This is a genomic window from Halorussus ruber (assembly GCF_004765785.1).
Lineage (GTDB): Archaea > Halobacteriota > Halobacteria > Halobacteriales > Haladaptataceae > Halorussus > Halorussus ruber.
In genome coordinates, this window is the sequence record NZ_SBIT01000010.1 from 162,025 (window position 1) to 252,989 (window position 90,965).

At 63.4% G+C, this 90,965-nt stretch carries 89 protein-coding genes and 1 pseudogene (1 of these 90 running past the window's edge); 51 read left to right on the forward strand and 39 right to left on the reverse strand.

Features of this window, described 5'->3' with window-relative positions; all coding sequences use genetic code 11:
- A protein-coding gene (locus EPL01_RS17100) for a PRC-barrel domain containing protein (protein WP_135826492.1) crosses the window boundary here: on the reverse strand, window positions 1–102 show its start. Its footprint begins 141 nt before the window's first position; 102 of the gene's 243 nt are visible here — the first part of the coding sequence; it begins with the start codon at window positions 100–102; its stop codon lies beyond the left edge, outside the window.
- Window positions 103–332: 230 nt separating this feature from the next.
- On the opposite strand from EPL01_RS17100, the gene EPL01_RS17105 reads away from it, so the two are divergent.
- A complete protein-coding gene (locus EPL01_RS17105; RefSeq protein WP_135826493.1) occupies window positions 333–1,028 on the forward strand; it encodes a class I SAM-dependent methyltransferase in 696 nt (231 codons plus the stop codon).
- 173 nt (window positions 1,029–1,201) lie between these two features.
- Here EPL01_RS17105 and EPL01_RS17110 read toward each other — a convergent pair whose 3' ends face one another.
- Entirely contained in the window at window positions 1,202–2,026 is an 825-nt protein-coding gene (locus EPL01_RS17110) for a DUF7001 family protein (protein WP_246045733.1), read from the reverse strand.
- A 17-nt stretch (window positions 2,027–2,043) separates the two neighbouring features.
- Window positions 2,044–2,973 (reverse strand): sulfide-dependent adenosine diphosphate thiazole synthase, encoded by a 930-nt coding sequence (locus tag EPL01_RS17115; RefSeq protein ID WP_135826494.1) that lies wholly within the window; start codon window positions 2,971–2,973, stop codon window positions 2,044–2,046.
- 193 nt (window positions 2,974–3,166) lie between these two features.
- Between EPL01_RS17115 and EPL01_RS21830 the strand changes: the two genes are divergently transcribed.
- The 3 genes from EPL01_RS21830 to EPL01_RS17125 all read left to right on the forward strand — a co-directional run bounded on the left by EPL01_RS21830 (window position 3,167) and on the right by EPL01_RS17125 (window position 6,962).
- Window positions 3,167–3,319, forward strand: a complete 153-nt coding sequence (locus tag EPL01_RS21830; protein WP_168215945.1) for a hypothetical protein — start codon at window positions 3,167–3,169, stop codon at window positions 3,317–3,319.
- Window positions 3,320–3,476: 157 nt separating this feature from the next.
- Entirely contained in the window at window positions 3,477–6,659 is a 3,183-nt protein-coding gene (locus EPL01_RS17120) for a type 2 lanthipeptide synthetase LanM family protein (RefSeq protein WP_135826495.1), read from the forward strand.
- Window positions 6,660–6,767: 108 nt separating this feature from the next.
- On the forward strand, window positions 6,768–6,962 hold the full coding sequence (locus EPL01_RS17125) for a cold-shock protein (protein WP_135826496.1): 195 nt from the start codon (window positions 6,768–6,770) through the stop codon (window positions 6,960–6,962).
- Between the two features lie 174 nt (window positions 6,963–7,136).
- Here the strand turns inward: EPL01_RS17125 and EPL01_RS17130 are convergent, their stop codons facing one another.
- The 7 genes from EPL01_RS17130 to EPL01_RS17160 form a co-directional block, all read right to left on the reverse strand.
- Window positions 7,137–7,886 carry a 4-phosphopantoate--beta-alanine ligase gene (locus EPL01_RS17130; RefSeq protein ID WP_135826497.1) on the reverse strand — a complete coding sequence of 250 codons (750 nt, stop codon included), beginning with the start codon at window positions 7,884–7,886 and terminating at the stop codon, window positions 7,137–7,139.
- Window positions 7,887–7,916: 30 nt separating this feature from the next.
- Complete coding sequence (locus EPL01_RS17135; protein ID WP_135826498.1) at window positions 7,917–8,753, reverse strand: pantoate kinase; 837 nt, start codon at window positions 8,751–8,753, stop codon at window positions 7,917–7,919.
- 237 nt (window positions 8,754–8,990) lie between these two features.
- Window positions 8,991–10,292: an aspartate--tRNA(Asn) ligase gene (gene aspS, locus EPL01_RS17140; RefSeq protein WP_135826499.1), complete on the reverse strand. Its 1,302-nt coding sequence runs from the start codon at window positions 10,290–10,292 to the stop codon at window positions 8,991–8,993.
- Window positions 10,293–10,419: 127 nt separating this feature from the next.
- A complete protein-coding gene (locus EPL01_RS17145) occupies window positions 10,420–11,046 on the reverse strand; it encodes a TetR/AcrR family transcriptional regulator (RefSeq protein WP_135826500.1) in 627 nt (208 codons plus the stop codon).
- Window positions 11,046–11,843 carry an ABC transporter permease subunit gene (locus EPL01_RS17150; RefSeq protein ID WP_135826501.1) on the reverse strand — a complete coding sequence of 266 codons (798 nt, stop codon included), beginning with the start codon at window positions 11,841–11,843 and terminating at the stop codon, window positions 11,046–11,048. Before EPL01_RS17150 ends, EPL01_RS17145 begins: the two co-directional genes overlap by 1 nt.
- Window positions 11,836–12,777: an ABC transporter ATP-binding protein gene (locus EPL01_RS17155; RefSeq protein WP_135826502.1), complete on the reverse strand. Its 942-nt coding sequence runs from the start codon at window positions 12,775–12,777 to the stop codon at window positions 11,836–11,838. The genes EPL01_RS17150 and EPL01_RS17155 overlap by 8 nt, the downstream gene beginning before the upstream one ends.
- A 525-nt stretch (window positions 12,778–13,302) precedes the next feature.
- Window positions 13,303–14,028 (reverse strand): phosphoglycerol geranylgeranyltransferase, encoded by a 726-nt coding sequence (locus tag EPL01_RS17160; RefSeq protein ID WP_135826503.1) that lies wholly within the window; start codon window positions 14,026–14,028, stop codon window positions 13,303–13,305.
- A gap of 150 nt (window positions 14,029–14,178) precedes the next feature.
- Between EPL01_RS17160 and EPL01_RS17165 the strand changes: the two genes are divergently transcribed.
- The 3 genes from EPL01_RS17165 (at window position 14,179) to EPL01_RS17175 (ending at window position 15,644) form a co-directional block, all read left to right on the forward strand.
- The gene (locus tag EPL01_RS17165) at window positions 14,179–14,376 is read left to right on the forward strand and encodes a DUF7557 family protein (protein WP_135826504.1); all 198 of its coding nucleotides are present in this window, start codon (window positions 14,179–14,181) and stop codon (window positions 14,374–14,376) included.
- On the forward strand, window positions 14,373–14,765 hold the full coding sequence (locus EPL01_RS17170) for a PIN domain-containing protein (RefSeq protein WP_135826505.1): 393 nt from the start codon (window positions 14,373–14,375) through the stop codon (window positions 14,763–14,765). Before EPL01_RS17165 ends, EPL01_RS17170 begins: the two co-directional genes overlap by 4 nt.
- Before the next feature lie 111 nt (window positions 14,766–14,876).
- A complete protein-coding gene (locus EPL01_RS17175) occupies window positions 14,877–15,644 on the forward strand; it encodes a hypothetical protein (protein WP_135826506.1) in 768 nt (255 codons plus the stop codon).
- 3 nt (window positions 15,645–15,647) lie between these two features.
- On the opposite strand, the gene EPL01_RS21835 is transcribed toward EPL01_RS17175, so the two are convergent.
- Entirely contained in the window at window positions 15,648–15,806 is a 159-nt protein-coding gene (locus EPL01_RS21835; protein ID WP_168215946.1) for a helix-hairpin-helix domain-containing protein, read from the reverse strand.
- Between the two features lie 586 nt (window positions 15,807–16,392).
- A complete protein-coding gene (locus tag EPL01_RS17180; RefSeq protein WP_135826507.1) occupies window positions 16,393–18,894 on the reverse strand; it encodes a DNA topoisomerase I in 2,502 nt (833 codons plus the stop codon).
- A gap of 299 nt (window positions 18,895–19,193) precedes the next feature.
- On the opposite strand from EPL01_RS17180, the gene EPL01_RS17185 reads away from it, so the two are divergent.
- The gene (locus EPL01_RS17185; protein ID WP_135826587.1) at window positions 19,194–20,591 is read left to right on the forward strand and encodes an MATE family efflux transporter; all 1,398 of its coding nucleotides are present in this window, start codon (window positions 19,194–19,196) and stop codon (window positions 20,589–20,591) included.
- Window positions 20,592–20,962: 371 nt separating this feature from the next.
- Window positions 20,963–21,994, forward strand: coding sequence for a YeiH family protein (locus EPL01_RS17190; protein WP_135826508.1), 1,032 nt, complete (start codon window positions 20,963–20,965; stop codon window positions 21,992–21,994).
- 513 nt (window positions 21,995–22,507) lie between these two features.
- Here the strand turns inward: EPL01_RS17190 and EPL01_RS17195 are convergent.
- Both EPL01_RS17195 and gatB read right to left on the reverse strand, forming a co-directional pair.
- Window positions 22,508–22,990, reverse strand: coding sequence for a hypothetical protein (locus EPL01_RS17195; RefSeq protein ID WP_135826509.1), 483 nt, complete (start codon window positions 22,988–22,990; stop codon window positions 22,508–22,510).
- Between the two features lie 28 nt (window positions 22,991–23,018).
- On the reverse strand, window positions 23,019–24,506 hold the full coding sequence (gene gatB, locus EPL01_RS17200; RefSeq protein WP_135826510.1) for an Asp-tRNA(Asn)/Glu-tRNA(Gln) amidotransferase subunit GatB: 1,488 nt from the start codon (window positions 24,504–24,506) through the stop codon (window positions 23,019–23,021).
- Window positions 24,507–24,595: 89 nt separating this feature from the next.
- On the opposite strand from gatB, the gene EPL01_RS17205 reads away from it, so the two are divergent.
- On the forward strand, window positions 24,596–26,236 hold the full coding sequence (locus EPL01_RS17205) for a sensor histidine kinase (protein WP_135826511.1): 1,641 nt from the start codon (window positions 24,596–24,598) through the stop codon (window positions 26,234–26,236).
- Between the two features lie 22 nt (window positions 26,237–26,258).
- Here EPL01_RS17205 and EPL01_RS22080 read toward each other — a convergent pair whose 3' ends face one another.
- Window positions 26,259–27,905, reverse strand: coding sequence for a PGF-pre-PGF domain-containing protein (locus EPL01_RS22080; protein WP_210424181.1), 1,647 nt, complete (start codon window positions 27,903–27,905; stop codon window positions 26,259–26,261).
- Window positions 27,906–28,100: 195 nt separating this feature from the next.
- Between EPL01_RS22080 and EPL01_RS17220 the strand changes: the two genes are divergently transcribed.
- From EPL01_RS17220 to EPL01_RS17230, 3 genes are read left to right on the forward strand one after another with little or no spacing between them, the layout of a single operon-like run.
- Window positions 28,101–28,385, forward strand: a complete 285-nt coding sequence (locus EPL01_RS17220) for a DUF7518 family protein (RefSeq protein ID WP_135826513.1) — start codon at window positions 28,101–28,103, stop codon at window positions 28,383–28,385.
- A gap of 24 nt (window positions 28,386–28,409) precedes the next feature.
- The gene (gene smc, locus EPL01_RS17225; RefSeq protein WP_135826514.1) at window positions 28,410–31,997 is read left to right on the forward strand and encodes a chromosome segregation protein SMC; all 3,588 of its coding nucleotides are present in this window, start codon (window positions 28,410–28,412) and stop codon (window positions 31,995–31,997) included.
- The gene (locus EPL01_RS17230; protein WP_135826515.1) at window positions 31,990–33,078 is read left to right on the forward strand and encodes a segregation and condensation protein A; all 1,089 of its coding nucleotides are present in this window, start codon (window positions 31,990–31,992) and stop codon (window positions 33,076–33,078) included. The genes smc and EPL01_RS17230 overlap by 8 nt, the downstream gene beginning before the upstream one ends.
- A gap of 340 nt (window positions 33,079–33,418) precedes the next feature.
- Here EPL01_RS17230 and mtnP read toward each other — a convergent pair whose 3' ends face one another.
- The 3 genes from mtnP to EPL01_RS17245 form a co-directional block, all read right to left on the reverse strand.
- Window positions 33,419–34,273: an S-methyl-5'-thioadenosine phosphorylase gene (gene mtnP, locus EPL01_RS17235; RefSeq protein WP_135826516.1), complete on the reverse strand. Its 855-nt coding sequence runs from the start codon at window positions 34,271–34,273 to the stop codon at window positions 33,419–33,421.
- 58 nt (window positions 34,274–34,331) lie between these two features.
- On the reverse strand, window positions 34,332–34,556 hold the full coding sequence (locus tag EPL01_RS17240; RefSeq protein ID WP_135826517.1) for a hypothetical protein: 225 nt from the start codon (window positions 34,554–34,556) through the stop codon (window positions 34,332–34,334).
- A gap of 394 nt (window positions 34,557–34,950) precedes the next feature.
- Window positions 34,951–35,664: a phosphoribosyltransferase gene (locus EPL01_RS17245; protein ID WP_135826518.1), complete on the reverse strand. Its 714-nt coding sequence runs from the start codon at window positions 35,662–35,664 to the stop codon at window positions 34,951–34,953.
- A gap of 132 nt (window positions 35,665–35,796) precedes the next feature.
- Here EPL01_RS17245 and EPL01_RS17250 point away from each other — a divergent pair, with 132 nt between their 5' ends.
- Window positions 35,797–36,705, forward strand: coding sequence for a PhzF family phenazine biosynthesis protein (locus EPL01_RS17250; RefSeq protein WP_135826519.1), 909 nt, complete (start codon window positions 35,797–35,799; stop codon window positions 36,703–36,705).
- 380 nt (window positions 36,706–37,085) lie between these two features.
- On the opposite strand, the gene EPL01_RS17255 is transcribed toward EPL01_RS17250, so the two are convergent.
- On the reverse strand, window positions 37,086–37,517 hold the full coding sequence (locus EPL01_RS17255; protein WP_135826520.1) for a hypothetical protein: 432 nt from the start codon (window positions 37,515–37,517) through the stop codon (window positions 37,086–37,088).
- Between the two features lie 309 nt (window positions 37,518–37,826).
- Here EPL01_RS17255 and ppsA point away from each other — a divergent pair, with 309 nt between their 5' ends.
- The 4 genes from ppsA (at window position 37,827) to EPL01_RS17275 (ending at window position 43,564) form a co-directional block, all read left to right on the forward strand.
- Complete coding sequence (gene ppsA, locus EPL01_RS17260; protein WP_135826521.1) at window positions 37,827–40,160, forward strand: phosphoenolpyruvate synthase; 2,334 nt, start codon at window positions 37,827–37,829, stop codon at window positions 40,158–40,160.
- Window positions 40,161–40,298: 138 nt separating this feature from the next.
- On the forward strand, window positions 40,299–41,255 hold the full coding sequence (locus EPL01_RS17265) for a hypothetical protein (RefSeq protein WP_135826522.1): 957 nt from the start codon (window positions 40,299–40,301) through the stop codon (window positions 41,253–41,255).
- A 302-nt stretch (window positions 41,256–41,557) separates the two neighbouring features.
- Window positions 41,558–42,313, forward strand: coding sequence for a hypothetical protein (locus EPL01_RS17270; RefSeq protein WP_135826523.1), 756 nt, complete (start codon window positions 41,558–41,560; stop codon window positions 42,311–42,313).
- An 84-nt stretch (window positions 42,314–42,397) separates the two neighbouring features.
- A complete protein-coding gene (locus EPL01_RS17275; RefSeq protein WP_135826524.1) occupies window positions 42,398–43,564 on the forward strand; it encodes a 3-dehydroquinate synthase II in 1,167 nt (388 codons plus the stop codon).
- A 21-nt stretch (window positions 43,565–43,585) separates the two neighbouring features.
- Here the strand turns inward: EPL01_RS17275 and EPL01_RS17280 are convergent, their stop codons facing one another.
- On the reverse strand, window positions 43,586–44,035 hold the full coding sequence (locus tag EPL01_RS17280; RefSeq protein ID WP_135826525.1) for a zinc ribbon domain-containing protein: 450 nt from the start codon (window positions 44,033–44,035) through the stop codon (window positions 43,586–43,588).
- Between the two features lie 164 nt (window positions 44,036–44,199).
- On the reverse strand, window positions 44,200–44,871 hold the full coding sequence (locus EPL01_RS17285; protein WP_135826526.1) for a type I 3-dehydroquinate dehydratase: 672 nt from the start codon (window positions 44,869–44,871) through the stop codon (window positions 44,200–44,202).
- 709 nt (window positions 44,872–45,580) lie between these two features.
- Here EPL01_RS17285 and metG point away from each other — a divergent pair.
- The 4 genes from metG (at window position 45,581) to pyk (ending at window position 51,575) form a co-directional block, all read left to right on the forward strand.
- Window positions 45,581–47,764 (forward strand): methionine--tRNA ligase, encoded by a 2,184-nt coding sequence (gene metG, locus EPL01_RS17290; protein WP_135826527.1) that lies wholly within the window; start codon window positions 45,581–45,583, stop codon window positions 47,762–47,764.
- 127 nt (window positions 47,765–47,891) lie between these two features.
- Complete coding sequence (locus EPL01_RS17295) at window positions 47,892–49,004, forward strand: hypothetical protein (protein WP_135826528.1); 1,113 nt, start codon at window positions 47,892–47,894, stop codon at window positions 49,002–49,004.
- A gap of 162 nt (window positions 49,005–49,166) precedes the next feature.
- Window positions 49,167–49,655: a hypothetical protein gene (locus tag EPL01_RS17300; RefSeq protein WP_135826529.1), complete on the forward strand. Its 489-nt coding sequence runs from the start codon at window positions 49,167–49,169 to the stop codon at window positions 49,653–49,655.
- Window positions 49,656–49,814: 159 nt separating this feature from the next.
- Window positions 49,815–51,575: a pyruvate kinase gene (pyk, locus tag EPL01_RS17305; protein WP_135826530.1), complete on the forward strand. Its 1,761-nt coding sequence runs from the start codon at window positions 49,815–49,817 to the stop codon at window positions 51,573–51,575.
- 416 nt (window positions 51,576–51,991) lie between these two features.
- Here the strand turns inward: pyk and EPL01_RS17310 are convergent, their stop codons facing one another.
- The gene (locus EPL01_RS17310; RefSeq protein WP_135826531.1) at window positions 51,992–52,171 is read right to left on the reverse strand and encodes a DUF7312 domain-containing protein; all 180 of its coding nucleotides are present in this window, start codon (window positions 52,169–52,171) and stop codon (window positions 51,992–51,994) included.
- Between the two features lie 664 nt (window positions 52,172–52,835).
- Here EPL01_RS17310 and EPL01_RS17315 point away from each other — a divergent pair.
- The 6 genes from EPL01_RS17315 to EPL01_RS17340 all read left to right on the forward strand — a co-directional run bounded on the left by EPL01_RS17315 (window position 52,836) and on the right by EPL01_RS17340 (window position 58,962).
- On the forward strand, window positions 52,836–53,399 hold the full coding sequence (locus EPL01_RS17315) for an NfeD family protein (protein WP_135826532.1): 564 nt from the start codon (window positions 52,836–52,838) through the stop codon (window positions 53,397–53,399).
- A 98-nt stretch (window positions 53,400–53,497) separates the two neighbouring features.
- Window positions 53,498–54,655 (forward strand): SPFH domain-containing protein, encoded by a 1,158-nt coding sequence (locus EPL01_RS17320; RefSeq protein WP_135826533.1) that lies wholly within the window; start codon window positions 53,498–53,500, stop codon window positions 54,653–54,655.
- Window positions 54,656–54,715: 60 nt separating this feature from the next.
- Entirely contained in the window at window positions 54,716–55,753 is a 1,038-nt protein-coding gene (locus EPL01_RS17325) for a hypothetical protein (protein ID WP_135826534.1), read from the forward strand.
- A gap of 275 nt (window positions 55,754–56,028) precedes the next feature.
- The gene (locus tag EPL01_RS17330) at window positions 56,029–56,640 is read left to right on the forward strand and encodes a winged helix-turn-helix transcriptional regulator (RefSeq protein ID WP_135826535.1); all 612 of its coding nucleotides are present in this window, start codon (window positions 56,029–56,031) and stop codon (window positions 56,638–56,640) included.
- Between the two features lie 30 nt (window positions 56,641–56,670).
- The gene (locus EPL01_RS17335; protein ID WP_135826536.1) at window positions 56,671–57,543 is read left to right on the forward strand and encodes an NAD-dependent epimerase/dehydratase family protein; all 873 of its coding nucleotides are present in this window, start codon (window positions 56,671–56,673) and stop codon (window positions 57,541–57,543) included.
- Between the two features lie 81 nt (window positions 57,544–57,624).
- Complete coding sequence (locus tag EPL01_RS17340; protein WP_135826537.1) at window positions 57,625–58,962, forward strand: cytochrome P450; 1,338 nt, start codon at window positions 57,625–57,627, stop codon at window positions 58,960–58,962.
- A 122-nt stretch (window positions 58,963–59,084) separates the two neighbouring features.
- On the opposite strand, the gene EPL01_RS17345 is transcribed toward EPL01_RS17340, so the two are convergent.
- Both EPL01_RS17345 and EPL01_RS17350 read right to left on the reverse strand, forming a co-directional pair.
- Window positions 59,085–60,002, reverse strand: coding sequence for an NmrA/HSCARG family protein (locus tag EPL01_RS17345; protein ID WP_135826538.1), 918 nt, complete (start codon window positions 60,000–60,002; stop codon window positions 59,085–59,087).
- Window positions 59,999–60,277, reverse strand: coding sequence for a hypothetical protein (locus EPL01_RS17350; RefSeq protein ID WP_135826539.1), 279 nt, complete (start codon window positions 60,275–60,277; stop codon window positions 59,999–60,001). The genes EPL01_RS17345 and EPL01_RS17350 overlap by 4 nt, the downstream gene beginning before the upstream one ends.
- Before the next feature lie 152 nt (window positions 60,278–60,429).
- Here EPL01_RS17350 and EPL01_RS17355 point away from each other — a divergent pair, with 152 nt between their 5' ends.
- A complete protein-coding gene (locus tag EPL01_RS17355) occupies window positions 60,430–61,386 on the forward strand; it encodes an NAD-dependent epimerase/dehydratase family protein (RefSeq protein WP_135826540.1) in 957 nt (318 codons plus the stop codon).
- A gap of 6 nt (window positions 61,387–61,392) precedes the next feature.
- On the opposite strand, the gene EPL01_RS17360 is transcribed toward EPL01_RS17355, so the two are convergent.
- Entirely contained in the window at window positions 61,393–62,547 is a 1,155-nt protein-coding gene (locus EPL01_RS17360) for a 3-dehydroquinate synthase II domain-containing protein (protein WP_135826541.1), read from the reverse strand.
- Window positions 62,548–62,640: 93 nt separating this feature from the next.
- Between EPL01_RS17360 and EPL01_RS17365 the strand changes: the two genes are divergently transcribed.
- The 5 genes from EPL01_RS17365 (at window position 62,641) to EPL01_RS17385 (ending at window position 67,204) form a co-directional block, all read left to right on the forward strand.
- Window positions 62,641–62,931 carry a hypothetical protein gene (locus tag EPL01_RS17365; RefSeq protein ID WP_246045734.1) on the forward strand — a complete coding sequence of 97 codons (291 nt, stop codon included), beginning with the start codon at window positions 62,641–62,643 and terminating at the stop codon, window positions 62,929–62,931.
- 92 nt (window positions 62,932–63,023) lie between these two features.
- Window positions 63,024–64,367, forward strand: a complete 1,344-nt coding sequence (locus tag EPL01_RS17370) for a cytochrome P450 (RefSeq protein WP_135826542.1) — start codon at window positions 63,024–63,026, stop codon at window positions 64,365–64,367.
- A gap of 85 nt (window positions 64,368–64,452) precedes the next feature.
- Window positions 64,453–65,424 carry a quinone oxidoreductase family protein gene (locus EPL01_RS17375; protein WP_135826543.1) on the forward strand — a complete coding sequence of 324 codons (972 nt, stop codon included), beginning with the start codon at window positions 64,453–64,455 and terminating at the stop codon, window positions 65,422–65,424.
- Window positions 65,425–65,770: 346 nt separating this feature from the next.
- Complete coding sequence (locus EPL01_RS17380; protein ID WP_135826544.1) at window positions 65,771–66,301, forward strand: hypothetical protein; 531 nt, start codon at window positions 65,771–65,773, stop codon at window positions 66,299–66,301.
- 30 nt (window positions 66,302–66,331) lie between these two features.
- On the forward strand, window positions 66,332–67,204 hold the full coding sequence (locus EPL01_RS17385; protein WP_135826545.1) for a UbiA family prenyltransferase: 873 nt from the start codon (window positions 66,332–66,334) through the stop codon (window positions 67,202–67,204).
- A gap of 4 nt (window positions 67,205–67,208) precedes the next feature.
- On the opposite strand, the gene EPL01_RS17390 is transcribed toward EPL01_RS17385, so the two are convergent.
- Window positions 67,209–68,540: a cytochrome P450 gene (locus EPL01_RS17390; protein ID WP_135826546.1), complete on the reverse strand. Its 1,332-nt coding sequence runs from the start codon at window positions 68,538–68,540 to the stop codon at window positions 67,209–67,211.
- Window positions 68,541–68,697: 157 nt separating this feature from the next.
- Window positions 68,698–68,940: a DUF7123 family protein gene (locus EPL01_RS17395; protein ID WP_135826547.1), complete on the reverse strand. Its 243-nt coding sequence runs from the start codon at window positions 68,938–68,940 to the stop codon at window positions 68,698–68,700.
- 383 nt (window positions 68,941–69,323) lie between these two features.
- Here EPL01_RS17395 and EPL01_RS17400 point away from each other — a divergent pair, with 383 nt between their 5' ends.
- Window positions 69,324–71,171: a flippase-like domain-containing protein gene (locus EPL01_RS17400; RefSeq protein WP_135826548.1), complete on the forward strand. Its 1,848-nt coding sequence runs from the start codon at window positions 69,324–69,326 to the stop codon at window positions 71,169–71,171.
- 20 nt (window positions 71,172–71,191) lie between these two features.
- Here EPL01_RS17400 and EPL01_RS17405 read toward each other — a convergent pair whose 3' ends face one another.
- From EPL01_RS17405 to EPL01_RS17415, 3 genes are all read right to left on the reverse strand, one after another.
- Window positions 71,192–71,389, reverse strand: a complete 198-nt coding sequence (locus tag EPL01_RS17405; protein ID WP_135826549.1) for a hypothetical protein — start codon at window positions 71,387–71,389, stop codon at window positions 71,192–71,194.
- Window positions 71,390–71,405: 16 nt separating this feature from the next.
- Window positions 71,406–71,924, reverse strand: coding sequence for an inosine/xanthosine triphosphatase (gene yjjX / locus EPL01_RS17410; RefSeq protein WP_135826550.1), 519 nt, complete (start codon window positions 71,922–71,924; stop codon window positions 71,406–71,408).
- A 71-nt stretch (window positions 71,925–71,995) separates the two neighbouring features.
- Window positions 71,996–72,760 (reverse strand): cobalamin-binding protein, encoded by a 765-nt coding sequence (locus EPL01_RS17415; RefSeq protein WP_135826551.1) that lies wholly within the window; start codon window positions 72,758–72,760, stop codon window positions 71,996–71,998.
- Between the two features lie 263 nt (window positions 72,761–73,023).
- Here EPL01_RS17415 and EPL01_RS17420 point away from each other — a divergent pair, with 263 nt between their 5' ends.
- The 4 genes from EPL01_RS17420 (at window position 73,024) to EPL01_RS17435 (ending at window position 76,160) form a co-directional block, all read left to right on the forward strand.
- The gene (locus EPL01_RS17420; RefSeq protein ID WP_135826552.1) at window positions 73,024–73,992 is read left to right on the forward strand and encodes a transcription initiation factor IIB; all 969 of its coding nucleotides are present in this window, start codon (window positions 73,024–73,026) and stop codon (window positions 73,990–73,992) included.
- A 77-nt stretch (window positions 73,993–74,069) separates the two neighbouring features.
- Window positions 74,070–75,092 (forward strand): DNA-methyltransferase, encoded by a 1,023-nt coding sequence (locus tag EPL01_RS17425; RefSeq protein ID WP_135826553.1) that lies wholly within the window; start codon window positions 74,070–74,072, stop codon window positions 75,090–75,092.
- Window positions 75,093–75,174: 82 nt separating this feature from the next.
- Entirely contained in the window at window positions 75,175–75,615 is a 441-nt protein-coding gene (locus EPL01_RS17430) for a DUF7979 domain-containing protein (RefSeq protein WP_135826554.1), read from the forward strand.
- 104 nt (window positions 75,616–75,719) lie between these two features.
- A complete protein-coding gene (locus tag EPL01_RS17435) occupies window positions 75,720–76,160 on the forward strand; it encodes a DUF7979 domain-containing protein (protein WP_135826555.1) in 441 nt (146 codons plus the stop codon).
- Window positions 76,161–76,182: 22 nt separating this feature from the next.
- Here the strand turns inward: EPL01_RS17435 and EPL01_RS17440 are convergent, their stop codons facing one another.
- From EPL01_RS17440 to EPL01_RS22240, 3 genes are all read right to left on the reverse strand, one after another.
- Window positions 76,183–76,395 carry a hypothetical protein gene (locus EPL01_RS17440; RefSeq protein ID WP_135826556.1) on the reverse strand — a complete coding sequence of 71 codons (213 nt, stop codon included), beginning with the start codon at window positions 76,393–76,395 and terminating at the stop codon, window positions 76,183–76,185.
- A gap of 137 nt (window positions 76,396–76,532) precedes the next feature.
- A complete protein-coding gene (locus EPL01_RS17445; RefSeq protein ID WP_135826557.1) occupies window positions 76,533–77,114 on the reverse strand; it encodes a hypothetical protein in 582 nt (193 codons plus the stop codon).
- Window positions 77,115–77,180: 66 nt separating this feature from the next.
- Window positions 77,181–77,369, reverse strand: a complete 189-nt coding sequence (locus EPL01_RS22240; protein ID WP_246045735.1) for a hypothetical protein — start codon at window positions 77,367–77,369, stop codon at window positions 77,181–77,183.
- 72 nt (window positions 77,370–77,441) lie between these two features.
- Here EPL01_RS22240 and EPL01_RS17455 point away from each other — a divergent pair, with 72 nt between their 5' ends.
- The 4 genes from EPL01_RS17455 to EPL01_RS17470 all read left to right on the forward strand — a co-directional run bounded on the left by EPL01_RS17455 (window position 77,442) and on the right by EPL01_RS17470 (window position 81,262).
- Entirely contained in the window at window positions 77,442–77,879 is a 438-nt protein-coding gene (locus tag EPL01_RS17455; RefSeq protein WP_135826558.1) for a DUF5788 family protein, read from the forward strand.
- 3 nt (window positions 77,880–77,882) lie between these two features.
- Window positions 77,883–79,622, forward strand: a complete 1,740-nt coding sequence (polX, locus tag EPL01_RS17460; RefSeq protein ID WP_135826559.1) for a DNA polymerase/3'-5' exonuclease PolX — start codon at window positions 77,883–77,885, stop codon at window positions 79,620–79,622.
- A gap of 4 nt (window positions 79,623–79,626) precedes the next feature.
- Window positions 79,627–80,100 (forward strand): Mut7-C RNAse domain-containing protein, encoded by a 474-nt coding sequence (locus EPL01_RS17465; protein WP_135826560.1) that lies wholly within the window; start codon window positions 79,627–79,629, stop codon window positions 80,098–80,100.
- Between the two features lie 70 nt (window positions 80,101–80,170).
- Entirely contained in the window at window positions 80,171–81,262 is a 1,092-nt protein-coding gene (locus tag EPL01_RS17470) for an aminopeptidase (protein ID WP_135826561.1), read from the forward strand.
- On the opposite strand, the gene EPL01_RS17475 is transcribed toward EPL01_RS17470, so the two are convergent.
- Window positions 81,263–82,243: a cell division protein CdpA domain-containing protein gene (locus EPL01_RS17475; protein WP_135826562.1), complete on the reverse strand. Its 981-nt coding sequence runs from the start codon at window positions 82,241–82,243 to the stop codon at window positions 81,263–81,265.
- Window positions 82,244–82,630: 387 nt separating this feature from the next.
- Here EPL01_RS17475 and EPL01_RS17480 point away from each other — a divergent pair, with 387 nt between their 5' ends.
- Together EPL01_RS17480 and EPL01_RS17485 are read left to right on the forward strand one after the other, a co-directional pair.
- The gene (locus EPL01_RS17480) at window positions 82,631–83,035 is read left to right on the forward strand and encodes a hypothetical protein (protein ID WP_135826563.1); all 405 of its coding nucleotides are present in this window, start codon (window positions 82,631–82,633) and stop codon (window positions 83,033–83,035) included.
- A 599-nt stretch (window positions 83,036–83,634) separates the two neighbouring features.
- Window positions 83,635–84,930 (forward strand): MFS transporter, encoded by a 1,296-nt coding sequence (locus EPL01_RS17485; protein ID WP_135826564.1) that lies wholly within the window; start codon window positions 83,635–83,637, stop codon window positions 84,928–84,930.
- 86 nt (window positions 84,931–85,016) lie between these two features.
- On the opposite strand, the gene EPL01_RS17490 is transcribed toward EPL01_RS17485, so the two are convergent.
- The 4 genes from EPL01_RS17490 to EPL01_RS17505 all read right to left on the reverse strand — a co-directional run bounded on the left by EPL01_RS17490 (window position 85,017) and on the right by EPL01_RS17505 (window position 86,858).
- Complete coding sequence (locus EPL01_RS17490; protein ID WP_135826565.1) at window positions 85,017–85,283, reverse strand: HAH_0734 family protein; 267 nt, start codon at window positions 85,281–85,283, stop codon at window positions 85,017–85,019.
- A 57-nt stretch (window positions 85,284–85,340) separates the two neighbouring features.
- Window positions 85,341–85,655, reverse strand: coding sequence for a hypothetical protein (locus tag EPL01_RS17495; RefSeq protein WP_210424182.1), 315 nt, complete (start codon window positions 85,653–85,655; stop codon window positions 85,341–85,343).
- Window positions 85,656–85,716: 61 nt separating this feature from the next.
- Window positions 85,717–86,121, reverse strand: coding sequence for a hypothetical protein (locus EPL01_RS17500; protein WP_135826566.1), 405 nt, complete (start codon window positions 86,119–86,121; stop codon window positions 85,717–85,719).
- Window positions 86,118–86,858, reverse strand: coding sequence for a hypothetical protein (locus EPL01_RS17505; protein WP_135826567.1), 741 nt, complete (start codon window positions 86,856–86,858; stop codon window positions 86,118–86,120). Before EPL01_RS17505 ends, EPL01_RS17500 begins: the two co-directional genes overlap by 4 nt.
- 539 nt (window positions 86,859–87,397) lie before the next feature.
- Between EPL01_RS17505 and EPL01_RS17510 the strand changes: the two genes are divergently transcribed.
- From EPL01_RS17510 to EPL01_RS17530, 5 genes are read left to right on the forward strand one after another with little or no spacing between them, the layout of a single operon-like run.
- Window positions 87,398–87,679 carry a 50S ribosomal protein L44e gene (locus EPL01_RS17510; RefSeq protein WP_135826568.1) on the forward strand — a complete coding sequence of 94 codons (282 nt, stop codon included), beginning with the start codon at window positions 87,398–87,400 and terminating at the stop codon, window positions 87,677–87,679.
- Between the two features lies 1 nt (window position 87,680).
- Window positions 87,681–87,854, forward strand: a complete 174-nt coding sequence (locus EPL01_RS17515; RefSeq protein WP_128477829.1) for a 30S ribosomal protein S27e — start codon at window positions 87,681–87,683, stop codon at window positions 87,852–87,854.
- Window positions 87,851–88,651, forward strand: a complete 801-nt coding sequence (locus EPL01_RS17520; protein ID WP_135826569.1) for a translation initiation factor IF-2 subunit alpha — start codon at window positions 87,851–87,853, stop codon at window positions 88,649–88,651. Before EPL01_RS17515 ends, EPL01_RS17520 begins: the two co-directional genes overlap by 4 nt.
- A 25-nt stretch (window positions 88,652–88,676) precedes the next feature.
- The gene (locus EPL01_RS17525) at window positions 88,677–88,859 is read left to right on the forward strand and encodes an RNA-protein complex protein Nop10 (RefSeq protein ID WP_135826570.1); all 183 of its coding nucleotides are present in this window, start codon (window positions 88,677–88,679) and stop codon (window positions 88,857–88,859) included.
- Between the two features lie 5 nt (window positions 88,860–88,864).
- Complete coding sequence (locus tag EPL01_RS17530) at window positions 88,865–89,623, forward strand: proteasome assembly chaperone family protein (protein WP_135826571.1); 759 nt, start codon at window positions 88,865–88,867, stop codon at window positions 89,621–89,623.
- 636 nt (window positions 89,624–90,259) lie between these two features.
- Here the strand turns inward: EPL01_RS17530 and EPL01_RS17535 are convergent.
- Window positions 90,260–90,793, reverse strand: coding sequence for a DUF7344 domain-containing protein (locus EPL01_RS17535; RefSeq protein WP_135826572.1), 534 nt, complete (start codon window positions 90,791–90,793; stop codon window positions 90,260–90,262).
- Between the two features lie 99 nt (window positions 90,794–90,892).
- Between EPL01_RS17535 and EPL01_RS17540 the strand changes: the two are divergent.
- Window positions 90,893–90,965, forward strand: a pseudogene (locus EPL01_RS17540) (IS6 family transposase); the annotation flags it as partial.

A 90,965-nucleotide genomic window follows, 5' to 3' on the forward strand; every position in this document is an offset into this window, starting at 1 on the left:
GTGGGCCGCGCCGTGGCGGACCTCGACCACGGTCCCGACTTCGGTCCCGTCGGCGTCTACGACCGCTTTGTCCACCTCGTCCTCTGTGATTGCGACCGTCATGCGGCGTAGGTACGGCTTCGCGGTTCTTCAGGTCGGTGGCCGCGATGAGAAACCGTACTCGGTGAAAGCGTCGGGATAGGAACGGGGACCTCGAAAGCCCTCGCGCTCAGCACGCAGGAAGAGACGAGACAACAACATCCTCGAAAGCCCTCGCGCGGTTCGGTCACGAAGCGGCGTCAGTTCCGCCCTCCCGCCCCATCCATTTTGGTCCCGGGCGTCGTCGTCCCGGCATGGCGACCGACGCGACGACGGCGGCGCAGCAGTTCTACGGGCGGTGGGCAGACCTCTACGACGCGCTGGCACGTTCGACGCCCGGCTTGGGCTATCTGCGGAGTCGGGCCGCCGACACGCTCGCACTCGACCCCGGCGACACGGTGGTCGAGATGGGATGTGGCACGGGCGCGAACCTGCCCTACCTCCGAGAGCGAGTCGGCTCCGAGGGCCGGGTCGTCGGCGTGGACTTCACGCAGGGGATGCTGGCACGCGCTCGGGAGCGAATCGACCGCGAGGAGCGAGAGGGCCGCGAGGAGTGGCGGAACGTCCACCTCGTGCGAGGAGACGCCACCGAAATCGAGTTCCGAGAGCCACCGGACGCCATCCTCGCCACCTTCGTCGTCGGGATGCTCGCCGACCCCGAGGCGGCCGTGAACCGGTGGGCCGACCAACTCGCGCCCGGCGGTCGCCTCGCGCTCCTCGACGCGGCCCAGACGACGCGGTGGTTCGGGTGGCCGGTGAATCAGGCGTTTCGGGGGCTGGTCGTGGCCTCGTCGCCGACCGGCATGAAGGGCTACGAGCGCGCGCCGTGGTCGGTGCTGGACGACCGAGTGGCCGCGGCCCGGCGTGTGCTCAGAGCGCGCGCCGACGAGACGACCCACAGCGAACACGCCCTCGGCGTGGTTCGGATTACCGGGGGGCGAATCGACTGAGAGCGGCGATTTCGGGAGAATCCAGTTTGGGTAGTGGTTGGGGATACCAGCCCCCGACGACCGGTCTCTTGCCAGAGTCGCTATGTCGCCGTTTTGGGGGTCGCAGGCAAAAATGGTAAACGGCGGCCATCGAACAGACTCGCCTGTCAGAAAGCGCGTCGGAGGAGTAGCTGTCACCCGTACAACTCGGCGTGGGCCTCGCAGAACTCCGGTTCGCGCAACTGGGCCTCGACCACGCCCGGCTGTCGATGCGGGTTCGAGAGCCGACAGCCCGACTCCTCGCAGAAGCCCTCGCCGGTCCGCCAGCAGTGGACCGCTTGCAGGACGTAGCCCTTCAGGGCCTCGGTCGTCCGGGGGTCCGACTCGACCAGAAACTCACCCTCGACTTCGTTTTCGAGGACCTCGCGGGGCGGCGCGTCGCCGGAGAGCATGGCGTGCTTCTGTTTTGCTTTATAATACTGCTCGGGCTTGGCGGGCGCTTCGGAGAGGCCCGGCACCGAGACCAGCGCGGGCTGGCCGAGGACGTTGACGCGCTTGTGCCACCGACCGTCGTGGTCACCCCACGTGCCGATAGCCCGGTCCAGCAGCGCGACGTGGAGGTGGTCGAGGTCGCGCTCGCTCTCGGGAATCGCTGCATTCAGCGCGCGCTGGACCGCAACGCCGTCGTAGAGGACGCCGCCCTCGCGCTCGGGGTGGTCGAGGGCGCGCTCCTCGTACCGGACGATGCCGAGCATCGTGTTGCCCGTCTCGCGCTCGTAGGGCGAGAGGACGCGGGCCTCGGCGAACTGCTCGGCGAGGTCGTCGGTTCGATGCTCGTCCAAAAACCGGTCGCGGACCGCGACCTCGATGTCCTCCTCGTCGTTGCTCTCGCCGAGGAGGTCGCGGAGCCAGTCCGCGATTTCGTCGGCGTCCGCGACGGTGGTCGGCGTCTCGGACTCGCAGTCCGAGGCTCGTCGAGCTTCGCTCGACGGCGCGCGATACAGCGTGACCTTGGTCATGTCTGACTGGATGGTCCTCAGTCGTCCGCCGAGGCCGCCTTCGTGGTCATGTCCACCGGCTCGGCATCGACTTCCAACTCGTCGAGGGCGCACTGGGCGGCGCGCTTGCCCGACAGGAGCATCGCGCCGAAGGTCGGTCCCATCCGCGGCAGACCGTAGGTCGTCGCGGTCGCCATGCCGGTGACGATGAGGCCGTCGTGAACCAATCCAGTGTGTTCCACGATGGCGTCCTCCGATTTGCCGACCCACATCGAGTCGTGGCCGGGCGAGTCGTGGCCCGGCGCGCCGTAGGAGTCGTCGCCGGTCTTGTCCATGCCGGTCGCGTTCTCCTTGGCGTCGCCGATTCCGGGGGCGTCGAGGACGCCGCGCTCGTCCAGTTTCGAGACCGCCATGCCGTCGTGGCCGGTCGCGTCGATGACGAGGTCGGCCTCGACCGCGATGGGGTCGACGCAGGTAATCTCGCGGGGCAGGGCGTGGACCGGCGTCCAGTTCATCACGATGCCGCCGACGCGGTGGTCCTCCCGAATCACGATGTCGGTGAACTCGGTCATGTTCTGCATCTTCGCGCCAGCGTCGCAGGCCGCCTTGATGAGGCCCGAACAGGCTTCCGGACCGTTAGCGACGTAGAGGCCGTCGCTGTCGCGGGACTGCTTGAAGTCCACGTCGAGGTCGGCCAGCACGTGCTGGGCCGGGTCGCGCACCGTGACCTTGTTCATGAGGAAGCCGCCGAGCCAGAACCCGCCGCCCAGATAGTTGTTCTTCTCGACGACCATCGTCTGGACGCCGCGCTCGGAGAGTTCCTTCGCGGCCATCAGGCCGGAGGGACCGCCGCCGACGATAATCACGTCGGAGTCCGAGAAGTCCATGAACTCCTCGGTCCACTCTTGTCCGATTGCGCGGGTCACGTCCGCCTCACCCACCTCGCTGAACTTGTCGAATTCGCTCATACAACTCGGTAGTATCACGGAGTGGTTGAAAGGGGTTGCGAAATGGATTCGGTGTACTTCCTCCGCGCAGAGTCGAAATCGGTCGCGTGAACGTATCTCCGGCGACCACGGGGCGTTCGAGTATTTTCAACTTGGTGTTGGACCTAATTATCTAGTGAGAAGAGTTATGTTATCAACTACCATGTGGTAATGTATGTCGGTGCTTGATACTGACAACGCGGCAGAATCGGCAAAGCAATCGTACGACGCGGAGTTCGACGCGGTAGACACGGGGTCGCGCGACTCGCCGGACGGCATGAAGGGCGAGGAGTGCGCGTGGTCCTGCGCCAGTTCGACGCTGTGCTAGCAGGCTGAACCGGCGCAATTCTCGGTCGGCGCGTCCGCGGGTCGGCGATAGAACCTCGGACACGCCTGATTTACTTCCGTCACTGACCGACCAGAGAGTGACGACAGTCGATGTGACTCGCTGACTCGTCAGCACCGACACCGACAACGCACCAGAGATGCCACGACTACTCACCCGACAGGAACGGCGAGAGGTCGCCGGGCGCGCCCGGACCCTCCACGAACGGTTGGACGGACCGCCGAACGAACCGGGCGACGACTCGCCCGACGGAGACCGACTGCTCGAAGCGTGGAGCGACGTCTTCCCGGACGAGCAATCGTTCGCCGACCGCCTCGCCCACGCCGGACTGTCCGAGGCCGAGGTCCGCGAGCGAGCGGCGGCGACTCGCTGGCCCGCCGACGAACCGCTTCCGGACTGGCTCGCCGAACTCGAGTCGCTCCTCGGCCACGTCGTCGCCGCCGAGTTCGGCGACGACTACCCCTTCGACGTCCCCGACGAGACGCCGTTCGGCGACCTCCTCGCGCCGGTCGCGGAGTACGCTCACGAGCGACTGGCCGATTCGCTGTCTGCGGGCGTCTCGAAGAACGCGCTCGGGACGACCGACACGCTCGGCGCGACGGACGCGCTGGACCCGGCGGTCGAGTGGCTGTTCGACCGCCTCGAACTCCTGACCGTGCGCGTCCTCTACGTCGAGTTCCAGAGCTACCTCGACTCGCGCAGTCCCGAACTGGTCGAGGCCGACCCCGAGGAGTTCGCCGACCCGCCGACCGAGAACTACCGGGCGTTCGTCGAGGCCATGCTCGACGGCGGCGTCACGAACCTCTGTCTGGAGTACCCGGTCCTCGCGCGCCGACTGACGCTGGTCGTCGGCCAGTGGGTCGCCGCCGTGACGGAACTGTGCCAGCGACTCGACCGGGACCGCTCGGCGCTGGCCTCGCGCTTCGACGTGGACGGGTCGGTGACCGCGCTCCGACCGCTCGCCGACGACACCCACGCCGGGGGTCGCGCGCCGGTCCGGGTCGAGTTCGAGTCCGGGTCCGCAATCTACAAGCCCAGAGACGTGGGCGGCGGAGCGAGCTTCTACACCGTCCTCGACCGATTGGACGAGCAGCTCGAAACTCCGTCCTTCCGGACGCCGAGTTTTCTGCGCCGCGAGGAGTACGGGTGGATGGAACCGGTTTCGTACGCCGACCCCGAGGACGAGGCCGCGCTCCGGCGCTACTACGAGCGCGCCGGGGTGCTGTTGGGACTGGGCTACGCGCTCGGTCTCGGCGACTGCCAGTTCGAGAACGTAATCGCCGCCGGGGAGCAGCCGACCGTCGTGGACGGCGAGACCGTCTTCACGCCCGAAATCGGCCCCGGCGCGTCGCTGTTCTCGGAGGGAATCAGCCGGACCGTCTTCGAGTCCGTGCTGAGTACCGCGTTGCTCCCCTACTCGTCGGGGGACGCGGACACCGACCGGCAGGTGAACATCGCCGGGTTCGGCGAGGTCAGCGGCCAACAGACGCTCTCGGGCCGGACGCGCCCGACCATCGAGGCGGCCAACACCGACGTGATGACGGTCGCGCCGGAGTCGCCCACGGTGGACGGGAGCCACAACACGCCGACCCTCGACGGCGAGGACCGACCGCCGGGCGACTACGCCGAGGCAATCTGTGCGGGGTTCGAGCAGACCTACGAGGCGATTCGCCGACTCCACGACGAGGGCCGGTTCTTCTCGGAAACCGCCGACGAGGAGTTACTCGACGGCGTTGAGACGCGGGTCATCTTCCGGCCGACGAACGTCTACCACGCCATCCTCCGGTCGAGCGTGGCGCGCGACCCGCTTCGGGACGGGGCGTGGCTCACCGTCGAGATGGACGAACTGGCCTTCCCCTTCTTCGACGGGTGGACCGACTCGAAGGACCTCTGGCCGCTCTGTGGGGCCGAGCGGCGCGCGCTCCGGCGGTTCGACGTGCCGCGAATCGCCTCGACGCCGGACGGCGAGACCGCCTTCCACGACGGAGAGGAGTTGGACCTCTCGCTGGCGTCCTCGGGCTACGAGCGCGCTCGCCGCCGGGTGGCGTCGTTCGACGCGACCGACCGGGAGCGCCAGACGTGGATGATTCGCCGGGCGCTGACGACCGCCGACGACGAGCGACCGCCCGCCGAACCGGCGTCCGTGACCGACGACCGACTCCGGCGCGAGGCGGTCGAGTCGTTCGACGGCGTCATCGAGGCCGTCACCGGCGCGCCGGTCGAAGACTGGATGGTGATGGCGGGGACCGACGCCGACCTCACTCTGAACCCGGCAGACGAGTCGATGTATCTCGGTCGGAGCGGAGTCGCGCTCACCGCGGCGGCGCTCCACGAGACGACCGGCGAGTCGCGCTACCGGCGGTTCACCGCCGACCTGCTCGGCCCGGTGGCCGACGAAATCGAGGCGGGCGTCGAGGGCGGCGGGTCGTCGTTCTCGCTCGGGGGCACGATGGGCGTCGGGTCGGTCATCTACGCCCTCTCGGTGGTCGCGGACCTCCTCGGTGAGGCGCGCTACCGCCGACTGGCCGACGAGGCGGTCCGGACCGTGACCGACGACCGCATCGCGGCCGACGACGCCTTCGACGTGATGGACGGGAGCGCCGGGGCGATTCTCGGACTGCTGGCTCACTACGACCGGGGCGGCGACTCGGCGGCGCTCGACCGCGCCGTCGCCTGCGGGGACCGACTCCTCGACGGGCGCGTCTCGGTCGGCGGCCACCGCGTCTGGGAGACCAACGACGAGACGCCGCTGACGGGGTTCTCCCACGGGTCGGCGGGCATCGCCTACGCGCTGGCCGAACTGGGGGCCGCGACCGGCGAGTCGCGCTACGTCGAGGCGGTCCGCGAGGCGCTCGCGTTCGAGGAGGCCCTCTACGACCCCGACAGGTCCAACTGGAAGCACGGGTGGGCCTCCGACCGGTTCATGGACCGGTGGTGTCACGGTCGGTCGGGCATCGCGCTGGCCCGGATGGGCATCGCCGACGCGCTCGGCGAGGAGATACTCCCGGCCCGGCGCGAGTCGGCGCTGTCGGCGACGGTCGAGTCCGACCCGAAGGGCGTGGACGACCTCTGCTGTGGCAACCTCGGCCGAGTCGAGGCGTTGCTGGAGGCGGCCCGCCGGGGCGACCGACCGCAGTCCGACGCGGCCGAACTGGCGGGTCGGTGCCTCGCGCGGACGGACCGCGACGGGACGCTCGCACTCCGCGGGCGGACGTGGGTCGGCCCCAATCCGGGGTTCTACAAGGGCCTCTCCGGGGCGGCATACACCCTCCTGCGGGTCCGAGACCCCGAGCGACTCCCGTGTGCGCTGTTGTTCGAATAACCACTTGCGACCACTTTGACGGCGATTTTCCGGCGCAGAATCGACGGGGTCCGTGATACCGCGACCCTCGGAAGTGTTATCCGTGGACGGGTCCTGTGTATAATTGTAATGGCAAACGGTACTGTTGATTTCTTCAACGACACTGGCGGCTACGGTTTCATCTCGACTGACGACGCGGACGACGACGTGTTCTTCCACATGGAGGACGTTGGCGGCCCCGACCTCGAAGAGGGAACTGACATCGAATTCGACATCGAAGACGCCCCCAAGGGCCCCCGCGCGACGAACGTCGTCCGCGCGTAAGTCGAAAACTACTCGCTTTCGAGCGACACTTTAACTTCGCTTTTTACGACGCTACTTCCCGCCGAGCGCAAGCGCCGGAATCGCAATACTGAGCGAAAGAATTCAGATTAATTTTCAAACACAATAAAATATTGCTAAAAGTTGTCTATAGAATTCTTTTCCGCCCTGCCGAAGTCAGTCCAACTCGCCCTGCCGAATCGCCCGCTCCGCCTCCTCCAGCGCCGCCTCGCGGTCGAACGCCGCGACGATTGCCTCCAACTCCTCGCGCGAGGAGTCCTGCTCTCGCAACTCCCGGGCGTGTCTCGTCACGTTCGGCACCGCTCGCACGATGTTGTCCACGATCGGAATCGCGGCGGTCTGGGCCGACCGGGACATCGGATTCAGGTCCACGACGATTTCGGTCTTGCCCATCTCGGCCAGCGCCTCCGCGCGGTCGCCGTCCTCCAGCGGGACCACAACCACGTCGGCGTCGTAGATTCCGTCCTCGTCGACCTTGGCGCGCTCGTGTTCCAACCCCGGAATCCGGGCGTCGGCCGCGAGGCCCTTCACGTCCGTCGCGCCGTGTTCCCGCAGGTGGTCGGCGATGGCCGCCATTCGCTCCTCGGTCCGGTTGAACAGGTTCACTTCGATATCGGCGTCCACGGCCTCGGCCAACTCGACCATCTCGGCGGGGACGAGCGCGGCGACGTTGCCGTTGACCGAGAGGACGGGGTGGTCGGCCAGAAGCAGTTGCGCGGCAGCCGCCCTCTCTGCTCGCTCGGCGCTCGGAGTCGTCTGCTCCCCGAGGAGGTAGTCGTAGGCCTCGCCGCGGCCCTGTGCGATGAGGCCCTGCTTGCTGGTGATACCCTTCTCGACGCCCTCCTCGATTCGGTGGCGGGTCCGAAGCGACTGGGCTCGGGGGTGGTCGTCGGGAATCTCGGTCATGGGGGTTACTCCGCGGGGGGCCGGGAAAAATCAGTCCATCTCCAGCGTCGCGCCCGCCGAGTGGACCTCGCAGGTCTCGGCGTCGTAGCCCGCCCGCGACAGGCCGTTGCCGAGCGCGAAGACGGTCTCGCCGAGCATCGCCATCGCGGCCTCGCCGCCCGCCTCGTCAACGTCTTCGAGGACCGCCTCGACTTCGGGCGTCAGCAAGTCGGCCTCGCGGGCGAACTTCCGCGAGGAGTCCATCAGCGTCGATAAGGTCGGCTCCTCTACGAGGCGGACCAGCATGTCCACGCCGACCTCCGAGAGGCGGTCGGTGTTGCCCGCGAGGACCTCCTCGGTCGAGCGCTCGCCCAGCGTCAGATACTCCACGCGGCTCTGGGCAGCCACCCCGTCCATCCGGCCGTACTCCGGCGCGCCGGGGTCGAGTCGAATCGGGACGCCGCCGCGGGCCTGTGCCACCACGTCGCCGAGTCCGGTCCCGGCGTCGACCTCCGCGGCGTGGGCGATGGTCACGAGTTCGTTCTCCGAGCGCCCGCAGTCGAAGGTCCGGTTGGCCGCCAAGGCGGTCCCGAGCGCGGCGGCACCCGAGACGCCGAAGCCAGCGCCCACGGGCAGGTCGGTCGTGGCGGTCACTCGCGCCTCGACGCCGAGGTCCGAAAGCACTCGGGTCACCGCCTCGACGGCGGCGGGTTCGTCGTTCAACTGCATCGAGGTCTCGGCGGCGGGTTCGACCTCGACGGTCACGCCCTCCGAGAGGGTCAGGCCCGCGCCGCGCGAACCGGCCTGCTCGGGGTCGTCGGCCTCGTGGACGCTGAAGAAGCCGGTGACGTGGCCCGGCACGAACGCCCGCGACGAGTCGTCGGTCATACTCTGGCCTTTCGAGTCACGCCGTATAACCTTTATAATCTGGGCCGAGCGCCGACGCCGCTACACGTTCGGAGGAGACTCGAAACTGCAAACGAATCGAATCGGCGAGGCGTCAGCTTACGGCGAGAGACGCTGACGGTCTCGCGGGAACACCGGAAGACGGTCCGGGATGCTCACTACGTTGCGCTTCCGGGCCTGCGACTTCCGAGCGCCCGCGCGAGACAGGGACGCCGTCGCCTACGGCGAGAGACGCTGACGGTCCCGCGGGAACAGCACGGCCTCGCGGATGTTCTCCAGTCCGAGCATCGTCATGATGAGGCGCTCGCCGCCGAGGCCCCATCCGGCGTGGGGCGGCATGCCGTACTTGAACATCTTGGTGTAGTACTCGAAGGCGTCGGGGTCCAGACCCTGCTGTTCGAAGCCTTCGACAAGCTTGTCGTAGCGGTGTTCACGCTGGCCGCCGGAGACGAGTTCCATGTTCGGGTGCATCATGTCGAACCCGGTCGAGAGCTGCTCGTCGTCGTCGTGGTCCTTGATGTAGAAGGGCTTGATTTCGCTGGGCCAGTCGGTGATGAAGTAGTGGGAACCGACGTCCTCGCCGAGGGCCTTCTCGCCCTCGGTGGGCAGGTCGTCGCCCCAGACCAACTGCTCGTCGAGTTCGCCCGTGGCGTTGATGCGCTCGATGGCCTCCTCGTAGCTCAGTCGCGGGAAGTCGCCGTCCGGGACCTCGAAGTCGTCGTAGCCGAGTGCCTCCAGCTCCTCCTGACAGTTCTCGGCGACGCCCTCGTAGGCCGCCTTGACGACGTGTTCGCAGGCGTCCATCGCGTCCTGATGGTCGTAGAAGGCGCTCTCGAAGTCGATAGAGGTCGCCTCGTTGAGGTGACGGGGCGTGTTGTGCTCCTCGGCGCGGAAAATCGGACCGATTTCGAAGACCCGCTCCAGACCGGAGCCGACCATCAGCTGTTTGAACAGCTGGGGCGACTGGTTCATGAACGCTTCCTGACCGAAGTACGTGATGGGGAACAGTTCGGTGCCGCCCTCGGTGCCCGTCGCAACGATTTTCGGCGTGTTGATTTCGGTCGAGCCGAGTTCGCGGAAGGCCTCGCGGACCGAGCGCAGGACCTCGGCGCGAATCTCGAAGATGGCCTTGGTCTCGTCCTTCCGGAGGTCGAGGGTGCGGTTGTCGAGGCGCGTCGAGAGGTCGGCGTCCACCTTGCCCGAGGGGTCCAGCGGGAGTTCGGGGTCGGCGTCGGCGATGACCTCGACCGACTCGGGGACGATTTCGACGCCGGTCGGGGCGCGCTCCTCTTCCTCTACGTCGCCCGTGACCTTCACGACGCTTTCGCGGTTGACGTTGATGCCGGTCTCCACGAGGTCGTCGTCCATCTCGTCCTTCTCGAACTTGACCTGAATCTTGCCGGTCGTGTCGCGGACGATGAGGAATGCGATGCCACCGAGGTCTCGAATCTCGTGGGCCCAACCCGCGACCGTCGCGGTCTCGCCGGGTTCGGCGTCGGCCGTGTACGTTCGGTCTTCCATGGGTCTGAGTTTCTGCGGCGTTCTCTTAAACGCCGTCATTTCGTCGGAAGGAAATCGCTCGCAAACCCACGTATGCTTTCCGGAAGTGTGCGGAGGAGTCTCACTCGCTCCCCACCCGTTCGCTCTCTCACCCTTTCCGGGTCGTCAGTCCCGCCGCCACCGCCTCGATGAGCACGTCTCGGACCGCCCGATAGAACTCGTCGTCGCCGAAGTCGTCCTTCCGGTAGGCGACGAACTTCACGACGCCCATCGCGGCCGCGAGGACCTCGGGGTCGCCCTCGCGGAGTCGGCCCTCGGCCTGCCAGCGCTCGACGTAGGGCACGACGTAGCTCAGCGACTCGGCGCGCTCGGCTTCCAACTCCTCGTCGCTGAACTGGGCCATCAGGCGCGAGCGGTCGTCGTCCGCGACCAGTCGGCGGACCAGCGGGTTAGTCTCGATTTCTTCACAGAGGAGGGTGAGGAAGGCGACGATGGCCTCCTCGGGGTCGAGTTCTTCTTTACCATCCCCGACACGCTCGAAGGACTCGGCGAGGAGGTCGGTGGCGATTCGTTCGCCCTCCTCGCGGAGAATCTCGAAGTAGAGCTGTTCTTTCGAGTCGTAGAACCGGTAGAAGGTCCCGTTGGCGATGCCCGCGGGAGTAGTGAGGTCGCCGATGGTGGTCTTGTCGAGGCCGTAGCGCGCGAACAGGTCCCGGCCGGTCTCTCGAAGTTGTCGGCGGATGCGCTCGCGCTCGGCGTCGTCGAACCCGGCCATCAGATGTCCTTCCTCCGGAACCACGCGGCGCTGACCGCGACCAGCGCGACTGTCGCCGCGAGGAGGACGACCGCACCCGACCAGTCGTACTCGCCGGAGACGAGAATCGCGGTCGGGTCGTAGTACCGGGTCGGGCTAATCGCGCCCAGCCAGTTCAGGTCGGCCGACTCGCTGACCGTATCCAGCAGGAACAGGCCGAAGATGGCCCCGAGACCGGCGCGCTTGGCCGCGTCGGACTCGGAGAACGCGACCGACAGCAGGAGACCGATTGCTCCGCAGGCGAGCAGGTAGGGCACGGACAGCAGGTGGACCACCGCGAGGTCGGCCAGCGAGATGGACTCGCCGATGGCGAGGACGGTGGCGAAGACTGCTATCCCCACCACGAGGTTGACCGCGAGGACGACCGGGACGAGCGAGGCGAACTTCTCGACCACGACCCGCGCTCGGGAGACCGGCGCGGCCAGCAACACGTCCATCCGACCGCGCTCCACGTCGCCAGCAATCAGGCCGCCCGAGAGGTAGGCGGCGTAGATGCCGAGCAGGAGCAACCAGAAGAACTGGTAGAGTTCGACCGCCAGAAAGCCCTCGATGGTAGTGATGGAGAAGGTCCCGGACGCGCCGAACGCCGCCTGCACCGCGGGCGGAAGACTCTCCATGTAGGCGTCCAAGTCCGCCCCCGAGTTCGAAATCGAGGGGAACAGCGCGACGAACAGCAGGGACATCGCGGCCAGCAGGACGGACAGGACGAGCGCGCCCCGAATCCGGCGCTCGGACTCGTAGGTGGCGATGTCAAGCATCGGACTCGCCTCCGGCGGTCGCCGCCGCGGTCTCGGGCGGCGGGGACTCGCTCTCCGGCCCGTCGTCGTAGAACTTCATGAACACGTCCTCGAGCGGGGCCTCCTCGATTTCGAGGTCCCGAACGCGGTAGTTCCGGAGGTGGTCGAGCAGGTCGTCGTACTCGCCGGTGAACATGAACGAGGCGTCGCCGTCGCCCGCGTCGAGGTCGTGGACGCCAGCGAGGGCGAAGTCCGCCGGGTCGAGCGTCTCCTCGACGCTGACGTGGACGCGCTTGCCGCTCCGGTCGAGCAACTCCTCGACGCCCTCCATCGCCACGAGTTCGCCGTTCCGGATGATGCCCACGCGGTCGCAGACCTTCCGGACCTCGCTCAGGACGTGGCTGGAGAAGAAGAAGGTGGTCCCGCGGGCCTGCTCGTCCTCGATGAACTCGTAGAGCCGTTCCTGCATCAGGGGGTCCAACCCGGAGGTCGGTTCGTCCATAATCACGAGGTCCGGGTCGTGCATGAACGAAAGCACCAGCGCCAGCTTCTGCTTGTTGCCCGTCGAGTACTCGCCGATTTCGCGGTCGATTGGCGGGTCGAACGCTTCGAGGAGTTCGTCGGACCGCTCGTCGCCCTTGAGCGCGGCGTGGTAGCGAATCAGCCGTCGCCCGGTGGTGCCCTCGTCGAGGCCGGGGTTGCTCGGCAGGTAGCCGACCCGCCGCTTGGCCTCGATGAGCGCCGCCTCGTCGGTCACGTCCCGGCCGAGGAGGGTCGCCGACCCGCCGGTCGGGGAGATGAACCCCAGCAGGGTCCGGATGGCCGTGGTCTTGCCCGCGCCGTTGGGGCCGAGGAAGCCGAAGACCTCGCCCTCTCGCACCGTCAGCGAGAGGTCCTCGACTCCTCGGGTGTCCCCGTAGTACTTCGTCAGGCCGGTCGTCTCGATTGCGCTCATTCCTAAATGTTCGTTCCGTGAATAGATGAATAGTTCGGTTATCCGTTCACGAGACGCGGAATCGCACAGGAGAGTCGTTGGAATCGGCGAAACCGGCCGAAGGTGTCAGAACCGAGAGGGGCGCTTACTGTCCACCGTCGAGAACGCTTGCTGGAACTGCCGAGGTTTCGTGCAGGTCATCCACCGACAGATTTCGGCCGGTGAAACAGACCACCTGCGGTCCTCGGCGGACTGAAAGGGCGAGCGCGGTTCGCGCACCGCGTGGTCGTCTCAGCGACCCCTATCCGAAGTCGGGCGGTGCGGAGAGACTTCGGATATGTCGCTGAACGACCGCGAACCGCGCGAGGGCTTTCGAGGACACTGCTGTCTCACCTGCTTCTACGGTTTCGAGTACGAGGACTTTCGAGGTCGAAGTCACGGCCTCGTCGGTCCCCTCTCGAACAGACAAACGAAAACAATGCTAAAACTGATTCAAATGATGCTTAAATGCAGAAAGAGTTGGTTTTGTCCGGAGAAAAAAGCGTCTCAGACCGATTCGGGCGCGGCCGCTTTCGCGTCCTGTGCGGCCTCGACGGTCTCGCGCACCGCCTCGACGCCCTCGTCGTGGACGAGGTCGCCGACGATGATGGTGTCGGCGCGCTCGGCCATCGTCCGGGCCGAGTCGTAGTCGTGGATGCCGCCGCCGTAGAATAGCGTCGCCTCCTCCAGCGCGTCCGCGGCGGCCTCGACCGCGTCGGGGTCGCCGTACATCCCCGAATACTCGACGTAGACGATTTCCTGGCCGTACATCTGCTCGGCGACCTCGGCGTAGGCCGCCACGTCCTCGGGCGACTGGTCGCAGTCGGCGCTGGTGAGTTCGGCCACGCTGGCGTCGGGGTTCATGATGATGTAGGCCTCGGTGGTGGTCCGGTCCCAGTTCACGTCGCTCGATTTGACCCACTCCTTGTGGAATCCGGTGGCCCACGCGATGTCCCCGGCGTTGAGGACGACCGGCACGAGGTAGCCGTCGAGGTCGTCGTCGTCCACCACGACCGCGGGGTTGCTCGGTTCCTGATACAGCGGCACGTCGTACTTCGCGCAGGCGTCGATGACCCGCTGCATCTTCTCTTGGGTCATGTCGAGCGTCCCGCCGATTTCGAGCGCGTCGGTGCCGGTCTCGCAAACGTCCTCGAAGGTCTCGCCCTCCGCGAGCGTCTTGTCCGGGTCCAACTTGACGATGTGGTCCCAGTCGGTCCAGGGTGAGGTAGTCATTATGCGTGTAAACCCGAGGATGCGGTTTAACATCTTCGAATCCACCTTTTATTACGGCTGCGAGTGCCAGCGGCGCTCATTCTCCGATGAACTGGGCCGAAAGCCACGGCCATGGAAACAAATACGGTTCTGTATGCACAATGTATACGCATGAGTACCAGTATCCGGGTCTCCAACGAGACGAAGGACAAACTCTCCCGGTTGAAACGGGACGATGAGACGTGGGACGAGTTCCTGAACCGACTGACGAACGAGGAGGAGCCTATCAATATCGGCGCGTGGTCGGACGACGTGGCTGACCGTGCCCGTGAAGCCGTCGAAAGTTCCCGAGAGAGTTTCGAGCGATGACCTTTCTCGATTCGTCGGTTATCATCGACATGCTCAGCGGGGTTGATTCGACTGTCGAGTTCGTTCAGGAGCAGGGGGAACCCTACTTCACCTCCTCTCTCTGCGTCTTCGAAATCCTGGACGGGGTACTCGGGAGTGGTTCGACCGACGTCGTTGCGGCCCGCCAAGACTTCGATGGGGTCCACGCTCTCGACCTCACCGACGACATCGCTCTGGAGGCCGCACGTCTTCAGGACCAACTCCTCGACGACGGCCAGCGAATGCCCACCCGCGACCTACTCATCGCCGCGACCGCTCGTTCGACAGGCGACCATCTCGTCGTCGCTGACAGCGATTTCGAAACGGCCATCCTTCAGTCTCACATTCAAGTGACTAACCTTTCGAAGTGATGGTGTTTTCAGTCGGGGGAGGGTAGTCTGCTGGACTATGGCAGTCCGGAGCTACATGTAGAGGCCAGCAGTTCACGAACATATTTGTAATCCCGTTTTGTTGGGGCTAATATGAGTGAAAAGGAGTTTATTGAGTTCATCCCCGGTATTATATCTTCTACAACCGAAGACCGTCATGGTCACGAAATCTCGAAATCAACTTTGGAGAAATGGGCGAAGGAACTTCGGGACGAAAAAAAGACTATTCCATTCACTTTCAATCATTCCTCTGAACCAGTAGGTGAATGGTTAGATGCTCAGGTATTAAGTCATGGAGATTCTGCTTTTCTTGCTGGCATGGTAGGTATTTATTCGGGTAATCAAGATGCAGTAGAGAGACTAAATGATGGAGAGTTTGGTGGCTTAAGTATTCAGGGTACTACATATCGGAATATCACAGAGAACCAGTTTACTTCAGCAGATGAAGTAATATCGCTATCAGTAGAACCTTCATGGTCAGAATCTATTGGCGGTATAATCGACCAACAGGGGGCAGGTTATCGCTTTGAAATTCAGAAGTCAGAAGTCGGTCTTGCGTTATTTGAGATTGTAATTGGGAATATTGATGGCATTATTCAGGCACTCATTATGATTCATGCCTACTGTACGTATCAGAGAAAAGTTTTTGAGGAGGAGAATCAAACCGAGGAGTCATCTACTCGGGCAAATATTCAACTTCCTGATGGCACAGAAGTTAACCTTGTAGAGAATAACGCAAAGGAGGTCATAGTGCAGTTAGAAGAGTCGGGTTATGAAGTCCAAATTAATCCTGAAGAAGCAGAACAGCTCTCCGACACGTATCAAAAGGCCATCAAAGAAAAAGACGCTGAAGACGATTAAACTTCACATCCTCCAAACCCAAAGCCGGTAGATATTCTCTCGATACAACTCCTCGATGTCCTCGATGCCCGCGTCCGAGAGCTTCTCGGCTGTCTTCGCGCCGATGCCGTCGAGCGATTCGGGGTCGCTTCCCGAGTCGCTCTCGCGGGCCTTATGCGGCAATACGCCGCAATTCACCGCGAGTGAACGATACTGTCGGCTCACTTCTCTTCATCGTCTGTCCGAGCGAGACCTTCCCAGATGGCCATGAAACTAGACAGAATCACTACTGTTTGTTTAATCGGCCGAATGTCTATCCCGGCAAGTAACAGACAGAGACAGACGACCGTAACCGCTACCAAACCTATCAGGCGTCGCTGATTTCGTTTGCAGAGACGGCTCCAGAGGTGAATTGCAAGCGCGATTGCGAGGCGATACAGGGCGTAGGCCGGTCCGGGTGTATACATTTCTCGTGGGGGTCAGTTGGACCCACTTCGCGAGGTCCAGACGTAGCTGTCGAATCATTGCGATGAAGCAAGTGGATTCAGACAGCATACCGGGACCCAAAGGGTGAGAGGGCACGGGGGAAGCCTTGACTCGTTTGCTCGTGTTACGGAGCCCCTCGTCCGGGTGGACTGGCCATCGCCTCTCGTCCGCAGGATGCTGACCTACTCACGCGGGAACGCCAGAACGGGGTTTCATACGAATTACACTGTCGCACTCATACATAAAACCTTCCCAGAAATCGACACGAATCAGGCGAAGGCTATCAGTCGGCTTTCGCCTTCCAGCCCCGAAGCCTATCCTCGCTCACGCCCTGCACCTGAGAGGCCACCGTCTCGACTTCGGCCTCCTTCAGGTCCTCGATGCTCTCGATACCGGCCTCAGAGAGCTTCTCGGCGGTCTTCGAGCCGATGCCGTCGAGCGTTTCGAGGTCGCTTCCGGACTCGCTCTCGCGGGCCTTGAACTCCCGGTAGTTGCAGATGGGACAGCCCAGTTCCCACGGGTCGTCGCCGCTGTGGATGACGAGTTCGGGCAGGTCGTGTTCCTCGCAGCGCTCGTCGGTGATTTCGATGTCGCCCCGGCGCGGGAGCGGGAGCGAGTAGTCACAGTCGGGGTAGCGAGTGCACCCGACCAGCCGCGAGCCGTTTTTGAGGTGCTTGATTGCCAGCTCGCCGCCCTCCTCCTCGCCGCACTCGGGACAGACCCCGATGACTTCGTCCTCTTCCTCGTCGGCCTCCTCGGCCTTGCAGAGTGGGCACCCGTGGACGAACGTCTGGCGGCCCGCCAGCATTTTGACGTGGCGTAGGTCGTGTTTCTCGCACGTCTCGTCCAAGATGAGGGGCTTGCCCGTGTTCGGGAGCGGCAGGGTGTACTCGCAGTCGGGGTAGCCGTCACACCCGACGAAGTACGAGCCGTTCCGGCTCTGGCGGACCAGCAGCTCGTGGTCCGACTCGGGGCAGGGGCCGAGTTTCTTGTCTGCCTTCAGCGATTCTTGCAGGAGGTCGCCGACCTCCTCGCGGGAGTCGCGCAACTCGTCGAACACCTGCTGGAGGTACTCGCGGGACTCGTCGGCGACCTCGCTCAGGTCGGCCTCGCCCTCCGCGATGGCGGTCATGTCCTCTTCGAGTTCGGCGGTCATCTCCTCGCTGACCACGAGGTCCGCGAACTTTTCGGCGGCCGTGACCACGGCCTTCGCCAACTGAGTCGGCCGCGGCGGGTCGCCCTCGACGTAGCCCCGGTCGTAGAGCTTCTCGACGGTATTGTGGCGGGTCGACTTCGTCCCGACCCCCATCTTCTCCATGGTCTCGATGAGCCGTGACTGGCCGTATCTGCGGGGCGGCTGGGTCTGCTTGTCCTCGATGCGGGCGTCGGTGACCGCCAACTCGTCGCCCTCTTCGACGTCGGGGACGTAGTTCTCGGAGGTGTTGAAGTAGGGGTAGACCGCGTGGTAGCCCTCTTCGAGGAGGCGCTTGCCGTTGGCCTTGAGCTTGTGTTCGTCCACGCCAGCGACGACTTTGAGGTGTTCCCACGTCGCCGAGTCGGCCACGGTGGCGAAGAACCGCCGGACGACCAACTCGTAGATCTCCCACTCGTCGTCCGAGAGGTCGCCCTTCGTCGGTACGTCCTCGGTCGGGTGAATCGGCGGGTGGTCGGTGGTCTCCTCGTCGCCCTCGGTGGGTTCGAGGTCGTCCAGTTCGAGCAGGTCGTCGGCGTCGTCGCCGAAGTGGTAGTTGCCCGAGAACGTATCGAGTAGCTCCTCGGGGTCCAAATCGTCGGGATAGACCGTGTTGTCGGTCCGGGGGTAAGTCATGTACCCCGCGGTGTAGAGGTCCTCGGCGATGCTCATGGCCTGCTGGGCCGAGTAGCCCAGACTCCCTGCCGCGCGGATGAACTGCGTGGTGTTGAACGGCGCGGGCGGGTCGTCGGTCCGAGTGCGCCGGGAGACGCGCTCGACCTCGGCCGCGCTCGCCGAATCGAGCGCCTCGAAGACGCCCTCTGCGGTCTCCTCGTCCCAGACGCGCTCGGCCTCGTTGTCGTCCTCGTCGCGGTAGAAGTACTGGGCCTCGAACTCCGCGGTCTCCTCGTCGGTGTCCTTCAGCAGGTCCGCGAACAGTTCCCAGTAGTCCTCGGGGTCGAAGGCCTCGATTTCGCGCTCGCGGTCCACGATGAGTTTGAGCGTCGGCGACTGCACCCGGCCGACCGAGATGAAGTCGTCGCCCAGCTGGCGGGCCGACAGCGAGAGGAATCGCGTGAGGGCCGCGCCCCAAATCAGGTCGATTTCCTGTCGGGCCTCGCCCGCCGCCGCGAGGTCGAAGTCCAACTCGTCGGGGTTCTCGAAGGCCTCGGTGACCTCGTTTTCCGTGATGGAGGAGAACCGGACCCGGCGAATCGGCACGTCGTCGTTGACCTCGCGGACGAGTTCCCACGCCTCCTTGCCGATGAGTTCGCCCTCGCGGTCGTAGTCGGTCGCAATCGTCACTTGGTCGGCCTTCCGGGCCAGCACGCGCAGGGTGGAGACGATGTTCTCTTTCGTGGCCTTCTTCTCGATGGGTGCGTCGATGAGTTCGACCGGTTCCACGTCGCGCCAGTCGTTGTACTCGTCGGGGAAGTCCACGCCGACCACGTGGCCCGACAGGCCGATACACCGCCTGCCGCCCCACTTGTAGACGTTGACGCCGTTCTTTCGCTCGGCTTCGGCGGACTCGCCGCTCAGGATGTCGGCGATTCGACGGGCGGCGTTGTCCTTCTCGGTGATTATCAGTTCCATGCCTCACCTCCGGCGGCCGGTTCACGTCCGAACCGGGCGGCTACTCGGGGGTCGGGGAGTCGCTGGTCGCTCATTCGTGTTTCCGGTAGGACAACTGCGGGCGTAAAGCTTTCGCCGCCGAAAATCGCCAGAGGGCGGCGGTCCAAGGCGCGTGCGCGAAGGACGATAGCCGACTGACGACGACTCACGACCCCGCCGCGGAGTCTCCGGCAGACCCGGCCGGGAAAGAATGCGTTTAAGAACCACACGCACGACCTTCCACCGAGACCGTGTCGGGCGAACAGGAGAGCCGAGTAGACATGACCACCGGGGCGATTACGCCGAAACTCGTCAGCCTCGCGTGGCCCCTCGTGGCGGGCAACCTCCTCCAGACGTTCTACAACTTAGCTGACATGTTCTGGGTCGGTCGCGTCGGGCCGAAAGCGGTCGCGGCCGTCTCGCTGATGTTCCCGACCGCGTGGATGTTCGTCTCGGTGGCGATGGGCCTGACCGCGGCGTCGGTCGCGCTGGTGTCCCAGCACGTCGGCGCGGGCGACGACCGGAAGGCCGACAACGTGGTCGCCCAGATTACGATGCTGACCGTCGCGGTGGCGCTGGCCCTCTCGGCGTTCGGCTACGTCTTTCGCCACCCCTTGCTGGACCTCGTCGGCGCGCAGGGACAGGTCTACGCCTTCTCGCTCCAGTACATCGAGGTCCTGTTCGTCTCGATTCCGTTCACCTTCCTCTTTTTCGTCTTCCGGGCGGTCCTGCGCGGGGCGGGCGACACTCGGACCGCGATGTGGCTGATGATGCTCTCGGCGGGCGTCAACGTGGTCCTCGACCCCTTCTTCATCCTCGGCTGGTGGGAGTTCCCGGCGTGGGGCGTCCGCGGGGCGGCCGTCGCCACGCTGATTTCGCGGGTCCTCGCGGCGGTCATCGGGGTCGCGCTCCTCGTGAAGGGCGACTGGGGCGTCCAGCTTCGACTGGCGGACCTCCGACCCGACTGGCCGGTGCTGAAGCAACTCGTGGACGTGGGCTACCCCGGAACTATCGACGGCCTCGCGCGAAGTTTCGCCGCGGTGGCGATGGCCGCCCTCGTGGCGCGATTCGGCCCGATTCCGACCGCCGCCTACGGCGTCGGTCTCCGACTGATGTCGGTGTCGTGGACCGTCTCGGGCGCGGTCGGGCAGGCCACCGCGACCGGGGTCGGGCAGAACCTCGGCGCGGACACCCCCGACCGGGCCGCCGAGGTCACGTGGAAGGCGACCGGGGGCACGCTGGCGGTGCTGTTCGGCGCTGGCGCGCTGATGGTCGCCTTCCCAGACGAGGCCATGCGCGTGTTCATCGCCGACCCCGCGGTCGTCGCGGCGGGCGTGGACTTCCTGCGCATCATCGCGCCCTTCCTCGCGTTCTTCGGCGGCCTGATGGTCGTGCAGGGCGGGTTCCGCGGGGCGGGCGACACCCGGACCGCGATGGCGCTGTCCTTTCTCTCGCGGTGGGTTCTGCGCATCCCCGCCGCGCTGGTGCTGGCCTACTCGTGGTCGATTTCGGCGTTCGGCGTCCCGCTGGCCGGGTGGGCGTGGGGCGTCGAGGGCCTCTGGTGGGCGTGGTCGTTCTCGGCGGTCGGGTCGTTCGTCGTCGGCGCGGCGTGGTTCAGTCTGGGCCGCTGGCGCGAGGGCGTCGTCGAGAAGGAACCGACGGCGACGCCGGGGGACTGAAATTCGGTTCGGGGGACCGACGCCCACGGGGTGCCCCGCCGCGTTTCCGGCGAACGATTTTCGGAGAAAGCCGCCACCTCGGCGAAACAGATAGAAACAATCCCCTAACACAATATAAAATTGTTTAAGTATTTATTTTAGTTGCTCTGAGCACGACGCCAAACCCTCGACTCCCGTTCGAAACCTCTACGCCGTCAGGGCTTTCTCCGCTTTCAACAGTATATTATGCCGTCTCGCCCAGTTGTCGAAACATGGAAGCAGACACGGCAGGCACGCGACTTCGTCGGTGGTGGACCGAACTCGACCGCGGGTGGCAGGCGGTCGCCCTCGGCTATCTCGTGGTCGGCGTCGTCGTTCTCACGGTCTGAGCGATGGCAGGGATTCGTCGCCTCCTCCCCGGTCTCGCGCTCTTGATACTCGTCGGTGCCGTCGGCGAGGCGGTCGGCGCGATTACGCCGCTGAATCCGCTGGTCGTAGCAATCGCGCTCGGCCTCGTCGTCGCCAACGTCGCCGACGTGCCACAGACGTTCCGGCCGGGCATCGCCACCCAGAAGCTCTGGCTCGAAGTCGGCATCGTGTTGATGGGCGCTCGCATCGCGCTCGACTCGGTGCTTTCGGCGGGACTGCCGCTCCTGCTGTCGGTCCTCGGAATCGTCGCGTTCACCATCGGCGTCGCCGAGGTCCTCTCGCGCCGACTGTTCGGCCTCCAGCGACGCCTCGGCTCGCTGCTCGCGGCGGGCGCGAGCATCTGCGGCGTCTCGGCGGTCGTCGCCACCGCCGGGACCGTCCGGGCCGACGAGGAGCAAATCGCCTACGCCACCAGCGCCATCCTGCTGTTCGACGCGCTCACGCTCTTCGCGTACCCCGTCGCGGGGCAACTGCTGGACCTCTCCGGGCAGGTGTTCGGCATCTGGGCCGGACTGAGCATGTTCAGCACCGGCCCGGTGACGGCTGCGGGGTTCGCCTACTCCGAGACGGCAGGCCAGTGGGCCACGCTGACGAAACTCACGCGCAACGTCCTCCTCGGCGCGGTCGTCCTCGCGTACTCGGTGGTCTACACGGGGACTGACGAGGAAACGGTCGAGAGTGACTCGGACGCCACGGACACCGACGGGACGGATTCCGACGGGACGCTCCGACGACTCTGGCAGGGGTTCCCGAAATTCGTCCTCGGGTTCGTCTCGGTGATGCTACTGGCCTCCAGCGGGGCGCTGACCGGGGCCGAAATCGACGCCCTCACGCGCGCCTATCATTACTTGTTCCTCGCCGCGTTCGCTGGCCTCGGCCTCGACATCGAAGTCGAGGGCCTGCGTCGGACTGGCGTGGGACCGGTCGCGCTGCTGTTCGTGACGCTCGTCATCGTCAGTGTGGTGTCGCTGGTCGGAGTTCAGTCCCTGTTCTGATTTTCGAGGATTTTCGATGTGGCTGCGAGCGTGAACAACAGAACTGAGATATTGTTGTTTTCTGAAGCTCCGGGCTCATCCCGGGTTGCTATCGATGGCGAGAGCGAAGTCGTAGGATGAACACCTTTGAAGCCCCCGCCCGGTCGCTGACCGACATATCTGCTCCTCTCCGCGCCGGAAGACAAACCGCGTCTTCCGAGCCATTGCCTCACTTCGTTCGGCAAGACACCGCCCGTCGCAGATAGGGGTCGGTCAGACGACTAAATTGTACGCGACCGGGCGTCCCCTTCATCCACCCCATGGCAGGTAGTTGGTCGAGCGCGCCTCGGTGGTTTGGTCGTCCTCCAATCGCCTCTCGAACTTCCCGCCGAGTCGCGCGAGGGTTTAAATCCGAGGAGGGGACGAACCCCCTGCGTGACCTGAGACCTGCCCCGAGGAGTCGAGGCGGGAGCGCGGCGCGCTCCTCGGGGTCCAATCACGCGCCGCCTGTTCGCCCTCGCCCGCCCGGACTCGTCACTTCGATTCCGATTCGTCGTCCAACAGTCGGTCGTGTATCGAAATCACGTCGAGGTCCTCGTCCGAAAACCGTCTTTCCGCGAATCTGGCGGCGGACTCGGTATCGAGACCTCTCGACTCGAGTTCGAGGAAGGCTTCTCGAACGAGTTCCGCTATCGCGTCACGCATCTCGTCGCGCGGTCCGACGAGCTTCGGTCTGGTGTGTATCGCCACTCGGTCGTCGGACTGCTCGACTCGAACCAAACCAGTTCCCGAGAGGATAGTGTCGGAGCGACCGCTCTCGATTTGGTCGAGCAGAAGCAAGAGGTGTTCGAGACACGTCCACGTCAGTCGCATGACGTCCGTCCCGTCCTCGGTCGGTCGCCGTATCGAGAGAGTCATCTCGTCCGGAACCCAGACAAACGACTCGGGTTCGAGCGCGTACTCCGAGAAGTCGAGCTGAAGTTCGACCGACTCGAGTGGAACGCCGTCTGCTACCATGGGAATCCGAGCGAGAAGTTGTGGGTCTCTACTCGTCCAGTCGCTCCCGAAGCATCTGGTTCACCGAACCAGGGTCGGCGCTCCCGCCGGTCTTCTGCATGACCTGCCCGACGAGGAAGTTGAGCGCGCCGCCCTCGCCAGCGTGGTAGTCCTCGACAGCGTCGGGGTTCTCCTCGATGGCCTCGGTGACCGCGCCCTCGACTTCGCCCTCGTCTGCCTTGCCCAGCCCCTCGCGGTCGATGACCGTCTCGGGGTCGTCGCCCTCGTCGAGCATCTCGCGGAGGACGACCTCCTCGGCGTTCTTCGTGGTAATCTCCTCTTGGGCCACGAGTTCGATGAGGTGCTTGAACTCGCCGAGGCGGTCTTCCACGTCGGTAATCTCCATGTCGCGGTAGTTGAGTTCGCCCAGCAGGTTGTCGGCGACCCACGTCGCGGCGAGGTCCGGGTCGTACTCGCTGGCGACGTCCTCGTAGAAGTCCGCGACCTGCTTCGTGGAGGTGAGTTTGCTCGCGGCCTCCTCGCTCAGGCCGTACTCGTCGCCGAATCGCTCGCGGCGGGCGTCCGGTAGCTCGGGAATGTCGAGCTTCTGCTTCCAGTCGCTGACTTGCAGGGGCGGCAGGTCGGCCTCGCGGAAGTACCGATAGTCCTTCTCCTCTTCCTTCGAGCGCATCGAGACCGTGATGCCCCGGGACTCGTCCCAGTGGCGGGTCTCCTGCTCGACTTCCCGGCCGCGCTGGACCGCGTTCTTCTGGCGCTGCGCCTCGTAAGAGAGGGCCTTCTCCGCGCCCTTGTGACTGGAGATGTTCTTGACCTCGGTCCGGTTGGCGGCTTCGAGCGCCTCGTCGCTAATCCCGCCGTCGTCGCCGATTTCGTCGGCGTCCACGACGCTGAGGTTGGCGTCGATGCGCAGGCTCCCGTCGCGCTGGCTGTCGAACACGCCGAGGTATTCGAGGACCTCCTCGAGTTTGGCGAGGAAGGCTCGGACCTCCTCCGCGCCGCGGAAGTCGGGTTCGGTCACGATTTCCATCAGCGGGACGCCCGCGCGGTTGTAGTTGACCAGCGTGTACTCGGCGGTGTCGATGCTCCCGCCCGCGTGCTGGAGACTGCCGGGGTCCTCTTCGAGGTGGGCGCGCTGGATGCCGACCGTCCGGCGCTCGCCCTCGACTTCGACCGCCAGTTCGCCGTCCTGACAGATGGGGGCGTCGTACTGGGTAATCTGGAACCCCTTGGGCAGGTCGGGGTAGAAGTAGTTCTTCCGGTGGAAGGTCGTCTCCTCGGGGATGTCGGCGTCGATGGCCTTGCCGACCTTGACGGCCGATTCGACCGCGCCCTCGTTCAGCACCGGGAGCGCGCCGGGCAGACCGAGACACACCGGGCAGGTGTGGGTGTTTGGCTCGGCGTCGGCCACGTCGGTCGAACACCCGCAGAAGATCTTCGTGTCCGTCTCGAGTTGCACGTGGACCTCCAGACCGATGACGACGGCGAGGTCCGATTGCTGGACAGCCTGTGCAGTCATTACCCGCCAGTTTGCGGTCGGGGCGCTAAAGACTAACGAACGACGGTTCAGCAGGGTTCATTACCTCCGAGTGTTCAGGTGGTGAAAACGTGAAGGTCCGGACGAAGTTCGCGGTGCTGATGGTAGTCGTCACGCTCGTCCTCAGCGGCGTCGTCTACGGCCAACTGGAACTGGCCAAAGACCGGTCGATTTCGAGCATGGAACAGAACGTCGACCAGACGGCGACCCAGACCGCCGAGCAAATCGACGCCGAGATTCGCCAGGAGAAGAACTACGTCGGTTTCTACGCCTCGCGCCCGGAAGCCAGCAACTTCAGCCAGTCGAGCGAGTTCTTGGACCGGTTTCTCACGAACCCGCATCTCTTCGCCGGGCAGGTCGTCGCGGCCAACGGCACCGTGATAGACTTCCGCGGCGACATCGCGCCCGAGGTGCGCCGCGAGACCATCGGCGAGGACCTCGGCAACCGGACCTACGTCAGCAAGACCGCCAGAACCGGCGAAATCCACGTCACCGACCCCGAGCGAGTCGAAGGGACCGACCAACACATCGTCATCATCAGCGCGCCCATCTTCGAGGAGGGCGAGATATCCGGCGTCCTCGCCGCGGCGCTTCCCGTCAACGAGTTCACCTTCCTCACGATGGTCAAGCCGCTGGAGACCGGCGTCCGGACCGTCTCGGTCCGGGCCGACGACAAGGTCCTCCACGAGTCGCAGGCTTCCTTCGAGGAGAGCGTCTCCAGCACCGCCACCGTCTCCTCGACCGGGTGGACGATCCGGGTAAGCCGGGACCGCTCGACGCTGGACGCTCGACTGCGAGAGGTCGCTATCATGCAGGTCGCAAGTCTGGCGCTGGTGCTGTCGTTGGTCATCGCGCTGGCGATCTGGGAGTACAACGCCAACATCCGGCAGGCCGAGAAGCTGCTGGACGGGTTCAACGCGCTCCGAGACGGCGACTACGATCAGTCGCCCCAACTCGCCTCGGGCGAGGAGTGGCACCAGATTCGGGAAGGGTTCGAGGACCTCGCCGACGCGCTGGCCGAGCGCGAGGCCGGACTGAAGGAGCGCGAACAGCGGCTACAGGTGTTCAACCGCGTCCTGCGTCACAACCTGCGAAACGACATGACCGTCGTGGTCAACTACGCCGAGTTCGTCGCCGACGAGTCCGACGACCCGCAGGTTCGGCAGGCGGCCGAGAAAATCTCCTCGCGCGGCTGGGACCTCGTGGACCTGAGCGAGAAGGCCCGCCGGGTCGGCGACGCGATGGAGGGCGACGACGCTGCCCCGGTCGAAATCGACCCGGAATCGGTCGCGGCCGACGCCGCAGACGCGGTCCGCGCCGAGTATCCCGACGCCGACATCGCAGTCGAGTCCGGCGACACGCCGCCAGCGAACGCAATCCCCGCGCTCGATGCCGCAGTCGAGAACCTGTGTGAGAACGCGGTCGAACACAACGAGAATCCCTCGGTGACAGTCTCGGTCGAGCGAACCACCGACGCTGACGACCAGCGGTGGGTCCGGATTGCGGTCGCCGACGACGGCTCCGGCATCCCCGACCACGAGCGGGCCGTCCTGACCGAGGGCGAGGAGACCGACCTCGAACACGGGAGCGGTCTCGGCCTCTGGCTGGTCAACTGGGTGGTCGAGCGCTCGGGCGGTCGGCTCACGTTCGCCGAGAACGACCCGCAGGGGTCGGTCGTCAGGATAGATTTACCGCCAGCTGAAGGCGAGTAATCGCCGGAAGAATCGCGCTCGGCTACTCTTTCAACCGGACAGCCAGCAACGTCGCCAGTAGCGTCAGCACGCCCGTCACGGCACCGAGGCCCGGAACGCTGGCGTTCGTGTTCTGGCCGGTCGAGTCGTCGCGGTCGGTCTCCTCGTCGCCGGTCGGTGACTGACTGGTGGCGTCGCCGCTCACCGCGGACTCGTCTACGACCACTTCGCCGACCCGGAAGTCGTTGACGTAGACCTCGTAGGTGCCCGGGTCGGTCACCCTGCGCTCGAACGTCGTCTGGCGCATCCCGCCCGCCGCGATGGTGAGTTGCCGGTCGGCGACCGTCTCGCTACCGAGGACGAGTTCCGCGCCGAAGGTTCCGTCTGCGTCGCCCTCGTTGGTGATGCGGACCTGTACCTTGAGGGCGTCACCCACCGAGAGAGTGCTGAGATCGACCGTGGCGTTGGCGATTTCGAACTGCGGGCGCTGTTTTCCGGCCGCGAACTCCGAGAGGCCGGGCGACCGAACCTGATAGACGTAGTGGCGCTCGGTGGTCTCGACCAGTCTCGTCGGAAGCTCGTTCCACGTCCCGCCGTGGTACCGGTACATGGCGATTTCGTCGCGCTCGGAGGCGCTCACTCGGTCTCGCTTCACCCGGAACCGGAAGGTGACGTCGCTGATGTTCCGGTCGGAAATCGAGTGGTCTACGCTCAGGTACGCCAGCGGCTCGGTCCCGTTGGTGAGTTCGCGGGTCGGCGTCTTCCCGGCTATCGGGGCCTCGCTGGCGGTGACGTCGAGCGTGAAACTCCCGTTTTTGGTCGGTGTCACGTTGACCGCGTCGAACGCCACGTCGGCGTCCGCCGCCTCGGTCTCGGAGACGTTCACCGAGACCGACCGGTTCGCGGTCGCGTTCGGCACGGTGACGTTTACGCTCGGGGCGCTCACGTTGGGGCCGGGACCTCTGCGGGCGCGCTCGCTCCGGTTCGATGGGTCGGTCGCGTTCCCCGGGAGCGTCGCGTTGTCGAGCAGTCCTGCTCCTCTTCCGGGGACGCCCGTTCCGTTGCCCGGTATTCCGGGCACGCCGCTCCCGTTTCCGGGTGGGCCAGTCCTATTTCCGGGTGCGTCAGTCCTGTTTCCGGGTACGCCGGACCCGCTACCGGGAGGGTCGGTCAGATTCCCGGGCGGTCCGCTCCGGTTTTCTGGGGGTCCGGGGTCGGTAGGTGGTCCGGTTTCGTTGCCGGGCGGGCCGGTTCGATTCTCCGGTGGCTCAGTCTCGTTGCCGGGCGGCCCGTTCCCGGGCGGATTTTCCGGAGGGCCGCCCGGGGCGGTCGTGTTCGGGGCAGGGACACTCGTGCCGGGGTTCGGAACGGTCGTGGTCGGCGTCGGAACGGAGGTATTCGGACTCGGGACGGTCGTCTGATTTATGGGGTCGTCCGGCGCGCTCGTCGTCTCGCTCGGCGGGTCGCCCGGAATCGGGTCGGGCGACTCGGTCGGTATCGGGGGCTTGCTCGACGGTCCGCGGGCGGAGTCGTTCGGGCGCTCGCCGCCGAGGAGCGGCAGGGTGTGTTCGGTCAGCGTCGAGTGGGTCTGGACCGAGTCATCACCTTCGGCGAATACGACACCGACGCCGGACGCGACGCTCGCGGCGACGAGGACGACGACAGCAAGGACGACACATGCGCGACTCACGGACGCTGGGCGAAGCCACGGCTTCTGTCCACTTCCCCGAGCCATTTATTCTGACTGGCTAATTTCTCTAACGGTGAACACTTATATTCACCGGATAGCTCTGCTGAAGCGTGCGAATCGAACACACGTAGAAGTGATAAAATTGTTATGGGTGTCTGACGTACGTTTATGGTCCTGCCGTGGCCCAACACGGACATGAGCGACCAAGACGAGCGCGTCGAGGAACTCGAATCGAAGGTCGAGCGACTCGAAGCCACGGTGAAGGGACTGACCGAGGAGTTGGTGGAGGTACACGACCGCCTCGAAACCCTCGAAGACGAGGCGGCCGATTCGCGGGCGGTCCAATCGACCGAATCGCGGACAGAGCGAACGCGAGACGACGAAAGCGGGGAAAGCGACGAGGCTAAAAGCCAAGAGTCCCAGAAGGAAGACGAGACGGGGGGAGATTCCGAGTTGGGCGACGACATCATCGTCGCGTAACGGGGTCCCCGCGTACGAGCAACCATGCACATCAAAAAGCTCGTCTTGGATAACTTCAAGAGCTTCGGACGGCGGACCGAAATCCCGTTCTACGAGGATTTCACGACTGTTTCGGGTCCGAACGGCTCGGGGAAGAGTAACATCATCGACAGCGTGCTGTTCGCGCTCGGGTTGGCCCGAACCCGAGGCATCCGCGCAGAGAAACTGACCGACCTGATTTACAATCCCGGTCACGCCGACGGGAGCGAGGAGCAGGGCGGCACGCGCGAGGCCAGCGTCGAAGTCGTGTTGGACAACAGCGACGGGAACGTAGATAGGGCGCAGGTGGTCAACGCCGCGGGGTCCGACAACGTCGGCGACGTGGACGAGATCACCATCAAGCGCCGGGTCAAGGAGACCGACGACAACTACTACTCGTACTACTACCTCAACGGGCGCTCGGTCAACCTCTCGGACATTCAGGACCTGCTCGCGCAGGCCGGAGTGACGCCCGAGGGGTACAACGTCGTCATGCAGGGTGACGTGACCGAGATTATCAACATGACGCCCCACGAGCGTCGTCAAATCATCGACGAAATCGCGGGCGTCGCGGAGTTCGACGCCAAGAAAGAGGACGCCTTAGAGGAACTGGAGACGGTCAAAGAGCGCATCAGCGAGGCCGAACTCCGAATCGGCGAGAAACAGGACCGCCTCGACCAGTTGGCCGACGAGCGCGAGACCGCCCTCGAATATCAGGGCCTGCGCGACGAGAAGCAGGAGTACGAGGGCCACCTCAAGGCCGCCGAGTTGGAGGAGAAGCGCGAGGACCTCGCCCACACGCGAGACGACATCGAAGAGCGCGAGGAGGAACTGGCCGACCTGCAAGCAGAACTTGACGAGAAGCAGGGCAAGGTCATCCGCCTCGAAGACGAGTTGGAGGAACTCAACGCCGAAATCGAGCGCAAGGGCGAGGACGAGCAGCTCCGCATCAAGAGCGAAATCGAGGAGGTCAAAGGCGAGATTTCCCGACTCGAAGACGCCATCGAATCCGCCGAGGAGAAGATTCAGGACGCCGAGAACACCCGCCGACAGGCGTTCGTGGAAATCGACCGCAAGCAGGAGGACGTAGAGGAGTTCGAGAGCGACATCCGCGACCTCAAAATCGAGAAGTCCTCCGTGAAGGCCGACATCCAGCAGAAGGAGGCCGAACTGGAGGAAGTCGAGGCCGAAATCGAGGCCATCGACACCGAGTACGACGAGGTCAAAGCCGAGTTGGCCGAGAAGAAGGAACTGCTGGAGGAAGAGAAGAGCGAGAAGAACGACCTCCAGCGCGAGAAGGACCGCCTGCTGGACGAGGCCCGCCGCCGGTCGAACGCCGAGAGCGAGAAGGAAGATGAGTTGGACGAGGCCCGCGAGCAGATTCCCGAGTTGGAGGCCAAACTGGACGACTTGGACGACGAGTTGGCCAAGGCCAAGCGCAACCGCGACCAAATCGACGACGTGGTCGAGGATTTGAAGCAGGAGAAGCGCGAGTTGCAGGACGACCTCGACTCGGTCGAGGACCAGATTCAGGCCAAACAGCAGGAGTACGCCGAACTCGAAGCCAAGGCGGGTCAGAGCGGCGACTCGTCGTACGGCCGCGCAGTCTCGACTATTCTGAACGCCGAGAAACCCGGCGTCCACGGCACGGTCGCCCAGTTGGGCGGCGTCAACCAGAAGTACGCGACAGCCTGTGAAACCGCCGCGGGCGGCCGGATGGCTCACGTCGTGGTGGACGACGACGGCGTCGGCCAGTCGTGCATCGAGTACCTGAAATCTCGGAACGCGGGGCGGGCGACCTTCCTGCCGATGACCGAGATGCACGACCGGAACCTGCCCAGCGCGCCCAGCATGCCCGGCGTGGTGGACTTCGCGTACAACCTGCTGGACTTCGATTCGCAGTACTCCGGCGTGTTCGCCTACGTGCTGGGCGACACGCTGGTCGTCGAGGACATGGAGACTGCCCGGGACCTGATGGGCGATTACAGGCTGGTGACCCTCTCGGGCGAGTTGGTCGAGAAGAGCGGTGCGATGACCGGCGGGTCCAAGTCCGGGTCGCGCTACTCCTTCTCGAAGTCCGGCAAGGGCCAACTGGAGCGCGTGGCCCAGCGAATCAACGAGTTGGAGGACGAGCGCAAGTCCATCCGCGAGGACATCCGCGACGTGGAGAGTCGGTTGGACGACGCCCGCGACCGCAAGAGCGACGCGACGGATCAAGTCCGGTCCATCGAGTCCGACGTCGAGCGGACCGAAGGCGAACTGGAGTCGGTCCGCGAGCGCATCGACAACCTCGAAGACGAACTCGTGGCGATGGAGGCCGAGCGCGAGGCCGTCAACGAGCAGATGCAGGAGTTGGAAGACGAGATAGACGAGCGCGAGGAGGTCATCGCCGACGTTGAGGACGAAATCTCGGACCTCGAAACCGAACTCGCCGACTCGCGCATTCCGGAACTCACCTCGGAGGCCGAGGACATCGAGGCCGAAATCGAGGAGTTCGAGGACAAGATGGACGAGTTGGACGGCCAACTCAACGAACTCCAACTGGAGAAACAGTACGCCGAGGAGGCCATCGAGGACCTCCACGACGACATCGAGCAGGCCCAGAACAAGAAGGCCGAGCAGGAGGAGGAAATCGAGGAGTTGGAGGGCAAAATCGAGGACCAAGAGGCCCTCCTCGAAGCAAAGCGCGAGGCGGTCGAGGAACTCGAAGACGAACTCGCAGACCTCAAAGACGAGCGCAAGGACGTGAAGGCGGACCTCCGCGAGGCCCAGCAGGCCCGCGACGAGAAGAAGTCCGAGGTCGAGACGGTCGAAAATCGGCTCGAAAGCCTGCGCCGGAGCGCCGAGCGCCTCGAAGCCGACATCTCACAACTGGAGGAGACGGTCGGCGAGTACGACGCCGACGAGATTCCCGACTTGGACGAAGTCGAGGAGAACATCGCGCGCCTCGAACGCCAGATGGAGGAGTTAGAGCCGGTGAACATGCTGGCAATCGAGGAGTACGACGACGTGAAGGCCGACTTGGACGACTTGGAGGAGCGCAAGTCGGTTCTCGTGGAAGAGCGAGAGGGCATCCGCGAGCGCATCGACTCCTACGAGGACCAGAAAAGGGCCACCTTCATGGACGCCTACGAGGCCATCGACGACCAGTTCCAGAACATCTTCGAGCGCCTCTCGAACGGGACCGGGGACCTCCACCTCGAAGACGAAGCGGACCCCTTCGACGGCGGCCTGACGATGAAGGCCCAACCGGGCGACAAGCCCATCCAGCGCCTCGACGCGATGTCCGGCGGCGAGAAGAGTCTGACCGCGCTGGCCTTTATCTTCGCCATCCAGCGGTACAACCCCGCGCCGTTCTACGCGCTGGACGAGGTGGACGCCTTCCTCGACGCCGCGAACGCCGAGCGCGTCGGCGAGATGGTGGACGAGTTGGCGGGAGACGCCCAGTTCATCGTGGTTTCCCACCGCTCGGCGATGATGGAGCGCTCCGAGCGCGCCATCGGCGTCACGATGCAGGGCGACAACGTGAGTACCGTGACGGGCATCCAGTTGGGCGACGGCGACGAGGAAGGGGAGGTACCTGCTGATGACTGAGAACTCGTCTTCTGAGGACGACGATTTCTCCTTGAACATCGCGGGCCACGAAGAAGAGAAGCGACAGCGCGAGGCCAAGCAGTCCAACCCCTTCGGCGGTGACGCCGGGGAATCGGCGTCCGAAGACGCCCCCGAACAGCCCGAGTCGTCCGGCGATTCCGCGGACTCGCCGGACGACGGCGAGAGCGACGACGGAGAAATCGACACCGAGGAGGACTCTCTTCTCAGCGACGAACTCGACGTTGACGCCGAGGCGGACGACGACGAGGCCGAACCCGTCGAGCTACTCGTTCAGCTGGCCGAGGAGGGCGAAATCGAGCCGTGGGACATCGACATCGTGACGGTCACCGACAAGTTCCTCGACCGGTTGGACGAGGCCGACCTCCGGACCTCGGGTCGGGCGCTGTTCTACGCCAGCGTCCTCCTGCGGATGAAGAGCGACGCGATGCTGGCCGACGACGACGAGGAGGACGAGGAACCGGAGGACCCGTGGGACGAGTGGGGACCGGGGATGGACGCGCCGATGGCCGAGGAGGGCGAGTTCGCGGGCCACGACCCCGTCGCCCAGCTCGAAGACGAGATGGAGCGTCGGCTGGAGCGCAAATCGGCCCGCGGGTCGCCCGAGACGCTGGACGAACTCGTTCGCGAACTCCGGGAGCGCGAGCGCGGGTCGTGGTGGAAGGAGTCCAGAAGCTACGACACCACCGACTCGCCAAGCGGGTTCCAGCGCGGGACTCAGACGCTGGACTACCGCACGGACGACGACATGCGCGTGGACGAGGAACCATCCGCCGACGACGTGACCGGCACGGCCCACGAGGAGGACATCGAGGCCGTCATCGACGACGTGCGCGAGGAACTCCGCGCCCACTACGACAAGGGCCGAACCGAGGTCCTGTACGCCGAAATCGAGACCATCGGCGGGTCGCGCATCCAGACCTTCCTCGCGCTCCTGTTTCTCTCCCACCGCGGGAGCGTCACCTTGGACCAAGACGACCTGTTCGGCGATTTGTGGGTCGTAGACGGCGAGGCCGCCGAGGAGACCGACGAGTCGGACCCGCCGGAAGCGATTGCGGACTGAGGTCGGACCGGGTTCGTTTTCTGGTGGTTTGTAGCCTCGAAAATCTAATTGATTGCCTAAGCAATGAAATATGTGCTTCGGGAATTGTTTTTGCTTCTCTACTTCTTCGGCGCGCGTGGCGCGACGCCGTAGCGTCGCGCCTTGCGCGCGAGGGACGAGTATCGCAGGGAGCGAAGCGACCGAGAAACGCAGGAGGTTGGGGAGGACGAGGTGCGGTCGCGGGGCGGTGCGGGAGACTCCTGTGTTCAAGCCTGTCGCTAGCTTCCCTCTGTCCGGCGTTTCCCGGCGAGTCGAATCAAACGTCAGAATAGCGTTCGACCGAAACGACGAACCCAGTATTCTACTTCAGATACTCGCCGACGAACGCATCGACGCGCTCCCGCGTCTCCTCGGGAATCGCCTCGGTCGGCGTGTTGATGGTCCCCTCAAGCGCAGACCCGCAGTCACACTCTCGCTCGTCGGGCATGTTCTGGATGGCGTGTTCCACGACTTGCTTGATGGCCTCCTCGTTCTCGGCGGCGTTGTCCAGCACCTCCTGCAAGGTGACCTCGCTGTCCTCCTTCCAGACGTCGTAGTCGGTGACGCCCGTCACGGTGGCGTAGCACATCTCGGCCTCGCGGGCGAGTTTGGCCTCCGGAATCGTCGTCATGCCGATGACGTCCCAGCCCTGCGAGCGATAGAACTCGCTCTCGGCGCGGGTCGAGTACTGCGGGCCTTCGATGCAGACGTAGGTGCCGCCCTGCTCGGCGTCGGCGTCGGTCGCGGTCTCGCACGACTCGGAGAGATGCTCGACCATGTGCGGACAGTAGGGGTCCGCGAAGGGCATGTGAACCACGATTCCGTCGCCGAAGAACGTCGAGTCGCGGTGTTTCGTCCGGTCGAAAATCTGGTCTGGCACCAGCAACGTCTGGGGCGGGAGGTCCTCGCGCAGGCTTCCGACCGCGTTGCTCGACAGCACGCGCTCGACGCCGACCTGCTTCAGCGCGTGGATGTTGGCCTTGTACGGCGCGTTGGTCGGCGTGTGCTGGTGGTCCGGGCCGTGGCGCGGCAGGAAGGCGACCTCCTCGCCAGCCAACTCGCCGATGGTGACGGGCGCGGACGGTTCGCCGAAGGGCGTCGAGACGTTCTCCTCGCGGGTGTTTTCGAGGGGTAGGGCCTCGTAGATGCCACTTCCCCCGATGAAGCCAATCGTCATGGCCTACAGTCGTGGCGGTGGCTACTAAACGGCTATCCTTTCGGAACCGTTCGGTCGCTCACGCTTCCAGCACGCGCTGTTCCCACTCGTCGCCGACCATCGCCCCCAACACTGCGAGGCCGATTACTCCGGCGGGACCCCACGCGAGGCCCAACGCACCGCCAGCGATAGCGCCGGAAATCGCGCCAGCACCGGACGGCGAGAGTTCGTCTTCGTCTCTGGGCTTCGCTGGTGTACCGCCGTCGGCGACCGTGCTTTCAGTCCCCCGACCGCTCGGCTCCATGCTTTCGACTATATTGTGCAGACTATTAAGTTTAGGTACCACGAACGCAGTCAGGCCCGAGAGCAAACACAGAACGACCAGCAAGAGTTGCGTCTGTCTCTCCAAGTCCGCTACCTTCCAGACGGTTCCCGCCAATTCGGTCAATCCGTGCCAGATGTGTGGCTGTATCTTGAACAGAATCCCCTGAAACGTCAGTCAACCCCCGGCGCGAACGACCATCGGAAGCGACCGTAACTCCCGAACCAACCAGTCTTTTCCACTGCTCAATCCATCGACCACCTGCTCGACCCACTCGGGAATCCCGCGCATACTCACTCGCACCGAGTTCGTCACGTCCTCGTATTTGAACCTCGGGGCGCGAGTCGAGAGAGAGAACGGAAGCGAGAGGGAGTGTTCAGGCCTGCACGCCGTCGTCGTTCTCGACCAGTCGCCACGCCTCGCCCTCGTCTTCGAGGACTCCCCGACGGACCATCTCGTTCAGAACTTCGTCCATGCGGTCGGGTTGGGCGATTTCCATCTCGATGCGCTCTACGTCGTGGAACTCGCTCAGGAGGTGGCGAATCTCCTCGGTGGTGAACTGCTCGCCCTCGGCCTTGTCCATCACGCCGCTGACGATATCTATCATGTCCTCGATGAAGTTCCACGGGTAGACGATCCACGCCCACTCGTCGAGGGCTTCGCCGATGTAGTCGGGTTCGAACTCGCTGGTCTGGAGGAGTTGGAGCGTGGCGGTCCGGACCTCGCCCGCGTCCCGGTCGGTGACGTACTCGTAGGCGCGTTCGATGGAACCCCCGGTGTCGGCGATGTCGTCAATGATGAGTACGTCCTTGCCCTCGACGCTCCCCTCCGGCATCGGGTACCGGACCTCGGGTTCGTCGGACTTCTCGGCGGTCCCGACGTAGTGTTCCATCTTGAGGCTCGTCAGGTCGTCCAGTCCGAGGAAGTCACAGATACAGCGCCCGGCGAACCACCCGCCGCGGGCCAGCGCGACTATCACGTCCGGTTCGAAGGAGTCGCGCTTGACCTCGTCGCTGACGTCACGACAGAGACCGTAGATGTACTCCCAGTTCGTAATCGTACACTTGAACTCGTCGGGGAGTTCGCTCATACCACCTCGGGATTCGACGCCCTGCACACTTAACGGTTTACAGGTGGGTCTCAGCGAGTGCGAACCCTTGTCTCGTGCCGGTCTGCGGTCCGACCACTTAGTTCTAAGAGTCGCGCGTTCGTCGGGACGAGTATGGAGACGTTGCGCACCCTTCAGGTAGACGCCTTCGCCGACGAACCGTTCGCCGGGAACGCGGCCGGAGTGGTTCCCGAGGCCGACGGACTCACCGACGACCAGATGCAGGCCATCGCCAACGAGTTGGCGGTCAGCGAGACGGCCTTCTTCCGCGAGAGCGACGAGGCCGACCGTCGAGTCCGGTACTTCACGCCGACGACCGAGGTGGACCTCTGCGGGCACGCTACCATCGCCTCCCACGCCCACCTGCTGGAGGAGGGCGTCATCTCCCCCGGCACGCACAGCCTCGAAACCAACGTCGGGGTCCTCGAAATCGAGGTCGAGGAGGACGGGGCGATTTGGATGACGCAGGATTCGCCCGAGATTCGGGAGGTGGAACTCGACTACGAGCGAGTCGCCGACGCGCTCGGTATCGACCACGCCGCCCTGGAGGACGTGGGCGCTGACCTCCCGCTGGCGGTCTCCTCGACCGGCCTGCCCTTCCTCGTGGTCCCCGTCAACTTCCTCGAACACGTCTCGGCGATGGACCCCGACTTCGGCGCAATCGAGGCCATCAGCGAGGAGGTCGATGCGACCGGCATCTACGCCTTCAGCTTCGACGCGCTCGGCGTCGATTCGACGCTCCACGGTCGGATGTTCGCGCCCGCCGCGGGCGTCCCCGAGGACCCCGTGACCGGCACCGCCAGCGGCGCGACGGGGGCCTACCTCCGGGAGTTCGAGGCCTTCGACGACGAGGGCGTGCCCGAGGAGATGGTCTTCGAGCAGGGCCACTTCGTGGACCGACCGGGCTACGTCCGCGTGCGAGTCGGCGACGAGGTCCGCGTCGGCGGGCAGGCCGCCACCGCGCTCGATGGTGAGTTGCGAGTTCCGGAGGCCGACGAGGACGACGACATCATCGAAGCCTGACTGTTCATCGCTTCAGAATTGTATATTTACTTTTAGGAAATGAAAACAATTGCTTAGGAACACCATTCATTTCTCTGCGGTCGGCGCACGCTGGCGCGGCTTTATGCCGCGCCATCGGCGTGCGAGGGATGAGGACCGCAGGCCGGAGGCCGAGGACCGCAATCGGTTGGGGAGGACGAGGTGCGGTCGCGGTGCAGTCGCGGTACCGCCTCGGCTCAAGCCTGAAGCTAGCATCCCGATTTCTGCGGTTTGCGGTGCTGTGCGGTTTGCGGTACCTGTCTTCCCGCAGGTTAGAGTCACATTCTCCGTTGCTCAACCAGTCGAAAGTCCAACGACTCCAATCCGAATTACCTCTCCGAACCACGCCCGAAACCCGCCCGCTACGTCTGCTCGCCGAACTGGAACTCGTCGGCGGTCTCCTCGCGCTTGAGTTCCGAGACTTGCCGACGGGTCTCCGAAACGTCCCGCTCCACGTCCGCGAGGCGGTCGTCCAGCACCGAGAGAATCTCGCTTTTGACTTTCTCGCTGTCGAAGCGGTCGCGCATCTGCTCCTCGACAGCCGCCGTGAACACTCGCACGAAGGCGGTGACGGTGCCGACGACCCAGACCACGATGCCCAGCAACACCAGCACGAGGCCGGGTGCGGCCGTCTCCAGCGCGGCCGACAGCGCCGCGCCGCTCTCTAACTGACTGTACGCCTCTGCGATGCCCAACACGACGCCGCCACCGACCAGCGCGCCGCCGAGGAGCGTGGCGACCCCGGCGAGGACAACGTAGTAGACTGCCCATCGAAGCGAACGTCTCGCGTCCATGCGTGAGTTCCACGAACGCCGGAACATAAACTCACCCGTTTTCGTGTCGGCTGGCGTTCAGAAAGGGCGCGCGGTTCGGTGGGACAGAGTGAATCCGCTCCGGAAGTCGAGAGAAACGCCGCCGAGTCAAGCGAACATCGCCGAGTCGAGCGCCTCCGGCGGTCAGTCACATTCGAAATCCGACACGATAGACCCCTTCTCCGGCAATATTTTCGATTCTGGAAACTAAATCCGGTTTCGAGTTAAGATTCGTTTTACGGGCCGGTCGGAACATTCTTTATTCGCCTTCTTGTTCTCCCACATGCACCAATGGCTGTACTCTGGCTGGACGAAATCACCGCGGACGACCTCGAACTGGTCGGCGGGAAAGGCGCGTCGCTGGGGGAACTCACGGGCGCTGGCCTGCCGGTTCCGTCGGGGTTCGTGGTTTCGGCCGGCACCTACCGCTCGTTCATCGAGGAGACCGGCATCGAGGAGGAACTGTTCGAGGCCGTGGACGTAGATACCGAGGACTCCGCGGCGCTCGCCGAGGCCCAGTCGCGGGCCAAGGAACTCGTGTTGGAAACCGAGATGCCCGCAGAAATTCGACAGGAGATTTACGACTCCTACGACGACCTCGGCGACGGCGAGGACTTCGTGGCGGTCCGGTCGTCCGCCACCGCCGAGGACCTGCCCGACGCTTCCTTCGCGGGCCAACAGGAGACCTTCCTGAACGTCACGCGCGAGGACCTCGTGGACCGCGTGAAGCGATGCTGGGCCTCGCTGTTCACCCAGCGCGCTATCTACTACCGACAGGAGAAGGGCTTCGCTCACGACAAGGTGGACATCGCGGTCGTCGTCCAGCGCATGGTCGACGCCGAGAAGTCCGGCGTGATGTTCACCAGTCACCCCTCGACTGGTGACCCGCGAATCATCATCGAGGCCGCGTGGGGACTCGGCGAGGCGGTCGTCTCCGGGTCGGTCTCGCCCGACAACTACGTCGTGGACCGCGAGACCGGGGCGGTGGACGAGGTCACCATCGCCGACAAGAAGACGAAGATGGAGAAAGACGAGGAGACCGGCGAGACCGTCGAGCGCGAGGTCCCCGAGGACCTGCGCGAGGCCCAAGTGCTGGACGAGCGCGACATCGAGCGCCTCGTAGAGTTGGGCGAGCGCGTCGAGGACCACTACGAGACGCCCCAAGACGTCGAGTGGGCCATCGTGGACGGCGAGGTCTTCATGCTCCAGTCGCGTCCCATCACGACCATCGACGACGGCGACGCCCAAATCGAGACCGACGCCGACGCGGGCGCGGAGTCCGAGGGCATCGCCGACGGGAGCGGCGGCGTCGAGGCCGCCAGCGGCGGGAGCGACGCCGGGGCCGGAGGGAACAACGACGTACTCGTCTCCGGACTCGGCGCGAGTCCCGGCATCGCCTCGGGCGCGGTCCGTATCGTCAACCAGCTCGACCAGCTCGACAAGGTCAGCGAGGGCGACATCATCGTGACCGAGATGACCACGCCCGACATGGTGCCCGCGATGAAGCGCGCCGCGGGCATCGTCACCGACGAGGGCGGGATGACCAGTCACGCCGCCATCGTCTCCCGAGAACTCGGCGTCCCGGCGGTCGTCGGCTCGACCGACGCCACCCGGACCCTGACAGACGACCAGCGAATCACCATCGACGGCGACAAGGGCACCGTCACGGAGGGTCGCAAGGAGACCACCGAGGAGCGCGAACCCATCGAGGAGGCCCGCCCGAAGACCCCGGTCAAGCCCATGACCGCGACCGAGGTCAAGGTCAACGTCTCCATCCCCGAGGCCGCCGAGCGCGCCGCCGCGACCGGCGCTGACGGCGTGGGCCTCCTCCGGATGGAACACATGATTCTCTCGACCAACAAGACGCCCGCCAAGTACCTCGAAGACCACGGCGTCGACGCCTACGTCAACGAAATCGTGGAGGGCGTCCGCGGGGTCGCCGACGAGTTCTACCCCCGACCGGTTCGGGTCCGGACCCTCGACGCGCCCACCGACGAGTTCCGCCAACTGCAGGGCGGCGAGGACGAACCCGACGAGCACAACCCGATGTTGGGCTACCGGGGCATCCGCCGTAGTTTGGACCGCCCCGACGTGTTCAAGCACGAACTCGAAGCGTTCGCCCGCCTCTACGAGATGGGCTACGACAACGTCGAAATCATGTTCCCGCTGGTCAACGACGCCGAGGACGTCCTCAAGGCCCGCAACCTGCTGGAGGAGTCGGGCATCGACCCCGAGAAGCGCACGTGGGGCGTGATGATAGAGACGCCAGCCTCCGCGCTCGGCGTCGAACAGATGGCCGAGCAGGGCATCGACTTCGCCTCCTTCGGCACCAACGACCTGACCCAGTACACGCTGGCGGTGGACCGGAACAACGAGAACGTCGCCGACCGGTTCGACGAACTCCACCCCTCGGTCCTGCAACTCATCAGCCAGACCATCGAGACCTGCCGCGAACACGACGTGGACACCTCCATCTGCGGACAGGCCGGGTCGAAGCCGAAGATGGTCCAGCATCTCGTCAACGAGGGCATCAGTTCCATCTCGGCCAACATCGACGCAGTCCGTGACGTTCAGCACGAAGTCAAGCGCGTCGAGCAGCAACTCGTCCTCGATTCGGTGCGCTGAGGCCGCTCCCGACGACGGATTCTTTTGCGGACCCCGCGGAGTAAGCGCCGGTTAGGTCGTATAAGCAGGTGCTAATCCGAAAAACGTCGTGGCACTATACACTCGGTTTATGAGCGACGCGGGCGGAACACAGAGACAATGGAGCCGCGCAGAGCCGCGCTCGTCGTCGCCGCCCTCCTCCTCCTGTCGGGTTGCACCGGAAGCGCCTTCGGGCCGTCGGCGACGACCACTTCGACGACCGAGACTCAGACGACGGTATCGCAGAACGCTACGAACACCACGACTGCCTCCTCGCCTGCCCCGCCGCAGGCCAACGCGACGACTGGACCAACGAACAACACCACGGAGTCGCTTCCGCCCGGCGTGAACCGGACGGGCGTCGAGGACGCCGAGGAGATGGTCGCGGCCCACCAGCAGGCGCTCAACAGCACCAGCTTCGCCTTCCAGTTCCGGGCGAACGTCTCGGCCGGTCCCGCCAGCCAGTGGACCTCCCAGCGCGGGTCGGTCGAGGAGGGCCTGTCGCCGCTGATGGTCCAGTCCGAGAGCCTCCGTCAGGTCGACAACGGGACGACCCGCGTCGGGACCGACCTCTGGGCCAACGACACTTCCGTGGTCGCCCAGTACCGCCGGGCGAACCGGACCGAACTCCGCCACTACAACCGGACCGGCGGGAATCTGGCCGACGAGACGTGGTCCCACCTCCCGCGGGCGGACCTCGACTCGCAGGTCACCCAGTCGTGGCTCCTCGAATTCGCGCTGAGCGTCGGCGAGTACGACCTCGCCGAAGTCGAGCGCCGGGACGGGAACCGAGTCGCAGTCCTCCGGGCGACCGAGGCCGCCAACGCTACCAACTTCACCGACCTGAACGCGACCATCGTCGTGGATTCGGTGGGCCGAGTCCGCTCGCTCTCGCTGACCGCGGCCTACGCGAACGCCGAGGAGAACCGGATTCGCTACGAGTTCGAGTTGACCGAGGTCGGCAACGTCTCGGTGACTCGCCCCGCGTGGGTCGGCGCGGCAATTCCGCCGAACGAGACGACTACGACAGTGGCAGGAACAACAACGATAAAAACACAAAACACGACGACCGCTTAATACCTCGATTAGCGTTGGGTTTATCTTGTAGGAATGAATACCGTTTCTCTGAAGACTTTTATAGCATCCCTGATATTTAACTAATAATTGTTATAATATTCCGCGGCTCCCCTACCATAATAGTTAGAATATTTATATTATGTGTCGGGGTCCATACTTAGGAGGGGGATAGAAAATGTCAACTGAAAGCGGGGGGCGGAAAAGGAGAACAGCTTGACGCGATGCTAACCTTATATAGTGAGCTTAGGTCTGAAATAAACCAGTCTATACAGTTTCAGAATAGAATTATCTTAAGCGAAGCCGTGGTCATCGCACTAGTGTATGCGATGGAAGTGACACCTTTAGTAGGGTCAGCGGATGGTTCTTCAAATGGTTTACTCATGACACTTGCAGGAGTGGTCCTTCCTCCTGTGATTATTATTTCTACTGCTCTGTGGGTGGCCGAGCAAAGTCGCATGATGAGAATCGGAGATTATCTTGAGCTTTTAGAGAACAAAATAAATGCGGAAATTGGTAAAGCTTGTTTATCATGGGAAAACTGGCTACGAGCAGGCGAGGTTACTTTCGTAGGTCATGTTCATCATGCCTCAAAGGCAATTGGATATATTGGACTGTTTATTTTTCTGGGAATCGCCAGTCTTACACTCTATCTCAAGAATGTTATTATAGCGTCTGGATTTTCAAATAAGATGATGAGCTTTGGTCAAATACTACTCTTTTTGATCTATGCCCTTTTATTTACGTTTCTAATAATGATGACTATCCCTATAATTGACTACGGGAGGGGAGAAGAACGAAAGCGGCTTGGTGAACGACTCCCCGATGGACAACGCTGGAGAGTTGATTTAGATTCCACTATTGAGCAAGACTCGGATTCTCTAATAGCGGATGGAGAAGGTGAAGAAAAGTGGGGTGATAAATATAGGTATTTCAACGAATGGGAGAAACATTATGAACAAGAAGTATTAAATTCTCTGTCGGAAGAAGAACCATCGCTTACTCGGGAAGATTATGAGAAGGGTACTGGATGGTGGGAAATCGTCGTATTTTGGAAATAAGAATGAATCTTCCAAAATAAGAATGGGATTCATGTAATCGCCGCATCCGCCACGTTCAAGCCCTCCGGCCGCAAGCGTCCGAACATGACACGCTCTGTCTGGCTCAAGGCCGACGACGCGGTCGGCGACTGGGACGCCCGCCGGAAGCGAATCACGGCGGGACTCGAAGCAGGGGTCGATTGGGTGCTGGTAGACGCCGCCGACGTGGGTCAAGTTCGGGAACTCGGCGACGTGAACGTCGCGGCGTTCACCGACGGGGACGCCAAAGTAATCGACGAGGCCGAGCCGCAGGCCGAACCAGACGCCTACGTCGTGGGCAAAGACGGCGAGGGCGACGGGACCGTCGATTTGCCCGCCGACTTCTCCGGCTCTGCTGACCTCTCGACGCTCCGGCGCGACGACGACCGGGCCGACGGGGCCTACGTCCGCATCTTCAACGAGGGCTACGAGGAGTTCGCCGAGGCGGCGGCCCAAGAGGCCGACTACACCATCGTCGTCGGCGAGGACTGGACCATCATCCCCCTCGAAAACCTCATCGCGCGCATCGGCGAGGAGACCGAGCTAATCGCGGGCGTCACGTCGGCCGAGGAGGCCGAGACGGCCTTCGAGACGCTTGAAATCGGGAGCGATGCGGTCTTGCTGGACACCGACGACCCCGACGAGATTCGCAAGACCGTCGAGGTCCGCGAGGCCGCCGAGCGCGAGACCCTCGACCTCGACTGGGCGGAGGTCACAGCCGTCGAGCGCACCGGGAGCGCCGACCGCGTCTGCGTCGATACTGGCAGTCTGATGGACCACGACGAGGGGATGCTGGTGGGGTCGATGTCGCGGGGCCTGTTCTTCGTCCACGCCGAGACCGCCGAGTCGCCCTACGTCGCCTCGCGGCCCTTCCGGGTGAACGCTGGCGCGGTCCACGCCTACGTCCGGACGCCGGACGGCGGCACGAAGTACCTCTCGGAACTCAAGTCGGGCGACGAGGTGCAGGTCGTGGACACCGACGGCCACACCCGCGAGGCCACGGTCGGCCGGATCAAAATCGAGAAGCGCCCGATGTTCCGGGTCGAAGCCGAGTTCTCGGACGGCGACAGAGTCGAGACGCTCCTCCAGAACGCCGAAACCATCAAAATCGCCACCAGCGAGGGCCGGAAGGCGATTACGGACCTCGAAGTCGGCGACGAGATCCGAGTCTACCACGAGGGCGGCGCTCGACACTTTGGCGAAGCCGTCGAAGAGAGCATCATCGAGAAGTAACCGCGGTACGGAACCCGAGCGTTACCGCGAGACCGCGTTGCCCTCGGTCGGGCCGTTGGGACCCTCGCGCTCGGGGAGGGGCGTCGTACACCACTGACAGAAGTCGAGGTCCTCGTCCACGGGCTTGCCGCAGGCCGGACACTGCTCGCCCGCCTCCTCCTCGGCGGGAGCGCGCTGGAGCGCCAGCCAGTAGGCGTCGATGGCGCTGAACAACCGGACCATCCAGATGGGCACGAGCGCCTCCAGCGGGAGGCCCTGCGTGGCCTCCATGGCGGCGTCGAAGGCCCCGGACATGCTCGTGGCGCTCCCGGTTTCGGGGAGCGGGACGAACAGCAAGACGGCGGCGACCGCGAACGCGAACCACATCGCCGAGCGAAGCCACTCCTTGATGTAGACGTGCCCGAGACCGGGCAGGAAGAAGGACAACACAGCGCCCAACCACGGACGCTTCTCGGTTTTCGTATGAGTCACTAGTCGCGGGTAACCGGCCGACGTTAATAAATGCTGTCCCCGAACGCCGTCGCTGACCGTCAATGTAGGCGTTTTATTTGAAGTCCCGGGCGGTATCTGGGGGTCGTGGCGCGTCTCTCGCCGCGCCATTCGCTGTACCTTTCGCCGGTGTCGTCCCGCTTCCCTCAGCGCAGGTCGTCCACGAGTCGCGCCAACGTGGCGAGGTCGTACTGGCCCGGCGCGGTCGCGTCCGCTGGATCGACCGGCGCGTAGCCGATTCTCGACCCGTAGAGCGGCGCGACCGCCCGCGAGTGGCGACCCGGTTCGCCCATCGCCATCGTCGCCACCCGCGCGCCGGCCTCGGCGAACTCGTGGGTGACCGTCAGCAAGTCGAGGACATCGCCTCGATTCTCGGCGGTCACGGCGAGTTTGCCCACGTCAGCGCGGTCGGTCGCGGCTTCGAGGAGACCCCGGAGGTCTGGTTCCGGCGGCGTGCGCTCGAAGTTGTGGACCGAGGCCACGACTTTGGTTCCGGTCCGGCGAGCGCGCTCGGCGACGCGCTCGCCGTCGCCCTCGGTCAGCGACTGGAGTTCGACATCCACCGCTTCCACGCAGACCAGTTCGGCGGCCTCGGCGAGTTGAGCGAGTCGGGCGTCGTCCTCCTCGGCCTCGCCGCCCTCCCACTCTGCCCGGTTAGTGGCGAGGACGGGCAGTTGTCCGTCGTAGTCGCGGAGTTGGGCGAGCGGGTCGTCGGCGAGGTCCATCCGGAACTCGACCGCGTCGGCGTGTTCTCGGGCCTCGGGTTCGGCGTCGAGGTCGGTGAGGCTCGCCGTGAGGACGAACTCCTCGAAATTCATGTCTCGGAGTGCGTGTGGCGCGTGGAAAAGTGTACTTGTCGCGTCGAATTTGTGGGTCTGGGATAGTAGTCGTGGTGAAGAGGGCTATCGCTGGAGTAAGGCGATTGTACCGGTACAGGACCGTGGACAGCACGAAACAGAGAAACTGGCTTCAGGCTTGAACACAGGCGTCACCGCGACCGCACCGCACCGCGCCTCGTCCTCCCCAGCCTCCTCGCTCCTTCGCTTCGCTCAGTCACTCGTCCCTCGCGCGCAAGGCGCGGCGCGAGAGCGCCGCGCCACGCGCGCCGACCGCGACCGCAGAGAGTACTTCTACAATTCCTAAACAATCAAAAGAAGTGCTTAAACAATTGTTCTTACTTCTTATCTCCCGACTAACCTCTCGCTGCCAACCGTCTCTGCCACCCCGCAACACCCCGAACCAACGTTTAAATATCGAGACGCCCAATCCGAAATCGTGCTACTCACGGTCCGAACCCCCGCGCAGTCGAGGACACGCCCTCGCGCTATGCGTATGCGCATGCCGAGCAACGCGTAGCGTCGGGAGGAGTCGCCCGGACCGTGGCGCGCGGTGTTTTTGGGTGGTGAAACCCGGCCGCTCGGTCGAATCGCAAGCCGACCGCTCGAAACCGACGACGAACGACAGACGACAGCATGCCCGAACACGGAAATCGGCGGGTTTTACACCCGCCACGGAGGATTGGATAGTATGAGCCACGACGACTTCCCGACGGAGAATCCGGCGGTGGTGACCTGTGGGTTGCCCTACGCCAACGGCGACCTCCACATCGGCCACCTCCGGACGTACATCAGCGGCGACGCCTACGCTCGCGCACTGGAGAAGTTAGGTCAGGAGACCGCGTTCGTCTCCGGGTCCGACATGCACGGGACCCCGGTCGCGGTCAACGCCGAGAAGCGGGGCGTCTCCCCCGAGGAGTTCGCGCTGGAACACCACGAGAAGTACGCCGAGACCTTCCCGCGGTTCAACGTCGAGTTCGACAACTACGGCCACACCCACGACGAGACCAACACCGAACTCACCCAATCGTTCGTCCGGTCGTGGGTCGAGAACGACCACGTCTTCGAGAAGGAGATTCAGGTGGCGTGGGACCCCGAGGCCGACACGCCCCTGCCCGACCGCTACGTCGAGGGGACCTGCCCCTACTGCGGTGCCAAAGCCCGCGGCGACGAGTGCGACGAGGGCTGTCAGCGCCACCTCGAACCCGGCGAAATCGAGGACCCGGTCAGCACCATCACGGGCAACCCCGCCGAGTACCGCACGCGAGAACACAAGTTCCTGCGACTCTCGGACTTTCAGGAGTACCTGAAGGGGTTCATCGACCGCCTCGAAGGCACCAGCAACGCCCGCAACCAGCCAAAAGAGTGGATCGAGGGCGAACTGCAGGACCTCTGTATCACCCGCGACATGGACTGGGGTATCGACTATCCGGGTGAAGGCAAAGAGGACCTCGTTCTCTACGTCTGGGTGGACGCCCCTATCGAGTACGTCTCCTCGACCAAGCAGTACACCGAGCGCGTCGGTGCAGACGAGTACGACTGGGAGGAGGTCTGGAAGGCGGGCGCACCCGAGGCCGACGCCCCCGAGGCGGCCGACGACGAGACGTGGGACGACGCCGACACGGGCGACATCGTCCACGTCATCGGTCGGGACATCATCCAGCACCACACCGTCTTCTGGCCCTCGATGCTCCGGGGCGCGGGCTACAACGAACCCCGCGCGGTCATGGCCAGCGGCTTCGTCAACCTCGACGGGCAGGCGTTCTCGACCAGTCGCAACCGCGCGGTCTGGGCCGACGACTACCTCGACGAGGGCTTGGACCCCGACCTCGTGCGCTACTACCTGACCACGACCGGCGGCTTCCAGCAGGACGTGGACTTCTCGTGGGAGAAGTTCCAAGAGCGCGTCAACGGCGAGTTGGTCGGCACGCTCGGCAACTTCGCCTACCGGAGCCTGCTGTTCGCGGCCCGGAACTACGACGGCGCGCCCGACGCCGACACCTCCGAGGAGGTCGCCTCGCGCATCGAAGACGCGGTCGCGGACTTCGAGGAAGCGGTCAACGACTACTCGCTCAAGCAGGCTGGCGACGCCGCAGTCGCGCTCGCTGGCTTCGGCAACGAGTACATCCAGCGCAACGAACCGTGGAACCTGACCGGCGACGACGGCGAGTCGCGTAGCGACTCGGAATCACCGAGCGGCGATGAGCCGCGAGGTCCCACGCGCGCAGAACAGGTCATCTACGACTGCGTCCAGATTGCGAAGGCCGTCGCCGTCCTCTCCGCGCCCATCCTGCCCGGCAAGGCCCAGACCCTCTGGGAGCAGTTGGGCGAGGAGGGGTCGGTCCACGACGCGAATCTCGACGCCTGCCTCCAGTCGCCGCCGGGCGAGTTCGGCGAACCCGACGAACTCTTCGACAAAATCGAGGACGAGCGCGTCGAACAACTCAACGAGAAGCTACAGGAGCGAATCGAAGCGGCTACGGACGACAGCGGCGAAGACGCGACCGAGGAGAGCGAAGACGACACCATGAGTGAAGACATCCAACCCGTCAAGGAGGACCGCATCAGCTTCGAAGACTTCCAAGACCTCGACATCCGCGTCGGCGAAATCGAGGTCGCCGAACCCATCGAGGGCGCAGACGACCTCGCGCGCCTCGAAGTGGACATCGGCACCGAGACCCGCCAAATCGTCGCGGGCATCAAGCAACTCCACGACCTCGACGCGCTTCCGGGGACGAAGGTCGTCGTCGTGGCGAACCTCGAACAGGCCGAACTGTTCGGCGTCGAGTCCAACGGCATGGTGCTGGCGGCCGGCGAAGAGGCCGACCTGCTGACGACTCACGAGGACAGCGTGCCGGGGACAAAGGTGCGATAGCAGAGACACGAACTGGAAGCTCTTTTTATCGGCATCTGAAGTTATTTTACCATAATGATTATTTATATATTAATATATGAGAAATACTTAGAAAAGAATACATATGTCTGCCTTCTTTTCTTCCATTATGGTAGAAAACCAACAAGAAAAAGGTGCAGAAGAAGGTGCGAAAAGCACGCGACGTGAGGTTCTTCGGGCGGTCGGAGCCTCTGGAACGGGGGTTCTTGCCATCCAACACGGACTTCAGGGAGTACGCGCTGGGGGCGACGACGTCAAAATCGTCACACACAAAAGTCGCAACACGGTCGCAAGGACACAGCGAGTCAGCAAACAGTGGTACGACCACAAGACTCAGGCGAAACAGGCCTTGAATCGGCTTCGGCAGAACCTCGGTGCATCACCCAATGTGCTCGGGATAAGCACTGAGACGTTAGACGAACGAATCGACGGGCTACGGAAGTTCGGAATTCGAGTTTCGTTCGACGAGGCCGAAGGCTCGCTCCCAGTTGCGAGCGAAGTCAACGGGATTCCGGTGCTGACTGAAGAGATTCCTGGATTCGACCGTGCTTGCTACACCGGCTATCAGGAGCCGATAAAGGGCGGCAACGGTCATACGAGTCCATCTGGTGCGGCGACACTCACCTGTCGCGTATACAAGGGCGGACAGAAGTTCATGATGGGCTGTCGCCACGTGTTCGTGGACAACGACAAAGGGAACTGTGACGGATCGGACATAACCGGAACCAAATGGTCCCAGGGAGGTGACGAGGTCGGGAAGGTCGTCTACGGATATCAGAACCACGACTGTACCCTACTCGACAAGAGTACGGACGGCAACCGCGTCTTCGATAACAGCATCGTTGACGAAACGGGGTACGTCGCCGGTCGCGTCACAGCAGAGGGAGTTGATTACCTGGCTTCGAGTAACGATACAGTTCGTAAGCGAGGACGTTCGTCGTGTAAGGAGCAGGGAGAAGTCGTCGGTACAGGTACCATCTACTGTAATAACGGCAACTACGTCGGAAACGCCGTTCGCCATACTGCACACATCGAGTCCGGTGACTCTGGCGGGCCCTCGTACCACAAAATCTCCAAATCCAACAGTTCGGACGAACTCTACATGCTGAACATCAACACGCACAGCAAGTCGATTACTGGTGACGACACGTGGGGTTCGGCGGCGTTCGCCATGCACAACAAGCGAGATATCTCGTTTGGCGGTGCGACGTTCAGCGGATAATCCCTCGCCGAACACGCTCACGTTGATAAAACAGCCTTTTTAGCTTTCGGGTGTATTATGTGGACATCTAGTTAACTGTCCGTCATGAAACGGAGAACGCTACTCGTCGCGGCTGGTGTCGGGGTAACAGGCACCACTGGATTCGCGGTCCACAGTTCGAATATGAAAGAAAAAAACGTCGCCATAGAGTCGGTGGACGAGGTCCCCGAAGAGTATGGATTCAACGTGGACGCGACCGTCCGCGAACCGGAGATAACGAACGACCACACCGCTATCATCCGGATTACCGTCGAGAACGAACGAGACGAGGCCCGAAAGATTTCCGATGGAAATCGGGAGCTTTTTTCGACACTGACCAGCACCGAACCCGGACTCCTGCTCCTCGACCGTGAGGCGTCGCCCCTCCGGACGCCAGGGTGCTGGCGACCGGTGTTCGGTCAATCGCGCTCGATGGAACTCCGAATCGCGGAGATTCCGCCGAAGGGGACGGCCACGATAGACCTCGCCGTCTGGGGTGAATCGGGCGTCTCACTGAACGAGTGCCTTCCGACTGGAACGTTCCGCTTCGATACGACGTATCACGTCTTCGGCGCGGAAGAGCGGGAGTTCGACTGGGGATTCGCACTCTCGGTCGAAGAACAGCAGGCGTAATCAGAGGTCGTCCACGACCTGCGCCAACTCCTCGGTCGGAATAAATTCTATTCGGGAGCGATGCAATAAGGGGATTGCGGCCACTTGAACAACTCGTGGCCGAGTGAATTTCGGGCCAATCACCGGGGGTTTTTGGCCCGGACGGGCGTACCCGCCGGTATGAGAAACGCCAAAATCGTCTGTACGCTGGGACCGGCCTCCGAGTCCCGACGTACCATCCGCGAGTTGGCAGACGCCGGGATGACTGTCGCCCGGCTCAACGCCAGCCACGGGACCCGAGAGGACCGCGCCGAACTCATCGACCACGTCCGAGACGTGGACGAGACCACCGCCGACCCCCTCGCGGTGATGGTGGACCTCCAAGGCCCCGAAATCCGGACCGCCGAGACCGACGAGTCGATTCACCTCGAAACCGACTCGACGGTTCGGTTCGTCAAGGGCGACACCGCCACGCCCGAGGAGGTCGGCCTGAGTTACGCCATCGGTAACGTCGAACCCGGCGATACCATCCTCTTGGACGACGGGCGCATCGAGACGACCGTCGAGGAGGTCGAGGGAAGCGGCGAGGACAGCGTCGTCACCGCGCACGTCGTTAGCGGCGGCGAGCTGAGCAGTCGGAAGGGGGTCAACATCCCCGGCGTGGATTTGGACCTCGACGTGGTGACCGAGAAGGACCGCCGGGACCTCGAACTCGCCGCCGAGAAGGAGGCCGACTTCGTGGCCGCGAGTTTCGTCCGGAGCGCCGCCGACGTGCTTGAGGTCAGCGAGGTGCTGGAGGAGTTGGGCGCGGACATCCCTATCGTCGCCAAAATCGAGCGCCGGGGTGCGGTCGATAACTTGGACGAAATCGTGGAGGCGGCCTACGGGGTGATGGTCGCTCGCGGCGATTTAGGCGTCGAGTGCCCGCTGGAAGACGTGCCGATGATTCAGAAGCGAATCATCCACCGCTGTCAGAACGCGGGCGTCCCGGTGATTACGGCGACCGAGATGCTCGACTCGATGGTCCACGCCCGGCGGCCGACCCGCGCGGAGGCCTCGGACGTGGCGAACGCGGTGCTGGACGGCACCGACGCCGTGATGCTGTCGGGCGAGACCGCAATCGGTGACGACCCGGTGCGCGTCGTGGAGACGATGGACCGCATCGTCCGCGAGGTCGAAGAGAGTGACGAGTACGAGGAGATACGCGAACAGCGCGTCCCGGCGGCCGACGACGCCCGGACCGACGCCCTCGCGCGGTCGGCCCGGTATCTCGCGCGGGACATCGGCGCGTCGGCAATCGTCGCGGCGTCCGAAACCGGTTACACCGCGCTGAAAATCTCGAAGTTCCGGCCGCAGGTCCCGGTCGTCGCTACCACGCCGAACGACCACGTCCGCCGCCAGCTCGCGCTCTCGTGGGGCGTCAACGCCCAGTACACGCCGGTCGCGGAGGGCATCGACACCATCATCGACGACTCGGTGCAGGCCGCCCTCGACGCGGGCGTGGCCGACAGCGGCGACACCGTGGTCGTGGTCTCGGGCATGATGTCGGAACTGGAGGGCACCAGCACGACCAACATGCTCAAGGTCCACGTCGCGGCCGAGACGATTGCGACGGGCCGGAGCGTCGTCCGCGGCCGAGTCGCCGCGCCGGTCGCCAGAACCGACGACGGGGACCTCTCGGACGTGGCGGACGGCTCGATTCTCGCCATCGACCCCGAGTTCGACGGCGAGTTCAACGGTGACGCCGCCAAACTCGTCGGCATCGTGGACGCCCGGCCGGGGATGACGGGCTATCCGGCGATGGTCGCCCGCGAACTCGACATTCCGATGGTCAGCGGCGCGCCGCTGAACCCAGCCATTCGAGACGGCGACGTGGTGACGCTGGACGCCGAGCGCGGTGTCGTCTACGACGGCGACGTGACCCACGCCGACCGACCGTAATCGAGGTTCTGTCGTTCGTTTTCTGCGGTCGCTCGCACCCGGCGGAGCAACCGCCGGGGCGTGCGCTCGGTGGAACAAACCACGAGGACGCGCTCGGTGGAGCAACCGCCGGCAAACGCTCGGTGAACCAACCGACAGGGGTGGATGAAGGGGCCGCCCGGTCGCGTTCATTTTAGTCGCTCCTCGACCCCTATCCGCGACGTGCGGTGCGGGGAGGAGCGGATATGTCGAGGAGCGACCGCGAGCGGGCGGGGGCTTCAGGAACCATTCACGACTACGGTCGCTGCCGAGCCTGCCCCAACTCAGGACGACCGGATTGCGGCTTCAGAACTACTCTATCCACAAGAAAGAAACAAAGACACGTCTTAAAAACAGAATTAACTATCTGAAAGAGATAAAAATATTCCTCAAAGCCGCTATGCCGCGAGGAGAATCACGCGGCCGAAGACGAACAGCATGGTGGCGACGCCGAGGACGACGAAGGCGGCGTTTTCGAGCGTCGGCGACCCCGGTGTCAGGGGTTCGAGTTCCTCGCGCTCCTCGGGTTCGTAGCCGTCCTCGCCCACTTCGTCGGTGTCGTACTTCCAGTCCGACATGCTCCCGAGTATGCGTCCCACCGTCAAAAGGATTGGCTACCTTCAGCGAGGAGACTCACAGAAGCAGTCGGGATTGTCGTCTCGAAAGCCCTCGCACTCGGAACCGCAGGAGTAGACGAGACAGCAATGTCCTCGAAAGCCCTCGCGCGGTTCGCCGCCGGAAGACGGTTGTGCTCGTCGTCGTCCGAGAGAGCGAAGCTCTCTCGTGATCACGAAAATCTCCGATTTTCGAACGACTACGCTCCTGCGCGGACTGGGACTTCCGAGGTCACACTCGCACCGGAAGACAAACCGCGTCTTCCGAGCCGTTGCCTCGCTTCGCTCGGCAAGACTTCGCTCGCGTGACGGCCGCTCAGCGACATATTCCTCGGCTCACTTCGTTCGCCGGAAGGCATTCCTGCTCGGCCTACGGCCTGCGCGGGCTGTGACTTCCGAGGTCTGCGTCGCTTCGCTCCGCAGACCGCCTGCGGATAGGGGTCGCTGAGACGACCACGTAAACGCGAACCCCGCTCGCCCTTTCAGTCCTCCAGGGCCGCACTTGGTCGGCCGGTCGAAACCTGTCGGTTGGCCCACTGGCCGAAACCTGTGGTTGGTGCGCCACGCCGACCCCGTTCTCTCTCGCAGACTGCAAAACGTTAACCGGTCGGACTCCCAAGCAGTTGCTATGGCACCGCTGTTGGACTCGCTCCCGCTGTTGCTCCTCGTCGCTGGCATCGGCCTCGCCATCGCCGAGGCGCTGATACCGGGCGCGCACTTCATCGTCCTCGGCGTCGCGCTCGCGCTGGCTGGCGTGGTCGGTATTCTCCTCGGGCCGCTGGCGTCGCCGCTCGTGTTGGCCGCGCTGGTGTTGGGCTTCGGCGCGGCCTCGCTGTACGCCTACCGGGAACTCGACCTCTACGGCGGAAAAGGAGTCGCACGAACCCGCGACTCCGACTCGCTCAAGGGACAGACCGGCCGAGTGACCGAGCGCGTCACGCCCGAGGACGGACAGATAAAACTCCACGAAGGAGGCTTCAATCCCTACTACGCCGCGCGGAGCGTCCGCGACGAGATTCCAGAAGGAACCGAGGTCATGGTCGTGGACCCCGGCGGCGGCAACGTCGTCACCGTCGAGGCCTTGGAAGCAATCGAGGACCCCATCGACCGCGAACTGGCGAAAGACCAACACGAGGAGACGACTAGCGACCCCGAGGCGACCCGCGACCCCGAGTTCGAGGAGGAAATCTGAGCGCCAGCGGTCCTCTCGGGGCGATTGGCAAAATTTCGTCGTATTTTCAACGACGGTGAGGGGAAGGCTTAACACGTCTTCTTGCTAACACTCCGAGTATGTTGGTTCCACTACAGGCCGCCCCGGTCGGCGGTTTCACGGTCGTCGCGCTACTGATTCTGGCGCTGGCGGTCATCACCATCTGGCAGTCCGTCGAGATCGTTGACGCGACAGAGAAGCGCGCGCTGACGGTGTTCGGCGAGTACCGGAAACTGCTCGAACCCGGTATCAACTTCGTGCCGCCGTTCGTGAGCGCGACCCACCGATTCGACATGCGTACCCAGACCCTCGACGTGCCCCGGCAGGAGGCCATCACCCGCGACAACTCGCCGGTGACGGCCGACGCCGTGGTCTACATCAAGGTCATGGACGCCAAGAAGGCCTTCCTCGAAGTCGAGGACTACAAGCGGGCCGTCTCGAACCTCGCCCAGACCACCCTCCGGGCCGTGCTGGGCGACATGGAACTGGACGACACGCTGAACAAGCGCCAAGAAATCAACGCCAAAATCCGGCGCGAACTGGACGAACCCACCGACGAGTGGGGGATTCGCGTCGAGAGCGTCGAGGTCCGCGAGGTCAACCCGAGCAAGGACGTCCAGCAGGCGATGGAGCAACAGACCTCCGCGGAACGGAAGCGCCGTGCGATGATTCTGGAAGCGCAGGGTGAGCGCCGGAGCGCCATCGAGACGGCCGAAGGTGACAAGCAGTCGAACATCATCCGCGCGCAGGGTGAGAAGCAGAGCCAGATTCTCGAAGCGCAGGGTGACGCGGTCTCGACGGTCCTCCGCGCCAAGTCCGCCGAGTCGATGGGCGAGCGCGCCGTCATCGAGAAGGGCATGGAGACGCTGGAATCCATCGGGCAGGGCGAGTCCACGACCTTCGTCCTCCCGCAGGAACTCTCGTCGCTGGTGGGTCGCTACGGCAAGCACCTCACCGGCAGCGACGTGAAGGAAGACGGCGACCAACTCGACAGCCTCGACTTCGACGAGGAGACCCGCGAACTCCTCGGACTGGACGACATCGAGGAGATTCTCGGCCAGATAGACGAGGAAGCCGAGATGGACGTCGAGGCCATGGAGAAGGAGGCCCAAGCCATCAAGGAGGGCGAGGACCCCGCGAACATCAAGAGCGCAGACGAGGTCATCGAGGAGATGGACGAGGAGGACCCCGATCTGGAGGACGTGCAGGCCGAGATGGACGCCGAACTCGAAAAGTAAGCCAAGAACCTGCTAGCTCATTACCAAATTTTTTATTCGCACTGTTAGAGGTATTTGATGATGAGTGGACAGTCGTTGACAGACCCTGGTAATTTCAGAGACTGGACTCCGTTTGGAATTTTCGTCTACGTGCTTCCTGGTCTTGGAGCATTACTGCTATTGTTTCTATTCCTCCCAACGACGGCAGTCAATTTGACAGTATTGAACAAAACGGTAGACAAATTCAACCCGTTATTCTCCTTGTTGGGCGGTTCAGCGTTCTTCGGAATCCTCGGCTTTCTAGGAACGTACTTTATTGATACTCTCGTCGCTACTTTCCCGTTTTTATTTCTTTCCAGAGCCTTCGCACGGATGCCCCAGATGCCAAAACCGTACGGTGCAGGCATCGTAACCAAAGAAACGCGGCATGAGTTCCGATATACTTGTGACCAACTGTTTTTCCGGGATTCCTCATCGGATGGATATGAGGCTTCTCTTCGAAGGTATTCTCAGGAGGCACATCGGAGGGCAGAAGAGTATCTTTTACAGTCTGGTGTAGATAGAATACAATCCCACGCTACAATTGCTGAAGCATTTAGGAAACTGTGGGGAGTTACGATCATCGGCCTCTTTGGTGTATTTATCTTGGGCTACAATACGTTCCTTACCGACTATCAGCGGCTTCTTGAGGTGTACTCTGTTTCTCACACAGCTAGCATCAGTGCGTGGTTCTTCTTGGTAGTCGTCGCCAATTACGGTAAACAGAAGATTGGGTCGTTGCGTAAAAAAGCCACTAAAACTCGTAAATACGAAGACCCTTGGGTGGGTTGGAAACGAATCTGTATGGGCCTTTCGTATCTCCAGACCGTATTCCTGATGTCACTTTTTCTCTCGCTCTTGTTCAGGTATGTACGTCTCGACATTGAGTATCGCAGTAATGTAGAGACGTATATAGGAGACGTCCCTTATTCGGGGCTGATATTTTTATTCATTTTTTCATTTGTATTCTATTATCAAAAGCAAAGTCACCGACTAAAGAAGCGTAGGATTCTGATGGAAAATCTACACCATGTGGCACAGTCCAAAGGCGATATTCCGAATACAGATAAAGAAAATTAGATGGATGCAGAACTCGAAAAGTGACCTGCTGACCCCTCCCAGTTTTCTCGCGCGTCGTCACCGACTCGCTTCAGGAGTCACGATGCCACCATTTCGTCGCGCCCATCTGATGAGAATCCCTTATAAATTAGTGCATAATATTTGAAATTCGGTGTCTCCCTCCCTGCCGCGGATGGTCACGCGACGCCCGCTCCGGCCGAACCGCGACTGGTCGGCCGTGTGACGTTCCCGCAAGCGAAGGTATTTTAGGTGTCCAAGATGACCTATACATGTAGATGGTTGAGCGCTCCGAAGTGGATGAAAATAAGCGGGCGACCCTCCGCCGGTTCGCGGTCTTGGGGGCCGCGACGCCGCTCTCGAAGTTCCGCGGCGACGACGACGGCGGCGAGAGCGAGGCCCGCGACGCGATTGCGGGTTACGTCGCCACCACGCCGGGCGCGCACTTCTCGAAGATCCGGGACGACCTCAAACTGGGAACCGGGGAAGCACAGCACCACCTCCGACAGCTCCTCGACTCGAAGGTAGTCGAGAGCCGCAGAGACGGCGATTACCGACGATTCTACCCGGCCGAACAGTTCGCCCCGTTCGAGCAAATCGCCCTCGGCTATCTCCGCCGGGAGACGCCCCGCGGGATGCTCATCGAGTTGCTGCGCGACCCAGACGCGACCGGTAGCGACCTCGCCGACGCACTGGACGTATCGAGACCGACCGTGAGCAAGTACGCCGCCGATTTGGAGGAGGCGGGCCTGCTGGACCGCGAAGACGGCTACGCCGTCGAGCGGCCCGAGACGGTCATCACCTTGCTGGTCCGGTACGCCGACTCGTTCGGCGAGGAGGCCGCGACGTTCGCCGCGCAGGCCGACGGGTTCATCTCGTTCGACCCGTAGTTTTTCGGTCGCCCATTCGGTCTTCTTTCTATGGACACCGTGGCAGTCACCGGCGGGAACGGCGAAATCGGGTCGGCCGTCCTCGCGGCGCTCGCCGAGCGAGGCTATCGCACCGCCAACCTGAGCAGAGGAGCGCGCCGGGAGCAAACCGCCGACCAGTACCTCCGGACCGACTTACTCGACCCCGGCGAGGTCTACGGGTCGCTGGCGAAGGCCGACCCGGACGCCGTGGCCCACTTCGGGACGATACCTCGGCCCGACCGGACGCCCGGTCACGTCACCTTCCGGAGCAACGCCGAGACGCCGTATCACGTGTTGGAGGCGGCCGGGGCCCTCGAAATCGAGACGGTGGTACTCGCGTCTAGCCTCTCGGCGATGGGCGCTGGCTTCGAGGACGAGGTGACGGTCGAGTACCTTCCCGTGGACGAGGCCCACCCGCTGACGCCCTCGAACCCCTACGGTCTCGGCAAGCAGGTCTCGGAAGTCGTCGCCGACGGGTTCGGTCGGCGAGGAGGTCCGCCGACGACGATTGCTTCGCTCCGGTTCCCCCTCGTCACGAGCGACGAGGAGTTGCGGACGGTCTTCGCCGAGGCCGACCGCTCGCCCGAGGCGGTCCGCGAGGCCGGGTTCTTCGAGAAGGCCAGAAAGACGCTGTTCGCCTACCTGCATCTGGACGACGCCGCGGCGCTGGCGGTCCGGGCGCTGGAAGCTGATTTCTCGGGCCACGAGGTCTTTTTCGGCTCTGCGCCGGATACGACCGTAGACGCGCCGAGCGAGGAGTTGGCGGCGCTCTACGACGCCGAGGTCCGGGGTGAGTCCTTCGAGGGGACCGAGAGCCTCCTCGACGCCAGCAAGGCCGAGAGGATGCTCGGCTGGTCGGCCGAGCGGTCGTGGCGAGAGTGAGAAAATTCCCGCGAGAACGTTTGTTTCGGAGATATTTTTCTAAACATAACACTCTTCACAAACCGACGAGACCGTGTAGCCATGGCAACCGCACGCTCCTACGAGGAGATACCGAAACGGGAGGGGATTCCGGTACTCGGGAATGCCCACCAGTTCTTCAACGAGGGGCTGTCTTTCTACGAGAACTGCGAACCGCTGGGGGACGTGGTTTCGTTCTCGCTGATGAACTCGCCTGCGCTCGTGGTCGCAAATCCCGAACTCGCCAAGCAGGTGCTGGTCGAGAAAAACGAGAAGTTCGGCAAGGGACAGTTCATCAGGGACAACTTCGGCCACGCCGCGGAGGGCGTCTTCGTCGTGGACGGCGAGACGTGGGAACAGCGCCGGTCGCTCCTGCAACCGTCTTTCCGGCCGAACCACATCAAGAAGTACAGCGAGCAAATCGTGGACGTGGTCGACCGAATGGGCGACCGAATCGAGCGCCAGTCCGGTCCTGTCGAACTCGACTACGTGATGAACGACCTCGCGCTGTCGGTGCTGACCAGCACCCTGTTCGGCGTCGAGGAGGACCACGAGATGAAAGAGCGGATTCACCGGGCGGTCGAGGACATCCAGCTCCGGTTCGGCGCGTCGTACAACACGCTCCTCCCGCCGTGGGTGCCGACGCTCCGGAACCTCAAATACCGCCGGAGCCTCTCGGACCTCCACGACATCATCGACCGGCTCATCGAGCGCCGACTCGCCGACGACGGGGAGGGTCCGGACCTGCTGTCGGTCCTGCTGGAGGCCCGCGAGGAGAACGACCACGTCACCGACGAGGTCATCCGCGACGAGCTGCTGACGTTCACGCTCGCCGGGCACGACACCACCTCGCTGGCGATGACCTACACGTGGCACCTGCTGGCGACCCACCCCGAGAAGATGGAGAAACTTCTCGACGAGTTCGACGATGTGCTGGGCGGCGACCCGGCGTCCTTCCGCGATTTCTCGGAGCTAGAGTACTTGGAGCAGGTGATTCAGGAGGCGCTTCGACTGTTCCCGCCCATCACGCAACTGTTTCGTGAGACCGAGACCGACGTGCAACTCGGCGAATACCACGTTCCCGAGGGCGTGACGGTCACTCTGCCCCAGTGGAGCATCCACCGCGACGAACGCTACTACGATAACCCCGAGACCTTCCGACCCGAGCGGTGGGCCGACGACTTGGCCGACGAGATTCCGGAGTACGCCCACTTCCCGTTCGGCGGCGGCCCGCGCCACTGCATCGGCATGCGCTTCGCCATGATGGAGATGAAAATCGCCATCTCGATGCTCGCCCAGCGGTTCCGCTTCGAACCGGCCTACGAGTCGCTGCCCGAGGTGGACATCGCGCTGACGCTCCAGCCGGAGGACGCGGTCGAGATGCACGTCGAACCGAAATGAAAAACAGTATTTTGACAATACATTTTATGACGAAATTGGAATTTTTCTCGGGTCAGTAGCTCGCTCACGAGACGACGAAAACAGATGCGTCCCGCGACTGTCCCCGCTGGCGCGGTCCACCGTTACGATAGGAGGAGTCGCCGAAGCGGGGCAGTAAGTCGGCCGACCGTTGCGGGCGTCGAAGACCCATTCCAGCCAGCGTCTCGGAGATATGCCGGGAGCGAGGTGAAATCCATCGATAGCGACGAAGTAGTGTCGGAATTGACGCCGTCGGTCTCGAACCAGCGGTACATGTCTGCGACCGACGACCCCATCGAACGGGCCACGAGCGACGACGGTACTCGTACTGTCGAGACGGGGAGGTCAAGCGCGGCCGACATCGCGTTCGCTATCTCTGCTGGCGTCCGGACGCACCCGACAATGTCGTAGGCGTTGCCGATGTGTCGCGCGGGCGAATCGAAGACGCGGGCCGCGGCCGTACCGATGTCAGCCACGTCCACTAATGGAACCGGCACGTCGGACGCGACTGGGAAGGTAAACAGTCCCGTTTCGATGGCCCCGCGGAACTCTTCGAAGTTCTGAAAGTATGGGGCAGGCCGGAGAATCGTCTCGTTGAGCGAGGACTTGCGAAGGGCCTCCTCAACTGCGAACTTCGATTCGAAGTGGGGAACACCAGTATTTCGCTCGGCACACATCGCGGAACTGTAGACGAAGTGGTCGATGCCGAGGTCCTCGGCGAACTCGACGGCGTTGACGCCTTGCTGACGCTCGCCCGCCTCGGACCCTCCCGAGAAGAAGTCAGTAACGCAGAAGATGCTGTCCACGTCTGCCGGAATCGATTCGAGGGTCGGCGGTCGTTCGAGGTCGCCTTCGACCAGTCTCACGCCGCGTCGGTCAAGCGACCGGGCCGCCGCGCTGGTCGGCGAACGGGTTAACCCGTACACGTCGTACTCGCCCGTTCGCAGGAGTTGGTCTACGACCGCACCGCCTTGGTTTCCAGTAGCACCGGTCACGAGGACCGGCGTGGTTGCCGCGGTCATTGTTTTGTCTCGATTACTCGCTCGGACGACGCGCGATTCGTTGTATTGGTGAGTGCGCGTTCGCCCTCGTCGGTAATCTTGTAGATGTCATCGAAGTACCCATGCGTCTCTAGATAGCCCTGCTCGCAGAGGCGTCGAATCCGCTCTTTGACGATTTCTGGGTTCGAGTTGACGCTGGCGGTGACAACCGCCGGGTTCGTGACGAACGAGGCGTCTGCGAAGAATGAGAGAATCTCTCTGTCTGACCTCACCAGATCGGCTATCGTTTCGCTCATACGAACTAACCAACACATATACATATTAAATTTTTGTTGATTGTGTGTTACTCATTAGCGTTTAGCGAACCATTGGTGACGTACTCGTGTACTCTTTTACTAATGTATTTGAAACGGAAAAATACATGTATGTTGGATTACGATTCCTCGACATGAAGATTTTCGTCGCAGGAGCGACCGGGGTTCTCGGTCGCCGGTTGGTCGAACAGTTCAACACGAATGGACACGATGTCGTGGGACTCACCCGCGACGAGGAGGGAGACCGAATCGTCTCCTCACAGGGCGGGACGCCACATCGAGGTGACGTGACGGACTACGAGTCGCTCGTCGGCGGTGCCGAGGAGGCGGACGTTGTAATACACGCGGCGACGGCTATCCCGACCGCACAGAAGCCGACTGCCGAGGACTGGGAGCAAAACGACCGCATCCGTATCGAGGGTGCGAAGAACCTCACCCGAGTCGCCGCCGAGGTGGACGCCAACCAGTACGTCCAACCAAGCGTCGTCTGGGTGGCTCGACAGCCCGACGGGTCCAAGTTCGACGAGAGCGCCGATCCCAATCCCGACCGGACGACCAAGTCCGCGCTCGAGGCCGAATCAATAGTGGAGACGGCAGGCGAAGAACACGGCTTCGATACCGCTATCCTCCGGTATGGCTGGTTCTACGGACCAGAATCCGCCCAGATTCGGAACATAGCCGAGAATCTCGTGAGCGGTGATATGCCGATCGTCGGCGGCGGCCTCCTCGGACGCAAGGATGCGACGGTTTCGTGCATCCACGTCGAGGACGCGGCGAGCGCACTCGTCACCGCCGTCGAATCGGATGCTAGTGGATTGTGGCATGTGGTTGATGAAGAACCGGTGGCGGTCGAGTCGTTCCTCAAACAGTTCGCCTCTGAACTGAATGCCGACGACCCGAGCCGCATTCCGGGGTGGCTCGCTCGGTTCTTCATCGGCAAGGACAACGTCCGGTTCTTCACGAACTCGATGCCGACGACCAATCGGGCGTTCAAGCGCGAGTTCGACTGGGAACCGACGTATCCGACTTATCGAGATGGAGTCGAGGCCGTAGTCGAAGCGTGGGAGACGGAGAACGTTTCGTTCGTCTGACGCTCGTCAATTCTCCATGATGTCCTCTTCGACCTTCACGCCGACGTGACGGCCAGCCTCGCAGACGTGACCTAACACCTCGTCACCGGGTTCGAGGTCGGTGATGTTGATAGGTTCCTCGTCGGTACCCATCACGCGGACGTGCCAATCGTCCTGCAAGATGACGTTGAGTTTCTGTTCTCCGTACTCGGCTTCGATGAGTAACAGCGGCCGCTCCTCAACCTTACTCCGTCCGACGGCGACGCTTCGGGCATTCCCATCGGTGTCCACACAGAGGACCTCCCGGCCGGCTTCGAGTTCACTCAGGTAGTACGTCGTGTCCTCGGGTGCCCAGACGTACGAATGAGAGGCCCCCGCGTTCACGCGAAAGGGCCGCAGGTCCATGTACGGGAGTGGGTGGGTCTCTGAGCAGACGAAGATGCCGCCCATTGACTTCGACCCGACGAGCATCCCTTCGCGCTTGGACATCATCGACGTCGTATCGACGCAGACACGAGTGCCCATACCGATATGTTCGACATTCGTAACTTCGAGCGTCTGGAGTTCGATTTGCTGGTCTCGCTCGCCCGAGTATTTGGCGACGTCGTACACGTCACTGACGTCTCGGGGACGAAGGTTGACTCCGTCGATCCCCACATCCATGACGCCGAACGCTACTTCGGCCTCATCGGCGGTTTCGACCGATTTCAGGACTGCGACGTCGTCACCTTGTAGTTCTGCGATGATTTGTTCCAGCGGGATGTTAGTCTCATCTTCGAGTTCCATGAGTCCGTAGTCGAGCCATCGCTGCTCATCCAATTGTGAGATGGCGTTTTCGAGCGTCTTGTTGTCCACGATTTGAGAGCGCAAGGTCGTCCGAAAGTCGTGTTCACGGGCCTCTCGAAGGACATCTATATTGTCGGAGACGAGGATATCGAATTCGTCGTATTCTGTGACGGAGTTCCCGTTCTCCACGAACGTTGCCAACGAGACTCCGTTTGGATACTTGAACTCGCCCAACTGGTCCGGCGTGAGCAACAGTGTATCAATTCCGTTGTTGAACGACGCGGAAAACACTGCTGACTCGCCCGGCGTCTCGCCGCGCGCGTCAATCCAGATCGACCGCTGTTGGTCGCGTTCTGTTTCGACCGCGCCTGGAACGTCTTCGTACATCTCACCCATACTGACTTGTTCCCAATACAATAAAGTAACTATTAGATATAAAAATTATTATATAAAAAGAATACTATAAATGGTTACCTCGATAGGAATTTTATGGATTCCCCCATGACGGAACATACGTTCGGTAGTGACGGCGAACGCCGTCTTCAGGAGCAATTTGACACCGAAGATCGTGCCGAGAAATTCTACGAGACTTCGGTGAAGTCGGTGCTGACTGATCGGATGAAGAAGTTCGTCAACGAGCGAATCATGTTCGAAGTCGAGGAAGCTTACATCTACTGCGCAAAGCATATCCCGAAACTCCGAATCGAGGAGTTCGACCCGCCGTGGGGTACCGACGACGACAAGGCGAAAAAGACAGGGCACTTCACGGAACAGAAGTGAGCGCTTCAACCTCCGCAGTTACGTCGGCAAAAGGCTCGATCCAGAGTTAGTCTACCCCATCTTTTTAAATAAAGAATCTAAAAGGTTAACTAATGGTAACAATCCAGTCGTATGAAGACCTTCCGGAGCGAGAGGGTGTACCGATACTCGGAAACGCCCACCAGTTCTTCGACGAGGGCGTCTCGTTCTACGAGAAGTGCGAACCGTTGGGAGACATGGTCTCGTTCTCGCTAATAGATTCGCCGGGTCTCGTAGTGGCCGACCCGGACCTCGTCCAGCAGGTACTAGTGGAGAAAAATGAAAAGTTCGTCAAAGGCGAGTTCGTGGAGGATAACTTCGGCCACGCGGCGGAGGGCGTCTTCGTCGTGGACGGCGAGACGTGGGAACACCGCCGGTCGCTCCTCCAACCCTCCTTCCGGCCGAATCATATCAAAGAGTATCGAGACAACATCGTGACGGTAACAGAGCGAATCGCCGAGCGGATGGTTACTCAGTCCGGCGAGGCCGTCGAGTTCGACTACATGATGAATGACCTCGCACTGTCGGTGCTAACGAGCACGCTGTTCGGCGTCGAGCAGGACCACCAGACTCACGAGCGTATCCACGAACTGGTGGACGACATCCTTCTCCGGTTCGACGGCACCTCCTACAACACGTTTCTGCCGCCGTGGGTCCCAACCGTTCGGAATCTCAAGTACCGACGAGGTCTCTCGGGACTTCACGACATCATCGACCAGCTCATCGAGCAGCGACTGGCCGACGGGACCGACGGGCCGGACCTTCTCTCGGTGCTGTTGGAGGCCCGTGAGGAGGACCCTGAAGTGACCGACGAAGTCATCCGCGACGAACTAGTGACGTTCACCCTTGCAGGCCACGATACTACTTCACTAGGACTGACCTACACGTGGCATCTCCTCGCAAACAATCCTGAGAAGCAGGAGAAACTCTTCGCGGAACTCGATGAGGTACTCGGTGGAGACCCTCCGACCTTCGGCGACTTCCCTGAATTAGAGTACCTTGAACAGGTAATTCAGGAGGGCCTGCGCATCTTCCCGCCGGTCACGCAACTGTTCCGGGAGACTGCGACTGACGTGCAACTTGGCGAGTATCATGTACCTGAGGGCGTGACGGTTGTGATGCCTCAGTGGATACTTCACCGCGACGAGCGGTTCTACGACGACCCGGCGGCGTTTCGGCCCGAGCGATGGGCAGGCGACCTCGAAGAAACCCTCCCCGAGTACGCGTACTTCCCGTTCGGCGGCGGTCCGCGTCACTGTATCGGGATGCGGTTCGGGATGACCGAAATGAAGATTGTTATCTCGATGTTGGCCCAGCAGTTCCGCTTCGAACCAGCCTACGACTCACTACCCGAGACGAACGTCGCGTTGACGCTCCAACCGAAGGACCCGGTCGAGATGTACCCTCGACCTCGATAAACGTCCGTCGGTACGCCTGCGTTTTCTCTCGGCAATTATATTTTCGACAGTATGTTTTATTAGTATAGCACAGATAATAACTTTCATGCAAGCAATCAAAGTCTCGGAATACGGTGACAGCGACGTCCTCGAAGTCGTCGAACGCGACCGACCCGACCCCGGTACTGACGAAGTCCGAATCGATGTGGAGGCCGTCGGCGTGAACTTCGCGGACATCGTACAACGAAGTGGCCGCTACCCCGAAAGCCCGGACCCGCCATTCGTTCCTGGTCTCGAAGCGGCGGGTACTATCGACGCCACCGGCGAGGCGGTCGGATTGGATGAGGGAGACCCCGTCATGGTGATGCTACGTTCGGGCGGGTACGCCGAGTACGTCGTCGCCGATGTTGAGGCAGTACTACCTATTCCGGGTGGATTAGACTTCAAAGAGGCGGCAGGCTTCCCAATACAGTATCTCACCGCACACAACTGCCTGTTTGAGTGGGGCAATCTTGATGCCGACGAGTCGGTTCTCGTCCACGCCGCAGCCGGTGGGGTTGGAACGGCCGCGGTCCAGTTGGCGTCCCAGTCGGGTGCAGAGGTGTTCGGCACCGCCAGCACCGACGAGAAACTTGATCTCGCCGAGGACCTCGGCTGTGACCATCCTATCAACTACGAAGAAACTGATTTCGTAGACGAGGTACTTGCCGCCACCGACGGCGAAGGTGTAGACATCGCGCTTGACGGGGTCGGCGGTAATGTGCTCGGCGATACCCTTGAGGCCACCAAACACTTCGGGCGGGTCGTCACGTTCGGGGCCGCTAGTGGGACTCCCGCAAAAGTAGATACCATGGAACTGTTTACTGCCAACCAGTCGTTAGTCGGGTTCCACCTTGCGAACTCGCTCCAACAGGACCCCTCGCGTGCGCTATCTTCGATGACAGACCTCCAGCAACGCCTGATGACCGGCGAGCTAGAGGTCGTTGTCGGCGAAACCTTCGACCTATCCGACGCCTCCGACGCCCATCGATTCGTGGAGAATCGTAGTTCGATGGGGAAAGTCGTTCTCTGTCCCTGAACACGACAGATGCGGACGCACGTCGGGGGACTAGCTCCACAGTTGAACATCCTCGTTTTCCAGTCTGGCAATAGGACAGTAACTTCAACTCACGGATGCGCGGTTGATATCTATCTGTCGATCCGCCGTTTCATCGCCGACGTGTTCCTTGGCGATCCTATTTCTATCTTTAAATAAACAGTAAAATTCTATAATTATAGTCATAATTACCAAATCCAAATAATTTAAATAATTATAACTCCTTGCTGACATTGCAAGCATGTTTCGACGAGAAGTACTGTCGACTGGAGCGAGTTCGTTAGGTGCGTTCGGACTGAACGAGAGCGTCTTCGAGGACCTATCCGAAATGGAACTCGATGGTCAGCACGACGATAGCAATGGCGGCAACGGCGAACCCGTCAATCTTGTGCTCGAAGGTGCGGCAAACGGCACGCTGGCGACGACTGACGGCGATATGCAGGCGCTAGTCAGCACGTTCTCGGGCCAGACCAAGGGCACGTTTACGGGTAGCTATCAGGGTCAGCAGGTCGCCCTCGTCTATCGCTCGAAAGAAGGCGGTGACAAAGACGGCCACAGTAGCGACGATGTTGAGGCCCAGCACGGTAGCGAGTACACGACCGATCGCGCCAAGGTAATGGGCATTTCGACGCTCATCGTGCCCGACCACGAAGTTGGCAAGAACAGCACGTACAAGCTCGCCATGCAGGGTTGGATTACGGACTGCTGTGCTAAGGACTTCAACTTCGAGGGTAACGTCAAGAGCATCGACGCGACTGGCCGCTTCGAGGGCACTCAGATCAAAGGTAAGGTCACTTCGAAGACCGACCTCGGCTACCCCCAACGCCTCAAAGTCAAGGGTAAGAAAATCGATAAGTAACACACCCTAGACACCACCTATTTGTTCATCATGGCGATTGATTCCGGTCAAGGGCTCAAGTACAGGGTAGTGAAGACTATCGACACGGTTCGATGGGGTCCGAGTCTCTGCATCGCCGCGACGCTCCTGACCGGAATCGCACTATCGCTTCCGCTTCGCCACCCAGTCAAGTTGGCACTTGCTATCGTACTCGTCCTTCTCGGATTTATTAACGTGAACCTCTACAATTATTTTACCGATGTGACCGAAGACCTCGAGAACGACCGATACAATCCCGTGGTCGACAGTCGATTCTCGACGCTCATCGCCGGGTATCTCGTGGTCTCGACGCTGTTGGTGTTCGTCATTAGTGCGGTCTGGCTTTCGATGTTTACTCTCTTGCTCTCGGCATTCGGTCTCCTACTTGGATTCGTCTATTCGAATCGATTCTTCCGGTTCAAGGACCAGTTCGTAGTTAAGAACCTCACCATCGGCGTCGGATACGGACTCGTGTTGCTCATCTTTCGGAGCGGGGTCAGCGGTAGCCTTACGACGCTTGATTTCGTCGTCGCGCTCTTCTTCTCGTTTTTCTCCGTGACGGGTTCGACGACGCGGGACGTGTTCGACGTGGAGGGTGATCGGAAGTCGGGAGTCACGACAATCCCGGTCAAGCTCGGCCTGACCGGCACGGCCTACTTCCTCGCGGCCATGAGTCTGTTGCAGTTGCTCTCGGTTGTCGTTCCGGTAGCCATGGGACTGATACCGAGCATCTACCTCACGCTCGTCGTGGTCGCACCGTTCCTGTTCAAACGACCCTACTACGTCTACCGCGAGGAAGTCGAGAAACTCACTCCGAAGGGAATCCCCGGTATCGTCGTCACGTCCGTACTCCTCCTCGCGCTTCGCGTACTCCTCGTGTGGTAGGGTGTCAGGACGACCGCGAGACGAGCGTCCCCCGGACGGGGTCTTCCGGGCGCGCGACAAGGTCCATCGTCAGCGAGAGTTCCTCCTCGGATTCGAGGTCGAACCGCCACTGGTTCGCCATCGTCGCTAGCATCGCCTTCATTTCGAGCATTGCGAACCGACTTCCAATGCAGTGACGCGGACCGCCGCCGAACGGGAAGTACGCGTACTCGGGGAGGGTTTCTTCGAGGTCGCCTGCCCATCGCTCGGGCCGAAACGCCGCCGGGTCGTCGTAGAACCGCTCGTCGCGGTGGAGGACGAACTGCGGGAGACAGAGTAGCGACCCTTCTGGAACTGTCCAGTCGCCAAACGTCACGTCTGTAGTGGTTTCCCGGAAAATGCCGTAGATGGGGGGGTACTTTCGAAGCGCCTCAGTAACGACGCGCTCGGTCACGTCCAAGCGACGGATCTCCGATGGCGTCGGTCGGTCGCCAGCGACGACCTCGTCCAGTTCGTCGGTGAGACGCCGCCACGTCTCGGGATTCCGAGCGAGTTCGTACCATATGTAGGTCAGAGCAAGCGACGTTGTCCCGTATCCCTCGATGAGAAACATCAAAATCTCGTCTCGGACTGTCTCCCTCGACAGTCGCTCCGCTCTGTCGGCGGCCACGAGCAACGATAGGAGGGTCTGGTCGTCGGGGTCCCCAGTTCGGCCGTACACCAGCACTTCATCCACGACCTCTTCGAGACTCCAGAGTGCTCGGACGAACCGAACATTCGTCGGCGTTGGTACCCAGTGAGGTATCATCGAGGACACGACCGAACCGAACCGACCGACAACGTGGTCGATTGACTCGCGTACTGTCTGCTGGTCGATGGGAACATCGTCGCCGAATAGGGTAGTGACTAGTGCCCTCATGGTGAGTCGTTGCATCGACTCGGTGATGTCGACGGTGCTTCCGACCTCCCACGTCGCAATGTGCCGAGCGGTCGTCTCGACGATAGTAGACGCGTACTCGCTCATCCGATCTCGGTAGAACGCGGGTTGAAGCGTCTCGCGCTGGGTCTGCCACTCATCACCGCTACTCATGAGCAAGCTCTCACCGATAGCCGGGTCGAAGGCACTTTGTACGAACTCAGGCTTGTCGAACCGCTCCGGTTCGCCAGCTAGCACTCGACTGACGTGTTCAGGTTCGGTGAGAAGATAGATCGACTGACCGACAAGTGAAATCTCCACAATATCTCCGAGTCGTGCTTGCTCACGACAGTACTCGAAGGGCGATTGTGAGAACTCTACGAGATTTCCGAGGATAGGTTTGCCGGGTGGCGATGGTGGCGGAGTATCATCCGACGACATATGTACTGTTTTGTTTTAATCATATTTACTTTAACTGATTTTAAATGTAGGTAGGGGTTGCGGCGGAACTCCTCGCAAAACAGTCGAGAAAGGTAGGCAGTAGATTCCCCCGAGCGCGTGCCAGCAGCGTACAGTGGTCTCTGTGTCGGGGTCCGAGTTACGTCGTGACCTTCCACGTGGTCGACGACGAATACCCCCACTTCTCGACGTCCACGTCGAACTCGCCGTCGGCGATGGCGGTCATGTTCGCACCGACTTCCTTGGCGGTCATGCCCAACTCCTCGCCGATGAGCCGAGATTTGAAGTAGGTCTTCATCTGGCCGTTCTCGCGGAGGTACTGGAGGATGCGCTGTTGTTTGTCGGTCAGGGTGGTCGTGCCAGCAGTCGCGGTCGTGCTCATGACTTACTTCATCCTTAGACGGAAACCGCCTTAGGGGATTTGGTACGTGGAGTTAACACGCCGCCGTCTTGCGATTTCATTCCGATATAGGTTGAACTAAAATGCCCCCGTGGGGGTTGTTGGTACAGCTGGTTAATCCGGACTTTCGGCCGGAATCCGTCGGACGTCTCGACCGTATGTCATAGGGTCTCATTCCGCCAGCGAATTGGCCGTCACCGCGAGATAAGCCCGGATTACCCGGAGTAACGACGCCACGAAACGGTTCCACGAAACGTTTTTGGCGTGAACGGGCCTGAACGACGCCGCAAGGTACCGCCTAGAGACGTGAACCTCCCGCAACGGAGCAGAAGGTACTTAGGCGGGCGGACAGACTCTCTTCGATAATGAGCGGTCGTGCAGTCGAGGTGAGCGTCGTTCTCCCGGCGTACAACGAGGAGGCGACCATCGAGAACACGGTAGAGACGACGCTCGCCACGTTAGACGAGTTCCTTCCCGCGGGGACCTTCGAGGTCATCGTCGCCGAGGACGGGTGTGAGGACCGGACGCCCGAAATCGCCGACCGAATGGCCGCCGAAGACGAGCGGGTGAGACACTACCACAGCGACGAGCGGTTGGGCCGAGGGGGAGCCTTGAATCGCGCGTTCGAGGCCGCAGACGGCCAGACGTTGGTGTACTTCGACACCGACCTCGCCACCGACATGCGCCACCTCGAAGAACTGGTCGAGAGCGTCCGGTCGGGGGAGTACGACTTCGCCACCGGGTCGCGCTGGATGCCGGGCGAGACGGCCGACCGCCCGGCGAAACGCGACGTTGCGAGTCGAGGCTTCAACGGCCTGACTCGCCTCTTCCTCGGGTCGGAGATGCGAGACCACCAGTGCGGGTTCAAGGCGTTCGACCGGACCGCGCTGTTCGACGTGTTGTCGGAGGTAGAGGACGAGCATTGGTTCTGGGACACCGAAGTCCTCGTGCGCGCCCAGCGCCGGGGCTACGACATCAAGGAGTTCGCGGTCGACTGGGAACCCAAGGGCGACTCCAAAGTGGACATCGTCCGCGACGTGGTCGGGATGGGGAGCCAAATCATGCGGTGCTGGTGGGAGTTCACCGTCCAACCACGCATCACCAAGCGGGTCTCCATCGCGGCGGGCATCTTCCTGACCATCGTCGCGGTCCTCCTGATGGGCCAGTACCTCCCGCTGAACGAGGTCCTCGAACAGATGAGCAACGCCGACCCCGCGCTGGTCGGTGCCGCCGCGCTCGTCTACGCCATCTCGTGGCCCCTCCGCGGGACGCGCTACAAGGACATCCTCGAAGAACTCGGCTACACGGAGAACGCGGGCTTCCTGACAGGGGCGATATTCATCAGTCAGACCGGCAACCTCGTGTTCCCCGCTCGCGCCGGTGACGCGGTGCGGGCCTACGTCGTGAAGGCCCGGCGCTCGATTCCCTACCCGACCGGCTTCGCCTCGCTGGCGGTCGAGCGCGTCTTCGACCTGCTGACCATCACGATGCTGGCTGGCGTGGTCCTCATCGGTCTCGCGCTGACCGGCGCGACCGGCGGCCTCGAATCGACCCTGTTCGGTTCGACGCCCTCGGGCGCGGAGGGCGGCGACTACGGCGCGGCCGGACAGACCGCCCTCTACGTCGCGGGCGGCGTCGGCCTCGCGGCCATCCTCGCGGTCGGCGTCATCGTCGCCAGCGCGCGGTCGGACCGCAACCTCGTCCGGTGCGTCGTCTCCGGCCTGAGCAACGACTCGTACGCCGACTACGTCGCGGGCGTCATCGAGCGGTTCACCGGCGACGTCCAGACCGTCGCGGGCAACCGGAGCGCCTTCCTCACGGTCGGCGGTTCCAGCCTCGCCATCTGGACGCTCGACGTGGTGACGGCCCTGCTCGTGCTGGTCGCGTTCGACCTCGGAGTCTCGCTCACCCTCCCGATGCTGGTCGCGGTGTGCTTCTTCGCGGTCAGCGTCGGCAACCTCGCCAAGGTCCTGCCCCTCTCGCCCGGCGGCGTCGGCCTCTACGAGGGCGCGTTCACCCTCCTCGTCGTCGGCCTGACTCCTCTCGGCTGGAGCGTCGCGCTCGGCGCGGCCATCCTCGACCACGCGGTCAAGAACATCGTCACGCTGGTCGGCGGCGTGGCCTCGATGCTCTGGCTCAACGTCTCGCTGACGACCGCCGTCGAGGAGAGCAAGGACGCGCGGGCCGCGGCCGACCCGGCGACCGACGACTGACCGACTGACTTCACTTGTTTTCAGTCGATAAGCATTCGAGTCCAGTCAGCGGCTTTTCCGACGAAGTGCGGCCGAAGCGCGAACGCGACTCCGAAGAGGACGATTAGAATTCCCGTTTCGGAGGACCCGGTGGTCGCTACGAACGCACCGAATACTGCGACTACCACGCCGAACAGTCTAACGAACGCACTGAGGACGCGGTGGAGAAACCCACTCATTCGCGTTTCTCGGCGCTCATTCGTACAACTCGGTCACGAACGGTCCGAGCGCGCCAGCGACTGCCTGCCGGAGCGCCCCTTCCCGGTCGATGGCGTGGGCGGTCAGCGCACCCGCCGCGCCCTGTTTCTCGGCGACGTTCTCCATGTCCAGCACGTCGTCCATCACGGGGCCTAGCTCCTCGCCCTCGCGGACTCGACTTGCGATGGATTCGGGGAGGCGGAGACGCGGCCCGGCACCCCGCCCGATTCGCTCGCCGTCGGTCGCGGCGGCCCACATGATGAGAAAGAGGCCGTCGGCGGACTCGATTTCGGCGACGCCGCCCTCCAAGCCGATTCCGAGGTCGTATTCGCCCGCCGCGAGGACGTTTCTGGCGCGGTTCTCCGCGCCCTCGACGGTTTCGGCCTCGCCGAAGGGCTGTTCGCTGACGCCCGACTCGACCGCGACCGACTCGACCGCGGCCTCGGAGAACGCTTCGAACGCCGATTCGGTCGCGGCCGCCTTGACGGGGTTCGTACTGCCGACACCGACTCGCATGAGCGTGAGGTGGTATCGGACGAACTTGGTGATTGCGATAGAAACAGTCGGGATTGGAACGCTTCAGGGAATCACGAACCAATTCGGTCGGGGTGGAACTTCGCGGCGAGCGTCTCGATGCCCTCCACGAGGAGGGGACTCGGCTGGTTCAGAAGCGAGTCGTCGAGGACGTGGACGTTGTCGCGCTCGATTGCCGGGAGCGACCAGTCGCGCCGGGTGACGGCCTCGGGGTCCGCGCAGTTGCCGTGGCCGCAGAGGTGGAGGACGAGGTGGTCGGGGGCGGCGGTCTCGACCTCGGCGACGGAGACCTCTCGGGAGCGCTCGCCGGGGGCCACGAAGGGGTAGCGTCCGCCCGCGGCCTCGACCGCCTCGGGGACCCAGTTGCCCGCGGCCATCGGGGGTTCGGACCACTCCTCGCAGTAGACCACCGGGCGCTCGGCGTCGGCGTCCGGGGTGAGGCGGTCCACGCGGTCGAGTCGGTTTCTGGCGCGCCGAGCGAGTGCGGACCCCTCGTCGGGGCGTCCGACCGCTTCCCCGAGGTCGGCGAACGACCGGACCACGTCGTCCAGCGTGGCGGGCGCGGCGTGGAAGACCTCGTGGCCGCGCTCGCGGAGGTCGTCGGCGATGTCGGCCTGCAAGTCGTCGGCGGTCAGTACGAGGTCCGGGTCGCGTTCGGCGACCTCCTCGTAGTCGGGGTTGAGCCATCCGCCGACGGCCGGAGCGTCGGCTTCGCAGTGGTAGGTCGCGCCGACGAGGCAATCGTTCGCGCCGAGCGCGTGGAGAGTCTCGGTCGCACTCGGGGCCAACGAAACGACTCGCTCGGTCTGTCCTGCCATCGCTCCGGGATTCGGACCCCTATGGGTTAAATCGCCCGCTCGTCTCGGTCGAAATCGAAAAATCGAACTTAAATTTTTTCCTCGACGGAAGCGAGACGGGCGTCTCGGCCGGGTGTGAGAGCAGTTCACGAGAAACCCGGAAGTAAAATCCGAAAATACTAAATACCTTTCGGAACAACGCAAGGTTAAGGAACTGAGGTCCGGGGTTTTCCAGGTTTTCCCTGCCCGGTAGCCCACGCCATCTCCGTTAACGAGGAGTCAACATGTCAGACGTAAGCACTAGAGTCAAGCGAGCGGACCAAGAGGAAGAAGTAGAGGAAGAATCGAACGAACAGACCGCCTGCCCGGAGTGTAACGGCAATCTCATCTCCGACACCGAACACGGCGAGACTGTCTGCGAGGAGTGCGGACTGGTCGTGGACGAGGACCAAGTCGACCGCGGCCCGGAGTGGCGCGCGTTCGACTCCAAGGAGAAAAACGAGAAGAGCCGAGTCGGTGCGCCCACCACGAACACGATGCACGACAAGGGCCTCTCGACCAACATCGACTGGCGGAACAAGGACGCCTACGGTAACTCGCTGGGGTCGCGCCAGCGCGAGAAGATGCAGCGTCTCCGCAAGTGGAACGAGCGATTCCGCACCCGCGACAGCAAGGAGCGCAACCTCAAGCAGGCGCTCGGCGAAATCGACCGGATGGCCTCCGCGCTCGGCCTGCCGAACAACGTCCGCGAGACCGCCTCGGTCATCTATCGGCGCGCGCTCGACGAGGACCTCCTCCCCGGTCGCTCCATCGAGGGCGTCTCGACGGCCTGCGTCTACGCCGCCGCGCGACAGGCAGGCGTCCCGCGCAGTCTGGACGAGATTGCCGACGTCTCGCGCGTCGAGAAGAGCGAGGTCGCCCGGACCTACCGCTACGTGGTCCGCGAGCTGAATCTGGAGGTCAAGCCGGCCGACCCCGAGAGCTACGTCCCGCGGTTCGCCTCCGGGCTCGAACTCTCGGACGAGGCCGAACACCGCGCCCGCGAACTGCTCAAGACCGCCAAGGAAAAGGGCGTCCACAGCGGGAAGTCGCCGGTCGGACTGGCCGCGGCCGCGGTCTACGCCGCCGCGCTCCTGACCAACGAGAAGACCACGCAGGCCGAAGTGAGCGAAGTCGCCGACATCAGCGAGGTCACCATCCGGAACCGTTACCACGAACTGCTAGAGGCCGAAGAGGCCCCCGCGATGGCCTAACGTCGGCCGACTGCAAGTTACAACTGTTTTGAACCGAAAAATAATTCTGTGGGACCAGAGATAGGACCACAGAGCGGATGGAGACCGAACACCGGATTCACGTCGGCGACGCCCGCGAGATGACTGCCGTCGGTGACGACTCTGTCGAACTCGTCGTGACCTCGCCGCCGTATCCCATGATAGAGATGTGGGACGACCTGTTTTCGGAACTGAATCCCGACATCGAGGAGTACGTGGCGCGGGGCGACGGCGAGGCCGCCTTCGAGGCGATGCACGCCGCGCTCGACCCCGTCTGGGACGAACTCTCGCGGGTCCTCGTCGAGGGCGGCATCGCCGCGATCAACGTCGGTGACGCCACCCGGAGCGTCGGCGACGGGTTCCAACTCTACCCGAACCACGCCGAACTGATCACTCGGTTTCGGGAGCGTGGCTTCGACTTGCTTCCCGACGTGCTGTGGCGCAAGCCGGTCAACAGCCTCACTAAGTTCATGGGGTCGGGGATGGTGCCGCCCAACGCCTACACCACGCTGGAACACGAGTACGTCCTGCTGTTTCGCAACGGGGGCGAGAGCCGGTCGTTCGAGACGGGCGCGCAGCACCGCTACGAGTCGGCGTACTTCTGGGAGGAGCGAAACGTCTGGTTCTCGGACCTCTGGACCGACGTGCAGGGCGAGGGCCAAGACTTAGACCACGACGAACTCCGGACCCGGTCGGCGGCCTTCCCCTTCGAGGTGCCCTACCGGTTGGTCAACATGTACTCGGTCTACGGCGACACCGTGCTGGACCCCTTCTGGGGGACGGGCACCACCAGCCTCGCGGCGATGGTCGCGGGGCGCAACTCGACGGGGTACGAACTCAGCAGGGAGTTCCGCGAGGTGTTCGACGACCGCCTCGCCGAAATCGAGGAGTTCGCCGACGAGAAGAACCGAAAGCGCCTCGACGCTCACCGGGAGTTCGCGGAGGGCGAAGACCTCGGCTACGAGGCCGAGAACTACGACTTCGGCGTCAAGACCAAACAGGAGCGGGAGTTGCAACTCTACACGGTCGAGGACTACCGACGGGACGGCGACCACTACGTGGTGGACCATCGACCGTTCTGACCGTCGGCGAGTGGCTTTGTCGCTCGATATCGCGTTTCATTCCAGCGAAAACGATATATAAAGCGGCGCACACTACCGAGCTATGAGCGATAGCCTCCACTTCGGCCTCTTCTTCGTCGGCATCTTTCTGCTGACGGGCGCACTCGTCGTCGGCGTCGGGGCCTTCGAGTACGAGGTCGCGTCCCTCGGAACCACCGACGCGATTCCCGAGGACACCGAGTCGCTGGTCTCCTACGGCGACCTCTCGGAGCGCGACCGGGGAACGGTGGACCGGGCCATCGCGGGCGAGCGACTGGTCTTCCGCGACCCGACCGACCTGCCGGGGCCGAAAAAGACGAAGGGGAAACTCGCCGTCCAGCGCGACGGCGAGACGTACCTCGTCACTCGGCGCATCTTCTTCAACTGGCGGACCGACTTCGGTCTGGCCGCAATCGGGATGACGCTCGGCGGGATTGTGGCCACCAGCGAGGCCATCCGTCGCCATCACTTCCCCCACCGAAGCGTGGTCTGGACCGCGCGGTGACACCGGGCGATTCGAGTGTTCCCGCGGCCGATGTGGCGCTTCGAGCGAGGCCGAGACGACGTGTAGGGGGAAAATAATATATCCTGTAGAAGACACGAGCGAGTATGGGAAAGAACCTCCAGTTCGCGCTGCTGTTCGTCGGATTCAGCCTCCTCGTGGGGGCGCTCGTCGCGGGCATCGGAGCCTACGAGTACGAGGTCAAGAAGGTCGATACGGTGACTGGTATCGCGCCGGAGTTGGAGGAGTTCATCGTGTACGAGGACCTCGACGGTCGCCAGAAGCGAATCGTGGACCGGGCGCTCGCTGGCGAGGCGGTGGCGGTCCGGCGCGCCGACGAACTGCCGGGCAAGCGCGAGAAGATGGGGAAACTGGGCGTGGACAAGAACGGCACCTACTACGTCCTGACCCGCCGGATGTTCTTCAACTGGCGGACCGACTTCGGGATGGCATCGCTGTCGATGGGCTTTGCCGGTCTCGCGGCGATTTCGGAGGCGATTCGGCGACGCCGGTTCTCCCACCGGCCGGTATACTGGCTCCAGCGGTGAGCGACGGCGAACCGCGCGGCGCTCAGCGCCGACTGAGTACGAGCAGTCCGCCAGCGAGCGCCGAGATACCGAGGAGATACGGCCCCACCATTCCCAAGACGCCCGTCGTCGCCGCGCCGACGAACGCCAGCGCGAGGAGCGCGGCGGCGAGCGCTCCGGCGGTCCGGACCTCCGGCGCGTCGCCGGAGTCCGCGTCGGTGCCGACCGGCCGAGCGTCCGCCTCGTTCGAGGGCACGTCCGGAGAGAGACCGTCGAACCCGATAAGTGTCGGTGGTTCGACTCAGCCGTAATTACATTGCCTAAAGAAATATTAACATTTACTAAATAAATGAAAACGTTTCTTTAGCGGGCGAGCGGACTGCTCGCTCGGAGTCAGTCCGACGGGGTGGTCGTCGCCGGTTCCGACGCCGCCGACTCCTCTGGCGATTCCTCCGACGACGCACCTTCTGAGGCCGACCCTTCTGCCGATTCCGCCGCCGACGAACTCTCTGCCGCCGACCCCTGCGCCGAGGAGTCGGAGCCGGACCACGAACTGCTCTCGCCGTCGTGGAGGACGACGTGGTCCTCGTCGCCGTGGACGACGGTGAGGTCGAAGCTCTCGGTCGGGACGAAGACGACCGCGCGGTAGTGGAGTTCGCCCGCGCAGTCCCGGCGCTCGGCGTCGGTGGTCTCCTCGCGCGCCGTGAGCGTCAGGGTGTAGTTACCGGACTCCTCGGCGAGCGAGGCGTCGAGCGCGTGGCCCGGCGAGGAGGCGACGAACACGTCCTCGACTACGACGCGCGTCCCGCCGTCGGTGGGTCGCTGTTCGAGGCGACTCTGGTAGGAACTGTCGTCGCACTCGGTGTCGAGGACCTCGACGCTTCGCACGGTGGCGGCGGACTCGGACCCGACGACGAACGCGCCAGCGCCGACTGCGCCGACGAGGAGGAGGGCGGCAATCGCTTTCCGTCTCATGACAGCTGTACAGAACATTCCGGGCGTGATGTGCTTTGGGGTGGTTCGACGGCCCTCGCGCGACACTTAGTCGCCCTTCTGCCCGCCGTACACCGCGAAGTTGTAGTACTGCCAAATCGACGCGAGTTCGACCGTCCCCGCGCCGAGTTCGAGGACGCGAATCTCCTCGGTTCTGTCGTGGGGCGGCGCGTTCAGGACGGCGTCGTGGAGTTCGTCGTACTCCGGGGTGCATACATCGGCAGTTCCCGCCCGCATCTTTGACGAGTGAACTCCCGTTGACCACCGTTTCCCGGCGAATTTTTGACGCTGGCGAACCGAGATGGAGACGTGAAGGAGTACGAGCGAAAACAACTGCTGGAGCGCGTCGAGCGCGAGGGGGCGACCGTCGGCGCGGACATCCCGGAGACCATCGACGTGCAGGACGAGGAGATAGACCTCCGAGAGTTCGTCTTCGAGATCAAGCGCCGGGACACCGTCCCCTCCGGCGAGCGCGACCGGGTGGACCGGGCCAAGAAGAACCTCCGGCGCGAGCGCCTCCAGCGCAAACAGCGCCTCGAAGAGGCCGACATCTCCCGCGAGGAGGGCGAGGACCTCGTCGGGGCCATCATCGGCATCGACCGGGCGCTCAACGCCTTGGAGAGCCTCGGGCCGACCAGTCTCGAACAGGAGGCCGAGGCCCAAGAGGCCGCAGATCAGAAGCGCTGGATGTCCTTCCTCAAGCAGGCGCTGGGCCGCGAGGACGCCAGCAGTCGCGGACGACTGTAAACCATGAGACGGAACGACGAAATCGCAAGTCTCCTCGAAGAGTACGCCGACCGAATCGAAGCTCAGGGCGTCGAGTACAAGCACCGGACGTATCGGCGGGCCGCCGAGAGCATCCGCGACCATCCGCGACCCATCGAGGAGGTCGCGGAGGGCGGTCCCGAGCCGGTCCGAGAGATTCAGGACGTGGGCGAGTCCATCTCGAAGAAGGTCGTGGAGGCAGTCGAGACCGGCACCTTCGAGCAACTGGAGGAGGTCCGCGAGGAGTTACCCGTCGAGATGGCCGAACTCACCAGCGTCGAGGGCGTCGGCCCCAAGACGGTCGGCGACCTCTACCGGGCGCTCGACGTGCGGGACTTGGACGACCTCGAAAACGCCGCCCGCGAGGGCGAGATTCGGGAGGTCTCCGGGTTCGGCGAGAAGACCGAGCAGAACATTCTGGAGGGCATCCAGTTCGCCCGCGAGTCCCAAGGCCGGGAACTGCTCGGGGACGCCCGCCCGGTCGGCGAGGCCGCACTCGACTTCTTCGAGGCGATTCCGGAAGCCGACAGGTGCGAACTCGCGGGGTCGCTCCGCAGATGGAAGCCCACCATCGGCGACATCGACGTGCTGGTCGGGAGCGACGACCGACGGGCGGTCATCGACGCCTTCACCGACTGGGAGAACGCAGACGAAGTCATCGAGGCCGGGACCGACAAAGCGGCAGTCCGCTCGGAGGGCCAGCGCGTAGACCTCCGGGTCGTCGTCCCCGACGAGTTCGGGAGCGCGCTCCAGTACTTCACCGGGAGCAAGGAACACAACATTCGCCTGCGCAACTACGCCATCGAGCGCGACCTGAAAATCAACGAGTACGGCGTGTTCGATATCTCGGACGTAGACGACCTCGACTCCGGCCAGCGAGTCGGCGAGCGAATCGCGGGCGAGACCGAGGAGGGGATGTACGACGCCCTCGGTTTGCCCTTCATCGAACCCGAGATGCGCGAGGACCGCGGGGAAATCGACGCCGCCGCGAACGACGCCCTGCCGGACCTCCTCGAAGCGGGCGAGATTCGCGGCGACCTGCACCTCCACACCGAGTGGTCCGACGGCGAGTACACCATCGAGCAGATGGCCGAGGCCGCCGCCGAGTTCGGCCACGACTACATCTGCGTCTCGGACCACGCCACCGGGCCGGGGATGGTCGGTGGCGTCGGACTCGACGACGAGGAGTTGCGCGAGCAGGTAGCGGAGATTCGAGACCTCGAATCGGCCCTCCCGGTCACCGTCTTCGCGGGCGTCGAGGCCAACATCGACAAGGACGGCGCAATCAGCGTCGGCGACGACCTGCTGGCAGAACTGGACTGCGTGGTCGCCTCGCCCCACAGCGCCTTGGAGGGCGACGCCACCGACCGCCTCGTCGCCGCCATCGAACATCCCAGCGTGGACATCATCGGCCACCCCAGCGGCCGGATGATTCACCGGCGTCCCGGCGTCGAGTTGGACATCGACGTGGTGGCCCGCGCCGCCGCCGAGAACGACACCGCGCTGGAAATCAACAGCAATCCCCACCGACTCGATTTGTGGGGGAGCGCGGTCAAGCAGGCCGTCGAGGAGGGCGCGACTATCGCCATCGACACCGACGCTCACTCCCCGCCGGAGTACGAGTACGTCCGGTACGGCGTCCACACCGCCCGCAGAGGGTGGGCGCAGGCCGACGACATTCTGAACACTCGAGACGCCGAGGGCGTCCGGGAGTTCCTCCACTGAGTCGATGGCCGCCGACTCGTCGCGTCGGACGCCGGGCGAGACGCCGCTTCTCCTCGACGCGATGGTCGGCAAGTTGGCGACCTATCTCCGGATGTGCGGATTCGACGCGGCGTATGCTCTCGACCGGGGAATCGAGGCCGACGACGCGCTCTTGGACCTCGCCCGCGAGGAGGACCGACTGCTCGTCACGCGAGACGCCGAACTGGCTTCGCGCGCGGACGGACTACTTATTTACTCCCGCGACGTGACCGACCAGTTGCGGGAACTGGCCGACGCGGGATTCGCGCTCGAACTGTCGGAACCGGCGCGGTGCGCCGAGTGCAACGGCGAGTTGGTCGCGGTCGAGAGCGACGATTCGACGCCGGAGTACGCGCCGGATGTCGGAGAAACGCGGGTTTGGCGATGTCCGGACTGCGGACAGCACTTCTGGAAGGGGAGCCACTGGGAGTCGGTCGCGGCAACGCTGGCGGGCCTCTGACGAGGGTTTCACTTTTACTTTCACCGAGCGTGGCGAGTGTTCTTGTGCCGATAGTTCGTGCTGTCGAGATATGGACGACCGAGTACGGATGCACGCCGAACTCCTCGTGGACCACTGTACCGACGTGAGCGCCGACGACAACGTCCTCATCAGAGCGCCGACGCAGGCCGAGGAACTGGTCGTGGCTCTCTACGAGCAACTCGGCGAGCGCGGTGCGCGCCCGACGACCTCGTGGCTGAATTCCCGCGCGAGTCGGGCCTACAACCGTGAGATGGACAGCGAGGACTACCGGACGAAGGACCACGACCTCGCGGCGATGAAGGAAACCGACGTGGTGATTCTGGTCGGGGGCCTGCGAAACGCCGCCGAGATGAGCGACGTCGACCCGGAGAAGCGAGCGGCGGCCGGTCGGGCGCGCCAGCCGATTCTCGAAGAGCGCCTCGACAAGCGATGGGTCATCACCAAACACCCGACGGCCGCCGACGCCCAGAAGGCCGAGATGAGTACAGAAGGCTGGAAGGAGTTCGTCTACGGCGCTATGGACCGGGACTGGGAGGCCCAGCGCGAACGACAGGAACAGTTAGTCGAGATTCTCGACCCGGCCTCGGAGGTCCGGGTCGTCTCGGGCGAGACCGACCTCCGGATGTCGATAGACGGGATGGAAACCCTGAACGACTACGGTACGGGGAACATGCCCGGCGGCGAGGTCGCCACCTCGCCGGTTGTCGATAGCGTCGAAGGGACGCTGTTCGTGGACGTTCCCTTCCGTGAGAGCGGGCGCGAAGTCCACGACGCTCGACTGGAGTTCGAGGAGGGCGAGGTCGTCGAGTTCGACGCTGGCCGGAACGAAGACGTGTTGGAGCGCCTGCTGGAAACCGACGCGGGCGCGCGCCGGGTCGGCGAACTCGGCGTCGGCATGAACCGGGGCATCGACCGACTCTCTCACAACATGCTGTTCGACGAGAAGATGGGCGACACCGTCCACGTCGCGCTCGGCGAGGCGATGGACGAGTGCGTCCCCGACGACCGCGAGTTCAACGAGAGCAGTCGCCACGTGGACGTGCTCGTGGACGTGAGCGAGAACTCGTTCATCGAGGTGGACGGCGAGGTAATCCAGCGCGACGGCGTCTTCCGGTTCGAAGAAGGGTTCGAGAGAGCGTGATTAGCTGTTCGGTTCCCACTGCTCGCAGGCGTCCATGTCGTCCATCGTCCGGCCGTAGTAGGCGCACCGGGGTTGCATCCCGTCGCTGGTCCGGACGTACTCGAAGTGCTTGCAGTTGCCGCAGTAGGCGTCGGTGGTCCGCTGGCGGGGTTGGTCCGGCGCGTCGGCGTCGTCCAGCGGCGACGTGATATCGTCGCTCGCGGTTCCGCCGTCGCTGGTGGCGACGCCGCGACCGGTCTGGCGGTGGCCTTTTGATTGCTGGTTAGGCTGGTTCGTCTGGGTCGGCGTCTCGCCGTCGGGCGTGTCGCCGAAGAAGCCGACGCCGCCGAGGCCGGTCTCGGCTTCGCCCGGGGGCGAAGTCGGCGTGGGGTCGTTGTCGGGGTTGCCCGCGGCAGCGTCGGCCAGTCCGGTCTGGAAGGCGCGCAGGTCGTCAAAGTCGTCGAACTCCTCGAGTTCGCCCTTCTCGACCTCGACGGTTCGGACCTCTCCGCCCTGCGAGATTTCGAGCGTGACGGTCCCGCCGGGGTCGTTTCTGGTCTTGAAGTTCGCCACGGCGACGAACAGACACCAGAAGGTGACGAGGACGCCGAGGAAGTAGACCACGACCACCTGGAAGGTGAAGTCCGGTCCCTCGCCGACGCCCGCCCAATGGTAGGGGTAGGCGTTCGTGAACAGCGCGACCCCCAGCACCGCGATGCCCGCGCCGATTGCGGCGGCGGCCCGGACGCGCTGGCTCGCGGGCAGGACGCTGAAGATGCCGACGAACACCGCCGGGACGCCGAGACCGGCCAGCACCCCGGCGATTTCGCGGCCCTGCCAGTACTTGAGGCCGAACGCGGCGTGGATGCCCGTCGTGGACATGAAGATGCCGAGGACGACGAGCAGCACCCCGGCGACGAACAGGCCGACGCCGAGGTAGAGCCGCCGGACGTTCCCGACCTCCCCGACGTTCTCCTCGTAGGCCTCCGCGAGGCTAGTCATGTACGGGCCATCGCACGCGAACAAGTAAACGTTGCGTCAGACGCGCGTCGGATTTATCGGCTCGAATCAAATTTCGGTTCTCGGACGGGAGAGGCGAAGCGATTCACCACGAAATCGACGGCGAGCGGCTAGTTCTTCGTCGCGGGAGAGAGTGGCCGCCGGGCCGCGAGGTGCCGGAAGCGCGGCGATACTCCTCTAGAGACAACTTTACAATTCTTACAATTATTTGTATACTTACTAGATAAATAATATTATTGCTAATGGCTCGTTGACTCCAGACCCGTCATCTCGACCACGCGACTCCCGACCGGAACTTCCGCCGGGCAGACACCTCAGTCGTCCCGCGAAGTCACCACCCTTTTCCACTTCGCCCCCGAACCCCCGGGCATGGCAGACGACAACTCCGAGGAGAACGCACCTGACGAGACCGAATCCGAAGGAGAGAGCGAGGAGAAGTCCTTCCGCGAGCGCGTCGAGGAGATTCGAGAGAAGCGCGCCGAGGAGGGCGAGGGCGAGGAGGGCGACCGACGCGAGAAGATGGAAGAGATGATGGGCGGCGGCCCCGGCGGCATGGGCGGCGGTGGCGGTAACCCGTTCGCGCAGATGATGGGCGGCATGATGGGCGGCGGCCCCGGCGGCATGGGCGGCGGTCCGGGCGGCCGACCCGGCGAGAGCGAGTCCCGCGGCGACGAGGACCTCGTCCGCGAGGTCCGACAGCTCCGCGACGAGGTCCGCGACGCGACCCGTCAGCTCCAGCGCATCGCCGACGCCGTCGAAGACCTCGACGACTGACGCGGTCGAGATTCGGACGTTCGGTTTTTCGTTTTTGATGATCGGGAGTGGTAGTCGTGTTTTTCGGTAGTGAAGCCTCCGTCGCTCTGTCTCGATGGAATTGGGAGCGCGAACAGCAGGACTGCGGTGGTGTCTTCCTGAATCCCCCGGTCGGTCGCTCTGTCTTGATGTAGTCAGGACCGCGAACAGCAGGACTGCGGCGATAATGTCTTTTTGAAGCCCCCGGTCGGTCGCGGTCGCTGGCCGACATATCCGCTCCTCTCCGCAACACCCGTCGCGGATAGGGGTCGGCCAGACGACCAAGATAAACGCGACCGACCGGCCCCTTCATCCACCCAAACAGGGGTTCGTTTCACCGAGCGCATTCCGGCGGGAAGTTTCACCGAGCGCGTCCCGGTGGTTTGTTTCACCGAGCGTTCGCTGATGTGCGCGGTGCCGGGTGCGTCCCGGTGATTGGTTCCACCGAGCGCGCCGCGGCGGTCCGGCGGACCGCCGCGCTTGCTGGCGATCTCCCGGGAGATGGGTGTCTGTTGGCGATGCGTCAGTTTCCGCGAGCCGTGGATTTATTACCGGCAGTCCGGCTATTTCGAATCGTAACAGTGTCCGAGTCGAGCGGCGGGTCGCTCCGCCTCTTCAAGAACAGCGAGTTCCTCGCGCTCGCCAGCACCGCGTTCGCCCGGAGTCAGGCGTACTCGACGATTCTCATCGCGCTGGCGCTGTACGCCGACATGTTCCAGACCTCCGGCACCGTCGAGGGGCTGTTCGGCACCGCGTTCGCCGCGGTCCAGTTGCTCATCGTCCTGCCGCTCGGCCGGTACGTCGATTTGCGCGACTCGAAGCGCCTGCTTTTGGTCGGACTGGCGCTCAACGTCGCCGTCTTCGTCGGCTTCGCGTTCGTCTCGACCGTCGAACACGTCGTCCTCCTCCGGGTGGTGCAGGGGCTGGGCGCGAGCATCCTCTGGATTACCGGGATGACCGCCGTCGGGGAAATCAGCCCCGACGAGTCCCGCGGCCTCTGGATAGGAACCTACAATCAGGTCGGCGCGTTTTCGAGCCTCTTCGGCGACATCTTCGGCGGCCTCCTGCTGTTCGTCTACGGCTTCGAGGAGACCTACGCGGTCCTGTCGCTGTTCACCATCGTCGCCTTCCTCTCGGTGTTCGCCTTCCTGCGGGACAACCCCGGCGGGAAGGCAGACCCCGAGGAGGCCTCGGGCTACGAGACCATCGTGGACCTGATGGAGCGCCGGGCCATCAAGGCGCTCGTGTTCTTCCGGGGCGCGTTCAGCGTCGGCAAGATGGCGGTCATCATCTTCCTGCCAATCTACGCCCGGACCGAGTTCGGCATCAACGCGCTCGTCATCGGCGGCATCATGGCTGGCGGCAAGTTGACCAAGTCGCTCACGCAGGGGAAAGTCGGCGACTTGACCGACCGCTTCGGCGAGAAGTACCGGTTCATCCTCGCTGGCGCGGTGACGTACGCGGTCGGGACCGCGCTCATCCCTCTCGCAGGGTTCGCGGAGGGAATCGTCCCCGGCGTGACCCTCGCCGCGCTCGGCCGCGAGTTGGCGCTTCCGGGGGCCTTCTTCGTCCTGTTCGCGGCCTACGCGGTCCTCGGCGTGGCCGACAGCCTCCGGCTTCCCGCCAGCATGGCGCTGTTCGTCGAGGAGGGCGAACACTTCGACGCGGTCGGGTCGAGCCTCTCGCTGCGCTCTATCGCGTGGAAGGTCGGACAGGTCGGCGGGCCGGTGCTGGTCGGGGCCATCTGGGACGCGACCTCCGTCCTCGTGGCGTTCTGGACCGCCGCGGCGTTCATCGTGGTCTCGGCGGGCGTCTTCGCCGTGATGTTCACGATGGAACCCGCGCCGGAACACGCCGCGACTCCGGCGGACGACTGACTCCAGAAGGCGGTAAAAAGCGGCGAAAAGCGGCAAAAAGCGGCGAAAATCGACAGGCCGAAAATTGAGAAGCGCGTCGCCGACGCTCAGACGGTCATCTCGCTGGTGCCGCGAATCACGTCCACGGCCTCGGCGTCGATGGACTCCGTTTCGAGCCAGTGGGGCACGAAGTTCTGGCGGTCGAAGTCGTCGCGCTCGTCCTCGGTCCCGATGATGCACCAGAGCTGGGGCTCGTCCGGGCCGTGCCAGTCGCCCTGCCGGTTGATGGCGTAGCAGACGCGCTCGCCGCCATCGTACTCGATGATGGCGTCCTTCCGGATTCCGGGGTCGCCGTGGATGATGAGTCGCTTCATGCTCGCCGATTCGGAAGGAGCGTGTTTAAGCGCTTCGGGAAAGACCGGAGAGACCGCCTATCTCACGTAGGAGCCGACGTGTTCCATGTGGTAGACGATTTCGTCCGAGAGGTGGTCGAGGTAGCCCGAGTGGTCGTCGCCGACCTGCGAGGTCCCGTCGAACTCGGTGTAGTTCGGGGCGGGCGTGTTGCCGTCCTCGTAGCCCGTCTCGCCGAGCGCCTTGTCGAACTCGAAGGAGTCGTAAATCCACTGCAGCACGTCGTCCTCGTGGTTGTGGTCGTTGAACATCCCGCCGACGACGTTGCTGACGGCGTCGTAGGTGTCGGGCCACTCTGCACGGCGCTTGAGGAACTGACGTCGGTTGGTCGTCATCGACCTTCTCCCGACCGATTTTATTAATAATTTTACTATTGGAATAAGTGCCCAAACGGTTTCACCGGACGAAATCTTCGATGGCTTCGGCGACCGAGTCGTCGTGTTCCTCGACTCGGCGCTCGTAGCAGACCTTGCAAATCAGCCCCGCTCGGCCGACCGGGACGCGGTCGGGGTCCGGGTCGTCCCGCCCGAAGTAGTAGCCACAATCGGCACAGACCAGCAAGTCGTCGGCGGGCGCGAGCCACCCTCGGAGGGCGCGATACGCCGCGTCACCGGCCAGCAGGTCGTCGGGCGCGAGTTCGTCGGGCCAGCAGTCCGACCGGACGAGGAGGCTCCCGTGTTCTTCGTTGACGTGCGCTGCACCTTCTTCGCGGGCGACCTGTCGGGCCTGCTCGCTGTCGTCGCCGGTCGCGTGGACGCGGTGGTCACAGTGGACGCACTCGAAGCGGTGTTGGACTCTCATGGGGAACCAGTCGCCCCCGGTCCGGACTCGTCTCGGTCCACGGTCGCGTCCTCGGCGAGTTCGTAGCGTCTGGTCTCGTGACGGGGGACGAGTGCGCCTCTCGGCCCCTGCCGGAGGTAGCGCGCCCGCTCGGTTCCGCGGTCGGCGACCGACTCGGCGACGAACACGCGGTCGCTCCCGGCCACCGATTCGAGCGGCGTCTCCTCGGCCAGCGCCAGCGGGAGTCGGACGACGACTTCCTCCGGTCCGGCCGGAAGTGCGTCGGCGAGCGCGTCGGCGTCCCGGCGGTCGAGTTCCGGGTCCGCGAGGAGGTCGAGATAGCGCTCGACCAGAATCGGCTCGTCCGGGCCGGGACCGCCGTCGGTGGCGACCGAGGCCTCGGGCGAGGCGCTTACCGGGGCGTCCTCGAACGCGCCGCGGACCTCCTCGTAGGTGACGAGTTCCGGCGGGCTTTCGCGGAGCCACTCTCGGAGTCGGTCTACATCGAGTTCGTTGACGGCCTTTCGGCCCCGAACTCCGTCGTACTCGGCGCACTCCCAGCCGGGGTCGGCGAATCGGACGAAGCGGTTCCCGGCCGGACCGGCCCAGCGCAGGCAGAGGTCACTCGCTCGGCGCATCGCGGTCAGGAAGTCCCGCGGTCGGGGACTCGCCGCCCGGTCGGTCAGGTGATAGTTGCGGACGCGCTGTACCGGTGCGCTCTCTCCGGCGGACGCGAGCGACTCGACGACTCCCGTCATCGCTCTCCTCCCGAGCGAGGCTGTTTCTCGCCCTCGTGAAACCCCGTGCGGTCCATTCCGTGCGTTGCAAACCCGGTCGAATGGCAGGTTTTCATGGTCTCCTCCGAGACCGCGAAATCGGAGCGCAACCGCCGCCACACCACCACGCGCCCCTTTCTTTCACGGCCTTCATGTATAATTTGTTCTGGAACAACTTAAACTCGTGCCGCCCGCGGTGAAAGTGACTTCCTCCCACCCTACTCGCTCACCACGGAGGCGGTTCGCTCGGTAAGGGTGGGCTTCCTGCTTCCACGACGCGCTTTGCAGACACCAAATCGGTGTCCGTAGGGAGCGCAGTCTCCACAGGTCGTTCGAAAATCTTCGATTTTCGTGATCACGAGAGAGCAAAGCTCTCTCGAACGACTCCTTGAGGACGGGGCATTAGCGCTTGATTTTTTAGGTAAAGCTGGCGCGGCGCGCGAGTGGGACTCGCCGACGGCGATTGTGAACCAAACGGGTTTTAAGCCCCGTGGCCCTACACCACGACAAGGTAGATATCTATGCAGATGCCACGACGGTTCAATACGTACTGCCCGCACTGCAAGGCACACGAAGAGCACGAAGTCCAGAAGGTCCGGACCGGCCGCTCGTCCGGCATGAAGTGGGACCAGCGCAAGCAGCGCGAGGGTTCGAAGGGTATCGGGAACCGCGGTCGGTTCTCGAAGGTGCCCGGTGGCGACAAGCCCACGAAGAAAACCGACCTCAAGTACCGCTGCAGCGAGTGCGGCAAAGCCCACCTCCGCGAGGGATGGCGCGCTGGCCGACTCGAACTGGAGGACTAACATGGCAGGAAACTTCTACACCGTGCAGTGTCCGGACTGCGACAACGAACAGACCGTCTTCGGAAAGGCCGCGACCGAGGTCGCCTGCGCCGTCTGCGGCGCGACCCTCGCCCGGCCGACCGGCGGCGACGCCGAATTCGAAGGCGAAGTGACTGACACAGTGGAAGCCCGATGAAATACAGCGGCTGGCCCGACACCGGCGAACTCGTCGTCGGCAAGATAGACGAAATCGAGGACTTCGGCGTCTTCGTGGACCTCTCGGAGTACGAGGGCAAGCGAGGACTCGTCCACGTCAGCGAAGTCGCCAGCGGATGGATCAAGAACATCCGCGACCACGTCAACGAGGGCCAGACGGTCGTTGCCAAGGTGCTGGACGTGGACGAGAGCGCCCAGCAGATCGACCTCTCGCTGAAGGACGTCAACGACCACCAGCACTCCGAGAAGATTCAGGAGTGGAAGAACGAGCAGAAGGCCGGAAACTGGATGGAACTGGCCTTCGGCGAAGACATGGGCGACGAGAAGTACACCCACGTCGCCAACGAACTCCTCGCGGAGTTCGGCGGCCTCTACGGCGGGTTCGAGCAGGCCGCGATTCACGGCCCCGAGGCACTCGACTCGACCGACCTCACCGACGAGGAGGTCGAGGCCATCGTGGACACCGCCCGCGAGAACGTCTCGGTGCCCTACGTCACGGTCACGGGCTACGTCAACCTCGAAAGCGCGTCGGAGAGCGGCGTCGACGACATCAAGGAAGCCCTGCAGGCCGCCGAGGGCAACGGCGAAATCCCCGACGAGGTCGAACTTGAAGTGACCTACGTCGGCGCGCCCGAGTACCGCATCCGGGTGAAAGCGCCCAACTACAAGACCGCCGAGTCGCAACTCGAAGAGAGCGCGGCCCGCGCCGAATCGGCCATCGAATCGGTCGGCGGCACCGGTTCGTTCCACCGCGAGCGCCAGACCGACGAGGAGTAATGGCGACGGTCGAACCGACTCGACGATGAAATCGGACATCCGCGTCTGCTCGGCGTGGCGCAATCGCCACGACCGACCGGTGTACACCCTTTCTTCGACGTGCCCGGAGTGCGGAGCCGAGGCCGTCAACAGCGCGCCCGCGCCGTTCAACCCCGAGGACCCCCACGGCGAGTACCGACGGGCACTTAAGGAGCGCGCCCGCGAGTAAGCCACATGGACGAACTCGACATCGAGGCAGTCGCCGACCCGGACCTGCGGGACCCCGTTCTCGTGGAGGGCCTGCCGGGCGTCGGCCACGTCGGAAAGCTCGCTGGCGAACACCTCGTCGAAGAGAAGGACAGCGAACTCGTTCGGCGGGTCTACTCCGAACACCTCCCGCCGCAGGTCAGCGTCGGCGACGACGGCACGACCGAGCTCGTCTGCGCCGAGATTCACGCAGTCGAACTCGAGGAGCGCGACCTGCTGGTGCTGACCGGCGACCATCAGGCCAACGACGGCGCTGGTCACTACCGCCTCACCGACGCCTTCCTCGACGTGGCCGAGGAGTTCGGCGTCGAGACTATCTACGCGCTCGGCGGCGTCCCGACCGGCGAACTCATGGACGAGTACGCCGTCCTCGGCGCGGCCACCGACGCCGACTTCGTGGAGGAGTTAGAGGAGGTCGGCGTCGAGTTCCGCGAGGACGAACCCGCGGGCGGCATCGTCGGCACGAGCGGCCTGCTTCTGGGCCTCGGCGAGCGCCGGGGCTTCCGCGCGACCTGCCTGATGGGCGAGACCAGCGGCTACCTCGTAGACCCCAAGAGCGCCCAAGCGGTGCTGGAAGTCCTCGAAGACGTGCTCGGCTTCGAGATCGACTACGAGTCGCTGGAGGAGCGCGCCGACGAGATGGAGGACGTTGCGAACAAGATTCAGGAGATGGAGAACCAGCAGTCCGGCATGCCGACCGACGAGGACCTGCGGTACATCGGCTAGGCGTCTTTTCTCGGAGATTTTTGAGTGGATGCGAGAGTCGGGTGAGAGTAACGTCCTCGAAAGCTCTCGCGCTCTGAACTGCAGAAGCAGACGAGACAGGAGAGGTGTCGAAAGCCCTCGCGCGGTTCGCCACCGGTAGACATTCCTGCTCGGCCTCCGGCCTGCGCGGGCTGTGACTACCGAGGTCACACTCGCACCGGAAGACAAACCGCGTCTTCCGAGCCGTTGCCTCGCTTCGCTCGGCAAGACTTCGCTCGTGTGACGGTCGCTCAGCGACATATCGGCGCTCTCCGCACAGCCCGCGCCGATAGGGGTCGCTGAGACGACCACGGCCTTCGGCCGCGAACCGCGCTCGCCCTTTCAGTCCGCCAGGGTTCGGTTGGTCAGTCGAGCGTAGCCGGTGGTTTGTCGAGACGAGCGAACGCGAACCAACTGCCGGGACGCGCTCGACTGACTAATCACCCGGCAAACGCTCGGTGTGGCCGATAACGGGCGGGGTCTTCAGAAAACGTTCACGGCGACGATTTTCGCTGTCGCGGTCACGTCGGGTCAGCGAAGCATCAGGGAAGCAGATACAATTGTCTAAGAAATATCTGTGTTTTTCTAGCAAACCAAAACAATGCCTTCTCTGCGAATTCACGACCCGAAAATCCGCTGTTTGCGCTCCAGATACCAGTGATAGCTCGCCGAGAGGCCGACCAGCGCGAGGAAGTACCACGCCCAGAACTCGACGCCGAACGAGGAGACGAACAGCATGTCGAACTGCACCGCGAGCAGGGTCAGCGCGCCGAGCGCGCTCACGCCGAGGTAGTACGTCGCCCACGAGATGTCGCCCTCGGAGACGACTTCCATGTAGACCTCGACCTGCTCGGCCCGGTCGCGGAGTTCGAGCATCTGCTCGCGCTGGTCGTAGTCCACGATGCCGAGTTCGTCGAGTTTCGGGAGATGGGTCTGGTGAAGCGAGACGTAGACGCTCTTGCGCACGTCGCGGGGCGGCGGGTCCTCGCCGGTCTCGACCGAGGCGATGTGTTCGGCGAGCGTATCCACCGAGAGCGGTCCGTCGGTATCTCTGAGATGCTGAATCGCGTGTCTGCGTCGGTCGTTCCGGAGGACGTTGTGGATTTCACTGGGGTCGAGTTCCTCCTCCGAGTCCGGACTCTGTACTGTCATGTTGGCGTGGGGCTACCGACGGATATGGCATTCCCTCAATCTAAGGGTCGTGTTTAGTTAAGAGTGAAGGATGAGGCGGGAGTGATTTTGTGCTGATTCATGGCCAAAATCACCCGCCTCAGCGGTTGTAGTGACTGGATTGACTTGGAGTTTGTGGAGCGTGAACGGACAC

What these genes read in the sequence shown, in the direction of transcription:
- EPL01_RS17330 (WP_135826535.1), top strand. Translation starts at nt 56,029, where the DNA reads ATGGTTGAGCGCTCCGAAGTGGATGAAAATAAGCGGGCGACCCTCCGC.
- aspS (WP_135826499.1), bottom strand. Translation starts at nt 10,292, where the DNA reads ATGGAAGACCGAACGTACACGGCCGACGCCGAACCCGGCGAGACCGCG.
- EPL01_RS17525 (WP_135826570.1), top strand. Translation starts at nt 88,677, where the DNA reads ATGAAATCGGACATCCGCGTCTGCTCGGCGTGGCGCAATCGCCACGAC.
- ppsA (WP_135826521.1), top strand. Translation starts at nt 37,827, where the DNA reads ATGGCTGTACTCTGGCTGGACGAAATCACCGCGGACGACCTCGAACTG.
- EPL01_RS22240 (WP_246045735.1), bottom strand. Translation starts at nt 77,369, where the DNA reads ATGCGGGCGGGAACTGCCGATGTATGCACCCCGGAGTACGACGAACTC.
- EPL01_RS17405 (WP_135826549.1), bottom strand. Translation starts at nt 71,389, where the DNA reads ATGAGTGGGTTTCTCCACCGCGTCCTCAGTGCGTTCGTTAGACTGTTC.
- EPL01_RS17230 (WP_135826515.1), top strand. Translation starts at nt 31,990, where the DNA reads ATGACTGAGAACTCGTCTTCTGAGGACGACGATTTCTCCTTGAACATC.
- EPL01_RS17530 (WP_135826571.1), top strand. Translation starts at nt 88,865, where the DNA reads ATGGACGAACTCGACATCGAGGCAGTCGCCGACCCGGACCTGCGGGAC.
- EPL01_RS17165 (WP_135826504.1), top strand. Translation starts at nt 14,179, where the DNA reads ATGAGTACCAGTATCCGGGTCTCCAACGAGACGAAGGACAAACTCTCC.
- EPL01_RS17535 (WP_135826572.1), bottom strand. Translation starts at nt 90,793, where the DNA reads ATGACAGTACAGAGTCCGGACTCGGAGGAGGAACTCGACCCCAGTGAA.
- EPL01_RS17520 (WP_135826569.1), top strand. Translation starts at nt 87,851, where the DNA reads ATGAAATACAGCGGCTGGCCCGACACCGGCGAACTCGTCGTCGGCAAG.
- EPL01_RS17340 (WP_135826537.1), top strand. Translation starts at nt 57,625, where the DNA reads ATGGCAACCGCACGCTCCTACGAGGAGATACCGAAACGGGAGGGGATT.
- EPL01_RS17275 (WP_135826524.1), top strand. Translation starts at nt 42,398, where the DNA reads ATGACACGCTCTGTCTGGCTCAAGGCCGACGACGCGGTCGGCGACTGG.
- EPL01_RS17170 (WP_135826505.1), top strand. Translation starts at nt 14,373, where the DNA reads ATGACCTTTCTCGATTCGTCGGTTATCATCGACATGCTCAGCGGGGTT.
- EPL01_RS17515 (WP_128477829.1), top strand. Translation starts at nt 87,681, where the DNA reads ATGGCAGGAAACTTCTACACCGTGCAGTGTCCGGACTGCGACAACGAA.
- EPL01_RS17335 (WP_135826536.1), top strand. Translation starts at nt 56,671, where the DNA reads ATGGACACCGTGGCAGTCACCGGCGGGAACGGCGAAATCGGGTCGGCC.
- EPL01_RS17255 (WP_135826520.1), bottom strand. Translation starts at nt 37,517, where the DNA reads ATGGACGCGAGACGTTCGCTTCGATGGGCAGTCTACTACGTTGTCCTC.
- EPL01_RS17105 (WP_135826493.1), top strand. Translation starts at nt 333, where the DNA reads ATGGCGACCGACGCGACGACGGCGGCGCAGCAGTTCTACGGGCGGTGG.
- EPL01_RS17510 (WP_135826568.1), top strand. Translation starts at nt 87,398, where the DNA reads ATGCAGATGCCACGACGGTTCAATACGTACTGCCCGCACTGCAAGGCA.
- EPL01_RS17180 (WP_135826507.1), bottom strand. Translation starts at nt 18,894, where the DNA reads ATGGAACTGATAATCACCGAGAAGGACAACGCCGCCCGTCGAATCGCC.
- EPL01_RS17465 (WP_135826560.1), top strand. Translation starts at nt 79,627, where the DNA reads ATGGCCGCCGACTCGTCGCGTCGGACGCCGGGCGAGACGCCGCTTCTC.
- EPL01_RS17190 (WP_135826508.1), top strand. Translation starts at nt 20,963, where the DNA reads ATGGCAGGGATTCGTCGCCTCCTCCCCGGTCTCGCGCTCTTGATACTC.
- EPL01_RS17370 (WP_135826542.1), top strand. Translation starts at nt 63,024, where the DNA reads ATGGTAACAATCCAGTCGTATGAAGACCTTCCGGAGCGAGAGGGTGTA.
- EPL01_RS17500 (WP_135826566.1), bottom strand. Translation starts at nt 86,121, where the DNA reads ATGAGAGTCCAACACCGCTTCGAGTGCGTCCACTGTGACCACCGCGTC.
- EPL01_RS17475 (WP_135826562.1), bottom strand. Translation starts at nt 82,243, where the DNA reads ATGACTAGCCTCGCGGAGGCCTACGAGGAGAACGTCGGGGAGGTCGGG.
- EPL01_RS17470 (WP_135826561.1), top strand. Translation starts at nt 80,171, where the DNA reads ATGGACGACCGAGTACGGATGCACGCCGAACTCCTCGTGGACCACTGT.
- EPL01_RS17320 (WP_135826533.1), top strand. Translation starts at nt 53,498, where the DNA reads ATGTTGGTTCCACTACAGGCCGCCCCGGTCGGCGGTTTCACGGTCGTC.
- EPL01_RS17315 (WP_135826532.1), top strand. Translation starts at nt 52,836, where the DNA reads ATGGCACCGCTGTTGGACTCGCTCCCGCTGTTGCTCCTCGTCGCTGGC.
- EPL01_RS17130 (WP_135826497.1), bottom strand. Translation starts at nt 7,886, where the DNA reads ATGACCGAGATTCCCGACGACCACCCCCGAGCCCAGTCGCTTCGGACC.
- EPL01_RS17245 (WP_135826518.1), bottom strand. Translation starts at nt 35,664, where the DNA reads ATGAGCGAACTCCCCGACGAGTTCAAGTGTACGATTACGAACTGGGAG.
- EPL01_RS17120 (WP_135826495.1), top strand. Translation starts at nt 3,477, where the DNA reads ATGCCACGACTACTCACCCGACAGGAACGGCGAGAGGTCGCCGGGCGC.
- EPL01_RS17345 (WP_135826538.1), bottom strand. Translation starts at nt 60,002, where the DNA reads ATGACCGCGGCAACCACGCCGGTCCTCGTGACCGGTGCTACTGGAAAC.
- EPL01_RS17145 (WP_135826500.1), bottom strand. Translation starts at nt 11,046, where the DNA reads ATGGCCGGGTTCGACGACGCCGAGCGCGAGCGCATCCGCCGACAACTT.
- EPL01_RS17365 (WP_246045734.1), top strand. Translation starts at nt 62,641, where the DNA reads ATGGATTCCCCCATGACGGAACATACGTTCGGTAGTGACGGCGAACGC.
- EPL01_RS17435 (WP_135826555.1), top strand. Translation starts at nt 75,720, where the DNA reads ATGGGAAAGAACCTCCAGTTCGCGCTGCTGTTCGTCGGATTCAGCCTC.
- EPL01_RS17160 (WP_135826503.1), bottom strand. Translation starts at nt 14,028, where the DNA reads ATGACTACCTCACCCTGGACCGACTGGGACCACATCGTCAAGTTGGAC.
- mtnP (WP_135826516.1), bottom strand. Translation starts at nt 34,273, where the DNA reads ATGACGATTGGCTTCATCGGGGGAAGTGGCATCTACGAGGCCCTACCC.
- EPL01_RS17395 (WP_135826547.1), bottom strand. Translation starts at nt 68,940, where the DNA reads ATGAGCACGACCGCGACTGCTGGCACGACCACCCTGACCGACAAACAA.
- pyk (WP_135826530.1), top strand. Translation starts at nt 49,815, where the DNA reads ATGAGAAACGCCAAAATCGTCTGTACGCTGGGACCGGCCTCCGAGTCC.
- EPL01_RS17300 (WP_135826529.1), top strand. Translation starts at nt 49,167, where the DNA reads ATGAAAGAAAAAAACGTCGCCATAGAGTCGGTGGACGAGGTCCCCGAA.
- EPL01_RS17135 (WP_135826498.1), bottom strand. Translation starts at nt 8,753, where the DNA reads ATGACCGACGACTCGTCGCGGGCGTTCGTGCCGGGCCACGTCACCGGC.
- smc (WP_135826514.1), top strand. Translation starts at nt 28,410, where the DNA reads ATGCACATCAAAAAGCTCGTCTTGGATAACTTCAAGAGCTTCGGACGG.
- EPL01_RS17360 (WP_135826541.1), bottom strand. Translation starts at nt 62,547, where the DNA reads ATGGGTGAGATGTACGAAGACGTTCCAGGCGCGGTCGAAACAGAACGC.
- EPL01_RS17380 (WP_135826544.1), top strand. Translation starts at nt 65,771, where the DNA reads ATGGAACTCGATGGTCAGCACGACGATAGCAATGGCGGCAACGGCGAA.
- EPL01_RS17375 (WP_135826543.1), top strand. Translation starts at nt 64,453, where the DNA reads ATGCAAGCAATCAAAGTCTCGGAATACGGTGACAGCGACGTCCTCGAA.
- EPL01_RS17155 (WP_135826502.1), bottom strand. Translation starts at nt 12,777, where the DNA reads ATGAGCGCAATCGAGACGACCGGCCTGACGAAGTACTACGGGGACACC.
- EPL01_RS17250 (WP_135826519.1), top strand. Translation starts at nt 35,797, where the DNA reads ATGGAGACGTTGCGCACCCTTCAGGTAGACGCCTTCGCCGACGAACCG.
- EPL01_RS17240 (WP_135826517.1), bottom strand. Translation starts at nt 34,556, where the DNA reads ATGGAGCCGAGCGGTCGGGGGACTGAAAGCACGGTCGCCGACGGCGGT.
- EPL01_RS17385 (WP_135826545.1), top strand. Translation starts at nt 66,332, where the DNA reads ATGGCGATTGATTCCGGTCAAGGGCTCAAGTACAGGGTAGTGAAGACT.
- polX (WP_135826559.1), top strand. Translation starts at nt 77,883, where the DNA reads ATGAGACGGAACGACGAAATCGCAAGTCTCCTCGAAGAGTACGCCGAC.
- EPL01_RS17195 (WP_135826509.1), bottom strand. Translation starts at nt 22,990, where the DNA reads ATGGTAGCAGACGGCGTTCCACTCGAGTCGGTCGAACTTCAGCTCGAC.
- EPL01_RS17115 (WP_135826494.1), bottom strand. Translation starts at nt 2,973, where the DNA reads ATGAGCGAATTCGACAAGTTCAGCGAGGTGGGTGAGGCGGACGTGACC.
- EPL01_RS17505 (WP_135826567.1), bottom strand. Translation starts at nt 86,858, where the DNA reads ATGACGGGAGTCGTCGAGTCGCTCGCGTCCGCCGGAGAGAGCGCACCG.
- EPL01_RS17445 (WP_135826557.1), bottom strand. Translation starts at nt 77,114, where the DNA reads ATGAGACGGAAAGCGATTGCCGCCCTCCTCCTCGTCGGCGCAGTCGGC.
- EPL01_RS17495 (WP_210424182.1), bottom strand. Translation starts at nt 85,655, where the DNA reads ATGACGACCAACCGACGTCAGTTCCTCAAGCGCCGTGCAGAGTGGCCC.
- EPL01_RS17175 (WP_135826506.1), top strand. Translation starts at nt 14,877, where the DNA reads ATGAGTGAAAAGGAGTTTATTGAGTTCATCCCCGGTATTATATCTTCT.
- EPL01_RS21830 (WP_168215945.1), top strand. Translation starts at nt 3,167, where the DNA reads ATGTCGGTGCTTGATACTGACAACGCGGCAGAATCGGCAAAGCAATCG.
- EPL01_RS17415 (WP_135826551.1), bottom strand. Translation starts at nt 72,760, where the DNA reads ATGGCAGGACAGACCGAGCGAGTCGTTTCGTTGGCCCCGAGTGCGACC.
- EPL01_RS17110 (WP_246045733.1), bottom strand. Translation starts at nt 2,026, where the DNA reads ATGACCAAGGTCACGCTGTATCGCGCGCCGTCGAGCGAAGCTCGACGA.
- EPL01_RS17480 (WP_135826563.1), top strand. Translation starts at nt 82,631, where the DNA reads ATGGCAGACGACAACTCCGAGGAGAACGCACCTGACGAGACCGAATCC.
- EPL01_RS17295 (WP_135826528.1), top strand. Translation starts at nt 47,892, where the DNA reads ATGGTAGAAAACCAACAAGAAAAAGGTGCAGAAGAAGGTGCGAAAAGC.
- EPL01_RS17150 (WP_135826501.1), bottom strand. Translation starts at nt 11,843, where the DNA reads ATGCTTGACATCGCCACCTACGAGTCCGAGCGCCGGATTCGGGGCGCG.
- EPL01_RS17285 (WP_135826526.1), bottom strand. Translation starts at nt 44,871, where the DNA reads ATGAATTTCGAGGAGTTCGTCCTCACGGCGAGCCTCACCGACCTCGAC.
- EPL01_RS17425 (WP_135826553.1), top strand. Translation starts at nt 74,070, where the DNA reads ATGGAGACCGAACACCGGATTCACGTCGGCGACGCCCGCGAGATGACT.
- EPL01_RS17490 (WP_135826565.1), bottom strand. Translation starts at nt 85,283, where the DNA reads ATGAAGCGACTCATCATCCACGGCGACCCCGGAATCCGGAAGGACGCC.
- gatB (WP_135826510.1), bottom strand. Translation starts at nt 24,506, where the DNA reads ATGACTGCACAGGCTGTCCAGCAATCGGACCTCGCCGTCGTCATCGGT.
- EPL01_RS17355 (WP_135826540.1), top strand. Translation starts at nt 60,430, where the DNA reads ATGAAGATTTTCGTCGCAGGAGCGACCGGGGTTCTCGGTCGCCGGTTG.
- yjjX (WP_135826550.1), bottom strand. Translation starts at nt 71,924, where the DNA reads ATGCGAGTCGGTGTCGGCAGTACGAACCCCGTCAAGGCGGCCGCGACC.
- EPL01_RS17125 (WP_135826496.1), top strand. Translation starts at nt 6,768, where the DNA reads ATGGCAAACGGTACTGTTGATTTCTTCAACGACACTGGCGGCTACGGT.
- EPL01_RS17400 (WP_135826548.1), top strand. Translation starts at nt 69,324, where the DNA reads ATGAGCGGTCGTGCAGTCGAGGTGAGCGTCGTTCTCCCGGCGTACAAC.
- EPL01_RS17420 (WP_135826552.1), top strand. Translation starts at nt 73,024, where the DNA reads ATGTCAGACGTAAGCACTAGAGTCAAGCGAGCGGACCAAGAGGAAGAA.
- EPL01_RS17185 (WP_135826587.1), top strand. Translation starts at nt 19,194, where the DNA reads ATGACCACCGGGGCGATTACGCCGAAACTCGTCAGCCTCGCGTGGCCC.
- metG (WP_135826527.1), top strand. Translation starts at nt 45,581, where the DNA reads ATGAGCCACGACGACTTCCCGACGGAGAATCCGGCGGTGGTGACCTGT.
- EPL01_RS17220 (WP_135826513.1), top strand. Translation starts at nt 28,101, where the DNA reads ATGAGCGACCAAGACGAGCGCGTCGAGGAACTCGAATCGAAGGTCGAG.
- EPL01_RS17390 (WP_135826546.1), bottom strand. Translation starts at nt 68,540, where the DNA reads ATGTCGTCGGATGATACTCCGCCACCATCGCCACCCGGCAAACCTATC.
- EPL01_RS17350 (WP_135826539.1), bottom strand. Translation starts at nt 60,277, where the DNA reads ATGAGCGAAACGATAGCCGATCTGGTGAGGTCAGACAGAGAGATTCTC.
- EPL01_RS17430 (WP_135826554.1), top strand. Translation starts at nt 75,175, where the DNA reads ATGAGCGATAGCCTCCACTTCGGCCTCTTCTTCGTCGGCATCTTTCTG.
- EPL01_RS17310 (WP_135826531.1), bottom strand. Translation starts at nt 52,171, where the DNA reads ATGTCGGACTGGAAGTACGACACCGACGAAGTGGGCGAGGACGGCTAC.
- EPL01_RS17265 (WP_135826522.1), top strand. Translation starts at nt 40,299, where the DNA reads ATGGAGCCGCGCAGAGCCGCGCTCGTCGTCGCCGCCCTCCTCCTCCTG.
- EPL01_RS17325 (WP_135826534.1), top strand. Translation starts at nt 54,716, where the DNA reads ATGAGTGGACAGTCGTTGACAGACCCTGGTAATTTCAGAGACTGGACT.